Raw genomic sequence first — 113,210 nt, forward strand, 5'->3', positions numbered from 1 at the left:
CCGGGTGTTCGATCGCACCGCGCGTCGTGACGGCTTCACGTTCCATCTCGGCGTCGAGGTCGGGCGGGACGTGTCGATCGACGAAGTGCTCGCCCATCACCATGCGGTGATCCACGCGTCCGGCGCGGCGGGCGACCGGCGCCTCGGCATCCCCGGCGAGGACCTGCCGGGCAGCCATGCCGCCCGGGAGTTCGTCGCCTGGTACAACGGTCACCCCGATCACGCCGACCGCGTCTTCGACCTCACCGCATCCCGCGCCGTCGTGGTCGGCAACGGCAACGTCGCGTTCGACGTCGCCCGCATCCTCGTCTCCGACGTGGAGGCCCTGCGCCGCACCGATATCGCCGATCACGCCCTGACCGCACTGGCCGACAGCCGCATCGAGGAGGTGGTGGTGCTCGGCCGACGGGGACCCGAGTACGCGGCCTGCACCACTCCGGAACTGCTCGCGCTCGGCTCCCTGCCGGGGATCGACGTCCTCGTCGACGGCCCGGTTACGGCAGGTCCGGATGCGCCGACCAAGCTGCGGATCCTGGCCGACTACTCCCGGCGGGAGCCGACTCCGGGGAACAAGCGCATCGTGCTCCGCTTCGGCGCCACCCCGAAGGAGGTGACGGGTGACGGGCGTACCGCGGGACTGATCGTGACCGGCACCGACGCAGGCACCGAGGACCGGATCGAGTGTGGTCTGGTCCTGCGGGCGGTCGGGTACCGCGGACTGCCGATCGCCGGCCTCCCGTTCGACGAGGCCGCCGGAACCGTCGCCAACGTGTCGGGCCGGGTGACCGTCCCGGACACGGGGCAGGCCGTGGCCGGCCACTACGTGGCGGGCTGGATCAAGCGCGGCGCGACCGGGGTGATCGGCACCAATCGCTACTGCGCGGCGGAGACCGTCGAGGCCCTCCTCGCCGATCACCGCGCGGGACTCCTCCCCGCCCCGACCGGGACCTCCGCAAACCTGGCGGCGCTGGTGCGCGAACGCCGACGCGACGCGCTCGGCGGTGCGGACTGGCGCGCGATCGACCGCTTCGAGCGCGAGCGCGGCCGCGAGGCAGGCAGGCCCCGCATCAAGATCGTCGACGCCGGGCAGGCGGCTGTCGTCGCGGGTGCGGCCGTCCGATGACCCCGAAGGACACGACCCAGGTGCACACATTCTGCCGCATCTGCGAACCGGGATGCGGCCTGCTCGCCGACGTCCGGGACGACGAGGTGGTCCGGTTGCAACCGGACCGGGATCATCCCGTGCATCAAGGGTTCTCCTGCCACAAGGGCGTGCACTACCTGCAGGTCCACTCCGATCCGGACCGGCTCGACCGGCCGCTGAAGAGGACCAATCCGCGGAGCGAAGAACGCGGCGACTTCGAACCCGTCGACTGGGATGTCGCGGCGCGCGAGATCGCCGGCAGGCTCCAGGAAATACGGCAGAAGTACGGCCGCAACGCCCTCGCCGTCTATCAGGGCAACCCGTCGGCGTTCAACGGCGCCTATTACGCGAACGCCGCCACGCTCGCCCGCGGCTTCGACACCCGGATGCGCTTCAGTGCGGGAACGCAGGACACATCGGCCAAATATGCGGCGAGTGAGGCGATCTACGGCGCGTCGATGGCACATCCGATCCCCGACCTGCTGCACACGGACTACTTCCTGTGCCTCGGCAGCAACCCGCAGGTCTCGCACATGACGCTGATCCACATCTCGGATCCGATGGCCAAGATCCGCGCCGTGAACAAGCGCGGCGGAACCGTGCTGTTCGTCAATCCGCGCCGCATCGAGTCGTCGTCACCGGAGACCGGTGAGGTACTGCTGATCAAGCCGGACACCGACTTCTACTTCCTCGCCGGAATTCTGCACGAGATCGTCTTCCGGATCGGGTACGACCGGGACGAGGTGGAACGTCACGCGCGACGCGTCGACGAACTGCTCGACTTCGTCCGGCAGTATCCCGTCGACCGGATCGCCGCGGTCACCGGTATCGACGCCGACACGATCCGGCAGGTCGCCCACGACTTCTGCGCGGCGCCGAGCGCGAGCATCTACATGGCGACCGGCGTGAACCAGGGCCGACAGGGCACCCTGGCCTACTGGATGCTCACCATGGTGAGCCTGTTCTCCGGCAACCTCGGCAGGCGCGGCGGCAACATCTACTCCCGGGGTGTCGCCGATGTCGTGCAGGGCTCGAAGCGCAAGCGGGAGAATCCGTTCTACGACGGTCCCTTCGGTGAGATGCGCACCGTCAGCGGTGACCTGCCCGCCGCGCTCCTCCCGGAGTTCATCGAGAACCCCGACGACCCGATCCGCGCACTGATCGTGGTGTCGGGCAACCCGCTGCTGTCGGTCGGCGGTGACGGCCGCCTGCGCCGGGCGTTCGAGCAGTTGGATTTGATCGTCACCGTCGATTTGTATCGGACGGTCACCGGCGAGATGGCGGACTATGTTCTGCCCGCGACGGACTGGCTGGAACGGGAGGACATCAATTTCCTCAACACGATGGGCGTCGCGATGGAGCCCTATGTGCAGTACACGCCCGCCGTCGTGCCGGCGAAGGGGGAGCGCCGCGACGACTGGTGGATTCTGTCCCGCATCCAACAGGAGATGGGCGTCCCGACTCTGCTGGACGACCCGGACCCGAATCCGTTCGCCGCGGTCGACGCGATGATGCGAGACTCGGGTCTGAGTATCGACCTTCTCGCGACGATGCCCTGCCAGACCGCGGTGCTGCCGGAGGCCGATCCCGCGCACGTGTTCAGCATCGCGGTCCAGCACGAAGACGGACTGATCGACTGCTGCCCCGCACTGTTCCAGCGCTCGTACGAGACCGCCGAACGCATTCTCGAGGAGCTGGCTGCGGAACCCGCCGACCAACTCAAGCTGATCACCCGGCGCACCCACTACATGGTCAACAGCTGGCTGCACAACCTTCCCGTTTTCAAACAGGGTGTCCACCAGAGCAATCCGCTGTGGATGAGCCCGGACGACGCGCGGTGCCGCGGCCTGGTAGAGGGCGACGACGTCACTGTGCGCAACCGTCACGGTGAAATCGAGGCGGTTCTGGTCTGCGACGACACCCTCCGGCCGGGCGTCGTGGCGATGACGCACGGCTGGGGGCAGGGCACGGCCCGAGGACTGGACGTGGCGAGGCGCAACCCCGGTGTGAACGTCAACCGGCTCGCGCCCACCGGCACCGACGGTTACGACCCGCTCAGCAACCAGTCACAGCTCACCGGCATCAACGTCGAGGTGATCCGGAGCATGGGGTTCTCCGACGCCCGACGTCGGTGACTGACAGTGGGAGATCGGCGGAGACGCTTAGATGAGTGTTGCGTTGTATTGTGCGAGATGGGATCTGACCAGTTCCAGCCCGGCACGGTCATCGAGCTTGATCGGGTCCCGGGACACGGCCATCAGCTCATGCAGCTCCACACCGGCATTGGGTTTGATGGTCATGACGACGGAGAACCTGTCCTCGTCGTTGCGTGCCCGGTATTTGATACCGAGTACCCCTGCGGTTCCGTGCAGGATGGATGCTGCCCAGTGCCGGGTGGTCCGGTAGTCGACGGGGTCGCATTTCGTCAGCCAGGTGTCCTGACCGATCGCCGCCAGATGTGAGCCGTGCACCAGTGCGACCGGGACGTCGTCGGTGACGGTGACCTCGGACAGGACTCGACCCGCCAGCTTGGCCTTGCGCAGGATCCTCGGAACGTGATCATCCAGCGGCAGGGACCGGCAGTAGGTCTCCGCGATGCAGGTGGAGATGTCTTCCCCGAAGTAGCTGTAGTGGTACGACCCGTCGGAGGAGTCGAAGCGTCCGCCTCCCGCTCCGGCGGGGGTCGGATTCAGGGTCAGGGCGTCTCGGTCGGGGTCGGCGGAGTGGATGCGCCAGAGCTTGGTTCCGGCGGTGAGCGACCCGACGTGCCCGGTCACCGAGGCCGGTGGTGGGCGGTTAGGCAATGTCGTCGGCGATCTCGGCGCGCAGCAACGCGCGCACGGCGTCGTAGGCTCCCTCGCCGAGCAGTTGGGCCGGGGACTCGCGGTCTTCGGTCGACGGGTTGGGTGAGAGCCACCACGATGCGACCCCCCATGGATCGTCCCGGGCGCCGAGAGCCACGTTGCCCTCCCGTACTACCTGATTGGCCTCCTCTGGCAGGGAAAACTGAAACTCCGGGTACCGGAACTTCCCGGCCCGCTTGAGTCCGATGACTTCGCCTTTGGTGCTGAGTTTGCGCAGTGCATCGCTGGGGTTGGCCCAGTTCTTGTCGTACTTGTCGGCGACTTCTTTGGCGGAGAGGTGCGGGAACGACAGGATGCGTTCGACGGCGTCGCTGAGCACCGTCTTCTCGTCGAGGATGTCGTCCGATTCGATGAGCTCGAGGATCGGGTCGTCCCGATCGATCCGTCCGGCCAGCATGATGTGGGTGACCCTGTCGGCGACCAGTCGCATGCTCGGCCTCTTGTACAGCTCGGCGCGCATCCGGGCGATGAACTCGTGGTCGCTCACGCCGCTGCGCTGCTGTTGCGGATCTGCCTCGTAGCTCGAGGCCGCGGTCTTGCGCGCCATGTCCCCTCCTCGGTCCCGGGCAGATACTTCTGATCACCGCTTCTATATAGAAGTCTACCGTAGACTTGCGCGCGATGGCAGGGCCGGCAGGTCCCGATGTCATCGCCCGCCGGTGCCGGAATCTCTTTACCGGGGCGAAAAGGGTGCGGCCGAGAATCGTCAGCCGCACCCTTTCCTTCTGCCCGGATTCGATCAGGCCTTCATCAGATCGCGATGGATGATTTCCTTCATGATCTCGTTGGTACCGCCGTAGATCCGCTGGATTCGGGCGTCGATGTACGCCTTCGCGACAGGGTATTCCATCATGTAGCCGTAGCCGCCGTGGAATTGGACGCCGGCATCGATCACCCGGCCTTGCAGTTCGGTAGCCCAGAGCTTGGCCTTCGCGGCGTCGACGGCGGTGAGGGTGCCGGCGTTGTGTTCACGCACGCACCGGTCGATATACGCACGTGACACCTCGACGGCCGTCTGAAGTTCGGCGAGCGTGAAGCCCATGCCTTGGAAATCGCCGATACGCTTGCCGAAGGCGGTGCGTTCCTTGACGTAGTCGAGTGTCCAGTCGAGAACTGCCTCGGCCGAGACCTGCGCGGCGATGCCGATGCCGAGTCGTTCGAGGGGAAGGCTCTGCATCAGATACGCGAAGCCGGAGCCCACCTCACCGAGCAGATTCTCCTTCGGGATGCGTACGTCCTCGAAGATCAACTCGGCCGTGTCCTGCGCGTGCAGGCCGAGTTTGTCCAGTTTGCGGCCTCGGCTGAATCCCGGCGTTCCGTCCTCGACGACGAAGAGGCTGAAGCCGCGGGAGCCGGCAGAGGGATCTGTCTTCGCGAAGACGATCACGATGTCGGCGAGGATGCCGCTGGTGATGAAGGTCTTGGACCCGTTGATCACCCAGGTGTCGCCGTCGGCGACGGCGGTGGTCTGGATGGCGCGCAGGTCGCTGCCGGCGGCAGGCTCACTCATGGCGATCGCACCGATGGTCTCGCCGGTGACGAATCCCGGCAACCACCGTCGGCGCTGTTCTTCGTCGGCGTGACGGAGAAGGTAGTTCAGGACGATGTCGTCGTTCGTGGAGAACCCGGACTGCAGGGCCGATGCGCCGACTCGGGCGATTTCCTGCTGGATCACGAACCGGAAGCGGTAGTCGAGTTCACCGGGCCCGCCGTACGCCTCGGGGACGGGTAGTCCGAGCAGGCCCTGACGACCCGCTGCCAGCCAGGTCTCACGATCGATCAGGCGATCCGCATCCCATTTCTCGAGTTGGGGAACCACGTGCTTGTCGACGAATCCACGGACGGATTCGCGGAACAACTCGTGGTCCCGGTCGAAGAGATCGCTCTGCATGTTTTCCTCCTGATGCGGGACGCCCGTCAGGCGACCTGCACATCGTATGTTTGTCAGTTCGTCGCCAGTAGTTTCTGGGTCTCACGCCGGAACACCTGGTTGGCAACCTCGTTCTGGCCCAGCACCATCCGTCCCGCGTTGGCGCTCCTCATACCGTGCTGGGAGTCCCGCAGGAGCGGGAAGTCCTCGGCGTGAAGAACTGCGAGCAGAATCTCCCAGTTCTTGTTCCACAGGCGAGTCCACTTCTCCTCGGTCATCTCGGTATCCGCCACCGGAGGCACGATCAGGCGCATCTCCATGCGGCAGCGCTGCGGATCGGTGGGGTGCGGCCGGAAGGTGAGGAGCTGGAAGTGATCCGGCTGCCGCAGCAGGGTGCTGTTGGGAAGCAGGAAATGGGTTTCCGTGATGTCCTTGGCCAGGCTCCGGTCGCCGGGGTCTTCCTCGATCCACCGATCGATCGACTTGCGCGGGGCGATGAAGCGGCAGTGCCTGCCGAAGTCCTCGAACGCCATCACGTTGGTGTGGATGTGCTTGGCGGCAGTGTTGGGGTGGGCGTACTGGATGTGGTAGCCGTCGAGGAAGGCGTCCTGCATGATCTTCCAGTTGACCGGCTCGTCGAATCCCTCGGACTGGACGGCGATCTTGGAATCGAGGTCGTACCCGGACAGAATTGCATCCATCTCGTCCCCGAGCCAGCCGGCCACGTCGATCTCGGCGTTCGCCTCGTCGACGACCCAGATGAAACCGTGGCGCTCCTCGGTCGGCAATTCGACGAGGCCCATGCTCGTGGTGTCGGTTTCCCCGAAGGTGTTGTCACGGGTGATCGTCCGCAGGGTGCCGTCCGTGTCGTACGACCACCGGTGGTACGGGCAGGAGAACAGGCGGCAGCGGCCCTTCTCCTCCTTCTCGAGGAGGGCGCCCCGATGCCGGCACAGGTTGACGAACGTCTTGACGCCACCGTCGCGCTGGCGGACGACAATGATGTTGTTCCGCGGCATCTGCAGGGTGAAGAAGTCGCCGGAGCGGGGGATCTCTGAGCCGTGCGCGACGATCGAGGGAACCCGCCCGAAGATGAGGTCACGCTCTCGCTTGGCTATGGCCGGATCGGTGAATTCCTCTGGCTGAAACCAGGTGATGTGGTCGAACTCGTCCGTCGTGTCGTTGCGCAGGTGATCCAGGGCCCGGCGAATGCGTTGCTCGCGGGGTGCTCCGACCTCGGTCATTGCATCTCCTCCAGTCTCGTGGGCGCGCCCGGCTACCGTGTGGTCACCGGCTTGCGAACGTGTGCGCTGCGGATCAACGCCTCTAAATCTAACTGACGTAGTTTTACCTGTAAACCCCGGCGCCGAGGTTGCGGCAGGAATCGGGTCTTGCGCCGAGAATCTACTGAGATTAGATTATTGCCCACTGCGGTCGATGTGATCGGATTCACTCGGCGACGTGATGCCGGCGACGATCGGGCTGCCGGTTGCTATCGAACGGGAGGTACCTGCCGATGCACACTGACACGTCGGTCAGGACCGTACGAGCACGGATCGGGTCTGCGGTGGCGAGTGAGAAGTCCGAGACCCTGGCGGGCACCACGATCGGCGTCGTCGGCGCCGGGATGATGGGCGCGGCCATCGCCTACACCTGCGCGCGGGCAGGAGCCGACGTCGTGCTGTGGGCGCGAACTCTGGAGAATGCGCGCCGAGGCAAGTCGTACGCCGACCGGCGGGAAGCTCATGCGCGAAAAGCGGGAACCTCGAACAGGCGGATGTCGCAGGCCTTGCTCGGGCGCATCACGCCCACCGAGTGCATCAGAGATCTGTCGGCGTCCGCGCTGGTGATCGAGGCGGTCGCAGAGAACGTCGCCGTCAAACAACAGGTGCTGCAGATGGTGGAGGCAGTCACCGAGGCTCCTACGGTGATTGCGTCGACGACGTCGACCCTGCCGATCGCCATGCTCTCCGCGAAGCTACAACGTCCGCAGTACTTCCTCGGGATGCACTTCTTCTCGCCTGTCGACCGGATGTCGTTGGTGGAGACGATCGTCGGATCGCGTACCTCGCAGGCCACCGTCGCGGCATCATTGGCGTACGCGCGGATGCTCGGGAAGGTACCGATCGTGGTGGGCGATAGTCGGGGGTTCTTCACCAGTCGTGTGATGGAGCGCTATCTCGACGAGGCATTGGTCGCGGTCGGGGAGGGAATCGATCCGGGCCTTGTCGAGCGCGCAGCGAACGCCGCCGGATATCCGGTGCCGCCGCTCCACTTGCTCGACGAGATCACGTTGACGCTCAACCGCGCGGTGCAGCGCGAGAACCGTGTCGCTGTCGAGGCGGCCGGCGGGACGTGGCGGGGGAGCGAAGCAGACAGCGCCCGCGACCGGATGATCGACGAATGCGGTCGCGGGGGCAGGTCGGACGGTCAGGGCTTCTACGAGTACGACTCGGATGGTAAGCGCTTGGGATTGTGGCCCGCCTTTCGTGAGATGTTCGGGCCTGCACGGCATATTCCCCTGAACGATATGCGCGACCGGTTGTTGTTCGTCGAGGTCCTCGAGGCGCTGCGCTGTCTCGGCGAAGGCGTCGTCGGATCCGAGTCCGACGCCGACACGGGATCTGTTCTCGGCATCGGGTTCCCCGCGCACACGGGTGGGGTTCTGTCGTTCAGGCGTTCCTATTCGGGTGGCGAGAACGGGTTCACCGCTCGTGCCCGCGAGCTTGCAGGCCGTTACGGCGACCGCTTCCTCCCACCGGAGCAAAGTTCGGAACCATACGATCAACCGGAGTGCCCATGACCTACGTAGTTACCCAAGCCTGCTGCAACGACGCGACGTGTGTCGCGGTGTGTCCGGTGAACTGCATTCATCCGACTCCCGACGAAGCGCAGTACCAGCGCACCGAGATGCTCTACATCGATCCGGCTGCCTGCATCGACTGTGGGGCCTGCGCCGACGTGTGTCCGGTCGACGCGATCGTTCCCGACAGCGACCTCACCCCGGAAGCCGAGATCTACAAGGATCTCAATGCCGCGTACTTCCTGGGTAACCCGACCGTGTCCGGCCCGAGCGAAGTGCCGGCCGAACCTGTCGTCGCGGCGCCCCGGCCGGGTCCGCTGAAGGTGGCGATTGTCGGGTCCGGTCCCTCCGCCTTCTATGCAGCCGAAGAGTTGCTGACTCGGCGCGACGTCGACGTCGACGTCTCCATGTTCGAGCGGCTCCCGGTGGCCGGTGGGCTCGTCCGGTTCGGGGTGGCTCCGGATCACCAGACCACGAAGGCCGTGGAGCGGGTCTTCTCCCGCACTGCCGGCCGCAACGGTTTCCGTGCCTTCCTCGGCGTGGAGATCGGTCGGGATATCAGTGTCGACGAGCTGCTCGATCATCACCACGCGGTGATCTACGCGAGTGGTGCGTCCGACGACCGCAAGCTCGGCATTCCGGGCGAAGATTTGCCGGGGAGTTTTGCTGCGCGCGAATTCGTCGCCTGGTACAACGGACATCCGGACTCCGCTGGTCGCACCTTCGATCTGTCGGGGCGTCGTGCTGTGGTGATCGGCAACGGCAATGTGGCGTTGGACGTAGCACGGATTTTGGCGTGCGATCCCGACCGGCTCGTCCCGGGTGATATTGCCGAACATGCGCTGGACGCACTTCGGCACAGCACCATCGAAGAAATCGTGGTTCTCGGACGACGAGGGCCGGAGCACGCAGCGTTCACGACACCCGAGCTCATCGCGCTGGGAGCGTTGCAGGAAGTCGAGGTGAGCGTTCACGGCGGATTCGACGCTTCCGCCGATGCCTCGATCAAGTTGCGGACGCTGGCCGACTACGCACGCCGCTCTCCTCGACCGGGTCGGCGGAAGATCACCCTGAGGTTCCACGGGACGCCCGTCGAGATTCTCGGTGACTGTCACGTCGAAGGTCTACGGATCGCGTCCACCCGGATGGACGGAAGCGAAGAGGATCTCGAGGCCTCTTTGGTCCTGCGTTCGGTCGGCTACCGCGGCGCTCCCGTGCCGGGGTTGCCGTTCGACTCCCAACGCGGCACGGTCCCCAACGTTGCAGGCCGCGTGGTCGATCCGGTGGACGAGCGTCCGGTGCCGGGGGTATATGTCGCCGGGTGGATCAAGCGGGGTCCGACCGGGGTGATCGGCACCAATCGATACTGTGCCGCCGAGACCGTCGACGCGCTCGTAGCCGACCATCAACGTGCGCTTCTTCCGCAGCCGAGCCGACCAGGCGACGAGTTGGCGGAGGCCGTGCAGTCGCGGTGTCCGGAGTCGTTCGGTTTCGACGGCTGGAAGCGGATCGACCGGTACGAACGTGTCGAAGGGCGACGCCGGGGACGGGCCCGGCAGAAGCTGGTGGAGGTCGGTGCGATGCTCGCGGTGGCCCGTGGGGCAGAGACCAGCCAGTACTTGCCACAGTAAACAACGACCTTTAGATTTAACATGCGGATGTGACGTACGGCTCTCTCCGGGAGGCCGAAGACACAGCACGGTCTGCCGTGCTCGCCGCCGAGCACCCCCGCGATCGATGACAACTCTTGGAGGCTTACATGAGCGGCACTGTTGTAGACGCTTTGACCTACTGGTCCCGGTCGAAGCCGGATCTGACCGCGATCGACTTCGACGGCGACGCCGTCACCTACGCAGAGCTGGCCGCATGGGCCGACGGCGTCGCCCACGATCTCGCCTCGCGGGGTGTCGTGGCCGGTGATCGGGTGAGCTTCCTCGGTGCCAACAGCCTCGAGTGGGCGGTGGCCTCGCTCGGTGCCATGAAGGTCGGCGCCATCGCGGTCGGTTTCAACCAGCGCATGCTCGCCGGCGAGCTCACCACCCTCGTCGAAGACTGTGAACCCACCGTCGTCTACTGCGAGGAGGCGCTGCGACCGCGCCTCGAAGAAGTCCAGCAGACACGCAACACTTTCTCGATCGCCGTGTTCGAGAAGGATGTGCGTCCGCTGCGCGGCAGCGATCATGCGAAATACCGGACCCCCGTCGTCGATCTCGGCACTCCCACCGCCATCGTGTTCACCAGCGGCACCACCGGCAAGCCGAAGGGCGTGATCTTCACCCACGCCACCGTCGCCGGCGAAATGCACGAATGGCATTTGATGGAACCGATTCAGCCGAACAACCTGCGCCCGGTGCTGGTGCTGCCCCTGTTCACCGCTGCCGGCATCATCTGGGGTATCTCGCGCGTCGTCCTTCACGGCGGAACCCTGTTCCTGCAGCCAGGTTTCGACCCGGCGAAGGCGCTGCGCATCCTGGCCGAGGACAAGGCCAACACCCTGACGGGCCCGCCGATCCTCTTCGAGCAAATCGCGAAAGCGCCCGGATTCACCGACGCGGATCTGAGCCACATGGTCACAGCACACGTCGGTGGCGCACGCGTACCCGTCGACCTGCTGCACAAATGGCAAGCCCAAGGTGTGTCACTGCGACAGATCTACGGTCAGACCGAGATCGGCGGATCAGCGACCGCGATGCCGCGCGAAGAGGCGGCCGAGCATCCCGACAAGTGCGGCTGGGGTGGCATCTTCACCAAGATTCGCGTTGTCGATGCCGAAGGAAATGACCTTCCCCCCAACGAAACCGGGCAGATTCTGTTGCGCGGCCCGGGCATGATGCCGGGATACTGGCGCAACGAGGACGCGACCCGATCGGCTCTGATCGACGGCTGGCTCCAGACCGGTGACCTCGGCAAGCTCGACGAGAACGGCTACCTCACGTTCGTCGACCGCCTCAAGGACATGATCATCTCCGGTGGCCTGAACATTTCACCCGCCGAGATCGAAGCCGTCATCAATCAGATCCCCGGGGTCGAGGAGGTCGCGGTGATCAGCGTTCCCGACGCCAAATTCGGAGAGACCCCGGCCGCGCTGGTCCGAACCACCACCGAGATGAAGGAATCCGAAGTCGTCGGATTCTGCAACGAGCGGCTCGCCGACTACAAGGTGCCCCGGTACATCGTCTTCATGGACGAACCCCTGCCCCGGATGCCCAGCGGGAAGATCGCCAAGCGCCAGCTACGCGACGCCTTCGCGGATGTGCCCGACAACTACGACAAGGTTCGGTGATCGAGCCGTGGACTTCCCCAAGGTCGCTGTGGTCACCGGTGGTGGCCGCGGAATCGGCGCGGCCATCTCGAGCCGACTTGCCGCCGACGGATTCGCTGTCGCGGTGAATTACTCGCGGAGTGCGCGCGATGCCGAGGAAGTGGTCGCAAAGATAGTCGCGGACGGTGGACGTGCTGTGGCGATCCGAGCCGACATTTCACAGGCCGCCGAGGCCGAGCGGCTCATCGCCGACACCACCGTCCACTTGGGCGCTCCCACCGTGGTGGTCAACAACGCGGGCATGAACAAGGCCGGGGCGGCCCGGAAGCAGAGCCCGGAAGATTTCGACGAAGTGATCGCAGTCAACCTCAATGGTGCGTTCTACTGCACCCACTTCGCGCTACCCGCGATGTACGAAGCCGGTTGGGGCCGAGTCATCTTCGTCAACAGCCCGTCTGGAGGGAGGCGCCCGTCCCCCGGGATGAGCGCCTACTCCGCGGCCAAGGCCGGGCTGGTGGGAATGGCCAAGTCGATGGCACTCGAGGTTGCCCGTCGCGGGGTCACGGTCAACTGCGTGATGCCGGGCTTCGTCGCTACCGACATCGTGGCGTCGGGGGGCGAGGCGGGGGTCGAAGCCCTGACCAAGCACTGGCCCTCCATTCCGCCCGAATCGATCGCCTCCACCATCTCGTTCCTGGTGAGCGACAACGCCGCCGACGTCTCCGGTGAGGAGATCGGTGTGTGGCGAGGTGGCCCCGTCGGGGTGTGACCGTCCAATACAGCTGAGACCGCCCACCGGCAGAGCCAGTCCGGTGAGGCGGTTTCTTGCTGTCTGGCCATTCCCTCCCGGAATGCGAAACGGGCTCCGATCCGGTGGATCGGAGCCCGTGTCTCGGGTGGTGCTGTTGCTAAGCAGTGACCGGCGTTCTGTCGTCGTCCCGCTTCACCCCGGCCGACGAGCGGGAACGGGACAGGACGGTTGCCCCGAAGCCGAGCAGCGAGACCACACAGATCAGGAGGCTGAGCCACACCGTGGTGTCGTCGAATGCCAAGGCGACCGCGATGACCGGAACGAACGCCGCGCCGAGAGCGTTGCCGGCCTCTCGGCCGAGACCGAGGCCGCTGTAGGCGTGCTGCGTGTGGAACAGCTCGATGACGTAGGCGCCCATCGGACCGAAGATGGCGGCGACCCCGATGCCGTTGCCTGCCGCCATGACCACCCAGTACAGCAGCGGGGGTGTTCCGACGCCCGACAGCAGCGAGATACCGACCCAGGCGAACACGGCGCTGTACAGGAATCCGAACATGATCACCGGTGCTCGGCCGACCCGGTCCGACAGGGAACCGAACATCGGGATCAGAATGGCATTCGCGAGCTGCGCAGCGATCAGGCCGATCAGGACCTCGGTTCCGCCGAAGCCCAGCTGATTCTTGCCGAAGGTGCCCATGAACACGATGTAGAAGTAGCCGATGCCGGTCTGACCGATGGTCATCACGAGCACGGTCAGAAGTGCGCGCGGCTGCTGCCGGATCACATCGAAGATCGGCGTTTTCGAAACCGTGTCGCTTTCCTCGATCGCCCGGAATGCGGGTGTTTCGGGCAGGCTGCGGCGTAACCACAGGCCGTAGGCGAGGATGACGACGCTGCACAGGAACGGAATACGCCAGCCCCAGGCGAGGAAACTTTCCTGGGACATCAGGGATGAGACCGTCAGCAGAGACAGCGTGCCGAGCACGCCGCCGAGCGCCGCACCCATGCCGGGCAAGGAGCCCATCAATCCCTTCTTCTTCGCGGGTGAGAACTCGACGGCGACCAGAGCTGCGCCGCCGTACTCACCGCTGGCGCCGATGCCCTGCAGGATTCTGAGGAACACCAGCAGAGCCGGTGCGAGCCAGCCGATCTGGGCGTAACTCGGCAGCAGGCCGACGAGCAGCGTAGCGACACCCATCAGGACGAGGGTGAAGACGAGTATTCGTTTTCGGCCGATGCGGTCGCCGAGGCTGCCGAGGATCACCCCGCCCACCGGACGGACCAAGAATCCGACCGCGAAGGTAGCGACCGCCTGCAGCGTCCCCAATAGGGGGCTCGAGCCGGTAAAGAACACGGAGGCGAAGACCACCGACGCGGCCGAGGCGTAGAGGCTGAAGTCGTAATATTCGAGCAGGGTACCGACGAAGGCGGCGCGACTTGCGCGTCGTGAGTCCGCGCGGGAGGGTCCGGAGTCTGCATCCACGGAGATTTCCGCAGCTGTGGTCGTACGTTCGGTCATGCGAAACCTCGCGTTGTGAGTGCTGGGCGAAGTGCCCGAATCATGTAGTGACGCAGACCACATTAACCTACTCTCTTTAGAATTGTCTATCGGAGCAACGCCGACGCAGCCTTCGCCTCTTCCCGGTAGTTGGACGGCCACTTCTTGCCCAGTGTCAACCCACCGTCGACCCCGAGGGACTGTCCGGTGACGAACGTGGAGTCGTCGGAGGCGAGGTAGGCGGCGGCGTGCGCGAGGTCTTCCGGCTCACCGGCGCGGGGAATGGGCTGGAAGTTGGTCAGGCTGAGCCGCACGGCATCGACGCTGCGGTCGAGCGCGTCGTCCTCGAGGCCGGCGCCGTGGCCGACTATGCGGGTGGCGACACCTCCGGGGATCAGTGCGTTGACTCGGATCCGGTATTCGGCCAGCTCCACTGCGGCGGTCCGGGTCAGTTGCAGCACTGCGGCTTTCGCGGCGCTGTACGGGTGCGGTCCGAATCCGGTACGGACGCCTGCCACGCTCGATACATTGACGATGCTGCCCGACCCCTGATCGCGCATCACGCGCGCGGCATGCTTGGTCCCGAGGAACGCACTGCGAGCGAGCATCGCGAACCCGTTCTCCCACTCGTCGAGCGACGTGTCCTCGAGGAAGGTCCACGCGCCCACCCGGCCGGCGTTGTTGACCATGCAGTCGAGCCGGCCGAACCGATCGACGGCCAGTGCGACCGCGGCCTCGACGTCGGCCTCGTTGCGTACATCGGTGTGCAGGTAGGCGCCACGGTCGCCGAGACCGGCGGCGACGGCCTGGCCCCGCGGGTCGTCGATGTCGGCCACGACGACGCGGGCTCCGCGTTCGGCGAACGTGCGGGCGGTGGCTGCGCCGATTCCGCTCGCGGCTCCTGTCACCACGGCGACCTTGCCGTCGAGGTTCGTCATCGTGGACTCCTTCGGTTGTGTTCCGGGCTCGGTTCCTTGAGCTTTTAATCTAAAACCATTAGTCTGCGTCTGTCGAGTACCTCGTCCCTGGGAGAGCACTATGTCCGACGCGAAACTGATTCTGATCGAGCGGCCGCGGCCGGGCATTCTGCTGATCCGGCTCAATCGCCCGGACGAGCTCAATGCCATGAACGTCGACCTCATCGAGGAGTTGCACGAGGTGCTCGCCGAGGTGCGCGATGATTCGCTCACCCGCGCGATCGTGCTCACCGGTGAAGGCCGTGCCTTCTGTGCAGGTCTCGACCTTCGCGGATACGGCACACCGCCGGGCGCAACCGAGGGTGAGGGCCGGGCCCAACTCGGACTGCGGGTGCAGAAGCACATCGCCGGCCTCGTCGACGCATTCCGCAGCACCCGCGCGCCGATCATCGCGGCCGTCAACGGCGCGGCAGCCGGCGGCGGCATGTCGCTGGCCCTCATGGCGGACATTCGCATCATGTCCGAGACGGCGGTACTGCACGCCGCGTTCATCCGCCGCGGCCTGTCGAATTGCGACATCGGAATGAGCTGGCTCCTGCCCCGCATGATCGGCTTCTCCCGGGCGGCGCAGATCATGCTCACCGGCCGGTCCATCGACGCCGCCGAGGCCGAACGCATCGGTCTCGCCTCGTCCGTCGAACCCGCAGACGCGGTGCTCGAGGTGGCACTGGACACCGCCGAGGCCATCGCGCAGAACAGTCCGTTCGGGGTCTGGATGACCAAGGAAGTCATGTGGTCGAACCTGGAGGTTCCCAGCATGCGCGCCGCCATCGACCTCGAAAACCGCACCCAGATCCTCAGCTCGCTGACGCGCGATCACAGAGAGGCCGTCGTTTCGTTCCTCGAAAAGCGCCCGCCCGAGTTCCAGAACCACTGACCACATTCCGACCGATTCGACGGCACACAGAGAAGCAGTGAGTAAAAGTATGAGAGTGGGAATCGCCGCAGGGTATTGGGGATCGGGCCCGCCCCGCAATGTCGAAAGAATGCTCGCCGAGGCCGAGGCCCTCGGCGTCGACAGTTTCTGGACCGCCGAGACCTACGGCTCCGACGCACTGACACCGCTCGCGTGGTGGGGAGCGCAGACCTCGACGATCAAGCTCGGTACTTCGGTGTGCCAGATGTCGGCGCGCACTCCGACGGCGCTGGCAATGGCCGCGCTGACTCTCGATCATCTCAGCGGTGGCCGCGTGATCATCGGCATCGGTGCATCCGGACCGCAGGTCGTCGAGGGCTGGTACGGGCAGCCCTACCCGCGGCCCCTCGAACGCACCCGCGAGTACATCGAGATCATGCGGCAGGTGTGGGCGCGCGAGAAGCCGGTGACCTACTCCGGGCGGCATTACCAGCTTCCCGTCGAGGGCGGTTCCGGCTTGGGTAAGCCACTGAAGTCGATCGTTCATCCCCTGCGGGGCGATATCCCGGTCTACATGGGCGCCGAGGGCCCGAAGAACGTGGCGTTGGCCGCCGAAATCGCTGATGGCTGGACGCCGCTGTGGTTCTCGCCCAAGAGCGACGAGTTCTACCGCAAGGCACTGGCCGAAGGCTTCGCACGGGACGGAGCACGCCGCACCGCCGAGGACTTCGAGATCGCGAACGTGTGCTGGCTCGTCGAGAACGACGACGTGGAAAAGGCCGCCTCCCGGCTCAAGCCGACGGTCGCGTTGTATGCCGGCGGCATGGGCGCCAAGGGCGCCAATTTCCACAACGACGTGTTCGCGCGCATGGGTTGGGGCGAGGTCTGCGCCGAAATCCAGGAGCTGTACCTGGGCGGTCGGCCCGACCTTGCGGCCCAGGCCGTTCCCACCGCGATGGTCGAAGATGTCGCGTTGATCGGTCCCGCGGACAAGATCATCGAAGAGATCGAAAACAAGTGGAAGAACACGTGTCTGACCACTCTCATTCTCGGTGGGTGGCCCAAGCCGGAGAACCGTGAGCGCATCCTCGCGGCGGTGCAGTCGTGACCCTGCAGTCGAGAACGACCCTGGACCCGAGAACCCCGGTCCTGGTCGGTACCGGCCAGACCAGCGAACGCCAGGGCGGCGTGGAGCCCGTCGATCTGATGGTGCGCGCGGCGCGGGCAGCAGCTGCCGACGCGGGATCGACGCGCCTGCTCGAACTCGTCGATTCGGTCCGGGTGGTCGGGCTGCTGTCCTGGCGTTACCGGGATCCGGGCGCGCTCGTGGGTGCGCGGATCGGCGCGACCGTGCGACACACCGGTTACTCCGGTAACGGCGGAAGCACGCCGCAGGTGCTCGTCAACGAGGCTGCCGAGGACATCGCCGCCGGGCGATCCGATGTCGTGCTCATCGGCGGCGCCGAATCGTGGCGGACCCGCACCAAGTTGCGGGCACAGAAGCTGCGCCCCGACTGGACGGTGCAGGACGAGTCGGTACCCGCCGCTGACATCCTGGTCACGGACGTGCCGATGGCGGCAGAGAGTGAACGCCGCATCGGTCTGGATCGGCCCTCGTATGTCTATCCGCTGTTCGAACAGGCGCTGCGGGTATCGGCGGGACGTTCACTCGAGGAGCATCGGGAGGTCGTCGGCGGGTTGTGGTCGCGGTTCAGCAAGGTCGCGGCGACGAATCCGAACGCGTGGGTGCAGCGTGAATACACCGCTGCGGAGATCTCGACGCCGTCGCCCGACAACCGGATGATCTCCACGCCCTATACCAAGCTGCTCAATTCGAACAACATGGTTGATCAGAGCGCGGTGCTGCTGATGTGCTCGGTCGAGACCGCGACCCGACTTGGTATCCCGCAGGAGAAGTGGGTGTTTCCGCAGTCCGGCACCGAATCACACGATACGTACGCGATCGCCGAACGCGAGGCGCTCGACGGCTCCCCGGCAATACGCATCGCCGGGGCGCGGGCCCTCGATCTCGCCGGTATCGGACTGGACGAGGTTGCATACGTCGACGTGTACTCGTGTTTCCCGTCGGCGGTGCAGGTCGCGGCGAAGGAGCTGGGGCTCGCGCTCGATGATCCCGGCCGGCCGCTGACGGTGACCGGTGGCCTGACGTTCGGCGGTGGGCCGTGGAACAACTATGTCAGCCACTCGATTGCGACGATGGCGACGCGGTTGCGCGAATCTCCGGGATCGTACGGTTTGGTGACCGCCAACAGTGGTTACCTCACCAAGCACGCCATGGGCGTGTACCGGACCGAACCTCCCGTCGGCGGGTTCAAGCGTCTGGACGTGCAGGCCGAGGTCGATGCGCAGCGCACGACGAGAGCGCTGTTGTCCTACACGGGCAGGGCGTCGGCGGAATCGTGGACTGTGGTGTACGGCCGCGACGGCTCCCCGGAGCGCGGTTTCCTCGCGGCCCGCACCGCGACGGGGGAGCGGACCCTTGCGGTCAGCACGGACGCCGAGGATCTCGTCACCCTCGCCGAGGTCGATATTGCCGGTCAGCAGGTTTCGATCTCCGAAGAGGGGCACTTCCGCTTCGCATAATCTTGACGCCCTTTTACCTAATGCCATAAGGTTAATGCACTGACGGACACGGCATGCACGTGTCACGAAATCGAGGAGTTTCCAGATGTCTGTCGAAGACTTTCGCGCACTGTACGAACAGCATGTCGGCCACGTTGTCGCCGGAAACGTGAAGGCCGCTCTCGCCGACATGGTGCGAGAGAACATTCCGCAGGTCTTCGACGGAGTCGACACCCCCCGGGAGGCCGCGCAAGGCTTCGAGATCAAGGATGTGCGCGCCGAGGGCGACCGAATGGTCGGCGAAACCGTCTATGACATGGGTGACCGGTCGATCGGGCTGCGCTCGATCTGGGAACGGCACGACGGACGCTGGCTCGCCGCGGCACTCGAGAACTTCCCCACCGGAACGGAGGCACACGCATGACCGCAACAGAGCCCGTCGCGGAACCGTGGGGCCCCACACCCGACGGACTCGATCGACCGTACTGGGACGGCCTGCGCGTCGATGAGCTGCGCCTTCAGCGCTGCAACGAATGCAGCACCTGGATCTGGGGTCCGCAGGCCATCTGCGGTCACTGCCACAGCTTCGACCTCGGATGGGAAACCGTCGAACCGTCCGGCACCGTCTACAGCTGGAACCGCAGCTGGTACCCCTACATGGACGAATACGCCGACCGGCTGCCGTACGTGACGGTGCTGGTGGAACTGCCACACGCCGACGGCCGACGGGTGCTGGGCATACTCGCCGACGACATCGAAACGAATCCCGAGATCGGCGACCGGGTCGTCGGAGTCTTCGAACACTCCGAGGGCGCCCCCTGGCCGTTGCTGCGCTGGCGTCGCGCCGCGACCGCAGAAGGAGAAAAAGGATGAGCGCCAACATCATGCGCGGCGCGGCTGCAGTCGTCGGCGTCGCCGAACAGCATTACAAGCGCGGCGAAGCCCCGCACAGCGAGAAGCGCATGACCCTCGAGGTCATTCTTCGAGCGTGTGCCGACGCGGGTATCAGCCCTCGCGAGATCGACGGTTTCGTCTCCTACGCGGGTGGCGTCAACGACGGTGCCATCATCGGCGGCGCATTGCTGATCGACGAACTGCGTTGGTCGAACATGATGTGGGGCGGTGGCGGCGGCAGCGTCGCAGCTGCCATCACGAATGCGGCCACCGCGATCGCCACCGGCCAGGCAGACTGTGTCGTCGTGTATCGCGCGATGTCGCAGGCGGATACGGGCCGGCTCGGATACGCGAAGTACCACTACGGCAGTCACTTTCTCGCCCACGGCATCGGCTCGCCCGCACAGATTTGCGCGATGCGCACCCAACGGATGCTCGAGCACGGCGGAGTGCCGCGCACGGCGATGCGTTCTCTCGTCCTCGCGTCGTATCAGCACGCGCAGAAGAACCCCACCGCGCAGGGCTACGGACGACCCCTCGACGAGGAGGCCTACGAAAACTCACGGTTGATCGCCGAGCCCTTCCACCTGTTCGACTGCTCCCGGGAAAGCGATGGCGCGGTCGCGCTGGTGCTCGTCTCGGCCGAGCGAGCCAAGACCCTGCGACCGGACCCGGCGTATCTCCTCGCGGGCGCGCAAGGTGCACCGGGCGGATACTCGGAATTGATCGACAACGATCTCGGCGAGCAGTACATGAGCGCCGGATTCGGCCCGGCCAACAACGGCAAGCCCGGCGTCGCCGAAAAGCTGTGGTCCGCAGCCGGTCTCGGGCCGGACGACGTGGACGTGGTCCAGGTGTACGAAAACTTCAGTGGCCCCGCCGTGGCGGCGCTGATCGATCACGGTCTGTGCCCGCCGGGCGAGGCTGCCGGCACATTCATGACCATCGAGAACCTCACCGCGCCGAACGGCAAGCTGCCCGTCAACACCAGCGGCGGCAACCTCGCCGATTCGTTCATCAACGGCCTGAACCTGGCGGTCGAGGCGGTCAGGCAGATTCGCGGCACCTCGACCAACCCGGTGGACGGCGCGAAGACGTCGCTGTTCATCGGCGGCCCGATGGCACCGCTGGTGAGTTCGGTGCTGTTCGGCCACGAAGAGACCCTGTGACCGCCCCTTTCCGAAAGGCATGACATGAACGACCGTGACACGACACGCGGTGACAACGCCACGGACAGGAATGAGCTGTTCATCGGTGGCCGATGGGTGGCACCGAAGTCCGGAGGCACCGTCGATGTCATCGAGGCAGCCACCGAGAAGGTACTGGGCACCTCCGCGATGGCGTCCGAAGCCGACATCGATGCGGCCGTCGCGGCCGCGCGCACCGCACTGAGTGGTCAGTGGAGTGCGCTGACCAACGTCGAGCGGGCCGATCTGCTCGACAAGTTCGCTGCCGCCCTCAAGTCACGCGGGCGGGACACCTCCCGGCTGGTGAGCCGGGAGAACGGTATGCCGATCGCCCTTTCGGGCGGTGTCAACGGTTTCGGCCCGGCAGCCATGATCTCGTACTACGCAGCTCTGATTCGCGATGCGGCCAACGAGGATGTGCGGCCGAGCGCCTTCGGTGGCCGCACCGTCGTGCGTCGCGAGCCGGTGGGTGTGGTCGCGGCCATCACGCCGTGGAACTACCCGCAACCGCTTGCGGCGATGAAGCTGGCTCCCGCACTGGCGGCGGGGTGCACGGTGGTGCTCAAGCCCGCCCCCGAGACGGCGCTCGACGCGTTCGTGTTCGCCGAGGCCGCGGTCGAGGCCGGTCTACCCGACGGCGTGGTCAACGTTGTGCCGGCCGGCCGCGATGCCGGCGCCTATCTGGTTTCCCATCCGGGAGTCGACAAGGTGGCGTTCACCGGATCCACCGCGGCAGGTCGCGCCATCGGTGAAGTGTGTGGCCGGTTGCTGCGTCCGGTCACCCTCGAGCTCGGCGGCAAGTCCGCGGCGATCGTCACCGAGCGCGCCGATCTCGACGTGTTCGTCAAGAATTTGCTCGAAGTGTCGCTGGTGAACAACGGTCAGACCTGCCACGCGAGCACCCGGATCCTCGCCCCCCGCTCGCGGTATGACGAGGTCGTCGACGCCGTTACCGAGACCGTGCGGGCACTGACCGTCGGCGATCCGCTCGACAAGGCCACCGAGATCGGTCCGCTCGTCTCGGCCGCGCAGCGTGACCGCGTGCTCGGCTACATCGAGGCCGGCCGTGCCGCCGGCTATCGCATCACCACCGGCGGCGGCACACCCGCCGCGCAGCCGCAGGGGTGGTTCGTCGAGCCGACCGTGTTTGCCGGCGTCGACAATTCCGCCCGCATCGCGCAGGAAGAGATCTTCGGCCCGGTGCTGACCATCAGCGCGTACGACGGTGAAGACGCGGCCGTCGCCATCGCCAACGACTCCGAATACGGCCTCGGTGGCACGGTCTGGACCACGGACGAGCAGCACGGTCTCGATCTGGCGGCTCGAATCCACAGCGGCACGGTGGGAGTGAACTACTACGCCCTCGACCTCGACGCGCCGTTCGGTGGCGTCAAGTCGTCCGGGCTGGGCCGCGAGCTCGGCCCGGAGGGACTGGCACCGTACTTCACCTCGAAGTCGGTGTACTTCGGAACTCGCTGACGACAGCGTATTCCGCGACGAGCAACCACTTTGGAGCGCATGATGGCACTACCTCTGCAGGGTGTCCGGGTATTGGAGCTGACGGACGGATTCGGGGACACGGCGGGGCGGTTTCTCGCCGACCTCGGCGCCGAGGTCGTCCGCGTCGAACTTCCGGGAGGATCGGCCTCGCGCACGGCCCAGCCGATACGGGACGGTGTGAGCATCCCGTTCGCGCTGCGCAACGCCAACAAGCGCGGCATCGTGCTCGACCTCGACACGGACGACGACCGGGAACGGCTGCGCTTGCTGGCACAGCGCTCGGACATTCTCCTGGAGTCGTTCCCGCCGGGCTTTCTGGCCACCCGTGGGGTGGGAGCTGCAGACCTGTGCCGCGTCAATCCCGCGCTCGTGGCCGTGTCGATCACCGGTTTCGGTCAGAACGGTCCGTATCGCGACTGGGCGGCGACCGAGCAGGTCCTTTATGCACTGAGCGGTGTGCTCTCGCGCTCCGGTGAGCCGGGGGAGGCCCCGCTGCTGCCGCCGAACGGGCTGATCGACGAATCGGTGGGTGTGCATACGGCGTGGTCCGCACTGCTCGCCTATTACGACCGGTTGCATACCGGCCACGGGCAGCTGGTCGACATCTCCGCGTTCGAGGTCATCGTGCACGGTTTCGATCCCGGTTTCGGTGTGCAGGGCTCCGCTGCCGCGGGTCGATCCGAGGACTTCCCGCGGGGCCGACCTGATGCGGCAAACTTCTACCCGGTGTATCGGTGCGGCGACGGGCAGGTGCGAATCTGCCTGCTCGCGAAGCGTCAGTGGCAAGCGATGTACGAATGGTTGGGTCGGCCGGAAGAATTCGCGGATCCGAAATACGACACCATTCCCGCCCGATTCGCCGCATCCGTGCGGCTCAATCCGCTCATCGAGCAGCTGTTCAGCACGTACACCCGCGACGACCTCGTCGCGGAAGGTGCTGCGCGCGGAATTCCGATCGGCGGCCTCAACACCGTGGCCGAGGTATTGACCACCGAGCACTTCGCTGCGTCCGGTACATTCGTCGACGCCGAAATCGCTTCCGGCCTCACTGCTCGGGTCCCGTCCGGATACGCGAAGATCAACGGCGAACGCGCCGGCTTGCGCTCCCGTGCACCGCAGCTCGGGGAACACAACGATCTGGTTCTCCGCTCGGCCGGGGCCGACACCCCCGTTCCGATTCCCGCATCGCAGCGCGAGCCGGGTGCACGACCGTTCGAGGGACTTCGGGTCCTCGATATGGGTGTCGTGGTGTTCGGTGCGGAGCTCGGGCGCCAGTTCGCGGACAACGGTGCCGACGTCATCAAGATCGAGAACTCTCAGTTCCCCGACGGGCTGCGCCAATCCAAGCGCGGCGCTGCGCTGGCGGCATCCGTCGCCTGGGGCCATCGCAATCGCCGCAGCCTCGGGCTCAACCTGCGCAGCCCCGAGGGTATCCGCATCTTCAAGCGGCTGGCTGGGGAAGCGGACATCGTGCTCGCCAATTTCAAGCCCGGCACCCTTGCGTCGATGGGTCTGTCGTACGACGAGCTCGCCGCGATCAATCCGCGCATCATCGTGTCGGAGAGCAGCGCCTTCGGCGGTGTCGGCCCGTGGAACAAGCGACTGGGCTACGGTCCGTTGGTTCGGGCAGCCTGCGGCGTCTCGGCGCTCTGGCGATACTCCGATACTTCCGACGGATTGTGTGACGGCTCGACGGTCTACCCCGACCATATCGCCGGACAGGTCACCGCCACCACCATCCTCGCCACGTTGATTCACCGGCTGCAGACTGGACGCGGTGCCACCATCGAAGTCGCCCAAGCCGACACCGCGATCGTCCAACTCGGCAACCAACTCGTCGCCGAACACCTCGCACCGGGCTCGATCAGCGCCCCGGGCAATTCCGATCCGTACTCGGCGCCCTCCGGGGTGTACGCGTGTGCGGGCGACGACGAGTGGTGTGTTGTCACCGTCCGCGACGACGCCGACTGGGTCGCGCTGTGCGGGGTGCTCCGACGCCCCGACCTCGTCGACGATCCGCGTTTCGCCACCGCCGAGCTCAGAATTGCGCACCGGGCCGAGGCCGACGAGGTGCTGGCACAGTGGCTGCTGCTGCGCACGCCGACCGAAGCGATGGATACGTTGCAGGCCGCCGGGATACCGACCGGCGCGATGATCCGGCTCCCGGACCTGTTGACCAATCCGCACCTGACCGCGCGCGGTGCCTACACCGAGCTCGAACACGAGCTGCTTCCGGCGCCGCTTCCGACGGCCAAGCAGGTGGCGCACTTCGCGGCCTTGCCGGACTGGCCGCTGCGACAGGCACCCGTGGCAGGTGCGCAGACATGGGAAATCTGCGAGGAAGTGCTCGGTCTGAGCACAGTCGAGATCGATTCGCTCGTGCACGACGGTGTGCTGCAACCGCCCGCGGATGATCCGGCGCTGTCACCGGTCTCCTCCACGGTGTGACACAGCAGAGAAGGTCCCCGGATATTTTCTCCGGGGACCTTCTACTGTTCGGACTGCGTTCCCGCGACCGGGTTGACGGAGATCAGTGCGTCGACGGCGTGAACGTGATCGGTAGCTTCTCGCATCCGCGGACCTGGGACGAATGGAAGACCGCGGGGTTGCCCGGAACCAGCGCGTAGTCGGGAATTCTCCTGTGGATCTCCTCCATCGCAAGTCGCAGCTCGAGCCGCGCGAGATGGGAGCCGAGGCAGCGATGCGGACCGGCGCCGAAGCCGATGTGCCGGTTGGGGTGCCGTTCGATCTGTAACTCCTCAGGGCTGTCGAACTCGTCGTCGTCGCGGTTGGCGGACGTCATGACGACCAACAGTTGATCGCCGGCCTTGATGGAGACACCACCGATCTCGGCATCCCGGGTCGCGCGACGCCCGCTGCTCGTGGCGGTCTCGATCCGCAGGATCTCCTCCACAGCCGACGGAATCAGCGTCGGGTCGTCGATGATCGCCTCGCGCTGCTCGGGGTTGTGCGACAGGTGGATCAGTCCCCAGGCGAGAGCACCCTGGACGGTGTGCAGTCCCGCGACGAGCAGCAGGAAGAACATCCGGCTCAGTTCCTCGTCGGTGAGTGGCCGAGGTGTTCCGTCGACGTCGAGCGGGGTGTTGATGATCTGCGCGGTAAGGCTCTCGGAACTGTCGTCACCGGATCGAACTCGTGCGACGACCTTCCCGAAGTACTCGTAAATCTCTCCGGCGGCCTTCGCGCGCGCCTCGGCCGATTCCGCCTCGCTCGCCCCGGGGATCCCCTGAAGGGTGATGTCGGTCCACTCCGTGAATTGTGGCGCGTCACTCAGCGGCCATCCCATGAGCGCAAGGAAAATCCGAGTCGGCAGCTCGTGTGCGAACTCCGAGATGAACTCGCATTCGCCCTTGTCGGCGAATTGGTCGATCAACTCGGTGATGATTTTCCGGATCTCCGGCTCGAGCGCCTTCATCTGCTTGGGACTGAACAGCGGCTGCAATGCCTGCCGGTAGTAGCTGTGTTCGGGCGGATCGAGCTCGAGCGGAAGGAACTTGCCCTGCGCGGCATTGAGCAGATTGTTCGGAAAGCTCGAGAATGTCTCCGGATCCTGGAGTACTTGAAGCGCTTCTTTGTACCGCGTGACCACCCAATGCCCCCCGTGATGCGGGGAGTAGAGGACCGGCCCTTGCTTGCGCAGCGCGGCGACGCGCTCCTGGAACACGTCGGCGGGCACGGCCAGGGACGGGTCGTACACATCGAAGTCGGTGATCAGATGTTCGGGGATATCGAGCTGTGTCGTCGTCATTGGCGATCCTTCGCGAGGGAGTGGTCCCGGGATCACCTCGGCGGGGAGGTGATCTTCCGGGCGTCAGGCGAGTTCGCGCTGTGGCGAGCGCGAAGGCCGACGTGAGAAGGGCGATTGCCCTGAGTTGAAGGTAGATCAGCTCTTTCCCACCGGTCAAGGGTGAATGGGCGCCAGATCCAATTTGGTAGGGAATCGCTGCCGCGTAGCAGGTTCCGCTTGACCGCTTAACCGATAGGGTTTAGATTGAGCGATGTGACGCACGGCACTATGGTGCTGCTGGCGAGTCGCGTACCAACGCGGCCCTCTGTGCACCTTGTGAGCTTGTAAGTGCGAGCAGATCGTCTGTGTAACAACAAGTGTGGTGGTCCGAGCCGATTGCTTTCGTGCCTCGTAGCCGGACGGCTCGCGCCATCATCACCATTCTGCGGCGCATCACGCCACGACCGACAGGAGATCTGACATGGAACCGAAAACTGGGAATAACGGGTCGGCCGTGAACATTGCGCCGGCCTCGAGGAAGGCACCCCTGCGCTGCGGAGTGTTCCTTCCGCCGTATCACAATCCGCGGCGGAACCCCACGATGGCGATCGAACAGGACCTCCGCCATGTCGAGGACCTCGATCGGCTCGGATTCCATCAGGTGTGGTTCGGGGAGCATCACAGTGGTGGGTACGAGGTCGGGCCCTCGCCCGAGTTGATGATTTCGGCAGCCGCGCAGCGTACGTCGCGCATCGAGCTGTGCAGTGGCGTCATATCCCTTCCTTACCACCATCCGTTGATGGTGGCCGATCGCATCACCTTTCTGGACCACATGACCCGTGGCCGCATACGTATCGGAGTCGGGCCGGGCGCGCTCGTGGCCGATTCGCAGATGATGGGCATGGACTACAACCTGTTGCGACCGCGGATGGAAGAATCGCTCGACGCCATCCTGGAATTGCTCAATACGTCGGGACCCGTCGACCGGAAGACGGAATGGTTCTCTCTCGAGGACGCGCGAGTCCAACTCGGCCCCTATTCTTATCCGGGGGTACCGATTACTGTGGCGGCCGCGATGTCGCCGTCCGGCCCGAAGCTGGCCGGCAAGTACGGGCTCGGTCTGCTGTCTATCGGTGGTACGAGCGCCAAGTCGGTCGAGTTGCTCGCCCAGACCTGGGATATCACCACCCATGAGGCGAATGTGTACGGGCAGAGCGTCGATCGGAACGATTGGGCGATCGTCGGCAACATCCATATCGCCGACACTTTCGAGCAGGCCGTCGAAGATACGCGGTACGGGCTGCGCGACTTCATGGACTACCGCCACGTCGTCACCCCGATGAAGATGATCGAACCGGGCGAGGAAGTCGCGCACGAGGAACTGGTCCGGCGTGTCAACGAGTCCGGATACGGCTGCATCGGCGATGCGAACGATGCCATCGACTACATCCAGAAGATCATCGACCGCACTGGTGGATTCGGCACCTTCCTCGCGACAGCACACGACTGGGCAGACATCGAGGCAACCTCGCGCATGTACCGCATCCTCATGCGCGACGTCATGCCCCGATTCACGGGCACCTGCGAACCGCTGCTGAACTCCTACCACTGGACGCAGGCACGCAAGGAAGGCTTCAGCGAGCGCTTCGCGACCGGCATCAGCCAGGCGACACAAGACTACGAACGCGCGAAGAGCGCAGGGTAGTACGTCCGGCAATTCCTACATCACTACCCACTTCGAATCAGGAGAATCGATGACCTCTCTCGACGGACTCGACGGAAAAGTTGCAGTCATCACCGGCGGCGCACGAGGACAGGGCCGCTCACATGCGCTCACTCTTGCCGCTGCGGGGGCAAAGATCGTGGTCTGCGACATCGCGGCACCGATCGGCGAGGTGCAGTACGCACTCGCGACACGGGATGATCTCGAGGAGACGATCCAGCTGGTCAAGGAAGCCGGTGGCGAGATTGCCGGCATGCAGGCGGATGTCCGGAGCAGTGCAGATATGAGGGCTGTCGCGGATCTGGCCGTCTCTCAGTTCGGACGTATCGACATCCTGCTGGCAAACGCTGGCATCCACGATCACGCAGAGTCGACGATCGAGATCGAAGACGACGCGTGGCAGACGATGCTCGACGTCAACCTCACCGGCGCGTGGAAGGCGTGCAAGGCTGTCGTCCCCGTGATGATCGAGGGTGGCCGCGGCGGATCGATCGTGATCACCTCGTCGGTCGACGGGCTGGGTGCTTCCCCGTCGTGGGGGCACTACGGCGCCGCGAAGCATGGCCTGCAGGGGCTGAAGGACACCCTCGCATTCGAGCTCGCCGACCACAACATCCGTGTCAACACGGTGAACCCGACAGGAGTCAATTCGCCTATGGCGGCCGGCCTGTCGAAAGTGCTGCCGCACGTGGTGCGGAAGTGGAAGCACAACGACCGCACGAATCTGCTGGACGTGATGATGCTCGAACCGCAGGACATCTCCGACGCCGTGTTGTGGCTCGTTTCCGACGCCGCGAAGTACGTGACCGGAATCGACCTGCCGATCGATGCGGGATACCTGACCAAGCACTGATCGTCGGGTTCCCCACGACGCCCGCCTGCAGCAGAAGGAAGCGAAATGCCGATTCACGAGAGTGGAGCGATCCGATGACGCCCGGTGCCGGTACAGCACGCGAGTTTCCGGCAACGGCTCTGGCCGGTCCGTACGCAGACGGCCTCGACATGCCGTACTGGGAGGGCCTGCGGGCGGGTGAGCTGAGGCTGCAAAGGTGCGGCGAGTGCGACCTGTGGATCTGGGGACCGCGGTGGATGTGCGGCCGGTGTCAGGCGTTCGACCCGAAATGGACTGCAGTGGAACCGGTCGGACGAATCTTCTCGTGGTCGCGGACGTGGCACCCCTTCATCCCGGAGCTGGCCGACGAGTTGCCGTTCGTCACGGTTCTGGTCGAACTACCGCATGCCGGGGGACGACGAGTACTCGGTCTGCTCGCCGAGAATGGTGACGGTGACATTGCCATCGGTGATGGGGTTGCGGGGATCATCCAGCAGCCCGCCGATGCACCATGGCCGGTGCTTCGTTGGCGCCTGGCGAGCACTACCACCGAGACCGAACGGGGAACCGGGCGATGACCGATACCTTTCTCCGTGGTGCCGCAGCCGTTGTGGGTGCCAGTGAATTCCATTACAAGCGAGGAGAATCGCCGGACAGCGAACTCCGGATGACTTTGCGAGCCATCGTCGAGGCTGCGGCTGACGCCGGTGTGTCACCACGCGACATCGACGGATTCGTCTCGTACGGGGGCGGCGACAACGACGGGACGGTCGTGGGTGCGTCGCTCATGTCACCCCGGATCCGATGGTCCACCATGATCTGGGGTGGTGGCGGAGGTGGTGCTGCCGCGGCGATCACCAACGCGGCAGTCGCCATCGCTGCAGGACAAGCGCGGTGCGTCGTGGTGTATCGCGCCATGGCACAGCAGGATTCCGGCCGACTCGGATACGCCAAGCATCACTTCGACGGCCATATGCTCCCGCACGGGGTCGGATCGCCGGCGCAAGCCTGCGCGCTGCGCACCCGACGGATGCTCGAACACGACGGTGTTCCGGAATCTGCGATGAGATCCCTGGTTCTCGCCGACTACTTCCACGCGCAGCGCAACCCGTACGCCGCCGCGTACGGCCGCCCGCTCGCCGAAGCCGAATACGAAGCATCGCGGATGATCGTCGAGCCCTACCGGCTGTACGACTGCTCACGGGAGAACGACGGGGCTGTGGCGCTCGTCCTGGTCGCCGCCGATCGCGCCGAGAAACTTTCACCCAGTCCAGCCTACGTGCTGGCCGGCAGTCAGGGTGCGGTCGGCGGATACGCTGTCGACAGCGAGAACGATCTCGACTACACCTCGGCCGGATTCTCCGGAGCCGCCGGAGTTGCCGAAACCTTGTGGGCAGACGCCGACCTCGGTCCCGACCAGGTCGACGTCGTCCAGGTATACGAGAACTTCAGCGGCTCGGGTGTGGCTGCACTGATCGATCACGGTCTGTGCCCACCCGGTGCCGAGGCCGGCAAGGTCATGACCTTCGAGAATCTGACCGCCCCGCACGGGCTGCTCCCGGTGAATACCAGTGGTGGAAACCTCGCGGATTCGTTCGTCAACGGAATGGGTCTGGCAGTCGAGGCCGTGCGCCAGGTGCGTGGAACCTCCACCAACCAGGTTCCCGATGCGCAGGTCTCGCTCTTCATCGGCGGGCCCATGGCCGCATTGTCGAGCTCGGTCCTTCTCTGCACGCGCGATGTGCTGTGAGCTGAAAGGAAGCATGACATGAGCACCGATACCGACACCGACACCGAAGGCGTCTCGATCGCCGAACGAATCGTCGGGGCCTGGGAACTGGTCGAGTACTCGACGACCTCCGACAGCGGGAAAGTCGACTACCCTCTCGGTCCCGAGGCCCGCGGATTGATCATCTACTCGGCGGACGGGTTCATGTCGGCGCAAGTCATGCGCCCTGGCCGAACCCTGTACCGCTCGCGCAACGTCCACAGTGGCGAGATCAGCGAACGGAGCGAGGCTGCCGGGGGATACCTTGCGTATTCGGGGCCCTACCACGTCGACGAGGATCACTCCGCCGTATGGCACGAGATGGCGGTATCGCTGTACCCGAACTGGCTCGGTGAGAACCAGAAGCGGCATGTGCGCTTCGACGGTGACCGAATGACCCTGTCCTCGGATCCATTGGTGTTCCGCACCACGACCCTGTCACCGGCACTGGTGTGGCGACGACCCGCACCCCGTACGGGACGGACCACGTCGTGAACGGGGTACAGCTCACCGTGGCCGTGGACCTGTCGACGCCAGACGCGCCGGTCGACAGCACCATCGTGGTGCGGCGCCCGGATGACCCCCGCACAGTGCGAATTACAGCCCCGAACCTTCGAGAGGCGCAGAAGAAGTGCGCCTACATTCGGGCCGCGGGCGACACATCCGGTGGCCGGGTCGACGTACTGCTCGACGTCGTCGTCCATATCGCGCCGGACGCTCGCACCGCGCGGTTCGAAGCCGGCACAGGACAGAGGCGCCCGTCCACAACTGGCATGACGGAAGGCGACACCGTCGTCTACGTCGGAACGCCGAGCGGCCTGGCAAGTCTGATCCTCGACATCCGCGCGGCGGACATTGCCGACGGTGTCACTGTCGTTCCTGCTGTCACGGAGAGGAACACACGCGATGCATGTGTGCAATTACTGCTGCATGAAGTGCTGCCTATCCTCGATGCCCGCAGCCCTATCTTCCACCACACCACAATGAACGGCGGAGGAACCCATGCGGATCGTGGTTGACGAGACTTCCGGTAAGTCACAGTTCCGGCTCGAAGACGCCGACGAGTTCGGCTCCCTCCATATCGAACCGGCCGACCCGAAGTGCAGAATCTGGGCAGACCGACTCTCGCCCCTCGGCCGACCATCCGGCGCACAGCAGGTCTTCGTCAAACCAGACACGATCCGCGCCCTTGCGGGGGAGCAGGCATTGGACCCATCGTGGTTGGCGCGATTCGAAGCAATGATCGAGTTCGCTGATCGGCGTGGATGGCTCAGTCCTGCAGGCGAGATCAGGGTGCACATCGCACTGAGAGTATGAGAGGACCACACGTGTCGACACAATCGGGCAGCAGCACACAATCGGCAGTGAACACGCGGGCGCTTCGCGACGTTCTGGGACATTTCTGTTCCGGCGTGACGGTGGTGACGGCGATGGTGGGTGACGAACCGGCTGGGTTCACCTGCCAGTCGTTTTCGGCGTTGTCGCTGGATCCACCTCAGGTCTTACTGTGCCCGAGTCGGCGTTCGACGAGTTGGCCGGCGATCCGTACTGCCGAGACATTCTGTATCAACGTTCTTTCCTCGGGTCAACGCGATCTCAGCGACCGCTTCGCGAAATCGGGCGGACCCAAATTCGCCGGAGTGCAGTGGCGACCGGCCGAGCGCGGCGCGCCGATTCTCGAGGGGGTGGCTGCGTGGTTCGAGGTGGCGCTCACTGCAGAGCACGACGGTGGAGATCACCTCATCGCCGTTGGCGGCTTGCTCGATTTCGGGTCCGATCCGGTGACGGAGCCACTGGTTTTCCATCGGAGCCGATACGGCGGGGTCGTGGAGCTGAGTCTCGGGTCGATCGAAAGTGGGACATGATGGGGAGACCGGCAAAGCCTCTGATCAGCCGGAGTGCGACCATCGCGGCAAGCATCGAGATCATAGACACCGAAGGCATGGATGCGTTCAGTCTGCCGCGCGTGGCCAAACAGCTGAACGTAAGTACCTCCTCGTTGTACCACCACTTCGCTGATCGTCGTGAGCTCATGACCGAGGTGGCGAAGGAACTGATGACCGGGGCGACGGTGCCCGAGTATTCGTCGGGTACGGACTGGGTGGAGTGGTTCGTCGAACTCAGCCTCAATTACCGCGACGCGATCCTCCGTCATCCCAATGCCGCCCTCGTGTTGGTGCAATTCCTTCCCCGGGATGTCCTGACCCGAACGTATGAACGGTGTGCGCGAATCCTCGAGGACGGGGGCGTTCCGGCGCGACTCCATGTAGTGATATTGGACGGTCTGGAGAAACTCGCTCTCGCAACCACTCTGAGCGATCTGATGCGCGATCCGGTCGGCAGCACAGAGGTCTTCCCGAAGGTCGATGAGCGTAGACACCCGACCCTCGCCCGCGCGCTCGAGGCCAACCAGTGGTCGTCGCGCGAGCTTTTCGTGGTCACTATCCGCGGATTCCTTGCCGGGGTGCTGGGTCTAGCCACGACGCCGGTAAGTGACGAAAGCCTGCGAGATCTGCTCGGATCGTGAGTGTGGAGTCGCTGCACCGTAGTGCTTTTCGGTGTGCGTGCGATTCAAGGCGCCGGTAAATTCCATCAACTCAATTCTACGGAGAGAACCATCGTGAGCCTGGAACTATATGTGGATGGCAAGTGGATTGCCTCCACGAGCACGGAGCGAATCGACGTCGTCAACCCGACCACCGAAGAGCCCATCGGGAGCGTCCCTGCCGGAGCCACCGAAGATGTCGATATGGCGGTCGCTGCCGCACGACGGGCCTTGGGCAAATGGTCGCAGACAGCCCCGCACACGCGGGCCGAATTCGTGTCGCGTCTGGCCGACGAACTGGAGCGGCGACAGGACGACATCACCGACACCGTCGTCGCCGAGGTCGGCACGCCACGCAGGGTCGCTCGGTGGGCCCAGGTCGGACTGGGCATCGTCGATCTGCGGGAGGCAGTGACCGCGGCGAAGGACTTCCCGTGGGAAGAACCGCTCCGCAACTCCCTTATCGTGCGTGAGCCGGTCGGCGTGATCGGATGTATCACGCCCTGGAACTACCCGTTGCACCAGATCACCGCCAAGATCGGCGCTGCGCTCGTGGCCGGGTGCACGGTGGTCGTCAAGGCCAGTGAGGTAGCTCCGTTCACTGCCCACGCTCTGGCAGAGGCGGTCGAAGCGGTCGGGATCCCGGCCGGAGTTTTCAATATGGTGCACGGGTACGGTCCGATTGTGGGTGAGACCATCGCCGTTCACCCGGATATCGACATGATCAGCTTCACCGGATCGAACTCGGTCGGTAAGCGAGTGCTGGAACTGGCCGCCGGGACCGTGAAGCGGGTGTCGGTCGAGCTGGGTGGCAAGAGCGCCGCGGTACTGCTCGATGACCTCGATGTCGAGGAGTTCGCGAAGGCCGTGCCGCACACCGTGCGTGCCTGCTACATGAACGGCGGGCAGTCCTGCAACGCGCAGACTCGCATGCTCGTACCGCGCTCGCGCCTGTCCGAGGCAGAAAAGCTCGCCGCCAAGGCAGTGGCGGCATATGCCCCGGGCGATCCCACGAGCGGCGACACGAAGCTTGGACCCATGGTGACCGCAGCTCAGCGCGAGCGGGTGCTCGGCTACATTCGTGCCGGCGTCAAGGAGGGCGCGAAGCTCGTCGCCGGCTCGGTCGACGCACCTGCCCGTACCGGATTCTTCGTCCAACCCACAGTGTTTTCCGAGGTGGACCCGGACAGCACGATCGCCCAGGAGGAAATTTTCGGTCCGGTGCTGTCGATCATCGCGTACGACACGACCGAGGAAGCGATCGACATCGCGAACGGAACGATCTTCGGTATTGCCGGCGCTGTGTGGTCCGCCGACCCCGAGCGCGCGAAGTCGGTGGCGCGCAGACTGCGTGCGACGCAGATCGAGGTCAACGGTGGAAAGTTCAATGGCGCCGCACCGTTCGGCGGATTCAAGCAATCCGGCCACGGGCGTGAGGGCGGGGCATTCGGCCTCGAAGAGTTTGTCGAAATCAAGAGTCTGCAGCTTTAGCGACGGTCTTGTGGGCCCGCAGCGGTCCCCGAAGGAGTGAGCACGATGGTCTACACCGATCTGCCGTACGACGAGGAGACGAAAGCGGGTTTTGCCCGGGCGATGTTCGATCACCTCGACAACGGCACCACCGATATGGCACCGGAAATCCTCGAGGTCGATCCGCGCGTCTACACCGATCCGGAGCTGGCGGCGCGGGAGCGCAGAGAACTGTTCGGGTATGTGCCGATCATCGCGGCACACAGTACCGAACTGCCCGGAAACAACGACTTCGCGACCGTCCAACTGCCGAACAACGAAGTTGTTCTCGTTCGGCAGGCGGACGGGAGAGTGCGTGGCTTCGTGAACACCTGCCGGCATCGAGGAGCGCAGCTCGTTCCCGAGGAGAAGGGTTCGAAGCGCATCTTTTCGTGCCGCTACCACGGGTGGGCGTATGGCAGCGATGGCAGGCTGCGGTCGATCGCGGACGAGCCCACGTTCGGGACGGTCGATCGTAGTTGCATGAGTTTGCTGGAGGTTCCGGTCGAGGAACGGCACGGCTTCGTCTGGGTCATCGACTCCGCCGCGGGTGATCGCAAGATCGACATCGCGGAGTGGCTCGGCCGCGAGTTCGACGAGTCCCTCGCCGCCATGGAAATGGACAAGTACCACTGCCATATCGCCCAGAACTTCGATGTGGACATCAACTGGAAGGTGCTGATGGACGCCTTCCTCGACGGCTACCACATCACCTCGACCCACGCCGGAACCGTTGCCCCGTACTTCTACAACAACGCGCAGGCGTGGGAGCCGATGGGAAGGCACGGACGAATGGTCACCGCTCGCAAGAGCATCGACTCGGTGCGCGATGTGGCACCCGAGGATGCCCCCATCGATCGGCATATCACCGTTGCTCACTTTCTGATGCCCAATATGTCGGTGCTCCGTCAACCGGATCATCTGGAGGTGCTCAACTTCGTCCCCGCCCCGGGCACAGCCGTCGGGACTCGGATGCAGATGCGTTTGCTCACTCGGGAGCCGGTGGTCACGGACGAGCAGAAGGCGCGGTGGGACAAGAACTGGAAAATCCTCATGGCCGTGCTACGCGACGAGGACCTCGTGGTCAACGAGGGCCTGCAGAAGTCCGTGGCGAATACAGATGTCGGACCCCTCTATTTCGGACGCAACGAGATTGCCAACCAGCACTTCCACCAATGGATGGGGCGCGCGTTCGCAGATCCGCGCAAGTGGGGCTGAGCTCCTTCGCACCCATGGTGTGAATACCGCGCCATCCGTGCAGTCACCGAAACCGAACCCCGATACACACGACCCGAAGGAACCCAACATGTCGCAGATTTCTGTCCCGGGGAAGGAAAGGGCCGTCTCGGGTGCCCGATCCGTGGTCCTCACCTGCTTGGCCATTACCATCCTCGACGGTGTCGACCTCATCATGTTCGGCGCGGTCCTGCCGACGTTGCTCGAACTGGAACAGTGGGGGATCACCACTGCATCGGCGGGGTTGATCGGCAGCCTGTCCCTGTTCGGCATGATGGCCGGAGCTATGCTGGCCGGCTACATCACGGATCGCATCGGGCGACGACCCGTGGTACTTGCATGCATCGTCAGCTTCAGCCTGTTCACCGGGTTGTGCGCCATTGCGCCGAACTTGGAATCGTTCGGCCTGTTCAGGCTGCTGGCAGGGCTCGGCTTCGGCGGAGCACTCCCCACTCTGATCGCGCTCACCCAGGAATACGTCAAGGTCGACCGGCGACAGTTCTACAACGGTGTTATTCAAACCGGTTTTCCCATCGGCGGGTGCGTCGTCGCGATTGCCGCGATTTTCATGATTCCTGCCTTCGGCTGGGAATCGATGTTCGCAGTGGGCGGCCTTCTGGGGGTCGTGTTGTTTGTCATCGCGTACCGAAACCTGCCCGAGTCGATTGCCTTCCTCGCAAGCAAGGGTCGGCACGACGAGGCCCGCGAACTGGCACAGCGCTATTCCATCGATGCCGGCGCCGAATCCGGCATGGCACTCGAGAGGTCGAAAAGTGGGAGTACCGGCTCCCCCTCGGGGCTGCGGCTCCTGTTCGCCCCCGGCTACAGGATCGCGACGATCATGTTCCCGCTCATCACCTTCTTCGGTCTTCTCGTCTCATACGGCATGAACACCTGGATTCCTCAGATGCTGAGGTCCTCCGGCTATGACCTCGGGTCTGCATTGACATTCCTGCTCGCATTCAACATCGGCAGCGGGTTCGGCATGGTGGTCATCACCGGTCTTGCGGATCGGCTGGGATCGCGTCCCGTCATTTCCGTGAGCTTCGTCTTCGGGGCGCTCGCAGTGTCCGCCCTGACTCTGCAGCCGGCACAGGCGCTCGTGTTCGGACTGGTTCTGCTGATCGGCTTCTGTGCCTCGTCGACGACGGGCGTATACGGATTCGTCGGAGTCTTCTACCCGGCGGCCGCCCGTGGCACGGCGCTCGGGCTGGCAGTGGGTCTCGGCCGGCTCGGCGGTGTCTGCGGTCCCATACTCACCGGAATGATCATGAGCTCTGCACTCGGAGCCGACTGGGCCTTCTACGCCTTTGCGTTCGCCGGAGTGGCTGCCGCAGTGCTGGTGTCGTTGGTTCCGCGGAAGAACAAGACCGTGTCCGAGACGGACGTGTCTGTAGAGAAGGCCACGGAGCCTGCCTGATCACGACTGTTTCCGATGTGATCGAGCCGACGCGGTGGCTTGTACAACCTACGTGCATTAGATAATCTTGTGTGACGTCGAACATGTTCGGGGGACTATCGAACTTCTCGGTCGCCGACGTGCTGTGAGCGTCCGACCGCACGAGAGGCACAGAAAGGCTGACCGGCATGAGAATGAAGACAAGACTGAGCTGTCCGTGTGGCGCCGCGATCACCGGCAGTGACGAAGACGACCTGGTGGTGAAAACCCAGGAGCATTTGAGCGAGTCGCATCCGGGCATGGAGTACTCACGCGACGAAATTCTGTTCATCGCGTACTAGCACCGCTGTATCTGTGACACACGGCTATCCGGTCCCATCTCTGTTGTCCCGCTGTCCGATGACAGCTTCCATTCATCCGAACACATTCCCGAACACAGGAGACTTCATGAAACTCGAAGGTAAGGTCGCGCTGATCACCGGTGCCGGTTCCGGCCTGGGACGCGAGGCGTCGCAGCTGTTCGCCGCGGAGGGCGCGAAGGTCGCCGTGGTCGATATCGATCCGGAGCGCGCCAAGGGCACGGTCGAGCTGGTCGAAAAGCAAGGCGGTTCGGCGATCGCGGTCACCGCCGATGTGCGAGTCGAGCAGCAGGTGATCGAGGCGGTGGCGGCCACCGTGGCCGCATTCGGCAAGCTCGACATTGCGTGGGCCAATGCGGGCATCATCTCGCGTGGTGGCGTGCCGTCCGTCGCCGGTGGCGAGCAGGTCGAGTTCCAGGATCTGACGGACGCGGATTGGCAGGACGTCATCGGCGTCAACCTGTCTGGCGTGTTCTACACCGCGAAGGCTGCGGTGCCGGCGCTGCGGGCCAACGGCGGTGGTGTCATCCTGGCGACGTCGTCGGCGGCGTCGTTCGTCGCGTACCACAGCATCGCGGCGTATTCCGCGACGAAAGCCGGTGTGAACGGTATGGTTCGGGCCCTGAGCCTGGATCTCGGCAAGTATGGAATCCGCGTCAACGCGATCGCGCCGACACACGGAATGTCGCCGAACTTCCTCGCCCCGGCGGGTACGCCGGTCGTCGGCCAGTCCTATGAGGAAGTGGCGGGTCCGTGGGAGCCGAGCGTGTCGCCGATTCCGCTCAAGCTCAACCGTCCGCCGTCACTGAAGGACAATGCTCGAGCAGCACTGTTCCTGGTCTCGGACGAGTCCGCGTACATCTCGGGTGTCACATTGCCGACGACCGATGGCGGCACGTTGTCTCGCGTGGCCATGATGTTCCCCGAAGACGGGAACAACCCTCCGCCGATGGTCACCGGCGAAGAGTAACGATCATGACTGCCCACGACACGAAAAAGGAATACGGTACGCGCCGCCTCGTCGTGGATCGGTCGGTGTGCGCGGGACACGGTTTGTGTTACAGCCGTTCCCCCGAGGTCGTCGACTGTGACGATTCCGGGTATCCGGTGATCCTTCAGGACGCACTCGCGCTCGACGAGCACATCGCAGCGGCCGAGGAGGCCGTCGCGGTGTGCCCCGAACGGGCGTTGACACTCGAATAGTACTGTCGGAACGCGTGCCATCCGAACGGCGCGTCGATCGCTCACGAACCACGTGGACGCTCGACGCGCCGTTCGGCTTTCGCAGGGTGTTCTCGACCTCTCCCAGGCGAAGGCCGGCGACTGAGGAGATTCACCGCAGGTGCGTCTGACGCTCCCGTTCACTTCGGAACTCTGAGTCGAGATGAGGAAGGGGACCCGATCGTGATCGGGTCCCCTTCGTGATGTGAGCGGAAACCGGCGTCCGTAGTTCCGCGAGTGTGAAGGCCAGGTATCAGCTCTCGTTGACGAGTTTCTGAATTGCGCGGCGGAAGACCTGGTTGGCGACTTCGTTGCGGCCGAGGAGCATGTTGCCGGCGTTTGCGCTGTCCATGGCAACCTGTGAATCTCGCAAGATCGGGAAGTCCTCGTTGTGGAGCACTGCTACCAGGATCTCGACGTTCTTGTCCCAGATCCGGTTCCAGCGCTCCTCCGTCATGCCGCTCTCTTCGAGCGTAGGCGCGACCAGACGAATCTCCATGTGGCAGCGCTGCGGATCACTGCGGTGAGGGCGGAAGGTGAGCAGCTGGAAATGGTCGGGTTGCTTGAGCAACGTACTGTTGGGCCCCACCAGGTGGCTTTCCGTGATGTGCTCGGCGAGACTGCGATCGCCGGGGTCCTCCTCGATCCATCGGTCGATGGTCTTGCGGAGATTGAGGAATCGGCAATGATTTCCGAAGTCCTCGAAGGCCATGATATTGGTGTGGATGTGCTTTGCGGCGGTGTTGGGGTGCGCGTACTGGATGTGGTACCCATCGAGGAACGCGTCCTGCATCAACTTCCAGTTGATGGGCTCGTCGAAGCGTTGAACCCGAGTGGTCACCATCTTGTCCATGCCGTAGGACCCCATGATCGAGTCCATCTCGGGGCCGAGCCAGTCGGCGACATCGATGGTTGCGTCGGCGTCGTCGACCACCCAGACGAAGCCGTGCCGCTCTTCGGTGGGTAGTTGGACGAGGTTGCGTTCGGAGCGGTCGGCGTCCCCGAACGTGTTGTCGCGGGTGATGGTGCGAAGGCTGCCGTCGGTATCGTAGGACCAGCGGTGGTACGGGCAGGAGAACAGGCGGCAGCGACCCTTTTCCTCCTTCTCGACCATGGCCCCGCGATGACGGCACTGGTTCACGAGGGTTTTGACGCTGCCATCGCGCTGGCGGACGATGATGACGTTGTTCCGCGGTAACTGCAGGGTGACGAAATCTCCTGCGCGGGGGATCTCGGAGCCGTGGATGATGATCGACGGAACCCGGCCGAATACACGCTCACGTTCGATCTTGGCGATGTCCGGATCGGTGAACTCGACGGGTTCGAACCACGTGACGTGCTCGAACTCGTCGGTGGTGTCGTTGCGCAGATGGTCGAGCGCGCGACGGATGCGTTCCTCGCGGGGGATTCCGACCTCTGTCATGGCTGCCCTCCAGGCTGTGGTGCGATGGCGAATCGATGATCCTAAATCTAACTTATGTAGATTTAGCTGTAAACCCCGGGTTGGGTCCTCGGGTAGGTTTCGACCATTGCGATCCAATACCGATTGGCATTAGATTTATGGGAACGAACCGGCAGATGAGGAGCGAACGAATGATCTCGTATCAGTGGTGTTCGGAACTGGATTCCGGCGATCGGGACGAGGTGCTGGCACTTGTCGCGGCGGCCGCCGACTACGACGACGAGGCGGGCTTCTCCTCGATCAATCCCGGCGATGTGACCTCGACGAGCCGTGACGGTGTGCGGGTCTACCACCTGCCGATCACGGCGCGCAGAGATCTGAGTGCTCGCGACGATGCTCCGCTCGTGGTGGTGGCGTATCTGCATCTGCAGGTCGACGACGGGGGGCTGGGTACCGCGCAGTTCGTGGTTCACCCGGACTATCGGTCGCGAGGTATCGCAACGATGCTCGTCGAGGAGGTCGGTCTGGACACGACCGTGGACGGTGGTTGGGCAGGCACTGGCGCTGTGGCCCTGCGCTGCTGGGCGTACGGCACTCACCCCGCGTCCGAGCGTCTCACGCGCCGGTTCGGCGTTGCGCCGGTCAGCAGGTTGTGGACGCTGTTCCGTCACCTGTCGGGGCCGTTCGCGAGCCCGCTCGACGATGTGTCGGTGCCCGACGGCATCACGCTCGCCGAAGCTCGCCCACTCGAAGATCCGACGGCGTCGAAGTCGATCGAGGAAGTGCTGGATGCGGCCGCGCTGGTGCCGGCGCAGCGTGAGCGCCTCGCCGACGACATTCGTCTCGGGGCCGGCAGCGTGGTCGTTGCAACAGATTCTTCGGGCGCACCTCTCGGATTCGTCTGGTTCGACTCGACGGTGTCCACGCACCTCGAACTCGACGCCGCGTCGGTCCGGGCGCTCGTGCTCACCGAGGCCGCGAGGCGGGAGGGCTTGGGCACCACGCTGCTTGTGGTGGCGCTCGGGGCGCTGCGCGACGCGGGAGCGCAGATCGCCCTGATTCGTATCGACCCTGACGATGCAGGCGCGGTGCGTATGTGCCGGCTGTTGTCGTTCGAGCAGGAGGAAGAGCACTCGTGTTACCAGGTCGGGGAGTGGGCCGAAGTGCCCAGCTTTTGATGGTTGCCGGTGATACGAAAAACGATTCTTGTTCGGTGTTGACCTAAAGGTTGTAGGCAACTACGGTCTGTGTTGTGGCTCACAGATGGTGTGCCGACTTCTTTTCGATCATCCGATCACCCCGCACGTTGCCTCTGTGCACCACTAGGCGGAACCGACACTCGGAGAGGACTATCCATGGGACGGCTCGATGGCAAGGTCGCATTCATCACCGGCGCGGCGCGCGGTCAGGGCAGGTCGCATGCCGTCCGGCTCGCTGAGGAAGGTGCGTCCATCATCGCGATGGACATTTGCGACCAGATTCCGACCGTGTTCTACCCGATGGCGACCTCTGACGATCTCGCAGAAACGGAACGCCTGGTCAAGGAGGCCGGAGGCGCCATCGTTGCGTTCGTTGGCGACGTCCGGAACCTCGAAGACGTCAAAGCTGCGTACGACGCGGGTATCACACAGTTCGGCAAGGTCGACATCGTGCTGCCGAACGCCGGCATCATGCCCGTCATCGGACCGGGTAAGCAGCGGCAGGCCTGGCACGACGCGATCGACACCATGCTCACCGGTGTGTGGCACGTGCTCGACGTGACCGTGCCGAATCTCGTCGAGCGGGGTGAGGGTGGCTCGATCATCATCACCAGTTCGGCCGCCGGCCTGACAAGTATCGGCCTCAATACCCTGCCGGGCCAAGCCGGGTACAGCGCGGCCAAGCACGGTGTCGTCGGCCTCATGCGGCTGTATGCGAAACAACTCGCTCCCCACAGCATTCGGGTCAATACCGTGCATCCCACAGGTGTGAACACTCCGATGGTCGCGAACGCCGAATACGGGGAGTTCGTCAATTCCCACCCAGAGGTCGCCGCCGACGAGTCGTACAAGAACCCGATGCCCGTCGAGCTGATCGAGGCCGTCGACATCAGCAACGCGATCGTGTACCTCGCTTCCGACGAGGCCCGCTACGTCACCGGTGTCACATTCCCCGTCGATGCCGGCTACAACATCCGTTGAAAGCGAAGGAGCTTCACTGATGACCACCACCGAAACCGCAACCGATACGACGATCCCGTCGATCGCCGATCGCGAACAAGTCTTCATCGGCGGCCGTTGGGTCGATTCGACCGGTGACGATTGGGTCGATGTCGTCGACTCGTTCACCGAAGAGACCGTTGCACGCGTTCGCACCGCCACCGTCGAAGATGTCACCAAGGCGGTTGCCGCTGCGCGTGAGTCGTTCGACAGGGGTGAATGGGCGTCGCGCACCATGGCCGAGCGCGCCGACGTTCTCGATGCCATCGCCGACCGTCTCGAGCAGCGCGTGGACGAACTGACGCCGATCGGTGTGATCGAGGTCGGGGTACCGGTCAGCGTCAGCCGCCCGACCCAGCAGATGACCGGCGGCCTGTTCCGGGCCGTTGCCGCGGTAGCCCGCGAGTTCGAGGTCAGCGAAGAGCGATCCCGGGCCGACGGCGGCATCTCACGCATCGTCAAGGAACCGACGGGCGTGGTCGCCGCAATCATCCCCTGGAACGGGCCGATCGGCACGATCGCGTTCAAGCTCGCGCCGGCGCTCGCCGCGGGCTGCTCGGTCGTTCTCAAGACCGCACCCGAGGCACCGATCTCGCCGTCGATTTTCGCGGACATCATTGCCGAGCTGGTCGCGGAAGGTCGCATCCCCGAGGGCGTAGTGAGTGTGCTGTGTGCCGACCGCGAGGTGTCGGAGTCCCTCGTGACCAACCCGGACGTCGACCACGTCACGTTCACCGGCAGCACTGCCGCGGGCCGGCGCATCATGTCCCTGGCAGGCGAACGCATTGCACGCGTGTCGCTCGAGCTCGGTGGCAAGTCCGCGGCGATCATCCTCGACGACGCAGACATCAATCACGTGCTGCAGACCCTGCCCATGGGTGGCTGCATGCAGTCCGGTCAGGCCTGCATCGCGCTGACCCGCGTGCTCGTCTCACGCAAGCGTCACGACGAGGTGGTCGAGGCACTGAAGGCCGCGTACGGATCGCTGCCGATGGGCAACCCGTGGGAGCCGACCAACTTCCTCGGCCCGCTCGCCTCCAAGCGTCAGCAGGACCGCGTGCTCGGCTACATCGACATCGCGAAGGAAGACGGCGCGAAGGTGGTGCTCGGTGGTGGCCGCCCCGAAGGCCTCGACACGGGCTTCTTCGTCGCAGCCACCCTGATCGACGATGTGCAGCCGGATTCACGGATTGCGCAGGAAGAGGTCTTCGGTCCGGTCATCTCGGTGATCACCTTCGAGGACGAGAAAGACGCAATCGCGATCGCCAACAACTCGGTGTACGGCCTTTCGGGCGCCGTCTATACCGAGGATCTCGACCACGGTTTCGAGGTCGCGCGGCGCATCCGTACCGGCACCATCAGTGTCAATACCGCGACGATGGACTTCACCCTGCCATTCGGTGGTTACAAGCAGTCGGGCGTCGGACGTGAGGGTGGCATCGAAGGTCTCGAAGAGTTCTTCGAGATCAAGACCGTCCACCTGCCTGCTCCTGCCCAGTAGGTCTGCAGAACTCAGTAGGTCTGCAAACGCGGTGCCCCACGGATCCGATCCGTGGGGCACCGGTGCGTCGAGGGCGGTTCGCGCGGGGAAAGGGCGGACTCGGTCAGCTGGCCGATACCTTGACGTTGTCGGAGGGCGCGGCGTCCGCAATCGCGATGTTCTCGTTGCGCACCACGCCGTGCAGGAAGCTGCGAATCATTTCCTCGAACAACTGCCGGGAGGTCATCTCGTTTGCGGCGAGCGCCTTGGACAGCAGAGGCTGCGACTCCGGGTCGACGTTGGGGAAGATCGTGGACTTGGTGCTCGGCTTGCGCATCGCCTCGGTGAGCACCGCACCGAGCGTCAGGCGCTCCATGCCGTCGAGAATCTGGACGTGCAGGTGCGCGGGCACTCCGGACTCCTCGAGGAACCGGGCGGTGTCCTCGTAGGTGCCGATCAGCAGGTCACGGGGCAGATATTGCAGCAGGATCGGCGCGGCGTTGCGGTGTTTGAGGATCGACCGGCGAAGGTTCATGCTCAGCGTCACGAAGAATTCGGGCCAGTCCGGGCCGGGCTTGCGTCGCGGTAGGTTTCCGGCGCCGGCGATCTGTCGTGCGACCGCGGCGAGGATCTCCGACTTGTCGGAGAAGTGATGATAGAGCGAGGGCGCACGCACTCCGATGTGTTTCGCCAGACGTGGCAGGCTGAACGCATCGAGTCCCTCGGAGTCGATGATCTCGATGGACGCTGCCACGGCGGCTGCGCGACTGATCAGAGGTTTCGACGGTCGGGCCATGTCTCGCTTTCGGTTCGAGCAGTACGCCGGGCCTGGTCGGCGCGGCAGATGGTCAGAATGGTATATGTTCCAGTCGCTCAGGTGGTCATGCGGTGAGAACCGCCTCGTCGAGGAACCCCACCAAGCCTCGACTCAAGACGTCGTTGTCGTCGCCGCCCACCATGTGCCCCGCGCCGCCCACGTCGATATAGCGGGACCCAGGAATCAGCTCCAGGAGTTCGCGCGCTCCTTCCGGACTGACCACATCGGACTGGGCGCCACGGATCAGTAACGTCGGGATCCTGATCGCCCGCGCTGCGGCGCGAGCACGACTCTCGCGTTCGGCCGCCGCGGCCGCCGAATTCGTCCTGTCCGACAGCATCCGCGGATCCCAATGCCAGTACCAACGACCCTCGTGTTCACGCAGGTTCTTGCGCAAACCCTCCACCCGCGGCGCTCGACTGCGGTGCGGGTTGTATTCGATCACTGCTCCCAACGCGTCGTCGAGGCTGTCGAAGCCGGACAACCCAGCTTGCATGAAGTCGGTGATCTTGGCGAGACCCTCAGGTTCGGCCTTCGGGGTGATATCTACCAGGACCAGCGCCCGGGCAAAACCTGGTTCGTCGCCCGATGCCACGAGTGAGGCCATGCCGCCCATGGACGCACCGACGAGCACCGGGGGTTCACCGAGGTCGCTGACGACTGTGCGGATGTCGCGGGCGTGCGCGTCGGGGCTGTAGTCGCCGTCGGGGGACCACTGGCTGTCGCCGTGGCCACGTGCGTCGATGCAATACGCGCGCCATCCCTGCTGGGCCAGGCGTATTCCGGTGCGCTGCCACGAGTGCCTGGTCTGCCCGCCGCCATGGAGCAGCAGGACGGTGCCTTTCGGTTCCGACTGGGGTTCCCACAGGTCGGCGACCAGGGAAACGCCGTCGCCGCGGAGGGTGGTCACCGTGGTGGAGTACGTCATGGTTGCATGGTCCTTCGTCGTCGGAATCAGTGTCCGGAGGTGCCGCCGTCGACGGCGAGTGTCGAGCCGGTGATGTAGCCGGAGGCGCGACTGGCGAGGAACACCACGGCTCCGTCTATCTCGCGCTGCGTCGCGGTGCGGCCGAGAGAGCTGCCGCGCAGGAATTCCTCGAGCGTATCCGACGACATTTCGGAAATCAGGTCGGTCTCCACGAATCCCGGCGCGATCGCATTGACGCGGATGCCCTTTCGCTTCGACCACTGATGCGACAGGTCGCGGGTCAGGCCGATCATTCCCGCTTTACTGGCCGCGTACGCGGCCTGCGGGAGTGCCGATTTGATGAGGCCGAGCATGCTCGCGACATTGACGATGGTCGAGCCCGGGCCCATCACGCGTCCACACGCTTGCGCTACCCAATAGCTGCCCATCAGGTTCACGTCGAGGACTGCGCGGAAGTCCTCGGGGCGCTCGCGTGTCGCGGGCGCGGAGCTGGTGACCCCGGCGTTGTTGATCAGGATGTCGAGGCGGCCGAACTCGGCTACAGCGGCCTGGGCGAGCGCGTCGCACTGCTCGGGGATGGTGACGTCGGTGGGGACGACCAGGCAGCGGCGACCGATGGCCTCTACTGTCACCGCGACGGCGTCGAGGTTCTCACGCCGGCGTGCGGCTATCACCACGTCGGCGCCGGCCTCGGCGAGAGCGCGGGCGAATCCGGCACCCAGGCCGCTGCCGGCACCGGTCACGACAGCGACGGACCCGTCGAGTCTGAACAGGTCGAGGACCGTCTCACTCTGGTCCGGCGATGAGTGTGGGGTCATGGCGATCTCCTGTGCGCGTCGTGAGTACCAATGGTCGGGCTTGCGCCCCGTAAACCTAACTGCTTAAGATTATAGGGCACGCGAAGTCTATGGGAACGAGAGCGCCGATGACCCGAAGCACCAACACCGAACAACGCAAAATGCGAGTGATCGGCAAAGACGTGCTTGCTCACGGTGTCATGGCAGTTCGACTCGCGGATCCCGACGGCGGCGCTGTCCCGACCTGGGAGCCCGGAGCGCATATCGACGTCATTATCGACAGGTCGACGGTGCGGCAATACTCCCTGTGTGGCGACGCATCCGACACCACCTCCTTGGCGATCGCGGTGCTCCGCGAAGAGGACGGCCGCGGTGGATCGCGCTGGGTGCACGACTCGCTGCAAGTCGGAGACCTGGTCGCGATCGCAGGCCCGCGCAACAATTTCACCCTCGAACCTGCGCAGTCCTACCTCTTCGTCGCCGGCGGTATCGGCATTACGCCCCTGTTGCCGATGCTCCGTTCGGCCGAAGCCGCGGGCGCCGACTGGCGCCTGCTGTACGGCGGCCGAGCACGCACCAGCATGGCTTTTGCCGACGAGCTGGTCGCTCGGTACCCCGGCCGAATCGAGCTGCGACCCCAGGACGAATACGGAATCCTCGACCTTCCGGCTGCTCTCGACGCAGTCCCCGACGGCACCGCGGTGTACTGCTGCGGACCGGAGCCGCTCCTGCAGGCGATCGAGAACGAATGCCTCGCGCATCCGAACCTGAGGCTGTACGTCGAGCGGTTCGCTGCCAAGAAGCGGCCGGCCGATGCGGTCGACGGATCGTTCGAGGTCGAACTGCACCGCGCGGGCAGCACCATCACCGTCGACGCGAACGAAAGCGTGCTCGACGCGGTACTCCGGTCCGGTGTCGACGCCCCCTTCTCATGCCGTGAGGGTACGTGCGGGACGTGCGAAACCCCCGTCCTGGACGGAGTTCCCGAGCATCGGGACTCGATCCTCACCGAAGACGAACAGGCTGAGAACGACTGCATGATGATCTGTGTGTCACGAAGCTGCACAGCCAAACTCGTGCTCGATCTCTGACCGGCACCGCAGCGAGGAGATGCCGTGACCCAGGCGCCCGATACGGCCCATCTCGCCGCCCAAAAGACGGCACGTGGATCGGCGGTGCTGGTCCCGGCGCTCTGCTTCATCGTGATGATCACGTCGATGATGCAGACCGCCGTGGTACCGCTCCTGCCGGCCATCGCGGTGCAGCTCGACGTGGGCACGGATGCTGTCGGTTGGACAGTGACAGCGAATCTCCTCGCAGCCGCGGTATGTACACCACTGTTGGGTCACCTCGCTGATCGACATGGTCCGCGGAAGGTGATGCTGGCCGTGCTGGGCACCGTACTGATCGGCTCGGTGTTGTGTGTCGCGTGGACGGGGTTGCCGGCACTCGTCGCCGGTCGAGTTCTGCAGGGCGTGTCGTACGCGTTGTTCCCCGTCGGTGTCGCGGTAGTGCGGTGCGCGCTGGGGCCGCACCGTGTCCCGATGGCGCTCGGAGTGATGTCCGGTGCGTTGAGTGTCGGCGGCGGTGCGGGAATGATCGCGGCCGGAGTGCTGTACACCGAAGGGGCCGACTATCGACGTGTCTTCTGGATGCTGTTGATACTCACGGTGATAGCAATGGTCGTCGGGTGGTGCGTTATCCCGCATACCCCGGGGTCGGGAGCGCGCGACGGGTTCGACTTCTGGGGTGTGGTCGGGCTCGCGATCGGCCTGCCGGGACTGCTGTTGGCGCTGGCGCAAGGTGGGACGTGGGGATGGCTGTCGGTGCGGACACTCGGTTGCGCCGTCACCGGCGCGCTGGTGCTTGCCGCCTGGTATCGGCACGAACGGAGGACCACTGCACCGCTGGTTGCTCCTGCGCTTCTGACGGCACGGTTGGTGGCTCCGGCGCATGTCGCGGCCTTCCTGGTGGGTGTCGCGATGTTCGTGCAGTTCCTGGCCGTCGCGACGTTCGTGCAGATCTCCCGAGAGGAAGCGGGATACGGCTTCGATGCGTCGGTGCTCGAGACCAGTCTCGTGTACCTGCTGCCCGGACAGATTGCCGGCACGGCTGCGGCGGCCGTCAGTGGACTCGTAACCCGACGGTTCCCCGCCCACCGGGTGCTGACCGCGGCATGCGCCGTCGGGGTGTGCGGATTCGTGATGCTGATCCTTGCTCACGACTACACCTGGCAATTGATCACGGCGGTTGCGGTGATCAATGTCTTCGTCATAGTCGCCTACGGTGCGTTGCCGTCGATGCTCATCGGCGGCGTTCCTCCGGGGAACACGGGGGCGGTGAACGGCATCAACGCGATCGCCCGGACATTCGGCAGCTCACTGGCCAGTGCCTTGGTTGCGGTGTTGCTCGCGACGATCGTGATCCCGGGCACCTCGACGCCCACAGAACAGGCGTACGTCGTGGTGTTCGCGGTCGGGGGAGTGGCCGCGTTCGCGGCGGGACTCGTTGCTGTCACAGCGCGCCGTTTTGCAAAATACAAGACTTGATTGACGTCTCAAATTGGACCATATAGCGTGGGTCGCACGGCGCACGAGCCAGGTTCTCCCGGCCCGAGCCGCGCTGAAAACATCTGTCGGCAAGAGCGATTCGGCCCACGCCCTGTGTCAGGCACCCCACGTGCCCGGTAGGCCCCGGTATAACGACATCGCACCTGCGCGACTCACGAAAGGTAAGGACGAATGGCTGCCACCGTCGGCTCGGCATTGCATTGGTGGGCGAAGACCAAGGGAGAGCAGGACGCGCTCGTCGTGGCGGGTGAATCTCTCACATACCGCGAACTGCAGGACTGGTCCAGTCGTATCGCCCGGAAGATCGTGGACCTCGAAATCCAACCGGGTCAACGAGTCGGCGTGCTGGGCCCGAATTCGCTGACGTGGCCGGTGATTGCACTGGGCGTCCTCAAGGCCAGCGGTGTACTGATACCGCTCAACCCACGGTTCAAGCCGGCGGAGCTCCGCAAGGTTGTCGACGACGCCGGCGCCGTCCTGGTCGTCACGCCGAGCGAGTTCGCGCCGACGGTCGACGCGGCGCGTGAACTGGGTTCCGCCTTCGACACGCTCTCGTTCGACGAGCTCGCGCCGCTACGCGCGGGAGGACAGGACGACTTCCGTATCGATCTCGAGCCCGACGAACCGACCGCCCTCCTCTTCACGAGTGGCTCCACCGGGATGTCCAAGGGCGTGATTTGCACGAACCGGACGCTGCTCAATATCGTCTTCGAGGCGTCACTCACCGAAGAAGGTTTCCGGCCCGGGTCCACGTCGCTGCTGGTGTTGCCGTTGGTGTTCACCCCCGGCCTGGTATGGGGGCTGGTCATGACAACGGTGCTCGGTGGAAAGCTGATCATCGAGAAGGAGTTCGATCCGGGCCGCGCGGCAAAGCTTCTCGGTGAACACGATGTCCAGGCCATCTTCGGTGTGCCGTTGATCTTCGAGGCGATCTCGCGTTCACCCGAGTTCGCGGACGCCGACCTGTCATCGCTGCGCACCGCGATCGTCGGCGGCGCCGCGGTCGCTCCGGCACTGTTGCAGCGCTGGGCGGGCAAGGGCGTCGCACTGCGACAGATCTACGGCATGACCGAGGCCGGCGGTGTCGCCACCGCCACCCTCGTCGCCGAAGCCTTCGACCACCCCGACACGTGCGGATCCGGCTCGATCTTCACCGAAGTGAAGGTGGTCCGTCCGGACGGCACCGATGCCGCTCCCGGTGAAGAGGGCGAAATACTCCTGCGCGGTCCGGGCGTCACCCCCGGCTACTGGAACGACGCCGAGTCGACGGCGGCAGCCTTGCAGAACAACTGGCTGCACAGCGGCGACCTCGGCACCCTCGACGACGAAGGGCGTGTCAAATTCGTCGACCGGCTCAAAGACCTCATCATCACCGGCGGCATCAATATCTCGCCGGTCGAGATCGAACGGGTCATCTCCGAGATCCCCGGTGTCGAGGAAGTCGCTGTCATCGCAGCCGCTGACGAGCGCTTCGGCGAAACCCCGGCGGCGATCGTCACGGTGAAGGATGGCGTCGATGCAGCGGCAATCATCGAACACTGCGACCGGCTCGTGGCCGACTACAAGGTTCCGCGCTACGTGGTGATCCGGGACGAGCCGCTGCCGCGGCTCCCCAGCGGCAAGCTCTCGAAGACGGCGATCCGGGCCGAATACCGGGACGTGGCAGAACGATTCGACAAGGTCCGCTGAGCCGAAACCGGCGGAGAAACCAGGAAGGAGTCATCGTGACGGAGACGGGTACCGACGATGCAGTGATACTCGAGCGGCACGGGGAGATCGCGGTTGTGCGATTGAACCGTCCCGATCAGCTCAATGCGTTCACCGACGCGATGTGCTATCGGCTCATCGACATCTTCGACGAGACCGACGCCGACGACGAGGTCCGTGCGGTGGTCATCACCGGAACGGGACGAGCCTTCTGTGCGGGAGCGGATCTCGCAGCCGGCGGCGACACCTTCGTGCTGGGTGACGACCCGCAGACCGGAGGCGCCCCGGCCGACACGGGCGGGCAGGTCTCGCTGAGAATCTACCGTTCCCTCAAGCCCGTCATCGCCGCGATCAACGGACCGGCCGCGGGTGTCGGCGTCACCATGACCCTGCCGGCCGACATTCGCATCGCGTCGGAAACCGCGAAGTTCGGGTTCGTGTTCACCCGTCGGGGACTGGTCCCCGAGGCCTGCTCGACCTGGTTCCTTCCGCGGGCCGTCGGCATCTCGACGGCCGTCGAGTGGGCGGTGGGCGGCAAGATGGTCTCGGCAGTCGAGGCGCTCGAACGAGGACTCGTCCGGGAGCTCGTCCCCGCCGATCAGGTGCTCGATCGGGCACTCGACATCGCGCGCGAATTCGTCTCCGGCACCTCACCGGTGTCGGTAGCTCTCACCCGACAGCTGATGTGGCGGATGCTCGGTGCGTCCGACCCTGAGGTAGCGCACCGGGCCGAGTCGATCGGCATCTACGTCCGCGGCACCTCGGACGACGTGCGTGAAGGTGTCGACGCGTTCCTCCAAAAGCGCGAGCCGAAGTTCCCGAACCGGATCACGGACGGATTGCCGAACCTGTTCGAATAGTGCGTCGACAGCCGAGGGTCAGCGGTCGAACACGCTGACCGGTCGTTGCCGCAGCTTTCTCATCAGTTCGGCGATCGAGTCACTCGACCGCAATTGGGCGAGCAGTTCGTGCTCGATCCGGTCGGCCTCCACGCAGATCGTCACCACGTCGAACAGCCGGTCGGCCGGGATGACGGCGACCCCGTCATCGTCGGCGACGATGATGTCGCCCGGGTGGACCAGACGCCCGGCCAGCCGGACAGGTTCGCCGATCGACTCGGTGGCGTAGCGGAACCGGGCGGCCTGCGGAGCCCGGGCCATCGACCACACCGGCAGGCCGCTGTCGATGATGGACACCGAATCACGCACCGCGCCACCGACAACGCACCCTGCGAGTCCGGCCAGCAGCGCCCACTGCGCCGACAAGGCGCCCACGACAGCGGTATCGGCGGGGGCGGGGCAGTCGAACACCGCCACATCACCGGGCCGGGCGGTGCTGTAGAGGTCCCGGTCGCCGAGCCGGGCACCGAGACCGTCCGCCCTGTTGTCGACGACCTCGCCGGTCAGCCGCCGGTACCGCAACGTCACGGCGGACCCGCAGATCCGCTGCCCCCGGCGCAGCGGTGCGAGGATGCCGGCACCGATCGCCGCTCCGACACCCAGCTGGTCGAGGGCGTCGGAGACCGCGCAGGAGGCATCGGAAACCTGCAACAGGGAAGCCAACAACGCGGTACGGTCGCGGTGGGTGGCCGTGGCCGGCACCTGCCGTGCGGTGGTCGGCGAGACCGGGGAGGATTGCTGGGACATCGAGTTCTCCGTTCGTCGAAGTAGGGCGGTCGGTGTAGAACCCGCCCCTGATGGGCTAGTGGTAGTTGACTGGGATCGTGCGTTGGGCAATCGGTCCGGTTCGGTTCGGCCTGAGTGTCGTATCGGGCACAATGGGGCGATGCAGTTGACCACTCCCTTGGACAAGTTGGATCTCGATCTGTTGAAGCTGATCGTCGAGGAACCCAAGGCCGGGGTGCGCGAGTACGCCCGCCGCCTGAACGTCGCGCGCGGCACCGTGCAGTCGCGGCTCGACAAGTTCTCCCGAGAGGGGGTGATCACCAGCTACCGCCCGCAGATGCAACCGACCGCGCTCGGATATTCCATCCTGGCGTTCGTTCATCTGGACATCGCGCAGTCGATGATGGATGCCACCTGCCGGCATCTGGCCACCATCCCCGAGGTGCTCGAGGTCAATTCCGTTGCTGGCAAGGGAGATTTGCTGTGCCGCGTGGTGGCGAAGGACCACGAGGATTTCGAGCGGGTGCTGCAGGAGATGATCGCCATCGATGGGGTGCTGCGGACCCAGTCGGAACTGGTGCTCAGCCGCCGCATCGCCCCGCGGATCGTGCCGCTGCTGGAGAAGAAGCGGGCCGAGACACCCTGAGGGTCTCGGCCCGTTCAACGCTGTGGTCAACGAATCCCCGTGGTCAGCGCAACAGTGTGGTCGCCGGCAGCGCGGGGCGCCGCTGATGTTCGAAGCCGGTGATGGTGGCGGCGTGGGTAAGGGTCAGGTCGATGTGGTCGAGTCCTTCGAGCAATCGCCAGCGGGTGTTGTCGTCGAGTTCGAAGGAGGCGGTGATCGTGCCTGCGCGGACCTGCCGTTCGACCAGGTCGATGGTGACCTCGCTACCGGGATCGGCCTCGAGACCCGCCCAGAGTCGTTCGATGGTTTCGGTCGGCAACGTCACCGTGAGCAGGCCGTTGGTGAGGGCGTTGCCGCGGAAGATGTCCCCGAAGCGGGGTGCGATCACCGCCCGGAATCCGTAGTTCTGCAACGCCCATACCGCGTATTCGCGGGAGGAGCCGGTGCCGAAGTCCCGGCCGGCGATCAGGATGGTCGATCCGGCGTAGGCGGGGTCGTTGAGGACGAAGTCGGGTTCTTCGCGCCAGTCGTGAAAGAGTTTGTCGGAGAATCCTGTTCGGGAGCTGTGGGTGAGGAAGCGGACGGGGATGATCTGGTCGGTGTCGACATCGGTGCGCCGCAGTGGTGCGGCCACGCCGGTGTGCACGGTGAACGATTGCACGGTGGTCCTCGATTCGCAGACGATCGTTGGTGAGAGTCAGTTCAGGTCGGCCGGTGAGGCCAGGTGGCCGGCGACCGCGGTCGCGGCAGCAACAGCCGGTGAGACGATGTGGGTGCGCGAGCCCTTGCCCTGGCGGCCCTCGAAGTTGCGGTTGTTCGTCGACGCCGCCCGTTGACCGGGCGTGAGCCGGTCCTCGTTCAACGCCGCGCACATCGAACACCCGGCGAACCGCAGTCCCGCGCCGGCGGCCTCGAACACCTCGTTCAGGCCTTCGTCGATCGCTTGCTGACGCACCTTCATCGACCCGGGCACGATCATCAACTCGACGCCGGGGGCGACTTTCCTCCCGTCGAGGACGCGGGCGACTTCCCGTAGGTCCTCGATGCGGCTGTTGGTGCACGATCCGATGAACACGACGTCGACCGGCAGCCCGCGGACGGGGCGTCCGGGGGTGATGTCCATGTAGGCCTGGGCGCGCTCGACCGCGGCGCGCTCCACCGGGTCCGGGAATTGGTTCGGATGCGGTACCGGATCACCGAGTGGACCAGCCTGCGCGGGCGTGGTGCCCCACGACACGAACGGGGTCAGGGTGGAGGCGTCGATGACGACTTCCTTGTCGAAGACGGCGTCGTCGTCGCTGAAAAGCGTGCGCCAGTACGCTACTTCAGCATCCCACGCATCCCCGGTCGGGGCGGCCGGGCGGCCACGCAGATACTCGAAGGTCTTCTCGTCCGGGGCGATCATCCCCGCCCGCGAACCGGCCTCGACGGACATGTTGCACACCGTCATCCGGCCCTCCATCGACAGCACTTCGATGGCCTGACCGCGATACTCGATGATGTGCCCCTGCCCGCCCGCAGTGCCGACCCGGGCGATGATCGCCAGGATCAGATCCTTCGCCGACACCCCCACGGGTAGGGACCCGTTCACGGTCACGGCCATGTTCTTCAACCGTCCCATCGGCAAAGTTTGGGTGGCCAGCACGTGCTCGACCTGACTGGTGCCGATCCCGAACGCCAGGGCACCGAACGCACCCTGGGTGGCGGTGTGCGAATCACAGCACACAATTGTCGAACCCGGATGGGACAGGCCGAGTTCGGGTCCGATGACGTGCACGATGCCCTGATGCTCCTCACCGAGGCGGAACAACTCGATCCCGAACTCGGCACAGTTCTTCCGCATCAACGACACCTGCTCCCGGGCCGCCGGATCGACGATCTCCTTGTCCACCGCCACGGTCGGGGTGTTGTGGTCCTCGGTGCCCAGTGTCAGATCAGGGCGCCGCACCGTACGACCGCTCGCCCGGAGACCGTCGAAGGCCTGCGGGGTGTTCACCTCGTGCAGCAGGTGCATGTCGATGTAGAGCAGGTCCGGTTCGCCCTCCTGTCGGCGAACTACGTGTGCGTCCCACACCTTCTCGGCCAGTGTCTTACCCATGTGTTTCTTTCTCCTCATCGAATGCGGTCGCGCCGAAATTGTGCGTCGACCGCTGAAAAATCAGCCGTAGAAGTAGGCCAGGAATCCCGAGGCCGATAGCAGCACCAGCCCGCCGCCGAGCCGAGAGGTGATCTGCGCGAACGGCAACAGATGCATGCGCCTGGTGGTGCCGAGGGTGGCGATGTCGCCGGACCCACCGAGGTCGGTCATGCACAGTCCGGCCGTGATCGAGGACTCGACGAAGTACAACTTCAGCAGCCACCCCACGAAACCGGCGGTCAGCGCGGTGATCAGCACAGTCGCAACGGTGAACGCGAGATAGGCAGGGCGAGAGGCGAGTTCGGCGATCTGCTCGATGTCGATCAGGGAAACCCCGATACCGACCAGCGCCGCCGGCACCCACAGCTTGACCACGAACTGGTACCACTCGGTCGTCGACTCCTCGACTTCCTGCGGAAGCACACCCGACAGCTTGATCGCGGCGGTGAGCAGGATGACCCAGGCGTAGAGGTGCACCGGCGGAACCGCGGCCTGCAGCATGGCGCCGACGAGGTAGATCGCGGCGGTCATCAACAGACCGGTACCGAGTCCGCTGATCGTCAGCGGGCGCTTGTCGTCGGTCAGCGCCGCAGCCTGCTCCGGGGTGGCCTTGACCCGCAGCATCTCGCCGTGGCCGTTGAAGCCGACGAACAGCTTGGTGCGCCGACGCGTCAGGTTGGCGTACACCGAGGCCAGCACGATGCACAGCAGGTTCGCGCAGATGATCGGCGGCACGATGCTGGACATGTACTGCTGCGCGTCACCGCCGATGGTGTCGGCGTACATCTGCGACAGCGGAATCGCACCGCCGGAGATGCCGCCGGCCATGATCGGGATCGTGACGTCGAGGATCGCCGTCTTGAATCCGAAACCGGTGACTGCGGCGATCGTCCCGATGAGCGTGACCACCAGCGCGAACGCCACCATGATCACCGCACAGAATCGGCCACCCGCCTTGATCAGGAACCGGCGGTCCATCCCGAGAATGCTGCCCGCGATGATCGACGCCACCAGGATCTCGACGAATCCGTATCCGGTGAACCAGTTCTTGACGATGTCCGAGAAGCTGTCCGGAACCAGCCCGAAGTACACGGCTAGGGCTGGGACGAACACACACAACAGCGGTCCACCACCGATCGCAGACAATGCCGGGGTGCGGTCTCCGATCCAGAACAGGCCGCAGCCGATGATCATGGCGATGGCCAGGCCACCGAAGATGTTCTCCGGGAGCGTGCCGGTGTAGACAGCACCCAAGCCGACTGCGACCAGAGCGAGGTACCACGGCCAGGGCATGGACAAGATCTTCGCGCGGTCGGACCCTCGACGGGCTGGAACCGTCGCCTCCGCGCCGGGCACAGCATCTTGGATTTTCACGTTCGCCTCCTGCACCGCGCCGGGCGGGGCTGCGCCGATCACGGAAGTAGTGGGAAGTGACTCATATCACTGGTCACGAACGGTAACTTTTCGTGGACATCGAATGCCAATGCCATCGGATTATTCATACCAATGGTCCAGTGCCGTGCGACTAGGACGGGCCAGGCTGGACAATTGGCCCGGCTTTCGTCTGGTCGTCTCTGGCAAGAAGCGGAGAAGGTCATCGCGGCATGCGCTGGACCACACCGACACTTAGCGATCGCCTATGTATGCGCACATGGGCGCGGTCATGCCGTTTGTAGACTGGCCGAGTGGCTACCACTCCTGCGCTGAACCCCGAGGACGTTCAGCGCGCTGCGGCGGCGCTGCACAGCCCCGACATCGAGGGGTGGGCCAACCGCTTCGAATTGTTGTCGGACGGCAACCGCCTCCGGTTGCTGCTGTGCCTGCACCACGCGCCGGGGATCTGTGTCGGCGACCTCGCGGCAGCGCTCGAGATGAGCGGTACCGCCGTCTCGCACGCACTGCGACTGCTGCGCCACCAGGGCTGGGTCTCGGCCACGCGCGACGGCCGCTCGATGCGTTATCGGCTTTCGGACGACACCGTGCACCAATTGCTGCACGCGATCGGCGCCACGCACTATCACGATCATTCGGAATCGAAATCGGAACGGTGAAGTCCCACATGGAGAACGACCCCGGAACCCTTCCGCTCGACGGAATCACCGTCGTCGCTCTCGAGCAAGCTGTGGCCGCCCCCCTCGCCACCCGTCATCTGGCGGATATGGGCGCGCGGGTGATCAAGGTGGAGCGCGTCGGGGAAGGCGACTTCGCACGCAACTACGACGACGCCGTCTTCGGCGAGGCCTCACACTTCGTCTGGTTGAACCGAGGGAAGGAATCGTTCTGTGTCGACCTCAAATCCGAGGTGGGGCGGGATGCTGTCCTGAGGTTGATCGCGAGTGCCGACGTGTTCGTGCAGAACCTGGCGCCCGATGCAGCGAGCAGACTCGGTTTCGGGACCGAGGCGTTGCGCGCGGAACACACCGCGCTGATCGTGGCGAACATGTCGGGCTACGGGACAGCGGGGCCGAGGCGTGAACGCAAGGCGTACGACATGCTGGTGCAGGCCGAAACCGGCATGATCTCGGTGACCGGAACTCCCGAGACGGCCACGAAGACCGGAGTGCCGGTGTCCGACATTGCGGCGGGAATGTATGCGCTGACGTCCATCCTGAGTGCGCTGTTCCGACGTGAACGAACCGGGGTGGGCGCGCAGATCGACGTGTCGATGTTCGACGCGACCGCGGAGTGGCTGGGCCATCCGATGTACATGAAGATGTACGCCGACCGGCAGATCCCTCGTGTCGGCCTCGGACACGCCGCCATCGTTCCGTACGACGCGTACCCCACCCTCGACGGCAACATTCTGATCGGGGTCCAGAACGATCGGGGGTGGCGGCAGTTGGTCACCGAGGTCTTTGCGCGACCCGAACTCGCCGATCATCCCCGCTATGCGACCAACATGCTGCGGGTCCAGCATCGCGAAGAGGTTGATGCCCTCGTCGCCGAGGAGACGAAGAAGTTCACCCGCGCGGCCCTCGACCAGGCACTCGCGGATGCCGGAATTCCGGCAGCGGAGCTGAACGATATGAGCGGATTGATCGACCATCCGCAGTTGAAGGAACGTGACCGCTGGCGTCAGGTCGGCAGCGAGGTGGGACAGATCAGCGCAATGCTGCCACCGATGACATTCGCCGACGTGGAGATGCGGATGGGTGACATTCCGGCTCTCGGTGAGCACACCGATCAGGTCCTCGGTGAGCTGGGGTGCTCGGCTGCGGACATTACAGCGATGCGGAAGGCCGGCGTCGTAGGCTGAGGTTGTGACGCCTCCGATACTCGGCCCGGCGGGGCGGAGGCTTGAGGCATGATGCCCACTACACCGTGCGTCGCTGCGGTGTAGTGCCCGTATCCGCCCTCCGCACCCTGGGAGGAGGAGGTCAGGACGATGTTGCCGCTGAGCCGCCTGCTCGCGCTACCAATGTGGTACCACAGTGGTAGCATTTAGGTATGAGTACGCAGATTGCGGTGCGGTTACCGGACGAGATCGTGGCCTTCGTCGACGGCGAAGTGCGCGAGCATCGGGCGCCCAGCCGGGCGGCTCTGGTGTTGCGGGCGCTCGAGCGGGAGCGGCGTCGGCAGATCGCCGCCCGGGATGCCGAGATTCTGTCCCGGGCGCGCGGCGAGGATGATCCGGATGGCCTCGACGACCTCGCCCGGCATGCCGCGGGTCTGTTCAGCGATCTCGACTGATGAGGCCGATTCACGCCGCGAAGCTGGACAAGACGCGGCCGGTGCTGGTGTTGACCCGGGAGTTGGTGCGCCCGCACCTGAGTAGGGTGACGGTGGCGCCGATCACCGGCACCGTGCGTGGACTGTCGACCGAGGTGCCGGTGGGGCCGGCCAACGGATTGGAGAAGGATTCGGTGGTCAGTTGTGACAACATCGTCACCATTCCGGTGTCGGCGTTGGGGCACGGTCTTGGATTTTTCTTTCCGTCGCAGGAAGCGGCCCTGTCCGAGGCGATCCGGGCCGCGTTCGACCTGGAGTAACCACGGGTGAGCAGTTCGCGCTGTCCGTGCAACGGGAGCCTGCCGCGGTAAGTGGGGAGTTCGGGTTACCTGTGGACTACTGCAGGGTTCTCCGGCGCCTTCGCCCTGTTCTTTTCGTCGGGATCGCCGGCATCCGGTGTGGTGTGATGGGCAGGTAAATCAGGGTGAGTACTGCCGCGACAGCCGTCAGCACTCCCGCGACCACGCAGCCGGCGGGGAAGCCACCCACGAAACTCAGGCGCGCGTTGTCGAGTTCGGTGAGCCACCCGGAGCGGGAGGAAATGTTAGACGGTCGTACCAGTTCTCGCCGAGTGAGCGCTGGGGATGTCCCCCTTTGGTTTTCGTCAAGCTGCTGAGGGGTTGGATCCCGGTAGAGTTCCTTGTTCTCGAGCGTGGCGTACAGGACGTCGCAGGGGCGTCGGACGAGGCAGGTCAGGGCGGCGTTGTGTTTCTTTCTTCTCGTCCCGTTTTGTCGTCGTATGCGCGACTGGTGGGGTCGCCCAGGGCCGCGAAGGCGGCAGGAACACCTCGAACGGTCTCAGCTCTCACGCACGGGGGTGGGCTCGGTAGTACGCGGCCCGTTCGGCGTCGTGCCGGCGTCTGGCTTTCGGGTTTTCCAAGTCGGGCGGAAGTCCGTGCTTTTCGAGGCGGCGTGATCGGTTCTGCGCCATGTAGGCGACGCTGTAGAAGAGTGCTAGAAACACCCCGAGCAGCACCATGGAACCGCGTAACCACACCGGCCCGGGGAAGAGGAAGAAGGCCGCGAACACCGGAATGAACGGCACCATGCTGCGGACGAGGTGTCGCGGCACAGCCCAGTCACCGATCAGATCGTTCCGAACCCAGTCCTGCATGGAGTCGGGCAATCTGCGTCCGAACGCGTAGCCGAGCCATTGAAAGGGCGTCGGCCGGCTCCGGGCGCCGCGGCTTCGATTGGTCACTTGTCCACTCCTCCGAGCGCGCCTGCCTTGACGGCCGCGGCGTTGATGCGGGTCAGCACGCTGTGCAGTTCCATCAGTTCGGACAGTTCCACTCCGAGTGCTTCGACTACGGCGGGTGGCACTTTTTCGGCTTGTGCGCGCAGCGCCTTGCCCGCGTCGGTCAATTCGACGACGAGCTGGCGTTCGTCATCCGCGCTGCGGGTACGGGTGAGAAGCCCGGACGATTCGAGTCGCTTCAGCAGCGGCGACAACGTGGGCGAATCGAGTTGCAGGGCGCTGCCGATCTCCTTGACCGACATGGGGGAGGTACCCCAGAGGGCCAGCATCACCAGGTACTGCGGATGAGTGAGTCCCAATGGTTCGAGGATCGGCCGATAGACGCCCAGGACTGCGCGATTGGCCACCGCCAGCGCGAAGCACACCTGCCTGTCGAGTGCGAGGGGGTCTTCGGCAACGTTCGTGGTCACCAGCTCAGGGTACCCGATAGTTCGTGCACTAACCAATCGCCCACTAACTAAAGGTGAGATAAAACACCGCAGCCCGGCCTGTGTAGGGCCGGGCTGCGGTTCGCTCTTCGCTCAGGGTGTGGCGAAGAACTGCTCCACCGCGGGCTGCGCGTTCGGATTTCCCACACCGACACCGATCACGGCTCCTGCAATCGTGCCGACGACGGCGCCGATGATGCATCCGGCGATGAAGTTGGGGAAGATCGAGACGCACCCGATTGCCATGCCCACATTGGAACCGATGGCCATGCCTTGCAGGCCCGCGTTGTTCCAACCGGTGTTGATCTCGCTGGTCATGTTGTCGAAGGCGGCCTGTTTGGCGTCATTTTCCGGAAAGAACTGTTCAGCCACCTGGCTACTGCCTTCGGCGGTCGGGGTCATCAAGGGCTGGCTCCAGTCGATTCCCTGCGTGCCGGGGTCGGCGTAGGCCGTGCCGGCGCCGACTGCCATCGCAGCGACGACGAAGATAGACAATGCCAGAGTTCTGAGAAGTTTCATGAGAATTCCCACCATGTCGTAGGTCGAACACGGACTCCACCTGAGTACCGAACATTGTTGTGAGTGGACCATATTCGCTGGAAGTACCGAACGGCTACATGCATATGTGGGTGCGCGGTGATGCTCCCCGGTGAGTCGCCTACTCCATAGCCCTCCCCAATTCATCTCTCGGCCTGGAGGGGCGAAGGGGGCAGGGCACGCGCGTCGTGGCTATGAGGAACGTGTCCAACCCTGTGCAATCCTGCAGTGTCATGGTGCTTCCCATGCCTAGTCGCTTGCTGAACATCTTCCCCCTTCGGGTATCCCACTTTTCGGCGTTTACGCAAAATTCGTTACATACGCCTCACCGGCACGAGGTGTCACACGGTCAGCCGGTAGAAACGCCAGAACCCGAAGTCTTCGATGGGAAGGATGTCCATCGAGCCGAAACCGGCAGCCTCGGCGTACTTTCGCAAGGTGCTCGGACGCATGACCGTTCCGGTGGCGGCACTCGGACTGGAACTCATTCCGTCCGGCAGGCACACGGTCAGGCTGAATCCGTACATCAACCGCTCGATGTCGCTTCCCGGCGCCGAGAACTCGTCGTCCACCGCCTCGTCCATGACGATCATGACCCCACCGGGTGCCAGAGCCTTGCGTACCGCCGTCAATACCTCGACAGGTGCAGGCATGTCGTGAATGCACTCGAAGGCGAATGCAACGGTGTAGGCGCCCTCCGGAATGCCCGCTGCATCCGACTCGGTGATCGTGATCCGGTCGGCAACATCCCCTTGCTCGCGGACGTTGTGTTTCGCGAGTTCGACAGTGGCGCTGTCGATGTCGTAACCATCCAGCCGGGCATCGGGATAGGCGCGCGCCAGGGCAATCGTGGACCACGCGCCTCCACATCCGACATCGGCGATGGCGGCACCGGGGGTGCGCAGAAGTGCGTCGACCTCGGGTACCGACGCGAGCGCTCCCGGCAGAACCTGCTCGTACCACGGCCGATTCATATCTGCCTGGGATTCCCTCGCATCGACACCGTACTGTGCCCATCCCACACCGCCTCCCGTGCGATACGCCTCGATCAGCGCGGGCATCTGTGTGGTGGCGGCAACGAAAATCCGGGCCAGCGGCGCCAGGTAGGCAAGGCTTTTCTCATCGGTGAACACTTCGGCCGCACCGGGTGCCAACGTGAATCTTCGGGGATTGCCGCCGTCTGCGGTGAGCAGCCCTGTCACCGCCTGTTGTTCGAGCCACTCCTGTGCGTACCGCGGATGGGTCGAGGTGCGTTCGGCCAGTTCGTCCGCTGTTGCGGGGCCCTGATCTGCGAGACTTCGATACCAGCCGAGTCGATCTCCCAGATGGATGGAAAGAATGTCGATTGCGCCGAGGGAGGCGTCGAAGACACGTTGCGCCACTGCGTCGGCTCCGGGTGTGGGCATCGCTGACCTCCGGTGTGGGTGGTCCCCTCATGGTGACCTACCGCGGTAGCCGATGTGCCCGTTTCGGTTGCTCCCAGTGCACATTCGCGCCGGAGTCGGTCGAGCGTCCGGGAAGCTGGAAACCCCACGGCAACTCGAGGCGGTGGCGGGCGAGCAGGTCTGTGTCGGCGAGCAGGTCGAGGATCGGTCCGTCCGCCACCACCTGGCCTTCGTCGAGAATCACCGCGCGGGTGCACAACTGCGCAGCGTACGGAAGGTCATGGGTTACCAGCAGTTGGGTGGTGTCCACCGCGAGCAGGACTTCGGCCAGTTCACGCCGGGCAACCGGATCGAGGTTGCTTGACGGCTCGTCCAGCACCAGCACGTCCGGAGCGCACGCGAGGACGGTGGCCAGGGCGACCCGGCGCCGTTGCCCCACCGACAGATGGACGGGATTGCGCTCGGTATGCGACGTCATGTCGACAGCGGCCAGCGCGGTGCGGACCCGGTCGTCGAGTGCCGCACCGGTGACACCGAAATTTGCCGGGCCGAAGGCGACGTCCTGCGCGACGGAGGGCATGAAGAGCTGATCGTCGGGGTCCTGGAAGACGATGCCGACCCGCCGCCGCACCTCGCGCAGCGTGTTCCGGTCGGTGTTGCGCGATACCGGTACGCCGCCGATGGTGACCCGACCGTCCGAGGCGGTCAGAATCCCGTTGAGGTGCAGCATCAGAGTGGTTTTGCCGGCACCGTTCGGGCCGAGAACCGCTACCCGTTCGCCCGGGCTCACAGTGAGGTCGATTCGGTCGAGTGCCTTCCTGCCGTCCGGGTAGGAGTACGACACACCGTCGAGGTGCACGGCGGCCGTCATCGGAGGGTCCAGGCCGCGAGGCAGATACCCACCGCGCAGACGGCAGGGACGAGGCCGGCCGACCACGCCGCGGCGGACGCCGGAGGAGCACCGACTGTGGGAACCGCCCCCGTGAACCCGCGCGAGAGCATGGCCAGGTGGACGCGCTCGCCCCGTTCGTAGGAACGGACGAACAATCCGCCCACACCCTGCGCGGTGGCGCCGATCTGGCGAAGTGTTCGCGGATCGTCACCGCGGGACAAGCGTGCGGTGTGCATCCGGGCGACCTCCGAGGTGAGTAGATCGAGGTACCGCAGCATGAGGACCACGATCGTGGTGAACATGGCGGGCACGTGCAGATGGGCAAGTCCCACCGGCAGATCGCGGGCGGGGGTGGTGGCGGCGAGCGTGAGTGACACAAGCACGCCGAGAGTGCCTTTCACCAGGATCCCCCACGCGGCGTGCAGTCCGGCCACAGACAGCGACAATCCGAGGACCGTCGTCTGCTCGCCGCCCTCCGCGAACGGCAACAACAGGGCCAATGTGACGAAGGGCAGTTCGATCAGCATGCGCGGGGCGAGCCAGGTCAGGGCGATACCGGCGATGTGCCACACCACCGCCAGGACTGCGAGGTAGACGGCGAAGGCCCAGAACGCCTCGCGGGGCGTGGCCACCACCGCGAACACCGTCACCACCGCACACACGATCTTCACCTCGACGGGGAGACGGTGAACTGCGGATGTGCCGTGGAGATAGAGCGGCTGCGCGTGACCAAAACTCATGATCAGGGTCCGGCTCTGTGACGCCGTCCGCGGGCGAGGAGCCGGAATGCGGCGGCTGCGACGACGAAGGTCGCGGCCGCACCGATGATTCCGGCCACCCCGGTGAAACCGGATCGTCCACTTACCGTGTAGTCGGCGAGCGGGGAGGCCGACAAGTGGTGGTTCTCGGCGTTCTTCGCAATGCAGTCCCCGACCAGTGACGCGCCGGTGTCGGTCTCGACGGTGTCGCATCCGCGTGTCGTGGCAGCGTCGAGGCCGTCCGGACTCGAGCTCGCCAGAGAGGACAGGACCCCGGCAATGAGCAGGACCGCGAGAGCGAACCCGAGAAGGAAGCGGCGAGGGGACCGCGTCGACACGCTCATGCGCCCACCGCCACGTCGCGCGGCGCGGTCCGGAGCAGATACACGAGGTCGGGTCGGGCCCTGGCCACCGCCGTGACTGTGACGGCGGTGATAATTCCTTCGCCGATTCCGATCAAGATGTGGGCGCCGAGAATGTACGCCGCCACCGAGCCGAGCGCAGTGGCGCCGTCGGCAGCGGGCTGACCGCCGGTGGCGTACTCGAGGACGAAGCCCATCGACGCCGCGACGGTTCCGCACAGCGCAGCGGTAAATGCGAGAGCGCCGAGCACGCGGAGACGAAGATCCTCGGGTCGCGCGAGTCGGCGCAGAACTAGCGCGACGAGGTAGCCGACCGTCACCCCGATGATCGCCATGTTCGTGATGTTCGCACCCAAGGCTGTCAGCCCACCGTCCGCGAAGAGCAGGGCCTGCACGATCAGGACGATCGCGATGCACAGCGCACCCGTGTAGGGCCCCACGAGAATGGCCGCCAGTGCACCACCGAGGAGATGTCCGCTCACACCGGGAAGGACGGGGAAATTCACCATCTGCACCGCGAAGATGAAGGCGGCTACGAGACCGGCCATGGGGGCGGTGCGATCGTCGAGTTCGGAGCGGGCCCGCCACGCGGCGACCGCGAGTCCCGCCGCCGCGATAGCGAGGAACAGGACGGACGTCGGGGCATTGATCAGCCCGTCACTCATGTGCATGGCTACGGACTCCATGTCACCCTCCTCAGCCGGCAGCTGTCCCGTCTCTGCAGTCTAGTTTCTCGTGTGAACACTTGAACAGGTGTTCATGGGTCAGGCGACAGCGGTGTTCTGCCACCACCGAACTCTCAGTGCCAGCTGTGGTCCACGACGGGGGTTCGCGGTCCGAACTTGGGTTTGATTGCGTTGCCACTGACCAGCAGCAACCGCACGGCGCGATAACGATGCGGGCGAACCGGTTCCAGGTACGCCACCATCTCGGCGTCGTCGAGGGGCTTGCCGAGTAACGACCACCCGACCATCGACGCCAGGTGGTAGTCGCCGACGGACAGAGCGTCCGCATCGCCGAGCGCACGTTGCGACACCTCGGCCGCGGTCCAGATTCCGACCCCTGGGATGGACATCAAGCGGCGGGTCGCTTCCTCCGGGGACAGGTTGACGATCTTCTCCAGACGGTCCGCGACCTGGGCGCAACGCACGATGGTGCGGGCACGGCCGGGGTCCACGTTCGCGCGGTGGAACTCCCACGACGGGACTCGCCGCCACACGTGCGCGGTGGGAGGCACCCGCATTCCGTCGGGCGCCGGGCCGGGGGCGGGTGTGCCGAATTTCCACACCAGACGCCGCCACGACGCGAACGCGGCGATGCCGTGGACCCGCTGCTCGAGGATGGCCGGGACCAGGGCTTCCAGCACACGGTCGGTGCGCCCCAGACGCAGGTGCGGGAAGCGTCGGTGAGCCTCGGCGAGGATCGGGTGCTCCGGCGCGAAGTCTTCGCACTCGTCCTGCTCGCCGACGAGACGGTTCAGCCCATCCGCCAACTCTCGGGCACCCTCGCCCCAGGCCTGACAGTGGACGGTGTGCCGGTCGCTTTGCGTGAGGCGATAGGTGACCGGACCGGACGGTTGCACCGACGTCCGCCAGATGGAGCCGTCGACCGCACGCCGGTGACAGGGGTCGCCCTTACCGCGCTGAAGGGGGTGCAACGTCATCGCGACGTCCAGTGGACGCCGCGCGGTCACGGTGGTCTCGACCACCTCCAGCGAAGCCGTCATCGCAAGCAGCGTATCCGCCCTTCGGCGACATGTCGGCCACCGCTACCGGCGGTTGTCGGGGCGCGCACGTAAAGTCCCAGCCATGATCATCGTGAGCACCGACGGATCCTGTCTGCGTAACCCCGGTGGGGCGATCGGCTGGGCATGGGTCAATCACGAAGGTCCCAGCCGATCCGGTGGTGAACCCTCGGGAACCAACCAGATCGCCGAGCTGCGGGCGCTGCTCGAGGCGATCACCGCGCATCCCGGACCCGATCCGCTCCTGATCGAGTCGGATTCCCAGTACGCCATCAAGTGCGCATCGGAATGGCTGCCCGGTTGGAAGCGGAAGGGCTGGAAGACGGCGGCGGGTGCCCCCGTGAAGAATCTTCCGTTGGTCCAGGCCATCGACCAGGCCATCATCGAGCGTTCCGGACCCGTGCGGTTCCGTTGGGTACGCGGTCACGTCGGCAACCACTACAACGAGATGGCAGACGTACTCGCCGGTGAGGCGGCACGGGCCGTCGCATCCGGTGAGCCGGCAGCTGCGCCACCTCCGGCTCCCACTACACCCGTGGTCGCGGCCCCTGCGGCGGCCGAAGAAGCGTTCACCCTGTTCTGATCCTGTCGGTTCACCCGGTACCGGGAGAAGTCTGTATCGAGGAGAAGTCGTGACCGAGGATCTGCGCGTGCGGGAGTTCTGGCGGGCGCTGGGCTTGCCCGGCATCGTCGACGTCCACACCCACTTCATGCCCGCCAACGTGATGGAGAAGGTCTGGCGGTACTTCGACGCGGTGGGTCCCCTCACCGGGCGAGCGTGGCCGATCCGCTACCGGCACGAGGAAGACGTGCGCGTCGAGCAACTTCGCGCGTTCGGTGTTCGGCGGTTCACGTCCATGATCTATCCGCACAAGCCGGAGATGGCCGCGTGGCTGAATCAGTGGGCAGCCGACTTTGCCCACCACACGCCCGACTGCCTCCGGACGGCGACGTTCTATCCGGAAGAATCCGCGGCCGCGTACGTGTCCGAGGCAATCGAGTCGGGCACCCGGGTGTTCAAATCCCACATTCAGGTCGGCGATTACTCACCGGGCGACCCGTTGCTCGACCCGGTGTGGGGAGCGTTGCAGGACGCGGGTGTGCCGGTGGTCATCCATTGCGGATCCGGTCCCGCGCCAGGCAAGTACACCGGCCCCGAGCCGATCGGCGAATTGCTGGCGCGGTACCCCCGACTGCGCCTGATCATCGCCCACATGGGCCTGCCCGAGTATCGGGAGTTCCTCGAGCTCGCGGGACGCTATTCCGGTGTGTACCTCGACACCACGATGGCGTTCACCGATTACACCGAGGAGGCGACCCCGTTTCCGCGTGACGCTGTACACCGGCTGTCCGATCTGCAGGAACGCATCCTGTTCGGAAGCGACTATCCCAACATCCCGTATGCGTACCTGGACGCACTCGAGGGTCTGACCCGGTTCGATCTCGGTGAGGACTGGCTTCGCTCGGTGGTTCACGACAACGCTGCGGCGCTGTTCGCGCTCGACTGATCCGCCGGCGCGGAGCTGGTGAGCTCGCGCCGGCGGATCGGAGACCCTGAGGGTGAGGAATTACGACCCACAGCACGCGGTCGGGGCGTCCTGCTCGGAGGCGGGCGCATTGCGGAACGTGTCGCTATCGGCGAGCACCGTATACACCTCCCATTTCTCGCCGGCGGGCCCGGTGACCCACACCTTGTCCTGGCTGGCGAAGCAACAGGTGGTCCCGAGTTCTTCCTTGGTGAACAGCCCTTCCTCGGTCAGCCTGGCGATTTCCGAGTGCACGGCCTCACTCGATTCCACCTCGACGCCAAGGTGATTGATGGTGCCGCCCGCACCGGGGTTTTCGAACAACACGAGCTTGAGCGGGGGCTCGGCGATGGCGAAATTGGCGTAACCCTCCTTCAGTTTCGCGGGCGCTGTGCCGAAGAGCTTGGAGTAGAACGAGACGGCCTGACCGAGGTCGTCGACGTTGAGGGCGAGCTGTACGCGGGACATGAGATCCTCCACCTTTTCGATGTATATCAAATTACTTCCTCACTATGCGCCACCTTTTTGACGTATGTCAAGAAGGTAGGCACAATGGGTTCATGCCGAAGGCCTTGCCCCTTATCGATGCGACGTCACCACTCTGCTGCGCCCCCGTCGCGTCGGGGCCCATCTCGGACGATGGGGCGCTCGAGGTGGCTGTGCGGCTCAAGGCTCTTGCCGATCCGGTGCGCATCAAGCTGATGTCGATCCTGTTGTCCGCCAGCGAGGGTGAGGTCTGTACGTGCGACCTCGCCGACGGTGTCGGTGTATCCGAATCGACCGTCAGTCATCACCTGGGGCAACTGAAGAAGGCGGGCATGGTGGTCCCCACCCGGCGCGGAATGAACGTCTATTACCGTCCACAACGCGACGCGCTCGAGGCGCTGCGCTTCGTGCTGGATCCGAACTGCTGCTCGTAGCGCGGTCACGTTCCTTTCGCGGGCTCGCTGTCGCGCCACCAGCAAAAGACGAACAGGGCGAGTGACGCGACCAGCGTGGACACCACCCAGACGGTGAGCGCAATGTCGACCCACGACCCGATCGGCGGGCTGCCCGGCAGGATCCCGCGCAGGGGTACGACGGCGAACAGCATTGCGGCCATCCAGCCGAGCATGTCGGTGTCGACTGCCCGCTTGCGCCGGAACGTCTGCAATGCGACGAAGGCGGCGAGAACGGCGAGGGTCGTCATCATCAGGAGGAGAATTCCGGCGTAGATGAGGTTTCCGCCTGTGCGCGCCAACCGCACGTCGACGCCGATGCCGTTCCGGGAGATGTCGGTGTCGACCGCAACCGGTTCGGCCTTCGCCTTCCATCCGTCGACCCGCCCGTCCAGGAGAACACCCGTGGGTACCAATTCGCGTTGGGCGCCGAGGCCCTTGTAGGCCTCGACCACCATCGGATTCACCTCGAACCGGTCGAAGGGCCACATGGCGGCGTTGCCGTTCGCGATGAACTCGGTGTCGAACGTGGTGGGCGCGGTGCCTTCGCGGAAAACGATCTGCTCGTGGCTGGTGCTGGGGACGAGTAGGAGAGTGATATCTCGGTTGAGGGTGTCGCCGTTGGCATGGAGGTAATCCTGACCGGCGGCGATCGTCACCTCTGCCTGCATCCGGTCGACCGTCGGCTGCAGCGACTTCGCGGTGACGAGCACCATGATCACGTCGTCGTCGATGGCGAACGGCGCGTCGTCCTCGATCGCGTTGCTGCTCAACCCGTAGACGGTGAGGGACGCGGCGTAGACGAGGGCGAGGAGAATCGCCGCCGCGACCCACTGGAGCCGGTGACGCAGGAGGAGTGGTGACTCGGCTGCCACCGTCGCAACATACCGCCGTTGGGGTGGGCGGGTTCGTCGATCGGTGGTCTCGATCGATGCGGAGGCAGGCTCGGTCGTCACGCGCGGGTACATGCGACATATCGTGGACGGCACCACTGGCTAGGGAGGAGCCGCAATGGAATCGCGACTGCAGAACTCACAGATGCTTCTCGCAGTCCTCGAGCAGGCCCCGACGCTGGTAGTGCTGTCGGAATTCGTCTCCGGCCGGATCGTCTTCCTCAATCCGGCGGGCGTCCGCCTCATGGGCTTCACCACCGCCGCCGATGCCTACTCGAGGACGACGGCGGAGTTCTTCACCGATGTCGGTGTGGTGCAGGCGCCCGAAGTGGAGTCGGCACTCGTGGAACGGGGGGAGTGGTCCGGGCTCACCGAGCTCCGCCACTTCGTGACCGGGGAGCCGATCCCCATGCTGATCTCGACGTTCGTGGTGGAATCGGACGCCGCCGGTCCGGCGGTGATTGCCTCGATTGCGCACGATCGCCGCAGTGCACAGATCGAGGAACGCCGGCTGCACAGCGCGCTCGGAGCGGCCGCGTACCGGGCCCGCGAGCAACAGGCGATCGCCGAGCTGAGCCAACTCGCCGTCGACGGTGACCTCGACGAACTTCTCGACGCGGCGACGAGGGCAGCTACGGCGCTGATGGGTGTGCGCTGTACCTCCATTGCCCGGATCTCAGGTGGAGGGGAAGAATTGACCGTTCTCGCGTACCGGGGTCCGGCACCGGGACCGGCCAGCTTTGCGCCCGGTACGGGCTCACAGCCGGGATATGCCGCCGCGGCCGAATCGGTGGTGGTGTGCCGAGACAGAACCCAGGAGACCCGCTTCTCCACCACAGCGATGACCAGGCGTGCACTACAGAGCGGGGTGTGTGTACCGATCGGTGCCGACCCCGTGTGGGGAGTTCTCACCGCGCACAGTCACCGCCCCCGCGACTACACCGACCGGGATTTGTCCTTTCTCCGCTCGGTGACGGGTGTGCTGTCGGCGGCTATCCGCCGGATCGAGGCGGAAGCGCAACTGCTGCACCAGAGTTTGCACGACCCCCTGACGGGATTGCCGAACCTGACGCTGGCCCGCAGACGCATCGATTCGGCGCTCGACGCGGCACGTCGCGAGAGTACGGTCATGGCTCTGCTGCTCATCGACCTCGACGATTTCAAAATCCAGAACGACAGTCTCGGTCATGCCGGTGGTGACGACGTACTCGTCGTCCTCGCCGAGCATCTGCGCTCGGCAGTGCGTCCGGACGACACTGTCGCGCGGATCGGGGGTGACGAATTCGTCGTCGTGTGCGAGCACCTGGCGGATGCCGACGAGGCAAATGCCGTCGCCAAGGGCATCACCGACAGCCTCGCGATGCTGAACCAGGTGGCACACCTCCAGTTGCCGATCAGTGGCAGCGTCGGAATCGCCCTCTCGGATCCGGATTGCACGCGGGAAGAGTTGGTTCGCCGCGCAGACTCGGCGATGTATCGGGCGAAGGCAGGAGGTGCCGGCGGGTACGCCCTCTACTCAGCCGAACACCCAGTTCATCAGGATCACGTACAGTCCGGTCCCGACCACGATCGAGAGCACCGCATTCTTCCGCCACAGGTGCACCACAGCCGTTGTTGCCACGGCGAGCAGTTCGGGTAAGCCGTGCGCCGGGACGGTGATCGACACGTTCTTCAGCGAGTAGACCACCAGGATCGACATGATTCCGGCCGGCATGAACACGCCGAGATAGCCGACCAGCGCCGAGGAACGCAGCGGGTGGAGAACCGCGAACGGGACGGCGCGGAGGGCGAAGGTGACAATCGCCATGATGGCCACGGCGGCGAGTAGGTAACCCGACTCAGGCATCTGCGGCACCCTTCTGCCGAGTGAGGACGTATCGAAGGACGAGCAGACTCACGAATGCCCCCATTGCCAGCGGCAGCATGTGGTCGACGTCGACCAGTCGCGCGACCACAGCGCAGGTGACGCCCATCAGGGGAACTGCGAGGCCACGCTGCGCTCGGACTGCCTCGATGGACAGTACGACGAACAACGCGGTCAGCGCGAAGTCCATGCCGACGATGTTGTCCGGGATCCATTGCGCGGCAATCGCACCAAGCCCGGCGCCGCCGATCCAGTAGGCGTGGAGGTACAGCTGTGTGTACACGATCATCCGCCCGGACACCGTCTTGCGGTCGCTGGTGACCGCCATGGCGTAGGCCTCGTCGGTGAGCGCGAACATGCTGTAGAGGCGTGCCGCCCGGCCCTTGATCGTGTCGAGCGGAAAGCTGAGGGCGTAGAAGACGTGCCGAAAGTTCACGAGCAGTGCTGTCAACGCGATGTAGGGCAGTGGCGTCATCGTGGTCACCAGTCCCACTGCGACGAATTCGAGAGAACCGGCATAGATCAGTGACGTGAAGACCAGTGCCCACCACGGGCTCAGACCCTGCTGTACGACGAGGACCCCGAGGGCGATACCGAGGGGAAACAGTCCGACCCCGACGGGGAGTGAGGCTCGGAGAGCGCCGCGTATTTCCGAGGAAGGTGGAACCTCGGCGCCGGCGACGACGGCCGTCGAGTGGGGTGCTGATTCGGTCACTACGCAAAGGTATAGCGATCATCGCGGTGAGCGATTGCGAACAAATGCTTCTACAGGGGCTTGTGCGCAATAATTGATCAATGGACGCCATCGATCACGCAATTCTGGCGCATCTGCGCCGGGACTCCAGTCTGACCAACACCGAGCTGGCCGATCTCGTCGGCCTGACTCCATCGCCGTGTCTGCGGCGCGTGAAGAAGCTCGAGGCGGACGGAATCATCACCGGCTACCGCGCGGTCGTCAGTCAAGAAGCGCTCGATCGTGGTTTCCAGGTGATCGTCACGGCCGAAATCGGGGTGAACGACCAGGCCACCATCGAGCAGTTCGAATCGCGCGTGGCTGCGTTTGACGAGGTGATCGAATGTCGGCGCCTGTTCGGGATCCCCGACTACTTCATCCGCGTCGCCGTACGCGACCTTGCCACCTACGAGCGGTTCATGGTGACGAAACTCGGGGGACTCCCGGCGGTGTCGCGCGTCACCTCGCTGATCACGATGAAGACGATCAAGAGCGTCGACTGATCGGTTCCCGTCACCGGGTCCGCCTAGGGTGAGGGCAACGACCCGTCGAGAAGAGAAGGTGCACCATGGCCGTCGCTACCGCACAGCACGTGTCGCGTGAGGAGTTGCTCGACTTCGTCCGTCCCCGGCACCGGAGCGTGCTGATCACCCGCAAGAGGTCCGGGGGCCTGCAGATTTCCCCGGTCACGTCGGGACTCGACGCGGAGGGACGGATCGTCGTCTCCACCTACCCGCAGCGCGCCAAGGCCGCGAACGTGCGGCACGACCCCGCGGTGAGCGTGTGCGTGCTCTCCGACGAGTTCAACGGTGCCTACGTGCAGATCGACGGCACGGCCGAGGTACTGGACATGCCCGATGCACTCGAGCCTCTGGTCGAGTACTTCCGCGGAATCTCCGGCGAGCATCCCGACTGGAACGATTACCGCGACGCCATGCGGAAGCAGAACAAAAGTCTCATCCGGATCACCATCGACGAGTGGGGACCCATCGCGACCGGTGGCTTCCCACCGGACACCGATCGCGGATAGGTCCCCGTCACCTACTCGACGGCACCCGCCGAGCGCAGGCGCTCGATGCCCGCCGCGTCATAGCCGGCCTGCGCGAGAATCGCATCGGTGTCCTGCCCGGGTCGCGGCGCAGGCCGGGGAACGGGCGCCGGGGTGCGGCTGAAGCGCGGTGCCGGTGCGGGCTGGCGGATGCCACCCACTTCGACGAACGTCTCCCGTTCCTTGTTGTGGGGGTGTTCGTGTGCTTCCCACGGCGAGAGGACGGGCGCCACGCACGCGTCGGAATCGGCGAACAGTGCCGCCCATTCGTCCCGAGGTCGGGTCGCGAACACCTCGGCGAGGCGCTTCTTCAGTTCCGGCGCCGCATCGAGGTCGTACTGCAACGGCAGTTCCTCGCCGCTCAATCCGAGCACGTCGAGGAGTTCACCGTAGAAGTGCGGTTCGACGCACCCGACCGCCACGTGCAGACCGTCGGCACACTCGTAGGTGTCGTAGAACGCGGCGGCCCCGTCGAGGACGTTCCGCCCGCGGCCCTCCTGCCACAGCCCGGCGGCGTTCATGCCGTGGACGAACGCCGTCAGCAGCGCCGCCCCGTCGACCATCGACGCGTCCACCTCCTGTCCGCGGCCCGACCGGGAACGCTCGTGCAGCGCGGCCAGGATCCCCATCGTCAACATCAGGCCGCCACCGCCGAAGTCGCCCAACAGGTTCAGCGGCGGCACCGGCCGCTCGCCGGCGCGCCCGATGGGTTCGAGCGCGCCCGCGAGCGCGATGTAGTTGATGTCGTGCCCGGCCCGCGCCGCGAGGGGGCCGTCCTGACCCCAGCCGGTCATGCGCCCGTAGATCAGGCCGGGGTTGCGGGACAGACAGTCGTCGGGGCCGATGCCCAGCCGTTCCGCGACGCCGGGACGGAAACCCTCGACGAGGATATCGGCTGACTCGACAAGTGCCAGAACGGCTTCCAGCCCCTCCGCAGTGCGCAGGTTCACGGCGATCGATCGTCGCCCGCGGTCGAGTACACCCGAGGGTGCCATCAGCCCGCTGCCGCCGTCACCGGCCCGTTCGACGCGGATCACGTCCGCGCCCAGGTCGGCGAGGATCATGCAGCCGAACGGGGCGGGCGCGAGGCTGGCGATCTCGACGACGGTCAGCCCGCTCAGCGGCCCGCCGGTCACGACACCCCCTGCGCGTCGCGGGGCAGTCCGAGCATGCGTTCCCCGATCACGTTGAGCTGCACCTCGGTCGTGCCACCGTAGATGGTGGTGGCCCGGCCGGCGATCAACTGCTCCATCGCCTTGTCGCTCGGCTCACCCGGAATGCTCACGGCACCGGCCGGTCCCAGTTCGGCGACGACGAACTCGGCGATCGCCTGCCCGAGGCCCATGCCGAGTAACTTGCCGACACTCGACGTGGTGCTCACGTCCGCCCCCGACAACTGCTTCAGCACAATCCGGGAGCCGATCAGATCGATGGCCTGGCTTTCGGCGACCAGTTCGCCGACGCGGTACCGCGCCAACGGTCCGAGGTTGCGCCCGCGGGCGAATTCGAGCAGGTCCTTGTCGGTGGCGTAGGCCTCCATCTTCTGGCTGAGTGCCACCCGCTCGCCCGCGAGGGTCGTACGGGCCACGTTCCAGCCGTCGTTCACGTTCCCGACCACGTGTTCGTCCGGGATGAACACGTCGTCGAGGAACACCTCGTTGAACAGCGCCGACCCGGTCATCTCGCGCAGCGGCCGGACGGTAACCCCCGGTGTCGACATGTCCAGGACGAAGTAGGTGATGCCCTCGTGTTTCGGCTTCGACGGGTCGGTGCGGGCGATCAGCATGGCCCAGTCGGAGAACTGTGCCACGGTGGTCCAGATCTTCTGGCCGGTCACCTTCCAGCCGCCGTCGACCTTCTCCGCCTTCGTGGTCAGCGACGCGAGGTCGGAGCCGGCCCCCGGTTCGCTGAACAGCTGACACCACACCACATCTCCGCGCAAGGTGGGGACAGCGAGATCCTGCTTCTGCGACTCGGTGCCGTGGGCGACGACGGCCTGCACCGCCCAGCCGCCCATCAGCAGCTGCGGCATCGGAATTCCGGCCGCCTTGATCTCCTGGGCGATCACTTTCTGCTCGAGCGGAGACGCGCTGCGGCCGTACGGCTTCGGCAGGTGCGGCTGCACCCAGCCGCCGTCGCCGAGGGCAATCAACTGGTCGTCCTCGTCGAGGTCGACGAGCGGGGCGAGTTCCGCCCGTACCTGCGTCCGAATCGTCTCGGCCTCGTCCGGCAGTTCCAGTTCGGAGGAGCGGGCGGTGCCGGCGAGCGACTGTTCGGCGACGCGGGTAGCCCGCTCCTCGCGGGTACCGAGGAGCCCCCGGATGGCCAGCGCCCGCCGGTAATACAGGTGCGCGTCATGTTCCCAGGTGAATCCGATGCCGCCGTGGACTTGAATGCAGTCCTGAGCGCACTGCACCGCGGCATCGGGAACGATGACGGCGGCGATATCCGCGGCGAAATCTGCGGTGTCGTCGCCGTTGTCGAGGGCGGACGCGGCATCCCACAACACGGCGCGGGCCTTCTCCAGGGCGATCCCCATGTGGGCGCACTTGTGCTTGACGCCCTGGAACTGTCCGATGGGACGCCCGAATTGCACTCGGGTCTTCGCGTATTCGGCCGCAGTGGAGACACACCACGACATCACGCCGATCGCTTCGGCGCCCAGCACGACGGCGGTGATCGATCGGACGCGTCGTTCACTCAGTCCGTCGAGGATCCGATCGGCGCCGACGTGAACGCCGTCTGCCGTGATTCTTGCCGAGCCTCGCAGTACGTCGATGCTGTCCTGCGCGGTGACGGTGACGTCTGCCGACTCGACGACGGCCCAGCGCACGTCGTTGCCGACGGTGATCGGCAGGAGCAGGATGTCGGCGTGCTCGCCGCCGAGAACGGCGTCTGCGCTTCCCGCGATCCGGTAACCGCCGTCGTGCGCCTGCGCGTGGAGCGCGGTGCCCAAGGCGACCGCGGCGGTGCGTGATCCATCGAGAAGGGCAGGAATCAGCTCGATTCCGACCTTGGAATCCGCGGCTGCGACGAGGGCGGCGGACAGTGCGGTCGGAACGAATGGGCCGGGGGCCACCGTGCGGCTGAGCGCCTCCAGCGCGACGGCCAGGGTGAGCAGCCCGGCGCCGTGGCCGCCCTTGTCCTCGGGGATGTGTAGGCCCAGCAGGTCCTGGCCGACGAGTGCGTCCCAGAACGGCGGGAACTTGTCCTCACCTTTCGACTCGACCGCGGCACGCACCTGCTCGGACGTGATGGCGCGTTCGGCGAAGGCCCGAACGGAATCGGCGAGGGCACGATGTTCCTCGGTGAGCCCGAGGCCCAGTTCATACGTATTCTTGGCCATGTTCGAACCCTTCAGCCGAGCCGGTCGGCGAGGTCGGCGACGGTCCACGGGCCGTCGCTCTCGATGGTCTTCACGTCGTGCCAGCCGGCCAGTTCGGAGATGGCTCCGCCCTGCACCGCGAACACTTTGCCCGTGATCTTGCAGTCCGCATCCGCGAGCCGGGCGACGAGCGGGGAGATGTTGGCCGGACTGAATGCGTCGAACTCACCTTCCGGCACCTCTTCGGCGAACAATGCGCCCATACCGGGAGTGGCCAGCGTCAGCCGGGTGCGGGCGATCGGCGCGATCGCGTTGACCCGGACGCCGTACCGTTCGAGCTCGTCCGCGGCGACCAGGGTGAGTGCGGCGATACCCGCCTTCGCGGCGCCGTAGTTGCCCTGCCCGGCGTTGGGCATGAACGTGCCGGACGCGGACGCGGTGTTGATCACGGAGGCGTTCACCGCCTCGCCCGCCTTGGTCTGCGCTTTCCAGTACGCCGCTGCATGATGCAGCGTCGCGGCATGTCCCTTGAGGTGCACGGCTATGACGGCGTCCCATTGGCTTTCGGACATTCCCGCGATGAAGGCGTCGCGCAGGATGCCCGCGTTGTTCACGAGGACGTCGAGCCGACCGAACTCCCTGACCGCCTGATTGACGAGCGCTTCGGCACCGTCCCAGGACGCCACGTTGTCGGTGTTCGCCACGGCTTTACCGCCGCAGGAGACGATCTCGTCGACCACCTGCTGAGCCGGGCCCGCGTCCTCGCCGGTGCCGTCGTTCGCGCCACCGAGGTCGTTGACGACCACGGCGGCCCCCTCCCGGGCGAAGAGCAGTGCGTGCTCCCGCCCGATCCCGCGCCCGGCGCCGGTGACGATGGCTACCCGTCCGTCGAGTGTTCCCATGCGTACGTACTCCTAAGACTCGGTGTCCGCGATGACGGCGAGGCCGTCCTTGATGACGAGTTCGTCGCCGACGGTCGTCTCGTAGGCGTACGACGTTGTCCCGCCCGTGGAATCGGCGACCCGCCGGAATTGCGTGGTGATGTCCTGGCCGGGCAGGACTGGCTTGGCGAACCGCACCGCGAGCCTGCGGAGGCGTTCGACCCGGCCGTCGGCAAGTTCGGTGAGCGCCGCCCACGAGGTGAACGCCATGGTGCACAGACCGTGGTTGATGATTCCGGGGAGCCCGGACATCCGCGCGATCTCGTCGTCCAGGTGGATCGGCATCGGATCACCGGAGGCAGGCGAGTACCGGAACGTTTGGTCGTCGTCGATGTGCTGGGTGATCGACGCTACCGGCGCCTGCCCGCGAAGGGATTCGTCGAACCGGTGTGCAGGTGCCTGCGCGCCGAGCCCTGCTCCCGCGTCGACCTTCCGGAAGAATGCGGTCATCCACTGCTCGTTGACGAGTTCGCCGTGCTCTGTGCGGGTTTCGACGTACACGACGACGGTGGAACCGTTCGTCCGCCCCTCGAATCCGATCGGCTTCGCGCGGACCACCAGGTTGTCACCGGGGCGGATCGGACGGTGGAAGGAGAAATCCTGTTCCCCGTGCACGAGCTTCATGAGCAGTTCGACCGGGGCGACGGACAGTGCGGCCGGCGCCATCGAGGTGAACGCCGGCACCACGGCAAACACCGGTGGTGCGACCTCTCCGGCGAGGTGGCGTTCGATGGGATCGTTGGTGGCCGCGGCGTACTCGGCGATGCGCTCGGCAGTAACCTCGAACCGCTCCGGATCCGTCCACTCGCCGAGACCACTCGTGTCGAATTCGACTGTGGGGGTGGTCATATGGATCAGCCCACCATGTCGGCGAACCCGGCCAGGGACGCCTCCAGATCCGCCTTGGCGTTCTTGGCGACGGCCTTCCCGATGGGGCCGACGATCATCGTGCCGGTGAAGCTGGCGTCGATGATCGCCTTGGATCCGGCGCCGTCCGGCTCGACCTTCAGCGTGAATTCGACGGTGACACCCGCCATGCCGGTGCCGGAGATCTTCACCATTTCGGGCACCTGCACCTCGGTGACGGTCCACTCGATCTTGTTGGCCATGCCCATCACGGAGACCACCTCGGTGAACTTCGATCCGAGCGCCACCTCGGCGGGGACCTCGCTCTTCCACGACTGGTGGATCGTGAGCCACTCTTCCCAGCGGGACAGGTTGGACAGCTCGTCCCACACCTTGTCGGGGGAGGCGGGAAGCGCAGCGGAGACGGAAACGGAAGCCATGAGTTACTCCTAGGTGTGTTCGAGGTGGGTGGGAAAGATGTCAGAGAGCGCGGTACGCGGTGACGACTACTGCGCCCCCGAGGCCGATGTTGTGCTGGAGGGCGACGCTCGCGCCGTCTACCTGCCGTGCGTCTGCGGTTCCCCTGAGCTGCCAGGTGAGTTCGCTGCATTGGGCGAGTCCGGTGGCGCCCAGTGGGTGTCCCTTGGAAATCAGACCGCCGGACGGGTTGACCACCCAGCGTCCGCCATACGTGGTGTCGTCGTTGTCGACGAGTTTGCCGCCCTCGCCCTCGGCACAGAGACCGAGCGCCTCGTAGGTGAGCAATTCGTTGGTGGAGAAGCAGTCGTGCAGTTCGATGACGTCGATGTCTTCGGGACCGATCCCGGACTGCTCGTAGACGCGAGCGGCGGCTGTGCGGGTCATGTCTGCACCGACCAGGCTGATCGCACTCCTGTCCTCGAACGTGCTGGGGAGATCGGTCACCATCGATTGCCCGACGATCTCGACTGCCTGACCGGCAAGGTCGTGCTTCTCGACGAAGTCTTCACTGGCCACGATCACGGCGCCGGAGCCGTCGGACGTCGGGGAGCATTGCAACTTGGTGAGGGGACCGTAGATCTGCTTGGAATCGAGGATCTGGTCGAGTGTGTACTCGTCCTGGAACTGGGCGTAGGGGTTGTTCTGTGAGTGGCGGTGGTTCTTGACGCCGATTCTGGCGAACTGTTCCGCGGTAGTGCCGTATCGCTCCATGTGCTCCTTACCGGCTGCACCGAACATGTACGGCGCGGGCGGCATCGCGAACTCCTGCAGTTCCGCGAGCGCGAGGAGGTGGCGCATCATCGGCTGTTCGCGATCGTCGTACGTGGACCCGAGCGAACCGGCCTGCATCTTCTCGAAGCCGAGTGCCAGTGCGCAGTCGACCTGGCCGCTCCGGACCGCCGACGTGGCGAGGAACAGGGCGGTCGACCCCGTCGAACAGTTGTTGTTGACGTTGATGATCGGGATGCCGGTGAGGCCGAGTTCGTAGACGGCGCGCTGCCCCGACGTCGACTCGCCGTACACATACCCCACGTACGCCTGCTCGACCAGCGGATAGTCGATTCCGGCATCGGCCAGCGCCTTGCCGCCGGCCTCCCGCGCCATGTCCGGATAGTCCCATTCGCGTGCGCCGGGCTTCTCGAACTTTGTCATCCCGACTCCGACCACGAACACCCTGTTACCCATTGCGGCTCCTGAGAAATGTGTGTGTGACACGCTGTCCACCAAAAGTATGTGAGACGTGCTGTCCAGTCAACTACGTGGTGAGTAACGTATGGCGGATGCCGGACAAAGTCGACACCGCCACCTCGCCCACCGGGGACGGTCGCGCCACCCGCTGGGAGGATCACAAGGCGGAACGCCGAAGCCGGATTCTCGATGCCGCGATGGAGGCCATCAACGAGGACGGCCCCGACGTCGGGGTGCAGCAGATCGCGCAACGCGCCGAGGTCCCACGATCGGTGGTCTACCGCATCTTCACCGACCGGGGCGACCTCGACGAGCAGCTCCGCGGACGCATCATCGAACGTCTGATGGCAGACCTCGCGCCGACGCTGACCCCGGAGGGGACGGTAGGTGAAGCCATCGCGCGGGCCGTGGAGACGTACCTGGCGTGGATCGTCGAATTCCCCCGTCTGCACCAATTCCTCGGCACCGGGTCGCCGAGCAGGCGCACTACCGGTTCGCGTGTCGTGACCGGGACGAAGACTGCCATCGCACTCCAGCTCGCCGGCCTGCTGGCGGCCGTGCTGGAGAAGGTGGCAGACAACGCAGATCTTGCGGAGCCGCTGGCCTTCGGATTGGTGGGACTGGTGGATGCGAGCGTCAACCGATGGCTGAGCAATCCGCAGTCGACACTGGGCAGTGACGCGGTGGCGCAGTTCCTCGAGGTCTCGATCTGGCAGGTGCTGCAGGGAAATTTGCAGGGCATCGGCGTCCACATCGACCTCACCACCCCCGTATCCGAACTGCAGTAGCACGGGGGATCGTCGGGCTACGATGGTCTGCATGTTCTCCGGGCGAGGTTCACGGAACGACCGCTAGCGTCCGAGAAGCTTGTGACGCGCTTGGTCCGACCGACACCGGAAGCGACGGTGTCCAGCGGCCCGCCGCCACAGTCGACGGCGGTGGGAGACATCGTCGGGCGATTCGCGGCAGCGTGGGAGTCGTCCGGCTCCGCTCCGGACCTCACCGATTACCTGCCCGCCGATCCGGCGCTGCGCAGGGTGTCGCTGATCGAGTTGATCAAGGTCGACCTGGAAAAGCGGTGGCTCCGCGGCGACCACCCGAAGCGGCTGGCCGAGTACCGCGACGAGCTTCCCGAGCTCGGCAGGTGGCCGTTACCGCCAGACTTGATCTACGAGGAATTCCATCTACGCCGGCGGAGCGGTCAGCCGGTCGACGCCTCGGAATACACGCGGACGTTCCCGGCGCAGGCCGACGAACTCGAAAAATTGCTGAGCACCGGCGAGTACCACAGCACCTCGATTCACCACCTCGAACACACCTCCGCGGCGCCGCCGCCGAGGAGTACGGAACTCGGCGATCTCGACGTCGGGCAGCGGGTCGACGACTTCGACTTGATGACGGTCCTGGGGCGGGGAGCGTTTGCCCGGGTCTTCCTCGCCCGTCAGCGGTCGATGCAACGACTGGTCGCGGTGAAGATTTCCGAGGACCACGGAACCGAGCCGCAAACCCTCGCCCAGTTCGATCACGACTACATCGTCCGGGTCTTCGATCAGCGCCTCCTCGCGGATCGAATGCTGCGATTGCTGTACATGCAGTATGTGCCGGGTGGCACGTTGCTCGGGGTGGTCGCGCGAGTGCGCGAGACGGCGCCCGGCCTGCGTACCGGACTTCTGCTGCTGGAGGCAGTCGATCGGGAGTTGGTCAGCAAGGGCGAGATACGGCCCAGTGAATCCCGGGTACGTGAGGAAGTCGCAGGCCTGTCGTGGCCGGAGACCGTGGCGTGGCTCGGCCGCCGATTGGCCGAGGCCCTCGACTACGCCGGCACACACGGTGTTCTACACCGCGACATCAAGCCCGCCAACGTGCTGCTGACGGCAGAGGGCGTCCCCAAGCTGGCCGATTTCAACATCAGCTTCAGCGAGACCCTTCCCGGAACCAGTCCGGTCGCGTACTTCGGTGGTTCACTCGCGTACATGTCGCCGGAGCAGCTCGAGGCGATCCACCCGGATCGGCCGGGGACCGCGGCAGACCTCGACACCCGAAGCGATTTGTACTCGCTTGCCGTCGTGCTGTGGGAACTGCTCACCGGAAGAAAACCTTTCGACGACACACCGTCCGGTGACACCGACGCGGAACCGGCAACGCACCCGCCCGGAGATCGCACCACCCTCGACGCGATGCTCGAACGACGCCGCGGCCGTCACGAACCCGCGATCGCGGACCTGCCGGCCGACTGCCCGAGCGCGCTGCGGCGAGTGCTGCTGAAGTCGCTCGAGCCCGAGCCGGCGGATCGGTTCTCCACCGGCGCCGAAATGTCGCAACAGTTCGACGTGTGTCTCGATGCCCACGCCCGCGATCTCGTCGATCCACCACCGGGAAGTTGGCGGTTGCGGATGCGACGGTGGACGCACCCGATCATGTTCCTCGCCATCGCCGTACCGAATCTCCTGGCAATTCTGTACAGCTATCAACACAACACCACGCTGATCATCAGTAAGCTACCGCCCGCCGCGCAGAACAGTTTCGAGCGCATCACCCGAATCGACTACGTCACGGCATTTGTGATCGGGGTGGTGGGCACGGTCTCGATGACGCTGTATCTGACCACGGTGGCCGGTGGGCTGCGGAAGGGAAAGGCGTATGACGGCGGCCACCTCGCCCGCGCCCGCAAAGACACCCTGCTGCTCGGACAGCGATGCGCCCTACTGTGTCTCGGACTGTGGGCGGTGACCGGCATCATCGTCCCGGCCACGCTGCAGATCAGTGGAAGTGAGGTGCCGTGGAACACGGTCGTCCACTTCACGGCCGCGCAACTGGTCTGCGGCGCCATCGCCGTTGTCTATCCGTTCTTCTTCGTCAACTTCTATGCCGTCCGCTGCCTGTACCCGGTCTTCCTGCCGCACGGGGAGATCAGTACTGCCGACGCCCGCATGCTGCACCGGCTGGGTCGGCGCAGCATGTTCTTCCTGGCCGCGGCCGCCGCGGTGCCGTTGCTCGGTGTCGCGGGTGCAACGTTCATTCCCCCGGAAGACCTACCGCACGTGGTGGTCGCGCTACGTGTGCTGTGCGTCGGAAGTGTCTTCGCGTTCGTCGCGGCGTACTGGCTGTTCCGCCTGCTGACAGAAGACTTACACGCACTTTCCCGCGTGGTGTCGGGCGTACCTCGGCACGAGTGAGCGTCGGTAGGAGCGCGGATGATCCGACGCGAGAGGGTGCGGGGCCGAGCGCCCCGCACCCTCTCGTCTTCCGAATCAGACGCTCGCTGCGGCAAACCCGGCGTCGAGGTCGGCGAGGATGTCGTCGATCCCTTCGATGCCCACGGCCAGGCGGACCAGCCCGGGCGTGACCCCGGCGGCGAGCTGCTCCTCCGGAGTCAACTGCGAATGGGTGGTGGACGCGGGATGGATCACCAGGGAGCGCACGTCACCGATGTTGGCGACATGGCTGTGCAGGGTCAGCGCATTGACGAATTTCTTACCGGCGTCGACGCCCCCGGCGAGTTCGAACGTCACGATGGCGCCGGCTCCCTTGGGGGTCAGCTGCTGTGCGCGCTCGTGCCAGGGTGAAGACGCGAGACCGGCGTAGGCCACCGTCGTCACCTCGCTGCGGGCTTCGAGGTATTCGGCGACCTTCTGGGCGTTGGCCACATGCCGTTCGAGACGCAGGCTCAGCGTTTCGATGCCCTGAGCGATGAGGAACGCGTTGAACGGGGCCACCGCGGAACCGAGGTCGCGCAGCAACTGCACGCGCGCCTTCAGTGCAAATGCGGGAGCACCCAGATCGGCGAAGACGACCCCGTGGTAACTGGGGTCGGGGGTGGTGAAGTTCGGGTGCCTGCCCTGGGTCCAGTCGAAGGTGCCGCCGTCGACGATCACACCGGCGATCGCCGTGCCGTGCCCGCCGAGGTACTTGGTGGCCGAATGCACCACGATGTCGGCTCCGTGCTTCAACGGCTGGAGCAGGTACGGTGTGGCCACCGTGTTGTCGACGATCAGGGGAAGGCCGTTGTCGTGCGCGACCTTCGAGATCCCGGGCAGATCGAGGATGTGATTCTTGGGGTTGGCGATGGTCTCGCCGTAGAACGCCCTGGTGTTCGGCCGGACGGCCGACGCCCACTGCTCGAGGTCGTCGGGATTCTCGACGAACGACACCTCGATGCCCAGCTTGGGCAACGTGTAGTGGAAGAGGTTGTAGGTGCCGCCGTAGAGGTATGGGCTGGAGACGATGTGGTCGCCGGCCTCGGCGAGGTTGAGGATCGCGAAGGTCTCCGCCGCCTGTCCGGACGAGAGCAGCAGCGCGGCGACGCCCCCCTCGAGTGCGGCGATGCGCTGCTCGACGGCGTCCTGGGTGGGGTTCATGATGCGGGTGTAGATGTTTCCCGGCTCGGCCAGACCGAACAGTGCGGCAGCATGATCGGTGTTGTCGAAGGTGTACGAGGTGGTCTGGTAGATCGGCAGTGCCCGCGCCTTCGTGGTGGCGTCGGACGTCTGCCCGGCGTGGATCTGCTTTGTCTCGAACGACCAGTTGATGCTGGGGTCGATGTTCTCGGTCACGAGTGATGTACTCCGAATTCGGTGAGGTGGAAGTGGTGAATCAGTTTTCGCTGGTAAGTGTTTCGACCACGGTGTGGACCGGGGTCTGGTTGCGGGTGAGGTCGAGGACGGGGCAGTGTGCATCCACCGCTTCCTGCAGCTCGCGGTAGCGCTCCCGCGAGTCGGGGCCGGTCAGTGTCACGACGACGCGCACTTCGCCGAACCCGGCACGGACCGACTCGTCGAAGCCGAAGAACCCGCGCACGTCGAGATCTCCCTCGGCCCGGGCGGAGATGTCGTCCACTCGGATTCCGAGCTTGTCGGCCCAGAAGCGGTAGGTCACCACCTGGCAGGACAGCAGCGACGCGAGGTAGTACTCGACAGGGTTGGCGGCGGCGTTGTCACCACCGAGCGCGGGCGGTTCGTCCACCTCGACGCGGTACTTGCCGAGAGTGACAGTGCTGGCCACAGCGTCGTGCGCCTGGGCGGACGCGCGGAAGACGACCTGGGCGTTGGCGGGATTCTGGGAAACGGCGTCGGAGGTGGCGGCGATGACGGACGACAGGTGTGACAGTGACGCGGTATCGGTGGCAGACATGGCGATCCTTCGAACGGAGGGTGTACGGGATTGGCCCGGCGGAGGGAAAACGTCACGCCGGGATGAGTCCGATCAGAGACTCGGACACCCTGAGGTACACACCAATGCGAAATCGACATGGCGGCGCCGCGTCAGCAGCTCGCCGGAATCGATCGCGCGGAAGTCGGTCACGGAACAGACTGTAACCGGAAGACACGCATTCCGACTAGTCCTATAGGAAATGCGCTCAACGGGTGGGCAGCGCACGGCACAGCGCGTCGAGTGTGGCGGTGAAGCGCGCGGACGACGGTGTGCTGTAGCCGACGACGAGACCGTCCGGCCGATCGTCTTCGGCATCCGGATGGCGGAACGTGCGCAGACCGATGACGGCCAGACCCAGCGCCTCGGCGCGTGCCCTCGTGGCCTCCTCCGTTCCTGCTGGAAGTTCGAGTACGACGTGCAATCCGGCCGCGATGCCGGCGACGTGCACGTGCGGTGCGCGGGCGGCGAGGGTGGCAACCAGGGTGTCGCGGCGTCGGCGGTACAGGGTGCGCATCCGACGGACGTGCCGATCGAGCCCGCCGCACCCGATGAATTCGGCGAGGGTGAGCTGTTCTGTAGCGCTGACCCACCTTTCGTAGTCGCCCTTGACCGCGAGCACATCGTCGATCAGCCGATCGGGGAGCACCATCCAGCCCACGCGCACCGCGGGAGACAGGCTTTTGCTCACGGTGCCGAGATACACCACGTGTTCGGGCGCCAGACCTTGGAGCGCACCGACGGGCTGTCGGTCGTAGCGGAATTCGCCGTCGTAATCGTCTTCGATCACCACCGCGCCGGTACTGCTCGCCCAGTCCACGAAAGCGGTTCTCCGACTGGGGTGAAGCGGGCCACCGGTCGGGAACTGGTGCGCCGGCGTGACGAGTGCCGCGGTGAGAGAGTGGCCTGTCACATCGGGCGGGTGCGCGCCCCGATCGTCGAGTTCCAACGGAACGGTGGCCACCCCGGCATCACCGAGGAGTGCGCGGTGCAGATGTAGCCCGTAACTCTCCACTCCGATCGGGCCGCCGAGAGCACGGGCGAGCAGCCACAATCCGTGTCCGGAACTCGCGCTCACCACGACGGACTCCGGGTCGGCGCGGACGCCTCGCGTGCGGGTGACGTATTCGGCTACCGCGCGGCGTAATTCGATCCGTCCCCGTGGGTCGCCGGGGCCGAACGCGTCATGGGGTGCCGCCGTCAGGGCGCGTCGTGCCGCGGCTGTCCAGGCGGTTCGCGGGAACTCTGCGACATCGGGGGAGCCGGGCATCAGACTCATCGGTGGTGGAGGTGGGACGCCCCGACGCATGCGGGGTGTTTGCTGCGGCTCCCGGGCGCGGTCCGCCACCCGGGTGCCCGAACCCTGGCGTGCGGTGAGCCAGCCTTCGGCGACGAGCTCGGCGTACGCGCCTGCCACCGTGTTGCGTGCGAGACCGAGGTCGACCGCCAGGGTGCGCGACGGCGGCAGGACGGTGCCGGGCCGGAGTCGGCCCGAACGGATGGCCGTGCGCAGCGCCGTGACCAGGTCGGCGCGCGGCGTGGTCGAAGGAGTGCCGGAGGAGGACGCCATGTCGAGGTGGAGATCCCGTCCCACGCCCGAATTGGCCCAACTTTCCATGACCGGATTGAACCATGAATCTGGGCTACTGGCCGCATAGTCTTGTCGTATGACCACAACGGAACGTAAGACGCGGGTAGACATCGCGAAGAAGGCGCCCGCCGTATACAAGGCAATGATCGCCCTCGACGCCGCGGCTCGTCAGGGACTCGACCCCGAGCTGGTCGAGCTGGTACTCACCCGGTGTTCCCAGATCAACCATTGCGCGTGGTGCATCGACATGCACACTGCCGACGCCAGGAAGATCGGGGTGAGTGAACAGAAGCTGTTTCTCCTCAACGCCTGGGAGGAGGCGCACGGCCTGTACACCGAGAAGGAGCGGGCGGCGTTCGCCTTGGCCGAGTCGATCACGGTGTTGACCGACGGATTCGTCCCCGACTCGGTGTATGAGCAGGCGGAGGAGCATTTCGACGAGTCCGAGCTGGCTCAGCTCATCTCCCTGATTCTCACGATCAATGCCTGGAATCGGATCGCTGTGAGCACGAGGAAGACGCCGAAGGTGCGCTGACTTCGGCGGCGGCGTGGTCAGGCGTTCTGCGCGGTGAGGGCGTCGATGGCTGCCTGTAGCTTGGTGGTGGCCTCGTCTGCGACCTCACAGAGGCCCTGCTCCTCGGCCACGGACACCATCAGCGCCGGATTCATCGCGTCGATGATGATCGTGTTCTCGTCGGACGTATCGGCGCGCACCACCACGTTGCAGGGCAGGAGCAAGCCGATCTGCCGATTCACGTCGACCGCGCGGTGCGCGAGCGGCGGATTACAGGCTCCGAGGATCAGATAGTCCTCCATATCCTCACCGAGCTTCGCCTTCAGGGTGGCTTTCATATCGATCTCGGTGAGCACTCCGAAACCCTGCTCGGCCAGAGCCTGGCGGGTGCGCTCGACGGCGTCATCGAACGAGGTGTGCAAAGTCGTCGACAGTGCGAGCTTCATGATGGTGCTCCCTCGGGGCTGCTTTCCTCTCCCACGATACCCCGCGCGGTAGGCGAAGCATATGGTGCACGAGGTGCCGTGAGACGTTGTGGGCGGAGCGAACGTCCGGCCTCGGCCGGAGGGCAGGACGACAGGGTCCCGATGTATATGCCTGTTGTCCAGTTGTTTTCGTTGTGTTCGCGCGAAACCTTCAGTGTCGGTGACACATGCCACAGGACGGCATCCGATTCGGGCGTTTCGCCCGGTCGTCACCGTAAGGTGTCGACATGTCGATCCTCGAGAATGAGAAAGCGCCCCCATCCGCTGCCGTCCCCGGACCGACCCTCGGTGAGAGGTTGCGACGCAACGCCCGGTACGACGTGCCGGCCTCGCTCGTCGTCTTCCTCGTAGCCCTGCCGCTGTCGCTCGGAATCGCCATCGCATCCGATGCCCCGGTCATGGCTGGCCTCATTGCCGCGATCGTCGGCGGCGTGGTGGCCGGATCGATCGGCGGATCACCCCTTCAGGTCAGCGGTCCGGCGGCCGGATTGACCGTCGTAGTAGCAGAATTGGTGGGAACCTTCGGGTGGCGCGCCACCTGTGCCATCACCGTCGCGGCCGGATTCCTGCAGATCATCTTCGGGCTCAGTCGAATTGCGCGAGCTGCCTTGGCGATCGCCCCCGTCGTGGTCCATGCAATGCTGGCCGGGATCGGAATCACCATCGCTCTTCAGCAGATTCACGTTCTCCTCGGAGGTGGATCACACAGCTCGACGTGGGCCAACATCACGCAGCTTCCGTCTCAGCTCGCATCCGCACGATACGGCGAGGTTCTCATCGGATCGGCCGTGATCGCCATCCTGTTGCTGTGGAAGAGGGTGCCACCCAAGTTCGGCATGCTCCCCGGACCGCTCGTCGCGGTAGCGGTGGCCACCCTTGCCTCACTGGTTCTTCCGCTCGACGTCGATCGAATCACGTTGGACGGCTCGCTGTTCGACGCGCTGTCGCTACCTGCGATGCCGCAAGGCCCGTGGTTGGCGGTGGCAACCGGTGTGCTCACGGTGGCGCTGATCGCCAGCGTCGAGAGCCTGCTCTCCGCAGTCGCGGTCGACAAGATGCACGGCGGCGAAAGAACCGAATTCAACCGGGAACTCGTCGGCCAGGGATCGGCCAACATGGTCTCGGGGCTGATCGGCGGACTGCCGGTCACCGGTGTGATCGTGCGGAGTTCCACCAACGTCGCGGCGGGTGCCCGAACCCGGGCGTCCGCGGTACTGCACGGAGTGTGGATTCTCGTCTTCGCCGCGCTGCTGACCGCGCTGGTCCAGCAGATCCCGATGGCCGCGCTCGCCGGACTGCTCATCGTGATCGGTATCCAGCTCGTCAAGCTCGCCGACCTGCGCACGGCCCGGCGCACCGGCGACCTCTGGGTGTACGGGGTCACCGTGGCGGGTGTCGTCTTCCTCAACCTGCTCGAGGGAGTGCTCCTCGGCCTGGCTCTCGCCGTGATCCTGCTGCTGTGGCGGGTCATCCACCCGAGGATGCGTGCCGAGCCCATCGGTGGTTCCGAATCCGAGGGCTCCGGCCGGTGGCGCGTGACCGTCGAGGGGTCATGCAGTTTCCTGTCCATGCCCGCATTGACCGGGCTGCTCGCGAAGGTGCCCGACGGTGCGCACGTCACCGTGGAACTGGCTGTCGACTTTCTGGACCACGCCATGTTCGAGGCGATCGACGAGTGGAAGCGGCACCATGAGCGGTCGGGTGGAATTGTGGTGATCGACGCTCTCGGCACCGTCGACATGGACTCCGTCGGTGACGCGCCTCCACAGCGCGGGGTCGGAGTGGCGAGCGCCCGGAGGTTTGCCCCCTGGAAAAGCTGGCAGCCGCGGCACTCTCGCAGACGACTCCACGCCGGTCGCCCTGCGCCCACTGCTGGCGGGAGTGGCCGAATACCACCGGCGCAACGCCGCGCACCTACAGTCGCACCTCGACGACCTGAAGGACGGCCAGAGCCCCGATTCGCTGTTCCTCACCTGTTCCGATTCCCGCATCGTGCCCAACGTGATCACCAGCAGCGGTCCGGGCGATCTCTTCACGGTGCGCAATGTCGGCAATCTCGTCCCGGTGGGCCGACAGGACGTGTCGGTCGAAGCCGGGCTGACGTTCGCATTGGAGGAACTGAACGTCAGCTCCGTCATCGTGTGCGGCCACTCGGGGTGCGGCGCCATGAAAGCCGTACTCGGGCAGGGAGGACAGCGAGACGATCACTCCCTCACCGAGCAGGGGCCCGTCGAGCAGTGGCTGACGTTCGCGCAGCCGAGTCACAAGGCGTTCCTCAGTGGTCATCCGGTGGCACGTGCGGCTGAGGAGCTCGGCTTCGACGAAGTGGACCGGTTGGGAATGGTCAACGTCGCGGTACAGCTACAGACCCTGCAGCGGCATCCGGTGGTCGGCGCAGCAGCGGCCGAGGGACGAGTGCGCGTGGCGGGAATGTTCTTCGACATCCCTTCGGCACGCGTACTCGAAATCACCTCGACCGGTGTGTCCTATCTGGACACTGTGCCCAGCCGACTCAGAGCAGATGGACCTTCTTGTACAGCCGCTTGGACGGGCCGCCGACGAGGCCGACGCTGTCGAGGAACTGCATCAGCTTGGAACCGGACGTGCGGACGGTGTCCTTGTAGTGCTGGTTCCGCTTGGCCTCGGCGATGGCGCGCTCCGGATCGAGGCCGGCATTCGAGTACACCTCTTTGCGGATCATGCTCTTCATGACGAAGTAGACGACGACGGCCGTGTTGAGGCGCTCCAGCTGCAGTCGTGCCCAGCTGGCGCCCTCGATGCGTCGTCCGACTTCCTCACGGGCGAAGCGGATGTGCCGGGCTTCCTCGAGGACGTGGATCTTGCTCACCGTCCGAGTGACGGGCTGGACCCGCTCGTCCTTCATGAAGTCGCGCTGCATCATGTCGAGAATCTCCTCGGCGGCCATCACGCTGGCGTACGCATTGGCGCCCTTGAAGAAGCCACCCCAGATACGTCCGAGCTTGTGGATCACGGGGTGCGGGCCGTAACTCGGCATGTCGAGGCGTTCGCCGGCGCGGGCGAACATCACCGAGTGGCGGCACTCGTCGGCCACCTCGGTGAGAGCGAACTGCACGTGCCGGGAGTGCTTGTCGCGCCCGTACACGTCGCGGAGCAGCATCTGCATCAACAGGATCTCGAACCACAACCCGACGCTCGAGACGCTCGCCGCCTCGTGCTTGGTGAGCTCGATTTTCTGCGCGTCGGTCATCTCGTCCCACAGCGCGGTGCCGTACAGGGTGCTCCACTCGGGCGTGAGCCCGAACTTGTCGTCGGGAATGGGTGCTTCCCAGTCGACCTCCACCATCGGGTCGTAGGACTTGCGGGCCGAGGACGCCAGCAGGCGCTGAGCGGTCTCTTCGCGGTCGGAGACGACAATCGATGCGGTCATGACTACCCCTTGATCAGTGGCCGGTGCGGTCAATTAAGTGTGACAGCGTGTTACTGATACTGAACGATACAATGAGAGGGGTCACAAGGGCAACGTTCATTCAGTCGACGTCGGCCGTTCTCTCGGCGGCGTCCCGCTCGGCCGCATCGACGCGAACCGACGGGTGTCGGCGACCGGGCGCCCACACTCCGAGCAAAACCGCGGAGGCGAACAACACTCCGGCCAAGACGACGGAGGCCTCGTCCATTCCCTTCAGGAATGCGTCGCGCGCGAACGTCGCCAGCTGCTCGCCCTGTGGGCCCGCCATGTCGGCGACGTGCAGCGCGGCAGCCAGTGAGCCGGAGACCGGTTCCTTCGCTTGTTCGGGAAGTGCGTCGACCGCCGGCTGGACGTTCCGGCTGTAGCCGGTGGCGAGGATGCTGCCGGCCAGGGCCACTCCGATGGCCGACCCGATCTCGCGGGCGGCGTCGTTGACGGCAGAGGCGACGCCCTGCTTGGCGTCGGGAGTGTTCTGGACGATCGCGGCGGTGGCAGGTGCGGTGCACAGCCCGATGCCCAAGGCCGCGACGATGAGGGGGAAGGACACCTCCAGATAACTCGAATCCGCATCCAAGCGAACCAGCAGGAAGATTCCGGCGCCGAGGATGGCGGTGCCGGCCGCCAGGAGTGGCCGGAGGCCGACGTGCGGGACGACCAGCGGCATGACGGCGGACATCATGACGACCGGCACCGCAATGGGAGCGAGCGCCAGCGCGGACTGCAGGGGCGAGTACTCCAACACCAACTGCAGGTACTGGATCGCCAGGAAGAAGAGCCCGAGGGAGGCGAGGAACTGCAGGAGCAGTGACATCGACCCCGACCCGAAGGCGCGATTGCCGAACAACCGCACGTCGAGAAGGGGATGTTCTCGGCGGAGTTCCACCCAGGCGAAAGCGCCCGCGGCGACGAGTCCGCCGATGAGCAGAACCAGGACGACAGGATCCAGCCAGCCCCGATGCGGGGCCTCGATGGTGCCGAAGACGAACATGCCGACGGCGGTCACGATCAAAGCGGTACCGGGCAGGTCCAGCGGAGCGTGGCTCGCGTCCCTGGACGAGGAGATGGTGAAGCTGACCAGCAGGATGAGCCCGGACACCACCGCCAGGCTGACGAAAATCGCCATCCACGACCACTTTTCGAGCAGCGCACCGGACACCAGCATTCCGGCGATAGCACCCGAACCGGCCACGCCGGACCAGATGCCCACCGCACGCCCGCGCTGCGACGTCGGAAAACCCGCTGTGAGCAACGACAGCGTCGCGGGCATCACGAAGGCTGCCCCCACTCCCGCGGCCACTCGCGATCCGATGATCCACTCGGGCGCGTCGTTGATGAGCGGCACCGCGGTGGCGACGCCGAAAACGAGCAGGCCCAGCATGAGGAGTTCACGGCGGCCGTACCGATCCCCGAGCGCGCCTGCGGGCAGGAGCAGGGCCGCAAGCGTCAGGGTGTAGCCGTCGACGATCCAGGTGAGCTGACTTTGGGTGGCCCCGGTGTCGCGTGCCAGGTCCGGCAATGCCGTGTTCAGCGCCGCCATCGCTGCGACGACGAGCGCGACCGCGCAGCAGGAAACCGTCAGCATCCATATCTGCCGGAACGTCCATCCAGTCGTGTCCGGTTGGTCGGCCTGTGCCTGTGGTGCCTCGTTGCGAGGATGCACGGTGGTCCTCCCGGTAGGAAATGAGACTGTCAGTATCGTTGGTAGACTGTCAGTTCACAAGTGGTGACCACGGCGAGAACGGCGGCGCAGATGACCGAGCAGGATCCCCGCAAGCAGCGTTCCCGCGCGAGGCTTCTCGACGCGGCGACGACCTTGCTCGCCAAGGGCGGTACGGAAGCCGTCACCATCGATGCCGTGACCGCACTGGCGAAGGTGGCGCGCGCCACGCTGTACCGGCATTTCGGCAACGGCACAGAGTTGGTGGCCGCTGCATTCGGACGACTCATCCCACCCGCGCCGACCGTGTCCGAGGAGGGCGATCTCCGGGACCAGCTGGTCGAGTTGATGGTCAGTCAGGCCACCCTGATCGAGAGCGCGCCGATGCACGTCACCGCGATGTGCTGGCTGGGAATGGGCCCGGCGCTGGAGGACTATTCCAGTGCGGCCGCGCTGGAGTCGGACAAGCCGGAACTGCGCACGCTGAGGCAGACGATCGTGGAACAGTACCGCGCGGCGTTCGACCGGATCTTCGGGACACCGGAGGCCGCCGAGCAGCTCGGTGAGTTCGACTACGACCTCGCGCTCGCGCAACTGGTCGGCCCACTCGTCTTCACTCGCCTCGCCACGCTGACCCCGCTGGGCCGGGAGGCCTGCGAACGGATCGTCGACGACTTTCTGGCCGCGCGGGCCGCGCAGATCGCGTTGCGGCCGTCGCCGGTGATCGCCGAGGTTCCGCCAGCTCAGGCTCTGTGACGTCGACAGCTCGGGACCGCCTCGTTACCGTGGCACCTGCGCCCGGCACCCAATTGCCGGTCGTGTCGACAAGATGATGTGGGAAGGGCTTTCTCGATGATCACTGAAGCACTCAACTGGATCCTCGGTGCGTGGGGCGGGGTAGCCGCAGGAAGCAGTGGATACTCCATTCCGCCGGGAACCCTGCCCTTCGGAAGCTGACACCAGAGAATTAGCCTTCGCGGTCTCGTCGCAGCACGTACTGCTCGAGCCGCCGTATGCCCCGGACCCGTCGTGGACGTAGCTGCTTGAGATAGCAGCCGGGGGTGTCGGCCAGTGCGCCGGCGAGCTCGTCGTCGATCAGCACCGTGCCGGGACGTGCCGAACTTGTCAGTCTCGCCGCGGTGTTGACGACGGAGCCGTAGAGATCCCCGAATCGTACGAGAGCCGGTCCCATCGCGAGGCCCACCCGGAGATTCGGGTCGCCCTCGTCGGGGAGTACCTGTTCCTGAAGAGTGAAGGCGATGGCGGCGGAGTCGGCCGGCGACTCGACCGCGAACATCACCTCGTCGCCCACGGTCTTCACCACCCAGCCGTGATGTCCGCTGATCACGGACGCCGAAGCCGACTCGAACCGTTCCAGCAGGTCGGCGAGATCCCGCGCGCCCAATTGGCGGGTGAGCGAGGTGTACCCGACGATATCCGCGAAGCCGACGACCAGGGTGCGGCTCGCCACTTCCTCGCCCGGGTTGCCGACGTTGCGGCCCGTCGTGGATGCGATGTGCCGTCGCCATACGTAAGCCTGCAGCGACTCGACCGCGGGCAGGATGTCGGCGGTCAGTTCGCGCACCTGCCGCCGGATCGCTTCCGGGTCACTATCGGTGGAGCCGGCGAGCTGTTCGATGATGTGGATGCTGATCAGCGACACCTGCCACTCGGCCAGCCTGGACATCGATTGGCCGAGCGCACGGGCAGCCGCCACTTCGCGGTCCGGCGAGATGATCCCTCGATCGACGAGAGACGCGATGGTGCGCAGGGCTTCGATGTCTCCCTGGGTGAACATCACCCCGTGTGGGTCGGTGTCCACTGCGTAACCCATGGACACCCACAGTCGGTCCGCCCGTTCGACCGACACTCCCGCGAACTCGGCGATCTCCAGCCGGGTGTATCGCCGAGGGCCACCGAGCAGCGACTCCTCCAGGTCGGCCTGGATGTCGCGGAGCAGGCTCGGCTCGACCTCCGGAACCGTCGCCGTCTCGTCGTCATTGGTGTCCGCGACCACTGCTGTCCTCTCGCGTGCGCATGCCTTGCCTTCGATCTGCTCTCAATCTGCCATTGTGCGGGCCCGCCCGGTGCGGAAACGTCGGTGGTGTGTGCGAGAGTTGCTGGGCTCACGAGCCCGTTCGCGAGATCACCCCAGAAAGGACAGCGCCATGCCGCCCCGTAGACGTTCCGGTGCAGCCGCCACACCGGATCACCTGACAGCGGAGAATCTCGAGACCCTCGCTGCCGCGATCGCGGAGGGCAGACGCGCCACCGTGTATCTGCGCGAGGCGATGCCGAGTCTTCGTCTCGAAGCAGGCGCGTCGGCGAGAGCTCTTTCGGTGCAGGGTAATACGGTGATGATTCGGCCCAAGGGTGTCGACGACGAGCTTCCGTTCGAAGCGGAGGAGCTCATGATGAAACGCCTTCCGGCGCCGAAGACCGCAGCCGCGACCGCACCCGCAAAGCCCGCTGTCCACCAGGAGATCGAGCCCGGCCCGCCCGCCGCCAAGGCTCCGGCGCCGAGCACTGTGTCGGCGCCCGAGCCCGTCGCTGCCGCACCGAAACCCGCCGCGACGCCCGCGAAACGGACCACGAAGAAAGCCCCCGCCGGCGTGAGCGTCACCATCCACGCCGGCGCGGACAACGACTGGAGTGTCACCGTCGCGCACGGCGCCAAACGCCCGGGTAAGGCCGTCCCCGTCTCGCCGGAGGCCGTGGAGCGCGCCGTGCGCGAACTTGGTGAGGAGACGGCGATCGAGGCCGTCGAGTCGATCATCGTTGCGGCGCGCAACCTCGCCGCGGCGAGGGTCGAGGAGCTGAGCAGGCAACTCGAGGACGCCCGGAAGGCGCTGGAGGCGCTCGGCGCCGGCGAGTGAGCTGTGGCGCTCGGCGCCGGCGAGTGAGCTGTGGCGCTCGGCGCCGGTAAGTGAGCTGGCGGTCGCGATTCTCCGTCGCATTCCCCCACGCGCGCAATGGGCGGGGTGGGATTCTTATGGGGAGACACGCGGCCGTCGGGGCTCATTTTCCGGGAAGGTTCGAACAATGTTGAAACGATTCGCGGCGGTTGTTGCAGCCACGGTGGGAATTCTGGGTTTTCTTGGCAGTGGTATCGCGACGGCCGCGCCTCCGGCGGTCCTCGGGGGTGGGTCGGGGATCGTGATGAATGACGAGTTGGTGTGCACGCTCACCACCATCGGGAATGACAGTGGCGGTCGCCTGGTCGGTTTGACGGCGGGCCATTGTGGTGATGTCGGTTCGACCGTGGTCTCCGAAGCTGCGTTGGACACCGGAGTGGTGGGCAGGTTCGTGGCGTCGAACCCGGCGCTCGACTACGCGGTGATCCAGTTCGATCGGGCGAAGGTGGTGCCGGTCAATCGGGTCGGCAATGTCACCATCACCCAGATCGGTGCCCCGGCCAGCTTCCCGCAGGTCGCATGCAAGGAAGGGCGAACCACCGGCAACACCTGCGGAATCGTGTACGGCGACCTGATGCAAACGCAGGAGACGTGGTCGCAGACGTGTGTGGTGGAGGGCGATTCCGGTGCACCGATGGTCGTCGGTACCACCCTCGTTGCCATGGTCAACGCGTATCTGGCTGCTCCATGCATCGGCCCGGAGATCGGAACCAACATGTCGGTGATCGTCGGCGACATGAATGCGAGCGGCGGTCCGGGCGCAGGCTTCCGGCCCATTTAGGCGCCTTCGGCGCTCGTGCGCCTTTCTGGTAGTGGGAGCAACCAAAAAGGGGCTCTACTGACTCATTCGTGGGTGGATTCGGCCGGGTAATTGTGGGCGGGCGCCCCCGAGGCTGAGCATCGCGAGTGCGATGACGGCCTCGGGGGTGTGGAACCCGAATCCGCGGCGGGTGATGAGGCGAATCTTGGTATTGACCGATTCGATCCGACCGTTCGAGAGCCCGTGCTCGATGGCGGCGAGGATCGCGGGTCTGTGGACGAGGATGCTTTTCTGCAACGCGACGAACGCCGGGATCCGGCACCGCCGGGCCCAGTCGATCCAGCGGTCGAGTTCGGCAGCGGCCTGCTCGACCGGGAGCTGGAAGATCAACCGCAAACTCTCCTTGAGCCGGTAGCCGCGGTGCAGGACCGGATCGTGGAGTTCGATCCACCGCAGCACCGCCTGCTGCTGCGCGGTGAGGGCGTCCGGGTTCTTCAGCAACGCCCACCGGCTGCGTTTGACCGACCGAGCCGGGCCGGCCTTCGGGCGACGCCGCGGTTTCCACCCACCGCCGCGGGAGGCGTTCTCGGTGGACCGTGCCCGGTTCCACGCCGCCCGCCGCACCGTGTCGAGGGCCTCGGTGGCCCAGGCGACCACATGGAACGGATCCGCGCAGCGCACCGCATCCGGGCAGAACCGGGTCACCACCGACCCGATCCATCCGGCCGCGTCCGAGGTGACGTGGGTGATCTTCGCGCACCGTTCGGGCCCGAGCAGGTCGAAGAACCCGGACAGGGTCGCCGCGTCACGGCCCGGGGCCGCCCACACCAGCCGGCCGGAGTCGTGGTCGACGACGACCGTCAGATACTTGTGGCCCTTCTTGTACGAGATCTCGTCGATCCCGATCCGCCGCAGCCCCGCCAGCGGGTCCCGGGCGGGTGTGGTGTCGGCCCACACCCGGTCCACGATCGTCCCGACCGTGCGCCACGCGGTGCGCATCAACTCACACGTCGCGGCCTTCGAGGTATGGGTGGCGAGCCACGCCACCGTCTGGTCGAACGCGTAGGTGTGCCCGGCCCGGTGCCGGGCCCAGGGCACCGCGGCCACCGTGACTCCGTGTTCGCGGCAGCACACCCGCGGTGCGTCGGCCTCGACGAAGGTGCGGACCAGGCCGCAGTCCGGGCCGCGCCACCGCCGCCGACCGGTGCCACCGTCGTAACCGGGGCTCCGACGACCACACACCCCGCACCGGGACCGGGCCCGGGCCTGCGGCCGGACCGCGACGATCACCGCCCCGGCCGTGTCGTCGAAATCGACGCCCTCGATCACCGTCTTTTCGACACCCAACACCTGACGCCATATCCTGGCTTCGCGCACGCCGTTCCCCACATATGTAGCCGACTGACCCTAGACAAGCCAGAACGCTACTGGGACAACGGCGTGCGCCCTCACCCGCACCGAACTCCACCCACGATCACAGCAGTAGAGCCCAAAAAGGCGCACGGGCGCGGAGCGCCTACCCGCAGACAGCGCCGCCGGAAGCGGAGCCGACCAGCTTGGTGTACTTGGCCAGAACGCCACGGGTATAGCGCGGCGGGAGCGGCTCCCACCCGTTCTTCCGGGCGGTGAGCTCGTCCTCGTCGACGAGCAGGTCCAGCGTTCCGGTGCCCACGTCGAGCCGAATCTGATCGCCGTCGCGCACGAAGGCGATGGGCCCCGCGTCGACTGCCTCGGGTGCGACGTGGCCGACGCACAGGCCGGTGGTGCCGCCGGAGAAGCGGCCGTCGGTGAGGAGCAGCACGTCCTTTCCGAGGCCCGCGCCCTTGATCGCGGCGGTGATGGCCAGCATCTCCCGCATCCCGGGACCGCCCTTGGGTCCCTCGTAGCGGATGACGACCACGTCACCGCTGGTGATGGTGCCGTCCTCGAGGGCGTCCATGGCGGCTCGCTCGCGGTCGAAGACGCGGGCGGTGCCGGTGAACACGTCGGAGTCGAAACCCGCCGACTTCACCACAGCACCCCCGGGTGCGAGCGAACCCTTCAGAATCGTGATGCCACCGGTCGGGTGGATGGGTGAACTCATCGCGCGAAGCACCTTGCCGTCCGGGTCCGGGGGCGCGATGTCCGCGAGGTTCTCCGCCATGGTCTTGCCGGTGACCGTCAGGCAGTCGCCGTGGAGGAGTCCGGCGTCGAGGAGTGCCTTCATGACGACGGGAACACCGCCGATGTGGTCGACATCCGTCATGACGTGCGAGCCGAACGGTTTGACATCCGCCAGGTGCGGGACACGTGCTCCGACCCGACTGAAGTCGTCGAGGGTGAGTTCGACCCCGGCTTCGTGAGCGATGGCGAGAAGGTGCAGGACGGCGTTGGTGGATCCACCGAACGCCATGACGACGGCGATCGCGTTCTCGAATGCCTCTTTGGTGAGGATGTCGCTGGTGGTGATGCCTCGGCGAAGCAGTTCGACCACCGCTTCGCCGCTGCGCCGGGCGAACCCGTCCCGACGGCGGTCGGTCGCCGGGGGAGCGGCGCTGCCGGGAAGGGACATACCCAGTGCTTCGGCGGCACTGGCCATGGTGTTGGCGGTATACATTCCGCCGCAGGCACCTTCGCCGGGACAGATGGCGCGCTCGATGGTGTCGACATCCTCACGACTCATCAGTCCGCGGGAGCAGGCGCCGACCGCTTCGAACGCGTCGATGATGGTGACTTGTCTCTCGCTGCCGTCGGACAGTTTCGCGATACCGGGCAGGATGGAGCCGGCGTAGAGGAAGACGCTGGCCAGGTCGAGCCGGGCGGCGGCCATCAGCATCCCGGGCAGCGATTTGTCGCACCCGGCGAGAAGGACCGAACCGTCGAGGCGCTCGGCCTGCATCACCGTTTCGACGCTGTCGGCGATCACCTCACGCGACACCAAGGAGAAGTGCATGCCCTCGTGTCCCATGGAGATCCCGTCGGAGACGGAGATGGTGCCGAACTCGAGCGGGTATCCACCGCCGGAATGAACCCCGTCCTTCACCGACTTCGCGAGGCGGTCGAGCGAGAGGTTGCAGGGGGTGATTTCGTTCCACGACGATGCGACGCCGATCTGCGATTTCCCCCAGTCGTCGTCGCCCATGCCCACCGCGCGGAGCATTCCACGGGCTGCGGTCTTCTCCAGTCCGTCGGTGACGTCGCGGCTGCGGGGTTTCGGATCCGAGATTGTCATGAGTCACAGCCTAGGCGCGCGCCGACAGCCCGGTCGCCCGAATCCCGTGGCAGGCCGGAGCCACCCGATCCGCATATCGATCAGTGCGATTCCAGACGGTGCACGGTGCTGCCCAGTCGGTAAAGATGGTCGGCATGAGTAACTCCCTCCCCACCGTGCAATTGTCCGAAGGGCTGACCGTGAGTGCGCAGGGATATGGCGCCATGTCCGTCGCCCCGGTGTACGGACCCGTGGATCCCGGTGACGCCCTCGCGACTCTGCACCATGCAATCGACATCGGCGTGACGTTCATCGATACGGCCGACGTGTACGGCGGAGGTGCCAGTGAGGTGGCGGTGGGCAAGGTCCTGAAGGAACGCCGCGACGAAGTGCAGCTGGCCACCAAGTTCGGTCTCGTGGGCAACATCGCGAACGGTCAGCGAGGTATCAACGGCAAGCCCGAGTACGTGGCGCAGGCGCTCGAGGCTTCGCTGGCCCGGCTCGGTGTCGACCACGTCGACCTCTACTACCTGCACCGCGTCGACCCGACCGTGCCGATCGAGGAGACCGTCGGGGCTATCGCCGAGCAGGTCGCCGCAGGCAAGGTCCTGCACATCGGACTGTCGGAGGCCACCGGGGACGAACTGCGGCGAGCGTCGGGAGTGCATCCCATCGCCGCGATCCAGAGCGAGTGGAGTATCTGGAGCCGCGACGTGGAACGGCACGTCGTCCCGGCGGCGGCCGAGCTCGGCATCGGATTCGTCCCGTACTCGCCGGTCGGCCGCGGCTTCCTCACCGGCACCTACGACCCGGCCGCCCTGGGCGAGCACGACCTGCGCCGGCGCTTCCCGCGCTTCGGTGACGACGCACTGACCGCGAACTCGAAGGTGCTCGACGTCGTTCGCGAGGTGGCCGCGGAACTCGAGGCGACCCCCGCCCAGGTGTCGTTGGCGTGGCTCGACGCGAAAGGACGCGCATTCGGGCTGCCGACGGTGTCCATTCCCGGGACCCGGTTCGCTGCCCGCGTCACCGAGAATGCCGGTGCGCTCGCGCTGACGCTCACCGACGACCAGATCGCCCGTCTCGACCTGCTCGCCGATCTCACGGTCGGCCCCCGCTCGGCCGATCCCCAGTGGGTGTCCTTCGGGCGGGAGTAGCGCAACCGGCGGGTAGCGGTCGCCGGGGAGTAGTTTGATCTGCGATGAGCAGAGTGTGGTTGGTGTGGGGTGTCGGGGTCATTGCCTATATCGTCGCCGTTCTCCACCGCACGTCGTTCGGTGTTTCGGGTCTCGCTGCGACGGAACGGTTTTCGATCAGTCCGAGCGTGCTCTCCAGCTTCGTCGTGCTGCAGATCGTGGTGTACGCGGGAATGCAGATTCCGGCGGGGGTACTCCTCGACCGGTACGGTTCGCGGCGCATGATCGCGTCCGGCGCCCTCATCATGGCGTCGGCGCAGATGCTTCTCGCGGTCACCGAATCGCTGCCGATCGCCATTGCGGCGCGGGTGCTCGTCGGGATCGGCGACGCGATGACGTTCATTTCGGTGCTGCGTCTGGTGCCGCAATGGTTTGCGCCGCGACGCGTCCCGCTGGTGTCCCAGCTGACCGGCATCTTCGGGCAGATCGGCCAGATCCTGTCGGCATTGCCGCTGATGCTGTTGCTCAACGGTCCCGGGTGGAACTTCGCCTACGGCAGCGCCGCCTCACTGGGGTTGCTGTCCTTCGTGCTGGCCGCCTCGGTGATCCGGAACTCGCCGCCGGGCCTCGAGGTAGTGGCCGCGCCCGCGGGACTGCGGGAGGTGGGGCGGCAGATCAGAACCGTGTGGGCGCGTCCCGGCACTCGGCTCGGTTTCTTCACGCACATGGGCACGCAGTTCTCGATGACCACGTTCGCGCTGCTGTGGGGGGTGCCGTACCTGCGGTCGGCGCAGGGTCTATCAGCGGCGGAGGCAGGCTCGCTGCTGACCCTGTCGGTGATCTCGGCGATCGTCGCGGGTCCGATCATCGGCGTCCTCAGTGGGCGTTTCCCCATGCGCCGGTCATACCTCGTGTTGTCGATCATGATCAGCAATGCCGGCATGTGGACCGCGGTCCTCGCTCTTTCGGAGCCGGCGCCGATGTGGATGCTGGTCCTGCTCGTGGTGGTCGTTTCGGTGGGCGGGCCCGGTTCGATGATCGGGTTCGACTACGCCCGCATGTTCAACCCGAGCACCAGCATGGGTACCGCGCAGGGGATGGTCAACATCGGCGGCTTCCTCGCTTCGTTGCTGGTCATCCAGGCGATGGGGCTCATCCTCGACGCGATGGGCGGGTACTCGTTCGTGGCGTTCCGCGTGGCCTGGCTGGTGCAGTACCCGGTCTGGGCGGTCGCGATCATCGGTGTGCTAGTGGCCCGCGGCAAGACCCGCAGGCAGATGGGACTGGTGTTGCGACCCATCCGGCAGGTGTGGCGGGAGCGCGGTCGAGGCTGAAGCCCTAGTTACACTCTTACATGATGTGTAACACTATAACGCATGAGTAATGAGCGATCGGATGATCAGGCCGTCATGACGGCACCCCCGATGCAGTGGGATGCCTGGGGTGCGCCGGAGAATCGGAAGGTTCTCTCCGACGGGATCAAAGCCCTGCTGCAGCAGGCGCTGGGGGTGTCGATCACCGAGGCTCCGGAGCGGAACCCGGACGACGTCGTCCTTGCGCCGAGCGCCCTGTTCGAGAAGGACCTGGCCGCCCTGGCGACCATCGTCGGGGAGCGGTTTTGCAGTACCGCGCACACCGATCGCCTCCTGCGTGCCGGCGGAAAAAGCACTCTCGACCTGCTGCGTCGCCGCAGCTCGGAACCTCAGGATGCGCCCGACGCGGTGATCACCCCGGGAACCGACGACGAGGTGGGTGAAGTGCTGCGCTACTGCACGGCCAACGCGATCGCCGTGGTGCCGTTCGGGGGTGGCACGAGCGTCGTAGGCGGTCTCGATCCGGTGCGCGACCGATTCGCCGCCGTCGTGTCGCTCGATCTGCGGAGGTTCGACACCCTGCTCGACCTCGATGCCGAGTCCGGTGTCGCGACCCTGGGCGCCGGTGTGACGGGACCGCGTGCCGAAGAGCTGTTGGGGGTGCACGGCTTGTCGCTGGGGCACTTCCCGCAGAGCTTCCGGTTCGCCACCATCGGCGGGTTCGCCGCGACCCGTTCCTCGGGGCAGGCGTCCGCCGGCTACGGCCGGTTCGAGGACATGGTGGAGGGGCTGCGCGTCGTCACTCCGGCCGGCATTCTCGACACGGGACGGGCGCCGGCGTCCGCTGCGGGACCGGACCTGGGGGAGTTGTTCGTCGGCTCGGAGGGAACCCTCGGCGTGATCACCCGGGTGCGCGTGCGGGTGCATGCCGTTCCCGAGTCGACCGTCCGTGAGGGCTGGAACTTCCCCGACTTCGAGACAGGCGCTGCCGCTCTGCGCGCCCTGCGGCAGGAAGGTGCTGTTCCCACCGTGTTGCGACTGTCGGACGAGGCCGAAACCGGTGTGAATCTGGCGACAACGGACAAGATCGGTGACGAGGCCGTCGCCGGTGGCTGCCTGGCGATCACCACGTTCGAAGGCACCGCCGCACACACCGCCGAGCGGGTGGCCGAGGCTCGCGCGGTGCTGCAGGCGCACGGAGGCACGTCGTTGGGTGCGGATCCCGGGACCAGCTGGGAGCACGGACGTTTCGATGCACCTTATCTACGCGACTCCCTGCTCGACGCCGGTGCACTTTGTGAAACCCTCGAAACGTCTACGCACTGGGGCAATCTCGCCGCGCTCCGTGCTGCGGTGACGACGGCGCTCACCTCGGCGCTGTCCGAGCAGGGCACTCCACCGCTCGTCCTGTGCCACATCTCCCACACGTATCCGACGGGGGCCTCGCTGTATTTCACCGTGGTCTGCGCTCAGGCGGCCGACCCACTCGAACAGTGGCGACAAGCGAAAACTGCTGCGGGTGACGCGATCGTCGCCACCGGCGGGACCATCACGCATCACCACGCGGTCGGCGTCGACCACCGCCCGTGGATGCGGAAGGAGATCGGCGACCTCGGGGTCACCATCCTGCGGGCCATCAAGGATGCGGTGGACCCGGCCGGCATCCTCAATCCCGGGAAGCTGATTCCGTGAGCACGAGGAAGACCGTCGAGCGGGTCACGGTCCTGATCAACCCGCTGGCCGGGCACGGCCACGCCCCGGTCGCCGGACGTAAGGGCGTGGGGCGGCTGCGTGAACGCGGTGTGACGGTCACCGAGATCATCGGGACCGACGCCGATCATGCGCGCACGCTCGCCCGCCGGGCTATCGATGACGGCACCGATGCGCTGGTCGTCGTCGGTGGGGACGGTGCGATCAGCATCGGCTTGCAGGCCGCGGCACGGTCGGGAACACCGATCGGGTTGATCCCCGCAGGCACCGGAAACGATCATGCGCGCGAGTTCGGGGTTCCCGTCGGCGATCCGGTCGCGGCGGCCGATGTGATCGCGGACGGTGAGGTCCAGGAGTCGGATCTCGCCCGGATCACGCTCACGGACGGTGCGGTCGTCTGGGCGGGCACGGTGGTGGCGAGCGGTTTCGATTCGCTCGTCACCGATCGGGCCAATCGGATGACGTGGCCCAAGGGGCCGATGCGGTACAACCTGGCCATGCTGGCGGAACTCACGCGGCTTCGTCCCCTGGACTATTCGATCGAACTGGACGACGCCACCGTGCAGGTGGACGCCACACTGGTTGCGGTGGGCAACGGCCGATCCTACGGCGGCGGAATGCAGATCTGCCCCGGAGCGAACAAGGCCGACGGCCTTCTCGACGTCACCGTGGTGGGATACGGATCACGGGCACGGCTGGTCCGGTTGTTCCCCCGGGTCTACAAGGGCACCCATGTCGGTCTTCCCGAAGTGCAGACCTACCGTTCGCGGACGGTGCGGTTGCGGTGCGACGGCATCACGGCCTACGCGGACGGTGACCGCGTCGGTCCGCTCCCCGTGACGATCGAGGCCGTGCCCGGCGCGCTACACATCCTCAGCCACACCCCGGTCTGAGTCCGTCATTCCACGGAGCCGATCCATCTCCCGACGTTCGCGTTTGGTCGGCCTGCCGGCCCCGCGGTCGCGCCGGGGAAGAGAGGCGAGAACCTCGAGAGGAGGAGGTGGCGGTGTGTTGTCGGTGTAGCACTCCGCGGCGATGACAGCACCGACTCGTTTGGCGATGGGGCGGGTCACTTCCACGATGCGCTCGGTTCCGGCGGCGCGAATACGGACCTCGTCGCCCACCTTCACCGGCTGCGCAGGCTTGGCCGGGGAGCCGTTGACCCGCACGTGCCCCGACCGGCACGCCGCAGCTGCCGCCGAGCGCGTCTTGAACAGCCGGACCGCCCAGGTCCAGCTGTCGACGCGCACGCTCGCGGGGTCGGTACCCGAAGTCACCACGCGACCAGAATACGAGAGGCCCGACCTCTATAAGCGGAGGCCCTCATTCCGAAACCGGTACCATCGAGCGCATGGCGACACCGGGACCGGACGTGGCACGTGACGCCAGTGGACAGGCTCAGCAGGATCTGCGAGATCTCCTGGAGTTCGACCAGCGCCGCGAGTTCACTCGCTTCCTGATGTCGTACAAATTCGGGATCGACGAGATGATGACCAAGATCAACATCCTGAAGGACGAGTTCACCTACATTCACGACTACAGTCCGATCGAACATGTGAAGTCGCGCCTGAAATCGGCGGACAGCGTCCTCGGCAAGACCGCCCGCAAAGGACTCCCGCTCACCCTGGACGCGATCCGCGCGAACATTCACGACATCGCCGGAATCCGCATCACCTGCAGTTTCATCCGAGACGCATACCGAATCAGTGACATGCTCACCGGTCAGCAGGACATCACCGTGGTGGCGGTCAAGGACTACATCGCGGAGCCCAAGGCCAACGGCTACCGCAGTCTCCACCTGATCGTCGAGGTGCCCGTTTTCATGTCCGATCGAGTGGAATCGGTACGCGTCGAAGTCCAGATCCGGACGGTGGCCATGGATTTCTGGGCCAGTCTCGAGCACAAGATTTTCTACAAGTACGACAAGTCGGTCCCCGAGGCGCTGCTCGACGAGTTGAGAGACGCCGCCGACGTGGCCCGGCACCTCGACGTGAAGATGGAGGGCTTGCACGAGGAAGTGCGCGGGCCCGGCACCACACTGCGGGTCATTCCGGACTAGTCCCGGACCGGACACTGGTCGGTTGTACCGCGGGGCCGGTGACGTCGCAATGTGGTTGGCAGGCAACGGAATCTGGGGGGACCTGTGTCGGCGCCGCCGGCGTGCGAATGAGGGCGGCTGCGATGATCGCGCCGACGACGAGCATGGCGACGCACAGGTACATCGCTATCCGGAAGCCCTGCGAGAAGCTGTCGGGTTCGGCCAGGCTGGCAGCGTCGATCCCGGCGAGGCCCGGCAGCGCGGCCACGGCGAGTAGCTGGCTGGTGCGCGCGACGGCGTTGTTGACCCCGGACGCGATACCGGCCTGCTCGACGGGAACCGATCCGAGAACCGCGGTGGTCAGCGGGGCGACGATGGCCGACAGTCCGAGTCCGAACACGATCACGCCGGGCAGGACGTCGGACCAGTATGACGCCTCGGCCCCGATCCGTGTCATGAGGAGGAGGCCGACGGCCGCGAGCGCGGGGCCGATCGTCATCGGCAGTCGGGGACCGTGGTTCTGCGAATAGCGACCGGCGCGGGAGGAGAGGGCCAGCATTGCGAGGGTGATGGGCATGGTGGCAAGGCCGGCGGCTACCGGTGAATACCCCGCCACCAGCTGAAGTTGCATCACCAACAGGAAGAAGACCCCACCGATCGCCGCGTATACGGCGAAAGTCACCAGGTTCGCTGCCACGAACATGCGGGACCTGAAAAGCGCGGGCGGCACGAGGGCATCGGGGGATCGGCGTTCCACCACGACGAACGCGGTGAGTGCCACGGCCCCGCCCACGCCGGCGATCGGATTCATTTCGATCAACCCGTAGGTGAGGGCGCCCAGCCCGAGCACCGCGAACACCGACCCGAGGACATCCAGATGATCCGGCGGATGAGGGTCGCGGCTTTCGGGTATGTGGCGAATAGACGCCCAGATGACCACGGCGGCCAGGGGAACGTTCAGGAAGAAAACGGATCGCCACCCCGCCACTTCCACCAACCACCCGCCGAGCAAGGGCCCGATCGCCCCGGCCACCCCGCCGAGTCCGGACCACAGTCCGATCGCAGCACCGCGGTCGTCCTCATGCAGGGACGCCGAAATCAAGGCGAGACTTCCCGGAGTCAGCAGCGCGGCTCCGATTCCCTGAAGAATGCGGGCGACCACGAGAAAGGTGATGTCGGGCGCGAGGCCGCACAGCACCGACGCCACGGTGAACCACACTGTCCCCCAGACGAAGACACGTCTGCGGCCCCAGCGGTCACCGAGAGCCCCACCCAGCAGAATCAAGGACGCCAACGCCAGGGTGTAACCACTGAGGGTCCACTGCAAACCCTCGACACCCGACCCGAGATCCTCACCGATGTGCGGCAACGCGATGTTCACCACCGTGCCGTCCAGAAGGGCGAGGCCGGAGCCGAGGACGGTGGCGACGACAACCCAACGGCCCTGTCGCGTGTTCAACCGAAGAGCCGCCGCCATGTCAGGCTCCGGCCGGGATGCCCGGAGCGTCGTCGGGAGCGAGATACGCGCCGATTTTCCGGAACAGAATATCGGCCTCGTTCTTGTACGCACCGGTGTCGTCGAACGCGGCTTGGTCATAGGTGACGGCCACGGCGATCGCGATCTTCTTCGACAGCAAGTACGCCTCGGCCGCCGCGTATCCGCTGAAGAGGGGATTCTGCATCAACCAGTTGCCGACGATGGGCTGCCCGAGCCCGTAGGTGTAGTCGTCCGATTGCGGGAAGCACGTGGGGCAGCCGGGCAGGGTGGTCGTCTTGCCCCGCAGGTCCGTCGAGATCATGGCCTCGTACGACTCGCGGGAAAGGAGTTTGCCTGTGCCGATTGCTATCGCAGTGTCGTGGAGGTCGTAGATGTTCGAGGTCTGGATGGCGCCGTGGGTAATCGTCCACGACGGGTTCCAGAATGTCGATTCCTCGTAGAACGAGGTGCCGGATGGAATCTGCAGTGCCTCCCGTCGCTCGGACGAGAACGCGTGCAGGACCGGTTCGGTGATCGCCGCCGTCCCCGGATCCGTGGTGTTGTCCAGGCCGAGTGGTCCGAGCACCTTGTCCTGCATGAGCGTTGTCATCGGCTGACCGGTGATCTTCTCGAGCGCCAACCCGAGGATGACGTAATTGGTGTGGGCGTAGTTCCAGTTGGTTCCGGGCTCGTAGAGCAGTGGCTTGGAGGTGGCGTAGGCCAGAAGTTCTTCGGGGGTCCAATTACGGAAGGGGTCGGCGTAGATCGCCTTGTCGAAGTCGGTATTGCCGAGCACGTAATCGACGTAGCCCGAGGTCATCTGGGCGAGCTGACGGAGCGTCACGCGGTCGGTGTGGGGAATGTCGGGCAGCCACGTCGACACCTTGTCGTCGAGGCTCACCTTTTTCTCGTCGACAAGTTGGAGCAGCAGCGTCGACACGTACGAGATGGCTACCGCGCCGTTGCGGAAGTGCATGTCGGTGGTGGCCGGCACTCCCGTCATCGACTCACCGACGGCCTCGGTGACGATTTCCTTGCCGTCCACCGTGACACGGACGATCACTGCCCGTAGGTGGGCCTGCGCCATCGCGTCGCGCACGATCGTCATCACCCCGGCCGCCTGCGCCGGATCGGCGGATTCCGTTCCTGACGCGGCCGCGCTCGCCGAGGTGGCCGGGCCCGACGCCGGATCGGTGGTCGTGCACGCAGCTCCCAGAGCCAGGACGCACGCCAACAGGAAAGCCCGCCGATGAAGTGCCATGAACCAGCTTGGCACTATCAGGCCGGTCGGCGCTGGAGATAGGCGATCGCCAGCCCGCACGCCACCACCGCGACCACCGGAGCCGCGGTCGACATTCCGTCCCACGCGCTCGGTTCGAACGCGGAATCGCCTCGCTTCAGGGGCGTATAGGCGGTCCAACCGAAATCGGCTGTCAAGGGAATCGCGAACACTGCCGGTCCAGCCAGCGACGTGGTCACCACGGGGGCGCTCGACGGCAGGCTCGCTGTCAGGGTGAACGCGGCGGCGGCCGGCAGCAGAAGCACCACGGCACCGGTGTGCAGATTGTCCCAGGGCGCCGTGTCGAAGACCGCCGACACCGCCACGAGGGTGAGCGCCGCGATGCCGAACAGGGGTTGGGTCAGTATCCGGCCGAGTGCCGCGCCGAGCGCCACGAGTGCGGCGGGAACGAGTAACCACAGCCACGAATCCGTGAACCAGGCCGTCTGCGCGCCCTCACTCGCCGCGATGAACGCCGTCGCCGCGAGAAGCACTGTTCCGGTGCGGTTCTCCAACCACACTGCCGCGGCGATGACGACCGGAACCAGAGCGACCCCGAGTATCCACCGATCCTGCACTGCGGGGCCGGTACCCAGAGCATCGATCGCCCGGACGAGCTGCCAGTACAGCAGCAGTCCGAGCACAGGCAGGATCAATCCCGCCACCAGCGGCCTTGTGGGGCGGTCGGGCGAGGACTCCGACGGCGCGTCGAAGTCGCCGGACTGCAGCGCGACCACCACCACGATCGCCGTCACGGCGAGGAACGCCAGGGCGAGCAGATCCGTGTTGTGCTGCGGCTCGGACAGGTAGTCCGCGTACCTCGAGGGCACAGCGGTGGAGTGCCGGTACTGGTCGAGTGGTCCCGCCAGGAGCAGCCCGCCGACTACGCCCGCCGCGAGGGCGGTCTGGAGTCGGACGCGGTCGCTCGCGCCGGACAGACCCGCCAATCCGCCCAGCAGAAGTCCCACACCGATCCCGTTGGTGTACAGCACGACCGGTGAAGACCCGACCACCGGGCCGATCGCCAGAAGCGTCAGGCCGGACACCGCCGACATCGCCAGGCCGAGTCGGGACCGCAGGCGTGCGGCCACCACCACGGCGACGAGCGCGCCGAGGACTGCGCCGACGACGCCGCTGGTGTACAGCGTCCCGTCGCGGGAGCTCACGATCACGAACGCGTACTCGGGAGGCATCGGCGAGGTCGATGCCACGCCGACGGTGAACCCACCGAGCACCATGCCGACGTGTGCGGCCCGGATTGTCATGGAACGAGCATCGCGCACACCCGCCGGGTTGAAGAGATCGACGCGCAGGGGAAGGGTGGACCGTGTCTTCGTGCGTCCTGGGTCGGGAAGGTGGTCCGTGGTCATCGACAACGACGTCTACAACCGTCGAGGTGAGTCGTGGTGGGAGGAGGACAACCCACTGAACCTGCTGCACGGCAGCCTCACGCCGGGACGTTTCGCATACTTCCGCACGGTGCTCACCGAGCATTTGGGATCCGACTATCGCGGTCTCTGCGCACTCGACGTCGGCTCCGGCGGCGGATTTCTCGCCGAAGAGTTCACCCACATCGGCTTCCGGGTGGTCGGGGTCGACCCGTCGGAGGTGTCGATCGCTACTGCGCGCCGGCATGCCACCGACGCTGATCTGGACATCGAGTACCGCATCGGTGCCGGGGAGAAACTGCCGGTGCCCGACGCCTCGTTCGACGTCGTCTACTGCTGCGATGTCCTCGAACACGTCTCCGATCTCGACGGCGTGATCGCCGAGACGGCCAGGGCGCTGAAGCCGGGCGGTTTGTACCTGTTCGACACCATCAACCGGACCTTCGTCAGCAAACTGGTGGCCATCAAGATCATGCAGGAATGGCGTATGACCAGAATGTTCGATACACCCATCCACGACTGGTCCATGTGCGTGCGGCCGCAGGAACTGGAATCCGTGATGAAGCGGCACGGGCTGCGACTCGGAGAGGTCGTCGGACTTGGGCCGCGGTCGAAAAATCCACTGCGCCTCCTCGACCTCGCCCGGGCAGGCGGACGAACACTGACCTACGGAGAGCTGAGCCGGCGACTCGACTTCGGGCAGGTGCGCAGCACCGCCATCTCCTATATGGGGTACGCGGTCAAGAACGGCGAAAGCCCGCCGCGACGTCGCGACGGGCTCCCGCAGACACGGAACTAGCTGTAGTCGTAGAAACCCTTACCGCTCTTCTTGCCCAGGTGTCCCGCATCGACCTTGCGCTTGAGCAGCGTCGGCGGGGCGTAGTGGGGCTCGGCGAACTCGGCATACAGCGACTCCGCCGCGGCCAGGGTGATGTCGAGGCCCACGGTGTCGATGAGGGTCAGCGGACCCATCGGGTAGCCGCAGCCGCCCTTCATCGCCTCGTCGATGTCCTCGGCGGTGGCGTAGCCCGACTCGAGCATGCGGACCGCCGACGTGAGGTACGGGATGAGGAGCGCATTGACGATGAATCCCGCGCGGTCGCCGGCACGCACCGTCTTCTTGCGCAGGGTGTTCTTGACGTAGTCGGTGACTACGGTGACGGTCTCCTCGGAGGTGACCAGGCTGACCACGATCTCGACCAGCGGCATCACCGGAACCGGGTTGAAGAAGTGGATACCGACGACCTGTCCGGGGCGCTGCGTGGCGTTGGCCATCTTGATCAGCGGGATGGACGACGTGTTCGACGCCAGGATGCCGGACGGCTTCACGATCTTGTCGAGCTTCTGGAAGATGTCGGTCTTGAGCGACTCGATCTCCGGTGCGGCCTCGATCACGAGGTCGCGGTCCGCGAAGTCGTCGATGTCGAGGGTGACGCGAACGCGGGCGAGGGCGGCGTCCGCGGCGTCCTGGTCGAGCTTGCCTGCCTTCACCGCTCGGGCCAGCGATTTCTCGATCCGGCCCTGCGCGGCCTGGGCGTACTCCTGCTTGGTTTCGAGGATCAGCACCGAGCTACCGGCCTTGATACATACTTCGGCGATGCCGGCGCCCATGGTGCCGCCGCCGATCACTCCTACTAGTTCCACGATTCTCCTTAGTCATGCCCGTGCGCCTTTTTGGTAGCGGCAGCTACCAAAAAGGCGCACGGGCGGCGTAGCCGCCTACTTCAACAGGGCACGCGACATGACGACGCGCTGGATCTGGTTGGTGCCTTCGTAGATCTGGGTGATCTTCGCATCCCGCATCATGCGCTCGACCGGGAAGTCCGTGGTGTAGCCGGCTCCACCGAACAGCTGGACTGCGTCCGTGGTGACCTCCATGGCGACGTCCGACGCAAAGCACTTGGCGGCGGCGGAGATGAAACCGAGGTTCTTCTCGCCACGCTCCGCGCGGGCGGCGGACGTGTACACCATGAGGCGCGCGGCCTCGACCTTCATCGCCATGTCGGCGAGCATGAACTGCACGGCCTGGAAGTCGCTGATCGACTTGCCGAACTGTTTGCGGTCCTTGGTGTACGCGATCGCCGCGTCGAGAGCGCCCTGCGCGAGGCCGACGGCCTGCGCGCCGATGGTCGGCCGGGTGTGGTCGAGGGTCTGCAGCGCCGTCTTGAAGCCGGTACCGGGCTCGCCGATGATGCGGTCTCCGGGGATCTTGCAGTTCTCGAAGTACAGCTCCGCGGTGGGTGAGCCCTTGATGCCGAGCTTCTTCTCCTTGGGGCCGACGACGAAGCCCTCGTCGTCCTTGTGCACCATGAACGCGGAGATGCCGTTGGCGCCCTTGTCGGCGTCGGTGACGGCCATGACGGTGTACCAGCTCGACTTGCCGCCGTTGGTGATCCAGCACTTGGACCCGTTGAGGATCCAGTCGTCACCCTCCTGCTTCGCGCGGGTGCGCATGCTCGCGGCGTCCGATCCGGCTTCGCGCTCGGAGAGGGCGTACGAGGCCATCGCCTCACCGGAAGCCAGCTGCGGCAGCACCTGCTGCTTGAGTTCCTCGGAGCCGTTGAGGATCAGGCCCATGGTGCCCAGTTTGTTCACTGCAGGGATCAGGGAGGAGGAGCCGCAGACGCGGGCGACCTCTTCGATCACGATGCAGGTGGCGACCGAGTCGGCGCCCTGGCCGTCGTACTGCTCCGGAACGTGAATGGCGTTGAAACCCGAGTTCACGAGAGCGGTGAGCGCTTCCTCGGGGAACCGCGAGTCCTCGTCCACTTCCTTCGCGTATGGCGCGATCTCCTTCTCGGAGAGCGCGCGGATCGCGGACCGCAGTTCGTCGTGCTCTTCTGCGAGCTTGAACAGATCGAAGTCCGGATTTCCGGCCATGTTGGCGCTCCTTGTCGATTGCAACGGCATCGAACTCGAGCGGCACTCCGTGCCAGGGGTGTCTTCGGCCACGTGTGCCACAATGTTCGTCGTCGGGCATAGTACTGCTAGTACTGTGCAGTCAACCACGGCACTGAGTGCCAGTCAAGAGTGACGGGCGCCTCAGCGATGCCGCTGCGACAACTGCGCCGCGATGCCATCCGTAATTTTGTCCACCGGGGTGCCCGGCGGATACGACACGACAACCACCGCGTTCTGTTCCCGCGAGGGTGCGCCCGAGGCGACCCCGAACGTCCGGCGAACGTCGAGCAGGGCGCGTTCCAGCGCGTCGGCGGTGGCTGCCGGATCACCTTTGATCATGTTCCGCAGGAGATGGTTGTGGCACGCGGTGACGGCGGCCGCGAACCCGATCACTTTCAATACTGGCTCGGTAGGGACCACGTTTCGGAGGTAGTCGACGAACAGTCGCTCGTACCGCACGCCGGTCACGATCTCACGGTCGCGCAGCGCCGGGACGCGCTGCACTACCCGGTACCGGCGCTCGGACAGTTCCCGGTTTTCCTGAAACCGGTCGAACACCAGGCAGGCGGT

Annotated in this window: 108 protein-coding genes and 2 pseudogenes (2 of these 110 only partly in view); 60 read left to right on the forward strand and 50 right to left on the reverse strand. The window is 65.5% G+C overall.

All coding sequences use genetic code 11. The features are described from left to right. Together GFS60_RS19625 and GFS60_RS19630 are read left to right on the forward strand one after the other, a co-directional pair. Window positions 1-1,123, forward strand: partial view of an FAD-dependent oxidoreductase gene (locus GFS60_RS19625; RefSeq protein ID WP_159923796.1) — the 3' portion only. 506 nt of this gene lie to the left of the window's left edge; the window shows 1,123 of its 1,629 coding nt (coding positions 507-1,629); the start codon falls outside the window, past its left edge; its stop codon occupies window positions 1,121-1,123. After that, entirely contained in the window at window positions 1,120-3,279 is a 2,160-nt protein-coding gene (locus tag GFS60_RS19630; protein WP_159923798.1) for a molybdopterin-containing oxidoreductase family protein, read from the forward strand. The genes GFS60_RS19625 and GFS60_RS19630 overlap by 4 nt, the downstream gene beginning before the upstream one ends. 27 nt (window positions 3,280-3,306) lie before the next feature. Here GFS60_RS19630 and GFS60_RS19635 read toward each other — a convergent pair whose 3' ends face one another. The 4 genes from GFS60_RS19635 to GFS60_RS19650 form a co-directional block, all read right to left on the reverse strand. Continuing rightward, complete coding sequence (locus GFS60_RS19635; protein WP_236603206.1) at window positions 3,307-3,921, reverse strand: RES family NAD+ phosphorylase; 615 nt, start codon at window positions 3,919-3,921, stop codon at window positions 3,307-3,309. Window positions 3,922-3,940: 19 nt separating this feature from the next. Next, on the reverse strand, window positions 3,941-4,555 hold the full coding sequence (locus GFS60_RS19640) for a hypothetical protein (RefSeq protein ID WP_159923802.1): 615 nt from the start codon (window positions 4,553-4,555) through the stop codon (window positions 3,941-3,943). 192 nt (window positions 4,556-4,747) lie between these two features. Further along, the gene (locus tag GFS60_RS19645) at window positions 4,748-5,899 is read right to left on the reverse strand and encodes an acyl-CoA dehydrogenase family protein (RefSeq protein ID WP_159923804.1); all 1,152 of its coding nucleotides are present in this window, start codon (window positions 5,897-5,899) and stop codon (window positions 4,748-4,750) included. Window positions 5,900-5,952: 53 nt separating this feature from the next. Then, window positions 5,953-7,122: an aromatic ring-hydroxylating oxygenase subunit alpha gene (locus GFS60_RS19650; RefSeq protein WP_159923806.1), complete on the reverse strand. Its 1,170-nt coding sequence runs from the start codon at window positions 7,120-7,122 to the stop codon at window positions 5,953-5,955. A 272-nt stretch (window positions 7,123-7,394) separates the two neighbouring features. Between GFS60_RS19650 and GFS60_RS19655 the strand changes: the two genes are divergently transcribed. From GFS60_RS19655 to GFS60_RS19670, 4 genes are all read left to right on the forward strand, one after another. Then, on the forward strand, window positions 7,395-8,681 hold the full coding sequence (locus GFS60_RS19655; protein WP_159923808.1) for a 3-hydroxyacyl-CoA dehydrogenase family protein: 1,287 nt from the start codon (window positions 7,395-7,397) through the stop codon (window positions 8,679-8,681). After that, a complete protein-coding gene (locus GFS60_RS19660) occupies window positions 8,678-10,312 on the forward strand; it encodes an FAD-dependent oxidoreductase (protein ID WP_159923810.1) in 1,635 nt (544 codons plus the stop codon). The genes GFS60_RS19655 and GFS60_RS19660 overlap by 4 nt, the downstream gene beginning before the upstream one ends. 128 nt (window positions 10,313-10,440) lie before the next feature. After that, a complete protein-coding gene (locus tag GFS60_RS19665) occupies window positions 10,441-11,964 on the forward strand; it encodes a class I adenylate-forming enzyme family protein (RefSeq protein ID WP_159923812.1) in 1,524 nt (507 codons plus the stop codon). Between the two features lie 7 nt (window positions 11,965-11,971). Beyond that, window positions 11,972-12,712, forward strand: coding sequence for an SDR family oxidoreductase (locus GFS60_RS19670; RefSeq protein WP_159923814.1), 741 nt, complete (start codon window positions 11,972-11,974; stop codon window positions 12,710-12,712). Window positions 12,713-12,851: 139 nt separating this feature from the next. Here GFS60_RS19670 and GFS60_RS19675 read toward each other — a convergent pair whose 3' ends face one another. Then, window positions 12,852-14,213 carry an MFS transporter gene (locus tag GFS60_RS19675; protein WP_159923816.1) on the reverse strand — a complete coding sequence of 454 codons (1,362 nt, stop codon included), beginning with the start codon at window positions 14,211-14,213 and terminating at the stop codon, window positions 12,852-12,854. A gap of 86 nt (window positions 14,214-14,299) precedes the next feature. After that, complete coding sequence (locus tag GFS60_RS19680) at window positions 14,300-15,130, reverse strand: SDR family oxidoreductase (RefSeq protein WP_159923818.1); 831 nt, start codon at window positions 15,128-15,130, stop codon at window positions 14,300-14,302. Between the two features lie 100 nt (window positions 15,131-15,230). Between GFS60_RS19680 and GFS60_RS19685 the strand changes: the two genes are divergently transcribed. The 8 genes from GFS60_RS19685 (at window position 15,231) to GFS60_RS19720 (ending at window position 24,637) form a co-directional block, all read left to right on the forward strand. Then, window positions 15,231-16,046: an enoyl-CoA hydratase/isomerase family protein gene (locus GFS60_RS19685; protein ID WP_159923820.1), complete on the forward strand. Its 816-nt coding sequence runs from the start codon at window positions 15,231-15,233 to the stop codon at window positions 16,044-16,046. Between the two features lie 49 nt (window positions 16,047-16,095). After that, the gene (locus GFS60_RS19690; protein WP_159923822.1) at window positions 16,096-17,133 is read left to right on the forward strand and encodes an LLM class F420-dependent oxidoreductase; all 1,038 of its coding nucleotides are present in this window, start codon (window positions 16,096-16,098) and stop codon (window positions 17,131-17,133) included. Next, a complete protein-coding gene (locus tag GFS60_RS19695) occupies window positions 17,130-18,629 on the forward strand; it encodes an acetyl-CoA acetyltransferase (protein ID WP_159923824.1) in 1,500 nt (499 codons plus the stop codon). The genes GFS60_RS19690 and GFS60_RS19695 overlap by 4 nt, the downstream gene beginning before the upstream one ends. Before the next feature lie 85 nt (window positions 18,630-18,714). Beyond that, window positions 18,715-19,032, forward strand: coding sequence for a hypothetical protein (locus tag GFS60_RS19700; protein ID WP_159923826.1), 318 nt, complete (start codon window positions 18,715-18,717; stop codon window positions 19,030-19,032). Beyond that, window positions 19,029-19,481 (forward strand): Zn-ribbon domain-containing OB-fold protein, encoded by a 453-nt coding sequence (locus tag GFS60_RS19705; RefSeq protein WP_159923828.1) that lies wholly within the window; start codon window positions 19,029-19,031, stop codon window positions 19,479-19,481. Before GFS60_RS19700 ends, GFS60_RS19705 begins: the two co-directional genes overlap by 4 nt. Next, the gene (locus tag GFS60_RS19710) at window positions 19,478-20,671 is read left to right on the forward strand and encodes a thiolase C-terminal domain-containing protein (protein ID WP_159923831.1); all 1,194 of its coding nucleotides are present in this window, start codon (window positions 19,478-19,480) and stop codon (window positions 20,669-20,671) included. The genes GFS60_RS19705 and GFS60_RS19710 overlap by 4 nt, the downstream gene beginning before the upstream one ends. A 24-nt stretch (window positions 20,672-20,695) precedes the next feature. Beyond that, window positions 20,696-22,168, forward strand: coding sequence for an aldehyde dehydrogenase (locus GFS60_RS19715; protein ID WP_159923833.1), 1,473 nt, complete (start codon window positions 20,696-20,698; stop codon window positions 22,166-22,168). Window positions 22,169-22,207: 39 nt separating this feature from the next. Next, entirely contained in the window at window positions 22,208-24,637 is a 2,430-nt protein-coding gene (locus tag GFS60_RS19720) for a CaiB/BaiF CoA transferase family protein (protein WP_159923835.1), read from the forward strand. 82 nt (window positions 24,638-24,719) lie between these two features. On the opposite strand, the gene GFS60_RS19725 is transcribed toward GFS60_RS19720, so the two are convergent. Next, window positions 24,720-25,958, reverse strand: a complete 1,239-nt coding sequence (locus GFS60_RS19725) for a cytochrome P450 (protein ID WP_159923837.1) — start codon at window positions 25,956-25,958, stop codon at window positions 24,720-24,722. 460 nt (window positions 25,959-26,418) lie between these two features. Between GFS60_RS19725 and GFS60_RS19730 the strand changes: the two genes are divergently transcribed. The 15 genes from GFS60_RS19730 (at window position 26,419) to GFS60_RS19800 (ending at window position 38,511) form a co-directional block, all read left to right on the forward strand. Then, complete coding sequence (locus GFS60_RS19730; protein ID WP_159923839.1) at window positions 26,419-27,642, forward strand: LLM class flavin-dependent oxidoreductase; 1,224 nt, start codon at window positions 26,419-26,421, stop codon at window positions 27,640-27,642. Window positions 27,643-27,691: 49 nt separating this feature from the next. Beyond that, window positions 27,692-28,513, forward strand: coding sequence for a mycofactocin-coupled SDR family oxidoreductase (locus GFS60_RS19735; RefSeq protein ID WP_159923841.1), 822 nt, complete (start codon window positions 27,692-27,694; stop codon window positions 28,511-28,513). A 74-nt stretch (window positions 28,514-28,587) separates the two neighbouring features. Next, the gene (locus GFS60_RS19740) at window positions 28,588-29,070 is read left to right on the forward strand and encodes a Zn-ribbon domain-containing OB-fold protein (RefSeq protein ID WP_159923843.1); all 483 of its coding nucleotides are present in this window, start codon (window positions 28,588-28,590) and stop codon (window positions 29,068-29,070) included. Continuing rightward, entirely contained in the window at window positions 29,067-30,242 is a 1,176-nt protein-coding gene (locus GFS60_RS19745) for a thiolase C-terminal domain-containing protein (RefSeq protein ID WP_159923845.1), read from the forward strand. Before GFS60_RS19740 ends, GFS60_RS19745 begins: the two co-directional genes overlap by 4 nt. 18 nt (window positions 30,243-30,260) lie before the next feature. After that, window positions 30,261-30,755 carry a lipocalin-like domain-containing protein gene (locus GFS60_RS19750; RefSeq protein WP_159923847.1) on the forward strand — a complete coding sequence of 165 codons (495 nt, stop codon included), beginning with the start codon at window positions 30,261-30,263 and terminating at the stop codon, window positions 30,753-30,755. Beyond that, window positions 30,752-31,279, forward strand: a complete 528-nt coding sequence (locus GFS60_RS19755) for a hypothetical protein (protein WP_236603208.1) — start codon at window positions 30,752-30,754, stop codon at window positions 31,277-31,279. The genes GFS60_RS19750 and GFS60_RS19755 overlap by 4 nt, the downstream gene beginning before the upstream one ends. Next, window positions 31,263-31,577 (forward strand): hypothetical protein, encoded by a 315-nt coding sequence (locus GFS60_RS19760; protein ID WP_159923851.1) that lies wholly within the window; start codon window positions 31,263-31,265, stop codon window positions 31,575-31,577. The genes GFS60_RS19755 and GFS60_RS19760 overlap by 17 nt, the downstream gene beginning before the upstream one ends. 11 nt (window positions 31,578-31,588) lie before the next feature. Next, window positions 31,589-32,125: a flavin reductase family protein gene (locus tag GFS60_RS19765; protein ID WP_159923853.1), complete on the forward strand. Its 537-nt coding sequence runs from the start codon at window positions 31,589-31,591 to the stop codon at window positions 32,123-32,125. Next, complete coding sequence (locus GFS60_RS19770; RefSeq protein ID WP_159923855.1) at window positions 32,125-32,787, forward strand: TetR/AcrR family transcriptional regulator; 663 nt, start codon at window positions 32,125-32,127, stop codon at window positions 32,785-32,787. The genes GFS60_RS19765 and GFS60_RS19770 overlap by 1 nt, the downstream gene beginning before the upstream one ends. 93 nt (window positions 32,788-32,880) lie before the next feature. Then, window positions 32,881-34,296, forward strand: a complete 1,416-nt coding sequence (locus GFS60_RS19775; RefSeq protein WP_159923857.1) for an aldehyde dehydrogenase family protein — start codon at window positions 32,881-32,883, stop codon at window positions 34,294-34,296. Between the two features lie 45 nt (window positions 34,297-34,341). Then, window positions 34,342-35,532 (forward strand): aromatic ring-hydroxylating oxygenase subunit alpha, encoded by a 1,191-nt coding sequence (locus GFS60_RS19780; RefSeq protein ID WP_159923859.1) that lies wholly within the window; start codon window positions 34,342-34,344, stop codon window positions 35,530-35,532. A gap of 88 nt (window positions 35,533-35,620) precedes the next feature. Further along, window positions 35,621-36,970, forward strand: coding sequence for an MFS transporter (locus GFS60_RS19785; RefSeq protein WP_159923861.1), 1,350 nt, complete (start codon window positions 35,621-35,623; stop codon window positions 36,968-36,970). 167 nt (window positions 36,971-37,137) lie between these two features. Continuing rightward, window positions 37,138-37,290, forward strand: coding sequence for a DUF1059 domain-containing protein (locus GFS60_RS19790; protein ID WP_374433466.1), 153 nt, complete (start codon window positions 37,138-37,140; stop codon window positions 37,288-37,290). Between the two features lie 106 nt (window positions 37,291-37,396). After that, window positions 37,397-38,278, forward strand: a complete 882-nt coding sequence (locus GFS60_RS19795) for an SDR family NAD(P)-dependent oxidoreductase (protein ID WP_159923863.1) — start codon at window positions 37,397-37,399, stop codon at window positions 38,276-38,278. 5 nt (window positions 38,279-38,283) lie between these two features. After that, the gene (locus GFS60_RS19800) at window positions 38,284-38,511 is read left to right on the forward strand and encodes a ferredoxin (RefSeq protein WP_159923865.1); all 228 of its coding nucleotides are present in this window, start codon (window positions 38,284-38,286) and stop codon (window positions 38,509-38,511) included. 271 nt (window positions 38,512-38,782) lie between these two features. On the opposite strand, the gene GFS60_RS19805 is transcribed toward GFS60_RS19800, so the two are convergent. Continuing rightward, window positions 38,783-39,952 carry an aromatic ring-hydroxylating oxygenase subunit alpha gene (locus tag GFS60_RS19805; RefSeq protein ID WP_159923867.1) on the reverse strand — a complete coding sequence of 390 codons (1,170 nt, stop codon included), beginning with the start codon at window positions 39,950-39,952 and terminating at the stop codon, window positions 38,783-38,785. Between the two features lie 170 nt (window positions 39,953-40,122). On the opposite strand from GFS60_RS19805, the gene GFS60_RS19810 reads away from it, so the two are divergent. From GFS60_RS19810 to GFS60_RS19820, 3 genes are all read left to right on the forward strand, one after another. Then, window positions 40,123-41,109 carry a GNAT family N-acetyltransferase gene (locus GFS60_RS19810; protein WP_159923868.1) on the forward strand — a complete coding sequence of 329 codons (987 nt, stop codon included), beginning with the start codon at window positions 40,123-40,125 and terminating at the stop codon, window positions 41,107-41,109. A 177-nt stretch (window positions 41,110-41,286) separates the two neighbouring features. Then, window positions 41,287-42,111, forward strand: a complete 825-nt coding sequence (locus GFS60_RS19815; protein ID WP_159923870.1) for a mycofactocin-coupled SDR family oxidoreductase — start codon at window positions 41,287-41,289, stop codon at window positions 42,109-42,111. A 19-nt stretch (window positions 42,112-42,130) separates the two neighbouring features. Next, the gene (locus tag GFS60_RS19820; RefSeq protein WP_159923872.1) at window positions 42,131-43,630 is read left to right on the forward strand and encodes an aldehyde dehydrogenase; all 1,500 of its coding nucleotides are present in this window, start codon (window positions 42,131-42,133) and stop codon (window positions 43,628-43,630) included. A 103-nt stretch (window positions 43,631-43,733) separates the two neighbouring features. Here the strand turns inward: GFS60_RS19820 and GFS60_RS19825 are convergent, their stop codons facing one another. The 3 genes from GFS60_RS19825 to GFS60_RS19835 form a co-directional block, all read right to left on the reverse strand. Beyond that, entirely contained in the window at window positions 43,734-44,405 is a 672-nt protein-coding gene (locus GFS60_RS19825; protein WP_159923874.1) for a TetR family transcriptional regulator, read from the reverse strand. Between the two features lie 85 nt (window positions 44,406-44,490). Further along, on the reverse strand, window positions 44,491-45,354 hold the full coding sequence (locus tag GFS60_RS19830) for an alpha/beta fold hydrolase (protein WP_159923876.1): 864 nt from the start codon (window positions 45,352-45,354) through the stop codon (window positions 44,491-44,493). Between the two features lie 26 nt (window positions 45,355-45,380). Continuing rightward, window positions 45,381-46,172, reverse strand: coding sequence for an SDR family NAD(P)-dependent oxidoreductase (locus GFS60_RS19835; protein WP_159923877.1), 792 nt, complete (start codon window positions 46,170-46,172; stop codon window positions 45,381-45,383). Between the two features lie 107 nt (window positions 46,173-46,279). Between GFS60_RS19835 and GFS60_RS19840 the strand changes: the two genes are divergently transcribed. The 4 genes from GFS60_RS19840 to GFS60_RS19855 all read left to right on the forward strand — a co-directional run bounded on the left by GFS60_RS19840 (window position 46,280) and on the right by GFS60_RS19855 (window position 51,288). Further along, on the forward strand, window positions 46,280-47,242 hold the full coding sequence (locus tag GFS60_RS19840; RefSeq protein ID WP_159923878.1) for a PDR/VanB family oxidoreductase: 963 nt from the start codon (window positions 46,280-46,282) through the stop codon (window positions 47,240-47,242). A gap of 24 nt (window positions 47,243-47,266) precedes the next feature. Then, entirely contained in the window at window positions 47,267-48,700 is a 1,434-nt protein-coding gene (locus GFS60_RS19845) for an MFS transporter (RefSeq protein WP_159923879.1), read from the forward strand. A 192-nt stretch (window positions 48,701-48,892) separates the two neighbouring features. Then, window positions 48,893-50,410: a class I adenylate-forming enzyme family protein gene (locus tag GFS60_RS19850; protein ID WP_159923880.1), complete on the forward strand. Its 1,518-nt coding sequence runs from the start codon at window positions 48,893-48,895 to the stop codon at window positions 50,408-50,410. A 35-nt stretch (window positions 50,411-50,445) separates the two neighbouring features. Beyond that, on the forward strand, window positions 50,446-51,288 hold the full coding sequence (locus GFS60_RS19855) for an enoyl-CoA hydratase-related protein (RefSeq protein ID WP_159923881.1): 843 nt from the start codon (window positions 50,446-50,448) through the stop codon (window positions 51,286-51,288). Window positions 51,289-51,306: 18 nt separating this feature from the next. Here the strand turns inward: GFS60_RS19855 and GFS60_RS19860 are convergent, their stop codons facing one another. Next, window positions 51,307-52,074 (reverse strand): RraA family protein, encoded by a 768-nt coding sequence (locus tag GFS60_RS19860; RefSeq protein WP_159923882.1) that lies wholly within the window; start codon window positions 52,072-52,074, stop codon window positions 51,307-51,309. Between the two features lie 139 nt (window positions 52,075-52,213). Here GFS60_RS19860 and GFS60_RS19865 point away from each other — a divergent pair, with 139 nt between their 5' ends. Continuing rightward, window positions 52,214-52,699 carry an Lrp/AsnC family transcriptional regulator gene (locus GFS60_RS19865; RefSeq protein WP_159923883.1) on the forward strand — a complete coding sequence of 162 codons (486 nt, stop codon included), beginning with the start codon at window positions 52,214-52,216 and terminating at the stop codon, window positions 52,697-52,699. A gap of 43 nt (window positions 52,700-52,742) precedes the next feature. Here GFS60_RS19865 and leuD read toward each other — a convergent pair whose 3' ends face one another. The 3 genes from leuD to GFS60_RS19880 are packed head-to-tail and all read right to left on the reverse strand — an operon-like array spanning window position 52,743 to window position 56,189. Beyond that, window positions 52,743-53,339 carry a 3-isopropylmalate dehydratase small subunit gene (leuD, locus tag GFS60_RS19870; protein ID WP_159923884.1) on the reverse strand — a complete coding sequence of 199 codons (597 nt, stop codon included), beginning with the start codon at window positions 53,337-53,339 and terminating at the stop codon, window positions 52,743-52,745. A gap of 36 nt (window positions 53,340-53,375) precedes the next feature. Further along, complete coding sequence (gene leuC, locus GFS60_RS19875; RefSeq protein WP_159923885.1) at window positions 53,376-54,776, reverse strand: 3-isopropylmalate dehydratase large subunit; 1,401 nt, start codon at window positions 54,774-54,776, stop codon at window positions 53,376-53,378. Between the two features lie 60 nt (window positions 54,777-54,836). Beyond that, a complete protein-coding gene (locus tag GFS60_RS19880; RefSeq protein WP_236603209.1) occupies window positions 54,837-56,189 on the reverse strand; it encodes a 2-hydroxycarboxylate transporter family protein in 1,353 nt (450 codons plus the stop codon). 311 nt (window positions 56,190-56,500) lie between these two features. Between GFS60_RS19880 and GFS60_RS19885 the strand changes: the two genes are divergently transcribed. The 4 genes from GFS60_RS19885 (at window position 56,501) to GFS60_RS19900 (ending at window position 58,804) form a co-directional block, all read left to right on the forward strand. Next, complete coding sequence (locus GFS60_RS19885) at window positions 56,501-56,866, forward strand: ArsR/SmtB family transcription factor (protein ID WP_159923886.1); 366 nt, start codon at window positions 56,501-56,503, stop codon at window positions 56,864-56,866. Between the two features lie 8 nt (window positions 56,867-56,874). Then, the gene (locus GFS60_RS19890; protein ID WP_201453404.1) at window positions 56,875-58,071 is read left to right on the forward strand and encodes a CaiB/BaiF CoA transferase family protein; all 1,197 of its coding nucleotides are present in this window, start codon (window positions 56,875-56,877) and stop codon (window positions 58,069-58,071) included. 191 nt (window positions 58,072-58,262) lie between these two features. Next, window positions 58,263-58,505, forward strand: coding sequence for a YlcI/YnfO family protein (locus tag GFS60_RS19895; RefSeq protein WP_159923890.1), 243 nt, complete (start codon window positions 58,263-58,265; stop codon window positions 58,503-58,505). Continuing rightward, on the forward strand, window positions 58,505-58,804 hold the full coding sequence (locus GFS60_RS19900) for a type II toxin-antitoxin system PemK/MazF family toxin (RefSeq protein WP_159923892.1): 300 nt from the start codon (window positions 58,505-58,507) through the stop codon (window positions 58,802-58,804). The genes GFS60_RS19895 and GFS60_RS19900 overlap by 1 nt, the downstream gene beginning before the upstream one ends. Before the next feature lie 545 nt (window positions 58,805-59,349). Here GFS60_RS19900 and GFS60_RS19910 read toward each other — a convergent pair. From GFS60_RS19910 to GFS60_RS19950, 9 genes are all read right to left on the reverse strand, one after another. Continuing rightward, window positions 59,350-59,745: a DUF5313 family protein gene (locus GFS60_RS19910; RefSeq protein ID WP_159923894.1), complete on the reverse strand. Its 396-nt coding sequence runs from the start codon at window positions 59,743-59,745 to the stop codon at window positions 59,350-59,352. Next, on the reverse strand, window positions 59,742-60,212 hold the full coding sequence (locus GFS60_RS19915) for a MarR family winged helix-turn-helix transcriptional regulator (protein WP_159923896.1): 471 nt from the start codon (window positions 60,210-60,212) through the stop codon (window positions 59,742-59,744). Before GFS60_RS19915 ends, GFS60_RS19910 begins: the two co-directional genes overlap by 4 nt. A 111-nt stretch (window positions 60,213-60,323) precedes the next feature. Beyond that, window positions 60,324-60,749 carry a hypothetical protein gene (locus tag GFS60_RS19920; protein WP_109335379.1) on the reverse strand — a complete coding sequence of 142 codons (426 nt, stop codon included), beginning with the start codon at window positions 60,747-60,749 and terminating at the stop codon, window positions 60,324-60,326. Window positions 60,750-61,108: 359 nt separating this feature from the next. Next, window positions 61,109-62,173 (reverse strand): methyltransferase, encoded by a 1,065-nt coding sequence (locus tag GFS60_RS19925; protein ID WP_159923898.1) that lies wholly within the window; start codon window positions 62,171-62,173, stop codon window positions 61,109-61,111. A gap of 37 nt (window positions 62,174-62,210) precedes the next feature. Continuing rightward, window positions 62,211-63,023: an energy-coupling factor ABC transporter ATP-binding protein gene (locus GFS60_RS19930; protein ID WP_159923900.1), complete on the reverse strand. Its 813-nt coding sequence runs from the start codon at window positions 63,021-63,023 to the stop codon at window positions 62,211-62,213. Next, window positions 63,020-63,784 (reverse strand): cobalt ECF transporter T component CbiQ, encoded by a 765-nt coding sequence (gene cbiQ, locus GFS60_RS19935; protein WP_159923902.1) that lies wholly within the window; start codon window positions 63,782-63,784, stop codon window positions 63,020-63,022. The genes GFS60_RS19930 and cbiQ overlap by 4 nt, the downstream gene beginning before the upstream one ends. Window positions 63,785-63,786: 2 nt before the next feature. After that, window positions 63,787-64,140, reverse strand: coding sequence for a PDGLE domain-containing protein (locus GFS60_RS19940; protein WP_159927367.1), 354 nt, complete (start codon window positions 64,138-64,140; stop codon window positions 63,787-63,789). Window positions 64,141-64,142: 2 nt separating this feature from the next. Continuing rightward, on the reverse strand, window positions 64,143-64,850 hold the full coding sequence (locus tag GFS60_RS19945; protein ID WP_159923904.1) for an energy-coupling factor ABC transporter permease: 708 nt from the start codon (window positions 64,848-64,850) through the stop codon (window positions 64,143-64,145). Between the two features lie 113 nt (window positions 64,851-64,963). Then, window positions 64,964-65,890: a DNA-3-methyladenine glycosylase family protein gene (locus GFS60_RS19950; protein ID WP_159923906.1), complete on the reverse strand. Its 927-nt coding sequence runs from the start codon at window positions 65,888-65,890 to the stop codon at window positions 64,964-64,966. 82 nt (window positions 65,891-65,972) lie between these two features. Here GFS60_RS19950 and GFS60_RS19955 point away from each other — a divergent pair, with 82 nt between their 5' ends. Both GFS60_RS19955 and GFS60_RS19960 read left to right on the forward strand, forming a co-directional pair. After that, window positions 65,973-66,491, forward strand: coding sequence for a ribonuclease H family protein (locus GFS60_RS19955; RefSeq protein ID WP_159923908.1), 519 nt, complete (start codon window positions 65,973-65,975; stop codon window positions 66,489-66,491). Between the two features lie 49 nt (window positions 66,492-66,540). Then, window positions 66,541-67,416 carry an amidohydrolase family protein gene (locus tag GFS60_RS19960; protein ID WP_159923910.1) on the forward strand — a complete coding sequence of 292 codons (876 nt, stop codon included), beginning with the start codon at window positions 66,541-66,543 and terminating at the stop codon, window positions 67,414-67,416. 60 nt (window positions 67,417-67,476) lie between these two features. Here GFS60_RS19960 and GFS60_RS19965 read toward each other — a convergent pair whose 3' ends face one another. Next, the gene (locus GFS60_RS19965) at window positions 67,477-67,902 is read right to left on the reverse strand and encodes an ArsI/CadI family heavy metal resistance metalloenzyme (protein WP_159923912.1); all 426 of its coding nucleotides are present in this window, start codon (window positions 67,900-67,902) and stop codon (window positions 67,477-67,479) included. A gap of 92 nt (window positions 67,903-67,994) precedes the next feature. Here GFS60_RS19965 and GFS60_RS19970 point away from each other — a divergent pair, with 92 nt between their 5' ends. Next, a complete protein-coding gene (locus tag GFS60_RS19970; RefSeq protein WP_109333523.1) occupies window positions 67,995-68,354 on the forward strand; it encodes an Rv2640c family ArsR-like transcriptional regulator in 360 nt (119 codons plus the stop codon). A 5-nt stretch (window positions 68,355-68,359) separates the two neighbouring features. Here the strand turns inward: GFS60_RS19970 and GFS60_RS19975 are convergent, their stop codons facing one another. Next, window positions 68,360-69,247 carry a DUF4436 family protein gene (locus tag GFS60_RS19975; protein WP_236603210.1) on the reverse strand — a complete coding sequence of 296 codons (888 nt, stop codon included), beginning with the start codon at window positions 69,245-69,247 and terminating at the stop codon, window positions 68,360-68,362. 136 nt (window positions 69,248-69,383) lie between these two features. Here GFS60_RS19975 and GFS60_RS19980 point away from each other — a divergent pair. Then, window positions 69,384-70,781, forward strand: a pseudogene (locus GFS60_RS19980) (diguanylate cyclase domain-containing protein); the annotation flags it as partial. Here GFS60_RS19980 and GFS60_RS39195 read toward each other — a convergent pair. Together GFS60_RS39195 and GFS60_RS19990 are read right to left on the reverse strand one after the other, a co-directional pair. Further along, window positions 70,782-71,111 carry a branched-chain amino acid transporter permease gene (locus GFS60_RS39195; protein WP_159923918.1) on the reverse strand — a complete coding sequence of 110 codons (330 nt, stop codon included), beginning with the start codon at window positions 71,109-71,111 and terminating at the stop codon, window positions 70,782-70,784. Beyond that, complete coding sequence (locus GFS60_RS19990) at window positions 71,104-71,844, reverse strand: AzlC family ABC transporter permease (protein WP_159923920.1); 741 nt, start codon at window positions 71,842-71,844, stop codon at window positions 71,104-71,106. The genes GFS60_RS39195 and GFS60_RS19990 overlap by 8 nt, the downstream gene beginning before the upstream one ends. 80 nt (window positions 71,845-71,924) lie before the next feature. Here GFS60_RS19990 and GFS60_RS19995 point away from each other — a divergent pair, with 80 nt between their 5' ends. Both GFS60_RS19995 and GFS60_RS20000 read left to right on the forward strand, forming a co-directional pair. Continuing rightward, complete coding sequence (locus GFS60_RS19995) at window positions 71,925-72,365, forward strand: Lrp/AsnC family transcriptional regulator (RefSeq protein WP_109333515.1); 441 nt, start codon at window positions 71,925-71,927, stop codon at window positions 72,363-72,365. 65 nt (window positions 72,366-72,430) lie between these two features. Further along, entirely contained in the window at window positions 72,431-72,892 is a 462-nt protein-coding gene (locus GFS60_RS20000; RefSeq protein WP_159923922.1) for a PPOX class F420-dependent oxidoreductase, read from the forward strand. Window positions 72,893-72,903: 11 nt separating this feature from the next. On the opposite strand, the gene GFS60_RS20005 is transcribed toward GFS60_RS20000, so the two are convergent. The 6 genes from GFS60_RS20005 to GFS60_RS20030 are packed head-to-tail and all read right to left on the reverse strand — an operon-like array spanning window position 72,904 to window position 79,687. After that, window positions 72,904-74,046, reverse strand: coding sequence for a CaiB/BaiF CoA transferase family protein (locus GFS60_RS20005; protein ID WP_159923924.1), 1,143 nt, complete (start codon window positions 74,044-74,046; stop codon window positions 72,904-72,906). Further along, the gene (locus GFS60_RS20010) at window positions 74,043-76,256 is read right to left on the reverse strand and encodes an acyl-CoA dehydrogenase (RefSeq protein ID WP_159923926.1); all 2,214 of its coding nucleotides are present in this window, start codon (window positions 76,254-76,256) and stop codon (window positions 74,043-74,045) included. The genes GFS60_RS20005 and GFS60_RS20010 overlap by 4 nt, the downstream gene beginning before the upstream one ends. An 11-nt stretch (window positions 76,257-76,267) precedes the next feature. Beyond that, complete coding sequence (locus GFS60_RS20015) at window positions 76,268-77,137, reverse strand: SDR family oxidoreductase (protein WP_159923928.1); 870 nt, start codon at window positions 77,135-77,137, stop codon at window positions 76,268-76,270. 12 nt (window positions 77,138-77,149) lie between these two features. Continuing rightward, entirely contained in the window at window positions 77,150-78,025 is an 876-nt protein-coding gene (locus GFS60_RS20020) for a MaoC/PaaZ C-terminal domain-containing protein (RefSeq protein ID WP_159923930.1), read from the reverse strand. Between the two features lie 5 nt (window positions 78,026-78,030). Next, window positions 78,031-78,462: a type II toxin-antitoxin system Rv0910 family toxin gene (locus GFS60_RS20025; protein WP_109333505.1), complete on the reverse strand. Its 432-nt coding sequence runs from the start codon at window positions 78,460-78,462 to the stop codon at window positions 78,031-78,033. A 40-nt stretch (window positions 78,463-78,502) separates the two neighbouring features. Further along, window positions 78,503-79,687, reverse strand: coding sequence for a lipid-transfer protein (locus tag GFS60_RS20030; RefSeq protein ID WP_159923932.1), 1,185 nt, complete (start codon window positions 79,685-79,687; stop codon window positions 78,503-78,505). Window positions 79,688-79,782: 95 nt separating this feature from the next. Between GFS60_RS20030 and GFS60_RS20035 the strand changes: the two genes are divergently transcribed. Together GFS60_RS20035 and GFS60_RS20040 are read left to right on the forward strand one after the other, a co-directional pair. Continuing rightward, window positions 79,783-80,478 carry a TetR/AcrR family transcriptional regulator gene (locus tag GFS60_RS20035; protein WP_159923934.1) on the forward strand — a complete coding sequence of 232 codons (696 nt, stop codon included), beginning with the start codon at window positions 79,783-79,785 and terminating at the stop codon, window positions 80,476-80,478. 90 nt (window positions 80,479-80,568) lie between these two features. Further along, window positions 80,569-82,866 (forward strand): serine/threonine-protein kinase, encoded by a 2,298-nt coding sequence (locus GFS60_RS20040; RefSeq protein WP_284707784.1) that lies wholly within the window; start codon window positions 80,569-80,571, stop codon window positions 82,864-82,866. Between the two features lie 75 nt (window positions 82,867-82,941). Here the strand turns inward: GFS60_RS20040 and GFS60_RS20045 are convergent, their stop codons facing one another. From GFS60_RS20045 to pdxR, 3 genes are all read right to left on the reverse strand, one after another. Further along, a complete protein-coding gene (locus GFS60_RS20045) occupies window positions 82,942-84,243 on the reverse strand; it encodes a bifunctional o-acetylhomoserine/o-acetylserine sulfhydrylase (protein WP_159923936.1) in 1,302 nt (433 codons plus the stop codon). Between the two features lie 40 nt (window positions 84,244-84,283). Then, window positions 84,284-84,820, reverse strand: a complete 537-nt coding sequence (locus GFS60_RS20050) for an OsmC family protein (protein WP_159923938.1) — start codon at window positions 84,818-84,820, stop codon at window positions 84,284-84,286. A gap of 226 nt (window positions 84,821-85,046) precedes the next feature. Then, the gene (pdxR, locus tag GFS60_RS20055) at window positions 85,047-86,456 is read right to left on the reverse strand and encodes a MocR-like pyridoxine biosynthesis transcription factor PdxR (RefSeq protein ID WP_159923940.1); all 1,410 of its coding nucleotides are present in this window, start codon (window positions 86,454-86,456) and stop codon (window positions 85,047-85,049) included. A gap of 49 nt (window positions 86,457-86,505) precedes the next feature. Between pdxR and GFS60_RS20060 the strand changes: the two genes are divergently transcribed. Then, window positions 86,506-86,964 carry a carboxymuconolactone decarboxylase family protein gene (locus GFS60_RS20060; protein ID WP_159923942.1) on the forward strand — a complete coding sequence of 153 codons (459 nt, stop codon included), beginning with the start codon at window positions 86,506-86,508 and terminating at the stop codon, window positions 86,962-86,964. A gap of 17 nt (window positions 86,965-86,981) precedes the next feature. Here the strand turns inward: GFS60_RS20060 and GFS60_RS20065 are convergent, their stop codons facing one another. Further along, a complete protein-coding gene (locus tag GFS60_RS20065; RefSeq protein ID WP_159923944.1) occupies window positions 86,982-87,389 on the reverse strand; it encodes a DUF302 domain-containing protein in 408 nt (135 codons plus the stop codon). A gap of 266 nt (window positions 87,390-87,655) precedes the next feature. On the opposite strand from GFS60_RS20065, the pseudogene GFS60_RS20070 reads away from it, so the two are divergent. Next, window positions 87,656-89,936 (forward strand): annotated as a pseudogene (locus GFS60_RS20070) (SulP family inorganic anion transporter); the annotation flags it as partial. A 4-nt stretch (window positions 89,937-89,940) separates the two neighbouring features. On the opposite strand, the gene GFS60_RS20075 reads toward GFS60_RS20070, so the two are convergent. Next, on the reverse strand, window positions 89,941-90,837 hold the full coding sequence (locus tag GFS60_RS20075) for an AurF N-oxygenase family protein (protein ID WP_109333487.1): 897 nt from the start codon (window positions 90,835-90,837) through the stop codon (window positions 89,941-89,943). Between the two features lie 100 nt (window positions 90,838-90,937). Further along, a complete protein-coding gene (locus tag GFS60_RS20080; protein ID WP_159927371.1) occupies window positions 90,938-92,458 on the reverse strand; it encodes an MFS transporter in 1,521 nt (506 codons plus the stop codon). Window positions 92,459-92,626: 168 nt separating this feature from the next. On the opposite strand from GFS60_RS20080, the gene GFS60_RS20085 reads away from it, so the two are divergent. Further along, window positions 92,627-93,289, forward strand: coding sequence for a TetR/AcrR family transcriptional regulator (locus GFS60_RS20085; RefSeq protein WP_159923946.1), 663 nt, complete (start codon window positions 92,627-92,629; stop codon window positions 93,287-93,289). Between the two features lie 211 nt (window positions 93,290-93,500). On the opposite strand, the gene GFS60_RS20090 is transcribed toward GFS60_RS20085, so the two are convergent. Beyond that, window positions 93,501-94,550, reverse strand: coding sequence for an adenylate/guanylate cyclase domain-containing protein (locus GFS60_RS20090; RefSeq protein WP_159923948.1), 1,050 nt, complete (start codon window positions 94,548-94,550; stop codon window positions 93,501-93,503). A 151-nt stretch (window positions 94,551-94,701) separates the two neighbouring features. Here GFS60_RS20090 and GFS60_RS20095 point away from each other — a divergent pair, with 151 nt between their 5' ends. Both GFS60_RS20095 and GFS60_RS20100 read left to right on the forward strand, forming a co-directional pair. Continuing rightward, window positions 94,702-95,409 (forward strand): DUF6319 family protein, encoded by a 708-nt coding sequence (locus GFS60_RS20095; protein WP_159923950.1) that lies wholly within the window; start codon window positions 94,702-94,704, stop codon window positions 95,407-95,409. A 166-nt stretch (window positions 95,410-95,575) separates the two neighbouring features. Further along, window positions 95,576-96,229, forward strand: coding sequence for a serine protease (locus tag GFS60_RS20100; RefSeq protein ID WP_159923952.1), 654 nt, complete (start codon window positions 95,576-95,578; stop codon window positions 96,227-96,229). Window positions 96,230-96,283: 54 nt separating this feature from the next. Here the strand turns inward: GFS60_RS20100 and GFS60_RS20105 are convergent, their stop codons facing one another. Next, window positions 96,284-97,585 (reverse strand): ISL3 family transposase, encoded by a 1,302-nt coding sequence (locus GFS60_RS20105; protein WP_159918917.1) that lies wholly within the window; start codon window positions 97,583-97,585, stop codon window positions 96,284-96,286. 139 nt (window positions 97,586-97,724) lie between these two features. Continuing rightward, the gene (gene ilvD / locus GFS60_RS20110; protein WP_159923954.1) at window positions 97,725-99,419 is read right to left on the reverse strand and encodes a dihydroxy-acid dehydratase; all 1,695 of its coding nucleotides are present in this window, start codon (window positions 99,417-99,419) and stop codon (window positions 97,725-97,727) included. A gap of 125 nt (window positions 99,420-99,544) precedes the next feature. Between ilvD and GFS60_RS20115 the strand changes: the two genes are divergently transcribed. The 4 genes from GFS60_RS20115 (at window position 99,545) to GFS60_RS20130 (ending at window position 104,450) form a co-directional block, all read left to right on the forward strand. After that, on the forward strand, window positions 99,545-100,555 hold the full coding sequence (locus tag GFS60_RS20115) for an aldo/keto reductase (protein WP_397518037.1): 1,011 nt from the start codon (window positions 99,545-99,547) through the stop codon (window positions 100,553-100,555). Between the two features lie 44 nt (window positions 100,556-100,599). Then, on the forward strand, window positions 100,600-101,868 hold the full coding sequence (locus GFS60_RS20120) for an MFS transporter (protein ID WP_159923958.1): 1,269 nt from the start codon (window positions 100,600-100,602) through the stop codon (window positions 101,866-101,868). Between the two features lie 90 nt (window positions 101,869-101,958). Then, window positions 101,959-103,539 carry an FAD-binding oxidoreductase gene (locus GFS60_RS20125; RefSeq protein WP_159927373.1) on the forward strand — a complete coding sequence of 527 codons (1,581 nt, stop codon included), beginning with the start codon at window positions 101,959-101,961 and terminating at the stop codon, window positions 103,537-103,539. Further along, window positions 103,536-104,450, forward strand: a complete 915-nt coding sequence (locus GFS60_RS20130) for a diacylglycerol kinase (protein ID WP_159923960.1) — start codon at window positions 103,536-103,538, stop codon at window positions 104,448-104,450. Before GFS60_RS20125 ends, GFS60_RS20130 begins: the two co-directional genes overlap by 4 nt. On the opposite strand, the gene GFS60_RS20135 is transcribed toward GFS60_RS20130, so the two are convergent. Next, window positions 104,421-104,837 carry an RNA-binding S4 domain-containing protein gene (locus GFS60_RS20135; protein WP_159923962.1) on the reverse strand — a complete coding sequence of 139 codons (417 nt, stop codon included), beginning with the start codon at window positions 104,835-104,837 and terminating at the stop codon, window positions 104,421-104,423. The genes GFS60_RS20130 and GFS60_RS20135 overlap by 30 nt on opposite strands. A 71-nt stretch (window positions 104,838-104,908) precedes the next feature. Between GFS60_RS20135 and GFS60_RS20140 the strand changes: the two genes are divergently transcribed. Then, window positions 104,909-105,616, forward strand: a complete 708-nt coding sequence (locus GFS60_RS20140) for a GTP pyrophosphokinase (RefSeq protein ID WP_159923964.1) — start codon at window positions 104,909-104,911, stop codon at window positions 105,614-105,616. On the opposite strand, the gene GFS60_RS20145 is transcribed toward GFS60_RS20140, so the two are convergent. The 3 genes from GFS60_RS20145 to GFS60_RS20155 are packed head-to-tail and all read right to left on the reverse strand — an operon-like array spanning window position 105,603 to window position 109,721. Further along, window positions 105,603-107,072, reverse strand: a complete 1,470-nt coding sequence (locus tag GFS60_RS20145; protein ID WP_159923966.1) for an MFS transporter — start codon at window positions 107,070-107,072, stop codon at window positions 105,603-105,605. The genes GFS60_RS20140 and GFS60_RS20145 overlap by 14 nt on opposite strands. A gap of 1 nt (window position 107,073) precedes the next feature. Next, window positions 107,074-108,333, reverse strand: coding sequence for a serine hydrolase domain-containing protein (locus tag GFS60_RS20150; RefSeq protein ID WP_159923968.1), 1,260 nt, complete (start codon window positions 108,331-108,333; stop codon window positions 107,074-107,076). A gap of 17 nt (window positions 108,334-108,350) precedes the next feature. Next, a complete protein-coding gene (locus tag GFS60_RS20155; protein WP_236603212.1) occupies window positions 108,351-109,721 on the reverse strand; it encodes a hypothetical protein in 1,371 nt (456 codons plus the stop codon). On the opposite strand from GFS60_RS20155, the gene ubiG reads away from it, so the two are divergent. Next, window positions 109,714-110,538: a bifunctional 2-polyprenyl-6-hydroxyphenol methylase/3-demethylubiquinol 3-O-methyltransferase UbiG gene (ubiG, locus tag GFS60_RS20160; protein WP_236603213.1), complete on the forward strand. Its 825-nt coding sequence runs from the start codon at window positions 109,714-109,716 to the stop codon at window positions 110,536-110,538. The two genes, GFS60_RS20155 and ubiG, sit on opposite strands and share 8 nt — an antisense overlap. Here the strand turns inward: ubiG and GFS60_RS20165 are convergent. From GFS60_RS20165 to GFS60_RS20175, 3 genes are all read right to left on the reverse strand, one after another. Next, window positions 110,535-111,383 carry a 3-hydroxybutyryl-CoA dehydrogenase gene (locus GFS60_RS20165; RefSeq protein WP_159923974.1) on the reverse strand — a complete coding sequence of 283 codons (849 nt, stop codon included), beginning with the start codon at window positions 111,381-111,383 and terminating at the stop codon, window positions 110,535-110,537. The two genes, ubiG and GFS60_RS20165, sit on opposite strands and share 4 nt — an antisense overlap. Window positions 111,384-111,458: 75 nt before the next feature. Beyond that, the gene (locus GFS60_RS20170) at window positions 111,459-112,619 is read right to left on the reverse strand and encodes an acyl-CoA dehydrogenase (RefSeq protein ID WP_109333462.1); all 1,161 of its coding nucleotides are present in this window, start codon (window positions 112,617-112,619) and stop codon (window positions 111,459-111,461) included. Window positions 112,620-112,781: 162 nt separating this feature from the next. Next, window positions 112,782-113,210, reverse strand: the 3' portion of a protein-coding gene (locus GFS60_RS20175) for a TetR family transcriptional regulator (protein WP_159927375.1). The gene runs 270 nt beyond the window's last position; 429 of the gene's 699 nt are visible here — the last part of the coding sequence; its start codon lies off the right edge, out of view; the stop codon is at window positions 112,782-112,784.

Origin of the sequence: Rhodococcus sp. WAY2 (assembly GCF_009859915.1) — a bacterium.
Taxonomy (GTDB): domain Bacteria; phylum Actinomycetota; class Actinomycetes; order Mycobacteriales; family Mycobacteriaceae; genus Rhodococcus_F; species Rhodococcus_F oxybenzonivorans.

Bases quoted from the DNA above. Each gene is read 5' to 3' on its own strand.
- GFS60_RS39195 (WP_159923918.1), bottom strand. From the start codon at position 71,111: ATGCCTGAGTCGGGTTACCTACTCGCCGCCGTGGCCATCATGGCGATT.
- GFS60_RS19680 (WP_159923818.1), bottom strand. From the start codon at position 15,130: ATGACGAACCTCGACGGCAAGGTCGCCGTGGTGACAGGAGCCGCGAGC.
- GFS60_RS19665 (WP_159923812.1), top strand. From the start codon at position 10,441: ATGAGCGGCACTGTTGTAGACGCTTTGACCTACTGGTCCCGGTCGAAG.
- GFS60_RS19725 (WP_159923837.1), bottom strand. From the start codon at position 25,958: ATGACGACGACACAGCTCGATATCCCCGAACATCTGATCACCGACTTC.
- GFS60_RS19750 (WP_159923847.1), top strand. From the start codon at position 30,261: ATGAGCACCGATACCGACACCGACACCGAAGGCGTCTCGATCGCCGAA.
- GFS60_RS20150 (WP_159923968.1), bottom strand. From the start codon at position 108,333: ATGGCACTTCATCGGCGGGCTTTCCTGTTGGCGTGCGTCCTGGCTCTG.
- GFS60_RS20075 (WP_109333487.1), bottom strand. From the start codon at position 90,837: ATGACCGCATCGATTGTCGTCTCCGACCGCGAAGAGACCGCTCAGCGC.
- GFS60_RS19705 (WP_159923828.1), top strand. From the start codon at position 19,029: ATGACCGCAACAGAGCCCGTCGCGGAACCGTGGGGCCCCACACCCGAC.
- GFS60_RS20010 (WP_159923926.1), bottom strand. From the start codon at position 76,256: ATGGCCAAGAATACGTATGAACTGGGCCTCGGGCTCACCGAGGAACAT.
- GFS60_RS20025 (WP_109333505.1), bottom strand. From the start codon at position 78,462: ATGGCTTCCGTTTCCGTCTCCGCTGCGCTTCCCGCCTCCCCCGACAAG.
- GFS60_RS20095 (WP_159923950.1), top strand. From the start codon at position 94,702: ATGCCGCCCCGTAGACGTTCCGGTGCAGCCGCCACACCGGATCACCTG.
- GFS60_RS19675 (WP_159923816.1), bottom strand. From the start codon at position 14,213: ATGACCGAACGTACGACCACAGCTGCGGAAATCTCCGTGGATGCAGAC.
- GFS60_RS19965 (WP_159923912.1), bottom strand. From the start codon at position 67,902: ATGTCCCGCGTACAGCTCGCCCTCAACGTCGACGACCTCGGTCAGGCC.
- GFS60_RS19655 (WP_159923808.1), top strand. From the start codon at position 7,395: ATGCACACTGACACGTCGGTCAGGACCGTACGAGCACGGATCGGGTCT.
- GFS60_RS20100 (WP_159923952.1), top strand. From the start codon at position 95,576: ATGTTGAAACGATTCGCGGCGGTTGTTGCAGCCACGGTGGGAATTCTG.
- GFS60_RS19900 (WP_159923892.1), top strand. From the start codon at position 58,505: ATGAGGCCGATTCACGCCGCGAAGCTGGACAAGACGCGGCCGGTGCTG.
- GFS60_RS19640 (WP_159923802.1), bottom strand. From the start codon at position 4,555: ATGGCGCGCAAGACCGCGGCCTCGAGCTACGAGGCAGATCCGCAACAG.
- GFS60_RS19720 (WP_159923835.1), top strand. From the start codon at position 22,208: ATGATGGCACTACCTCTGCAGGGTGTCCGGGTATTGGAGCTGACGGAC.
- GFS60_RS19780 (WP_159923859.1), top strand. From the start codon at position 34,342: ATGGTCTACACCGATCTGCCGTACGACGAGGAGACGAAAGCGGGTTTT.
- GFS60_RS19930 (WP_159923900.1), bottom strand. From the start codon at position 63,023: ATGACGGCCGCCGTGCACCTCGACGGTGTGTCGTACTCCTACCCGGAC.
- GFS60_RS19895 (WP_159923890.1), top strand. From the start codon at position 58,263: ATGAGTACGCAGATTGCGGTGCGGTTACCGGACGAGATCGTGGCCTTC.
- GFS60_RS20065 (WP_159923944.1), bottom strand. From the start codon at position 87,389: ATGAAGCTCGCACTGTCGACGACTTTGCACACCTCGTTCGATGACGCC.
- cbiQ (WP_159923902.1), bottom strand. From the start codon at position 63,784: ATGAGTTTTGGTCACGCGCAGCCGCTCTATCTCCACGGCACATCCGCA.
- GFS60_RS20170 (WP_109333462.1), bottom strand. From the start codon at position 112,619: ATGGCCGGAAATCCGGACTTCGATCTGTTCAAGCTCGCAGAAGAGCAC.
- GFS60_RS19920 (WP_109335379.1), bottom strand. From the start codon at position 60,749: ATGAAACTTCTCAGAACTCTGGCATTGTCTATCTTCGTCGTCGCTGCG.
- GFS60_RS20060 (WP_159923942.1), top strand. From the start codon at position 86,506: ATGACCACAACGGAACGTAAGACGCGGGTAGACATCGCGAAGAAGGCG.
- leuC (WP_159923885.1), bottom strand. From the start codon at position 54,776: ATGGGTAAGACACTGGCCGAGAAGGTGTGGGACGCACACGTAGTTCGC.
- GFS60_RS20050 (WP_159923938.1), bottom strand. From the start codon at position 84,820: ATGTCTGCCACCGATACCGCGTCACTGTCACACCTGTCGTCCGTCATC.
- GFS60_RS19830 (WP_159923876.1), bottom strand. From the start codon at position 45,354: ATGACGTACTCCACCACGGTGACCACCCTCCGCGGCGACGGCGTTTCC.
- GFS60_RS19660 (WP_159923810.1), top strand. From the start codon at position 8,678: ATGACCTACGTAGTTACCCAAGCCTGCTGCAACGACGCGACGTGTGTC.
- GFS60_RS20155 (WP_236603212.1), bottom strand. From the start codon at position 109,721: ATGACCACGGACCACCTTCCCGACCCAGGACGCACGAAGACACGGTCC.
- GFS60_RS20140 (WP_159923964.1), top strand. From the start codon at position 104,909: ATGGCGACACCGGGACCGGACGTGGCACGTGACGCCAGTGGACAGGCT.
- GFS60_RS19945 (WP_159923904.1), bottom strand. From the start codon at position 64,850: ATGGAGTCCGTAGCCATGCACATGAGTGACGGGCTGATCAATGCCCCG.
- GFS60_RS20015 (WP_159923928.1), bottom strand. From the start codon at position 77,137: ATGGGAACACTCGACGGACGGGTAGCCATCGTCACCGGCGCCGGGCGC.
- GFS60_RS19795 (WP_159923863.1), top strand. From the start codon at position 37,397: ATGAAACTCGAAGGTAAGGTCGCGCTGATCACCGGTGCCGGTTCCGGC.
- ilvD (WP_159923954.1), bottom strand. From the start codon at position 99,419: ATGACAATCTCGGATCCGAAACCCCGCAGCCGCGACGTCACCGACGGA.
- GFS60_RS19800 (WP_159923865.1), top strand. From the start codon at position 38,284: ATGACTGCCCACGACACGAAAAAGGAATACGGTACGCGCCGCCTCGTC.
- GFS60_RS19865 (WP_159923883.1), top strand. From the start codon at position 52,214: ATGCAGTTGACCACTCCCTTGGACAAGTTGGATCTCGATCTGTTGAAG.
- GFS60_RS20145 (WP_159923966.1), bottom strand. From the start codon at position 107,072: ATGGCGGCGGCTCTTCGGTTGAACACGCGACAGGGCCGTTGGGTTGTC.
- GFS60_RS19820 (WP_159923872.1), top strand. From the start codon at position 42,131: ATGACCACCACCGAAACCGCAACCGATACGACGATCCCGTCGATCGCC.
- GFS60_RS19785 (WP_159923861.1), top strand. From the start codon at position 35,621: ATGTCGCAGATTTCTGTCCCGGGGAAGGAAAGGGCCGTCTCGGGTGCC.
- GFS60_RS19760 (WP_159923851.1), top strand. From the start codon at position 31,263: ATGCGGATCGTGGTTGACGAGACTTCCGGTAAGTCACAGTTCCGGCTC.
- GFS60_RS19955 (WP_159923908.1), top strand. From the start codon at position 65,973: ATGATCATCGTGAGCACCGACGGATCCTGTCTGCGTAACCCCGGTGGG.
- GFS60_RS19970 (WP_109333523.1), top strand. From the start codon at position 67,995: ATGCCGAAGGCCTTGCCCCTTATCGATGCGACGTCACCACTCTGCTGC.
- GFS60_RS20125 (WP_159927373.1), top strand. From the start codon at position 101,959: ATGCAGTGGGATGCCTGGGGTGCGCCGGAGAATCGGAAGGTTCTCTCC.
- GFS60_RS19710 (WP_159923831.1), top strand. From the start codon at position 19,478: ATGAGCGCCAACATCATGCGCGGCGCGGCTGCAGTCGTCGGCGTCGCC.
- GFS60_RS19950 (WP_159923906.1), bottom strand. From the start codon at position 65,890: ATGACGGCTTCGCTGGAGGTGGTCGAGACCACCGTGACCGCGCGGCGT.
- GFS60_RS19860 (WP_159923882.1), bottom strand. From the start codon at position 52,074: ATGTCCCAGCAATCCTCCCCGGTCTCGCCGACCACCGCACGGCAGGTG.
- GFS60_RS20085 (WP_159923946.1), top strand. From the start codon at position 92,627: ATGACCGAGCAGGATCCCCGCAAGCAGCGTTCCCGCGCGAGGCTTCTC.
- pdxR (WP_159923940.1), bottom strand. From the start codon at position 86,456: ATGGAAAGTTGGGCCAATTCGGGCGTGGGACGGGATCTCCACCTCGAC.
- GFS60_RS19815 (WP_159923870.1), top strand. From the start codon at position 41,287: ATGGGACGGCTCGATGGCAAGGTCGCATTCATCACCGGCGCGGCGCGC.
- GFS60_RS20000 (WP_159923922.1), top strand. From the start codon at position 72,431: ATGGCCGTCGCTACCGCACAGCACGTGTCGCGTGAGGAGTTGCTCGAC.
- GFS60_RS20115 (WP_397518037.1), top strand. From the start codon at position 99,545: ATGGTCGGCATGAGTAACTCCCTCCCCACCGTGCAATTGTCCGAAGGG.
- GFS60_RS19740 (WP_159923843.1), top strand. From the start codon at position 28,588: ATGACGCCCGGTGCCGGTACAGCACGCGAGTTTCCGGCAACGGCTCTG.
- GFS60_RS20020 (WP_159923930.1), bottom strand. From the start codon at position 78,025: ATGACCACCCCCACAGTCGAATTCGACACGAGTGGTCTCGGCGAGTGG.
- GFS60_RS19890 (WP_201453404.1), top strand. From the start codon at position 56,875: ATGGAGAACGACCCCGGAACCCTTCCGCTCGACGGAATCACCGTCGTC.
- GFS60_RS19790 (WP_374433466.1), top strand. From the start codon at position 37,138: ATGAGAATGAAGACAAGACTGAGCTGTCCGTGTGGCGCCGCGATCACC.
- GFS60_RS19925 (WP_159923898.1), bottom strand. From the start codon at position 62,173: ATGCCCACACCCGGAGCCGACGCAGTGGCGCAACGTGTCTTCGACGCC.
- GFS60_RS19630 (WP_159923798.1), top strand. From the start codon at position 1,120: ATGACCCCGAAGGACACGACCCAGGTGCACACATTCTGCCGCATCTGC.
- GFS60_RS20035 (WP_159923934.1), top strand. From the start codon at position 79,783: ATGCCGGACAAAGTCGACACCGCCACCTCGCCCACCGGGGACGGTCGC.
- GFS60_RS19700 (WP_159923826.1), top strand. From the start codon at position 18,715: ATGTCTGTCGAAGACTTTCGCGCACTGTACGAACAGCATGTCGGCCAC.
- GFS60_RS19730 (WP_159923839.1), top strand. From the start codon at position 26,419: ATGGAACCGAAAACTGGGAATAACGGGTCGGCCGTGAACATTGCGCCG.
- GFS60_RS19685 (WP_159923820.1), top strand. From the start codon at position 15,231: ATGTCCGACGCGAAACTGATTCTGATCGAGCGGCCGCGGCCGGGCATT.
- GFS60_RS19690 (WP_159923822.1), top strand. From the start codon at position 16,096: ATGAGAGTGGGAATCGCCGCAGGGTATTGGGGATCGGGCCCGCCCCGC.
- GFS60_RS19825 (WP_159923874.1), bottom strand. From the start codon at position 44,405: ATGGCCCGACCGTCGAAACCTCTGATCAGTCGCGCAGCCGCCGTGGCA.
- GFS60_RS19835 (WP_159923877.1), bottom strand. From the start codon at position 46,172: ATGACCCCACACTCATCGCCGGACCAGAGTGAGACGGTCCTCGACCTG.
- GFS60_RS19645 (WP_159923804.1), bottom strand. From the start codon at position 5,899: ATGCAGAGCGATCTCTTCGACCGGGACCACGAGTTGTTCCGCGAATCC.
- GFS60_RS20030 (WP_159923932.1), bottom strand. From the start codon at position 79,687: ATGGGTAACAGGGTGTTCGTGGTCGGAGTCGGGATGACAAAGTTCGAG.
- GFS60_RS20080 (WP_159927371.1), bottom strand. From the start codon at position 92,458: ATGCTGACGGTTTCCTGCTGCGCGGTCGCGCTCGTCGTCGCAGCGATG.
- GFS60_RS19850 (WP_159923880.1), top strand. From the start codon at position 48,893: ATGGCTGCCACCGTCGGCTCGGCATTGCATTGGTGGGCGAAGACCAAG.
- GFS60_RS19650 (WP_159923806.1), bottom strand. From the start codon at position 7,122: ATGACCGAGGTCGGAGCACCCCGCGAGCAACGCATTCGCCGGGCCCTG.
- GFS60_RS20120 (WP_159923958.1), top strand. From the start codon at position 100,600: ATGAGCAGAGTGTGGTTGGTGTGGGGTGTCGGGGTCATTGCCTATATC.
- GFS60_RS19810 (WP_159923868.1), top strand. From the start codon at position 40,123: ATGATCTCGTATCAGTGGTGTTCGGAACTGGATTCCGGCGATCGGGAC.
- GFS60_RS19715 (WP_159923833.1), top strand. From the start codon at position 20,696: ATGAACGACCGTGACACGACACGCGGTGACAACGCCACGGACAGGAAT.
- GFS60_RS19840 (WP_159923878.1), top strand. From the start codon at position 46,280: ATGACCCGAAGCACCAACACCGAACAACGCAAAATGCGAGTGATCGGC.
- GFS60_RS19770 (WP_159923855.1), top strand. From the start codon at position 32,125: ATGGGGAGACCGGCAAAGCCTCTGATCAGCCGGAGTGCGACCATCGCG.
- GFS60_RS19735 (WP_159923841.1), top strand. From the start codon at position 27,692: ATGACCTCTCTCGACGGACTCGACGGAAAAGTTGCAGTCATCACCGGC.
- GFS60_RS19745 (WP_159923845.1), top strand. From the start codon at position 29,067: ATGACCGATACCTTTCTCCGTGGTGCCGCAGCCGTTGTGGGTGCCAGT.
- GFS60_RS19805 (WP_159923867.1), bottom strand. From the start codon at position 39,952: ATGACAGAGGTCGGAATCCCCCGCGAGGAACGCATCCGTCGCGCGCTC.
- GFS60_RS19995 (WP_109333515.1), top strand. From the start codon at position 71,925: ATGGACGCCATCGATCACGCAATTCTGGCGCATCTGCGCCGGGACTCC.